This is a genomic window from Pseudomonas sp. MWU12-2319 (genome assembly GCF_023242525.1).
Taxonomy (GTDB): Bacteria; Pseudomonadota; Gammaproteobacteria; order Pseudomonadales; family Pseudomonadaceae; genus Aquipseudomonas; species Aquipseudomonas gingeri_D.
Map to the genome: position 1 here is coordinate 1 of NZ_JALJES010000013.1, position 115062 is coordinate 115062.

Genomic DNA, 115062 nt, shown 5'->3' on the forward strand with positions numbered 1-115062 from the left:
AGGCCAGGTGATCGCCCCGGCCAAGGACATCACCCAGATGCAGCACGTGATCTTCAACGCCTACACCAACGCCACGCTGACGGCACTGTTCCTGTTCGTGGTCTTCAGCATCCTGTTCTATGCCATCAAGGTCGGTGTCGCGGCCTGGGGCAGCAAGGAGCGTACGGATAAGGAGTCGCCCTTCCAGCCTATTCCGCAGGCTTGATCGAGGATTGCCGACGTAGATGGAAAAAGGCTCCGTATCGAAAGATACGGAGCCTTTTTCATTGATCCGCAGCCAGCACAATACCACCGGGCACATTGGCAAAGCCGCCCTCCCGCGTGGTGTTGACCACGCGCTCCAGCAGATAGCGCGCCGGGGGTTTGCCGACCGCCTTGCGGAACATGGTGACAAACCCGCTGGAACTTTCGTAGCCCAGGTCCAGGGCAACCGCCTGCACACTGTCACCCCGGGTCAGGCGTCGCAGTGACAGGATGATATGCAACTGCCGGCGCCAGCGACCGAAACTCACGCCGGTTTCCTGCAACAACAGCCGGCTCATGCTCCGCTCGCTCATGCCGATACGCGTAGCCCATTCGCTCATCGGCACCTTGGCCGAAGGCTCGTCCAGCAGCCGCTGCGCCAGTTGCCGTAGCCGCCGGTCTCGCGGCATGGGCAAGTGCAGGTCTTCCACCGGAGCCTCGCATAACTCGTCGAGCAACGTCGCGACCAGACGGGCATCGCGCCCCTGCTCGTCATACAGATGTGGCAGGCTCACCGCCCGCAGGATCAGTTCCCGCAATAGCGGCGAGACCGCAAGGGTGCAACAGAATCGAGGTAGATTGGCGACGGCCTCAGGCTCGATAAACAGGCAGTAGCACTCCGTTTCGCCAGAACTGCGAGCCACATGCAGCATGCTGCCCGGGATCCACACCGCACATTGCGGCGGCACGATCCAGACCCCGTCCTCGACCTCGCAATTGAGGATGCCGCGTACCGAATACAGCAGTTGTGCCTTGCGGTGCTGGTGCTTGGCATGCTCCCAATCTTCGGAGACCAGGGAAGCATTCAGGGCATAAACGGGACGGGGAATGTTATCGACATCCCGTGAGCCCGCCAGATCGTCGGATGAACGTTGCATCAAGGAAATTGAACCTCGGGTCTGAAGGAACATTTGGCCGTTTTGAAAAATAGTGTGACCATATTGTGCAATGACGTCCAGTCGAGGGCTGAGTATCGTGTGGGTGATCCTATTGAGTACCCAGGAGTACGGACATGCGGGTCGATGCCACACAGTTCCCGCGGGTCTGGATACACACGGGCCGATCCACCTTGACCTAGGTAACCCCCATGCACCTCGTTGCCATCAGCACCGTTGAAATCCACGCAAGAGACAGTTGTTCAACAGCCCTGCAGGCTCGACTGAACGCATTGGTTGAAACCTTGCAGAACCTCTCCGGTTGCACCTCGTACAGCCTGACGCGCTGCTCTTCGCGCCATGACGTCTGGATCATGACCGGCTACTGGAACGCGTCGGCGACCATGGAAGCGCATTTCAGCCTGCCTTGCCTGGCGGACCTGTTCGCCCTGACGCTGGAGCGACTCGCCGATACCCTCAAGTTCGGGACCTTTATGCTTGGCGCTCCCGACGCAGGGGAAAACAACGCCAGCAAGTCGGGGCAAGCTGCTTCAAAAACCCAAAACCGCTCAGTTTTCGTGGACTGAGCGGTCTTGGGGCTGCCTCACGACAACTCGTTCAGGACTCTACCTCCCGCTCACGGGCACAGCCCTTGTGCAATTCGGCCGCCAGCTTCTCTTCGTCCAGCGCCCCTTCCCACTTGGCGATAAACAGCGTCGCCACACCGTTGCCGATCACATTGATCAACGCCCCGCCCTCGGAAATAAACCGGTAGACCCCCAGTACCAGCACCAACCCCGCCGCCGGGATGACATCCAGGCTGCCAAGGGTCGCCGCCAGGGTGATAAACGCCCCGCCGGTGATACTGGCCGCCCCCTTGGAGGTCAGCAGCAGAATGAACAGCAAGGTCACCTGGTGCCAGAGGTCGAGGTGGATATCCAGCGCCTGGGCGATGAAAATCGCCAGCACCGTCATGTTGATACAGCTGCCATCGAGGTTGAAGCAGTAACCCGAAGGCACCACCAGGCCCACCACCGATTTCTCGCAGCCGAGGCGCTCCAGCTTGCCCATCAAACGCGGCAAGGCCGACTCCGAAGACGAGGTGCCCAGCACCAGGAACAGCTCGTCGCGAATGTACTTGAGGAACTGCCACAGGCTGAAGCCCGCCAATCGCGCCACCAGATTGAGCACCACCAGGACAAAAAACAGCGCCGTCACGTAGTAGCAGATCAGCAAGTTGCCATACGCCCCAAGGGAGCCCACGCCGTACTTGCCGACCGTAAAGGCCATGCCGCCGAAGGCCCCCAACGGCGAGACGTACATGACGATCCGGACCATGCGGAAAAACGCCTGGGCCACCATGTCGATCAGGTTCAGCAGCGGCTTGCCGGCGGCGCCGAGCATCTGCAAGGCAAAGGCAAACAGGATGGAAATGAACAGCACCTGGAGGATATCGCCCTCGGCGAAGGCGCCGAACACGGTACCGGGCACGATATGGGTGAGAAACCCCACCACGCTCTGTTCATGGGCCAGCTTGCTGTAGCCGTCGATGGCATGGGCATCCAGGCTCGCCGGGTTGATATGCATGCCGGCGCCGGGCTGCATCAGGTTGACCCCGATCAATCCCACCACCAGCGCCAGGGTGGTCAGCACCTCGAAGTACAGCAACGACTTGAAGCCGACCCGGCCGATGCGCTTGAGGCTCTGCATGCTGGCAATGCCGCTGACCACGGTGCAGAAGATAATCGGCGCAATCAGCATCTTGATCAGCTTGATGAAGGTGTCGCCCAGCGGCTTCATTTCTTCGCCGAGGCTGGGGTAGAAATGCCCGAAGACAATGCCCAGCACGATCGCCAGCAGCACCTGTACATACAGATGGCGAAACACCCCGCGCAGCCTTGAAGGGCGCGGTTTTCCTATTGTTATTGTTGTCATGGGTCGACCTTCTTGTTAGGGGGTGAAGCCGTTACGAGACGAGGTTGATCAGGTTCCCCGAGTAGTAGCCGTGCAGGTTGCCTAGGATGCCGTCGGCCAGGCGTTGCAGACTGCTCTGGCTGGCCCAGGCCACATGGGGCGTGACGATCAGGTTGGCATGGCGCTGGGTGAGCAAGAGGTGGTCAGCCGTTGGCGGCTCCTGGCCCAGCACATCGAGGGCCGCGCCGCCGAGGCGGCCGCTGTCCAAGGCGGCGAGCACCGCCGCCTCATCCACCAACGGCCCGCGGGCGGTATTGATCAGCACGGCGCCGGGTTTCATCCGCGCCAGTTCCGCGGCACCGATCAGATGGCGGGTGTGCTCGGTCAGCGGGCAGTGCAGCGAGATCACATCGCTTTGCGCCAGCACCGTTTCAAAGGCCTGGTAACCCTTGCGCACCGGGATCGCACCACGGTGTTCGGCATAGAGCAACTGCATGCCCAGGGCACTGGCCAGACGGGCCGTGGCCTGGCCGATGGCGCCTTTGCCGATGATACCCAGCACGCTGCCCTGCACATCGCGGATCGGCGCGCGATGGACGCAGAAGTGCCGCGAATCCGGCCAGTCGCGCACGGCGGCGGCCTGGTAGGCGAACAGCTGCCGGCGCAAGGCGAAGATCGAGGCGATCACCGACTCGGCGACGCTTTGCGCCGAGTAGGCCGGGACATTGCACACCGTTACGGCGAAATCACGGCAGGCCACCAGGTCGATGCAGTCGTAGCCGGTGGCGGCGACGCAGATAAATCTCAGGTTGGGCAGTTGCTCGAGTTCGGTCCGGCCGATGCGGACCTTGTTGGTGATTACGGCATCGGCATCGCGGACAGCCTCCACCACTTGCTCCGGAGTCGTGTCGGAGCGATCCTGCCAGGACGTGATCCAGGCCGGACGTGCCAGGCCCACGGGCAGACTGGCGCTGTCGAGAAACACCACCCTCATGATGCAGGCTCCGGTTGTACCGGCTCGGAAATCTCGATCAGGTTCAGGTCCGGATCACGCACGTACACCGAGCGGATCGGCCCCGTGGCCCCGGTCCGCAACACCGGGCCTTCGATAATCGGCCAGTCGACACGAGCCAGATGGGCAATCACCTGCTCCAGGGGGATCGAGGCGATAAAACACAGGTCCAGCGCCCCCGGCACCGGCAGGTGCGCCTTGGGCTCGAACTCGTGACCGCGCACGTGCAGGTTGATTTTCTGCTGGCCGAAGGCGAACGCCTTGCGCCCGCCAGCGAAGGTCTGCACCTGCATCCCCATGACCCGCACATAGAATTCCTCGGCGGCCACCGGGTCGATGGTGGTCAGCACCAGGTGGTCAAGATGGTCGATCATGGTTGCAACTCCTGGGTTCGGGTCGATGGCACCTGTTTTTCCAGGCTGGCGACATGGGCGGGTATCGGGTGCAGGTCCAGGCGCTTGCCGGCCTTGAGGATCTGGCTGGGAATCTCGTGGCCGACCAGCCCCGGCAACTGCGCGGCTGCGGCCAGCACGCGGTCCAGGTCGACCCCGGTGTCAAACCCCATCAACTGCAGCATGTGCAGCAGGTCTTCGGTGCAGACATTGCCGCTGGCCCCCGGCGCGTAGGGGCAACCGCCGAGGCCGCCAAGGGAGGCGTCGAAACGGTCGACACCGGCCTCGATGGCCGCCAGGGCATTGGCCAGGGCCATGCCACGGGTATTGTGGAAATGCAGGGTCAGCTGCAGCGCCGGAAAACGCTCGCGCACCGCACGAGACAGCGCCTCGACCTGGCTCGGGTAGGCCATGCCGGTGGTGTCGCACAAGGTCACCCCGCGGGCGCCTCGTTCGGCAAAGCGCTCGACCCAGTGCAACACTTCCCCCACCGGCACATCGCCCTGCATCGGGCAACCGAACACCGTCGACAACGACACATTGATCGCCACCGGTGCCTGGCCGATCACACTGAACACTTCGCTGAGCTGGGCAAACGACTGCTCGCGGCTCATGCGCAGGTTGGAACGGTTGTGGGGTTCGCTGACCGACATCACCAGATTGGCTTCATCGATAGTGCACGCCAGGGCCCGCTCGGCGCCGCGCACATTGGGCACCAGCACGGTGTACTCCACCGCCGGATTGCGGCGGATGCCATGCATCACCGCTTCGGCATCCCGCAGCGCGGTAATGGCCTTGGGCGAGGTGAACGAGGTGACCTCGATCTTGGCGAAGCCGCATTGGCTGAGGCTGTCGATCAGGGCGATCTTGTCGGCGGTGTCGATAAATCGCGCTTCGTTCTGGAAGCCGTCACGGGTGGCGACTTCCTGCAGGAAAAGACGTTGCATGGACATTCCTCGGGTTCAAATGATGCCGCGCTGGCGCCAGTCGGCCTGCTGCGCGGGCTCGATGCCAAGCTGGTCGAGAATCTCGCGGGTGTGCTGGCCGAGAGTGGGTGCCGGGCGCGCTACGCGGCCCGGTGTGCTGCCCAGCTTGGGCACGATGCCGGGCAAGGTCACTGGAGTGCCGTCGTCCAACTGGCTGTCGAGCAGCATGTCCCGCGCCCGGTAATGCGGGTCCTGGGCGATATCGGCGGCGTTGTAGATCTTGCCGGCCGGAATCCGTGCCTCGGTCAGGATCGACAGCACTTCGTCGAGGCCCAGCCGCGCGGTCCATTGGGAGATGGCGGCATCGATGCGCTCGACCTGCAACACGCGACCGTCGTTCTGCGCGAGGTCGGGATCACTCGCCAGATCACGGCGGCCAATCACTTCCATCAGGCGTTGATAGATGCTATCGCCATTGCCGGCGATCAGGGCAAAACCGCCGTCGCGACAACGATAGGCATTGGTCGGGGCGATTCCCGGCAAACTGCTGCCGGCGGGTTCACGCACGGTGTTGAACACCGAGTATTCGGGCAGCAGGCTTTCCATCATGTTGAACACTGATTCATACAGCGCCACGTCGATCTGCTGGCCTTCCCCGCCGTTCTGTTCACGGTGACGCAAGGCGAGCAGAATCCCGATCACCCCGTGCAGGGCCGACAGCGAGTCGCCGATAGAAACGCCGACCCTGACCGGCGTGCGCCCGGGCTCGCCGGAGAGATGCCGCAGGCCGCCCATGGCTTCGCCGATCACGCCGAAGCCGGGCCGGTCACGATAGGGTCCGGTCTGACCGTAACCGGAGACGCGCAACATGATGAGTCTGGGGTTCAATGCGTGCAGTGTGTCCCAGCCCAGCCCCCAATTTTCCAGGGTACCCGGACGGAAGTTCTCGATCAGCACATCGGCATCGGCCACCAGTTGGCGCACCACCTGCTGCGCCTCGGCCTGGCGCAAATCCAGGGTCAGCGAGCGTTTGTTGCGTGACTGCGCGGCCCACCAGACGGACGTCCCGTCGTGCAGCAAGCGCCACTTGCGCAGCGGGTCGCCGGTGACTGGCGGCTCGATCTTGATCACATCGGCGCCAAACTCACCGAGCATCTTCGCCGCAAAGGGCCCGGCGATAAGTTGGCCGAGCTCCACGACCTTCACACCTTGCAGAGGTAAATCCATGGCGTTTTCCGTTCTTGTCGAGTACTTGTGACAGGGATAATCGACACAAACCCGGCAGATGAAAATTTCATATTTCGCCACTATCCTTTCCAAACTGGAAAGCCTTGGACTCTTTTGATGATCAATCCCCTGCATTTCGACCTGTTGTCCTTGCGCCTGCTGATCTTCGCCGCCGAGGCCGGCAACCTGACCCGCGCCGCCGACAAGGCCAATATGACGGTCTCGGCGGCCAGCAAGCGCCTGGCCGAGCTGGAGCGCACGACCCAGTGTCCGTTGTTCGTGCGGTTGCCGAGGGGGCTTGAACTGACGGCGGCGGGACAAGGGATGGTCGAGCACGCCAGGACGATTCTTGAAGGGGTCAACCGCATGGCCTCTGATGCCAGTGATTACGCGGTGGGCGTGCGCGGGCATATACGGTTATTCGCCAACACCTCGGCGGTGGTCCAGTTCCTGCCGGGTGACCTGACGCTGTTCCTGCGCGCCAACCCCCACGTGCGCATCGGACTGGAAGAAGCCCTCAGCGAACCGATCATTCAAGCCGTGGAGAACGGACGCGCCGATATCGGTATTTTTGCCGACAACGTGCCGGCCGAGGGGCTCTACACACTGCCCTATCGCAACGATCGCCTGGTGCTGCTGGTGCCTGTCGGCCATGAGCTGGCCAATGCGGGCCGTGTGTCCTTCACGGACACGCTCGGCTTCGATTACGTCGCGCTCAATCAGGGCAGCTCGCTGCTGCGCCGGATCAACGATGCCGCCGTGAGCGCGGGCAAGGTCCTCAAGGTACGCATTCAGGTCAGCAGCTTCGACGGTATCTGCCGCATGATCGAAGCGGGTTTGGGGATCGGGATATTGCCGTTGCAGGCGGTACGGAGCGAACTGCTCGGCACTCGCCTGATAGCCGTCGACCTGAGCGATGACTGGGCCCGGCGCACCTTGTTTGTCGGGGTCAAGGACGCAGCGCAACTGGCCCCGGAGGCGGCCAAGTTGTTTGAATATCTGAGCAGCGCAGAAAGGTAAACCGCCGGTCGTGCTGGAGAAGTAAGCGCGCGCCCACAAAAATGCCACTCAACCGGGTGGCGTTTGTGCTGACGACCGGTGCCAGAACGCAGACGCTGGGCGCTCCCGCCAGAACGGCGGCATTCGCATTGGCCACGGACCTGCTTGCCGGTATTGAGGATTCAGAGAAGGGATAGATCGAATATCCCGGAGTGCCCCTCGGAAGGCAGGTGTCTTTTGTGGTCTATAGTTCCTACCGGATCAGTTGATAATCTCTTTCGCACGGACGCTACAAGGCCCCGTCCTCGAGCCATCACCCCGTCGGATGCCCGCTAGCCTAGAGTGTTGCTACAACGCAGGGAGCACTGCATGTCGATCCAACGGACAAACGGACTGAGATCGGCTCCCGATAGCGCAACGCCCGTCGCCCCACCTTCCGAGAACCGCGACAGCCTCTTTCGGCGCCTTCTGGAGCCGATCAAGGAAGCCTACATCCTGTTCCCGTTACTGGCCGCCTTGCTGGTGCTGGCCATCTGGTCGGCCACCCTCTACCTGATCAAGATCGAACAGACGCGGGCGCAACGCAACGCAGCCACCACCAGCCTGGAGATCAGCGCTACCTACGAAGCGCAGATGTTGCGCGCCGTTCGTGAAATTGACCAAACCCTCAAGCTGATCAAATACACCTATGAGACCGAGGGTGAGCGTAATCCCCTGCCCAAGCTCAAGGAGCGGGCCTTGTTGCCGCCGGCCCTGTTGTTTGACGTCAGTGTGGTCACCCCGGACGGTGAACCCGTGGCGAGTACTCGCGCCAACGAGGCGGGAAATATCACCGAACCGGACGAACAACAGACGCTGCGGCACAACGATACGCTGTTGATCAGTCGCCCCTGGAAAAATCCGCTGACGGGGGAATGGCGATTGCGCTTCAGCCGTCGGCTCAATGCAGCGAACGGCGCGTTCTCGGGTATTGCCCGGGTCGAAGTCGATGCGGCTTATTTCGTCAGCAGTTATGACGACTCGAAACTCGGCGAGCGGGGCGTACTCGGACTCCTGGGCACCGATGGCATCTTCCGGGTACGACGCAGCGGAGAGTCGGTGCTGGCCGGCGATGCCGTCGACTACGCGACACTGGCGCCCAATACCGAAGACACCCAGGCGCGGCTCTCGACCAATGCCTGGGATGGCGTGCAACGCTACACCAGTGTCCGCCAGCTGTATGACTTTCCCCTGGCGGTGATTGTCGGGTTATCCGCCGAAGAACGCCTGGCCGCCGTGACCCGGCAAGCGCAGACCTACCTGTGGCGAGCCGCCGCCGGCAGTCTGCTGCTGGTGCTTCTGGCCGGCCTGCTGAGCCGCATGAACTGGCAGCTGGCGCAAAGTCGCTTGCGCGCCGCCGAAGACAAGGTGGCCTATGCCGAGCGCGTCGAGTACCTCGCCTACCACGACGGTCTCACGGCGCTGCCCAATCGCAGCCTGTTCAGCAAACTGTTGAGCCAGAACATCAGTGAGGCGCGCCGTGATCATCGGCAACTGGCGGTGCTGTTCCTCGACCTCGACCGCTTCAAACACATCAACGATACGCTGGGCCACCATGCCGGCGACCAACTGCTGCAGGAAGTCGCGGGCCGCCTCACGGCCTGCCTGCGCGCCAGCGATACCGTCGCCCGCCTGGGTGGCGACGAATTCGTGGTCCTGCTGCCGGAGCTGTCCGAGGCCAAGTATGTGGCGGACACCGCGCAGAAAATCCTCTCGGCCATCGCCAAGCCTTTCAAGCTTCAAGGGCAAGAGTTCCGGGTAACCGCCAGCATCGGCATCAGCCTCTATGCGCAAGATGGCCTGGACGAGCAGACGCTGACCAAACATGCCGATATCGCCATGTATCAGGCCAAGCAACAGGGTAAAAACAACTTCCAGTTCTACTCCGAGAAACTCAACGCCGAGTCGCTGGAACGCTTGACCCTGGAACTCGGCTTGCGCCATGCATTGGAACGTAACGAGTTCCGGCTTCACTATCAGGCCAAACGCGATATCCGTAGCGGCCGGATTACCGGCATGGAAGCGCTGTTGCGCTGGGAACACCCGGACCTGGGGCTGATAGCCCCCATGCAATTTATCCCCGTCGCCGAGGAAACCGGTTTGATCGTGCCCATCGGCAAGTGGGTGCTGAGAACGGCCTGCCTGCAAAACATCGCCTGGCAACGGCAGGGGCTGCCGCATCTGGGGGTCGCCGTGAACCTGACGGCCCGGCAGTTTGTCGATGACAATCTACTCACCGACCTCGCCACGATACTGACAGAGACCGGCATGGAGCCCGGCCTGCTGGAGCTGGAGATCGCCGAGAGCCTGCTCATGCAGGATGTCAAAAGAGCGCTGCAGGTGTTGAACGGTCTGAAAAAACTGAAGATCCGAATCGCCATCGATGATTTCGGGATTGGCTACTCTTCGCTCTCGGCACTCAAGCAGTTTCCACTCGACTCGATCAAGATCGATCGCTCGTTTATCCGTGACGTCACCAGCGTGGCGGAAGACAAGGCCCTGACCGAGGCCATTATCGCAATGGGTCGAACCCTCAGCCTGACCGTGGTGGCCCAAGGCGTGGAAACCCGCGAACAGGCCGATTTCCTGCGGGACAACGCCTGCGACGAGTTCCAGGGTTTCTACTTCAACAAGCCGGTGCCCGCCGATCAGTTCGGGGTCTTGCTCCAGGTCCAGGCGGCCAACAAGGCGCCCGGCAGGTAAGCACTCATTGCGGGTCGGGAGGGAGGGCCCTGACGCTGGCATCCACGTCATGGGCCTCGATATAGCCGATGCTGTCGGGATTCCCGGCAATCCGTTTCTTCACTTCCGCGCCATTGGCTACCGCTTCCGGCGGCTGGCCCCTGCCGGTAAAAATGATTTTCGACCAGTGCGCCTTGAGCTGCGCGGCCGACTTGCCGGTGAAGCTGGTGTAGAACTCATCACGGGTTGCGGAGCCTTCCGTCTGGTCGATCGGAGTGACCGGCTTGCCGCTGGGGAAACGATTGGTCTTGCCCAGGAAGATGTCCGCCACCTGGTTGCGTGTCAACGCCTGCACCGGGCTGGCAGCGGCGACAACCACCACCACCTCGGCCATGGCAAGCGTGCTGCCCAGGCACAGGGCGAACCCTGCCAGCGTGCAACCGGCACGTTTGAGACACCGCAGGATCGGCGCCATCAGAAGACAAAATCGACAGCAAGGCTGAGCAGATTGAACGAGCCTCCCGGCTCATAGCCCGGCTGGAGATTGACCAACGGACCACTGGCGTTACTGTCTAAACGCGTGTGATCGTACTGCAGTTTGGCGTCCATATTCTTCGTGAAGTCCCAGCGCATGCCGACGGACAGGGTCTGCTGGCCGCTGCCCGATGCCAGTTGGGTGTTGAGTGCGCCGTTAAGGTCAGCCGCGACGCTCGCGAGGTCTGGCGATAAACCCGATGTCGTCAGACCCGCGCTGGACGTTTCGCTGACCGTCTTGGAGCGGGCGTAGGTGACATAGGGTGTGAAGGTGTCAATTCTATAGCCACTGCTGACATACCAGGCGTTTATCGTCCCTATTGCCGAATGGCTGTCGATATGCCCCCATTCGCCCATGACGAACCACTTGCCTGGATCATAGATGGCCCCCACGCCGATAAACTCAAAGGGCTTGCCCTTGACATCATAACGGTCGGCTATCGCATTGCCTTGCGCACCGAAGTCCCTGAAACCGTCGAACAGTGGATTGAACGACTCCACGGTCACGTGGGTTTTCTGGTAGGTGACGCGGGTGGTCAAGTCCCCATATTCAGTCAAATTGGAAATGCCCCACGCGTCCCTGCTCAAGGTCCTGCCGGTGTTGGCGGGCATCCGGAAATCGCCCTGGCCGACATTGCCCTGCACGGTATTGGTCAGGTCGCCGAAGTGCAGCCGGTAACTGAGGTCAAGGCCATCGGTGCTGGTGACCGGTATCAGGCTATAGACCTCTCCCGGCGGGCGTACCCATGGCAGGGTGTAACCCACTTTGCGGCTGTCGGAGAGCAGGAAAGCCGGCTGCACCGTGCGACCGGCGCGCAGGCTGAAATCGGGCGTGAACTGGTATTTGAAGTTCGCCCATTCGAGGGTGGGACGGTAGCTGTTGTCGTAATTCTGCTCCGAGATGACCTGCACCACGGCCGAGAGCTGCCGGGTAAAGTTGGCCGTTACCTGGGCACCGATCAGGCTGTCGACATCCGCATCCCAGCTACGGGTGTGACCGGCACCGTTGGGCTTGTAGATGCTGGAGGTGAAGTCGGCGTTTTTTTCGCTGGAGTGAACAATACCCGCAGTGCCGAAACTGCTCAGGGAAAACGTGGGCATCGTGGCGTCGTCGGCCTTCACGGTGGCGGTATATAACGTCATCACGGCCAAGGCCAGCGTATTGAGTGCGAGCCTCATGGGTTCAATGCAACCACAACAGGGGATGCGAATACATCCGGGCACGCTTTCGCTCGGGAACACGCTTGGCGATTGACTGATGAAGTGTCGAGGAGGACTGCGGCCATTCGTTCTATTCCTTGTAACGTTGGCTCAATAAAACCCAGCGATGCCACGAGCAAAATTGTAGACGACAAAACCCCATACGCCCGGGTTATGCAGCCGCTGCCGGGCTCGAAACCTGGCTGGGCAGTTCCAGGGTGAAGATTGCCCCTTGTCCCGGCCCGTCGCTGTGGACCTTCAATGCCCCGCCCATCTCCATGGCCGCCAGGATGCAGCTGTGCAATCCGAAACCATGGCCGTCTTTGCGCGTGGTGAATCCGTGGGCAAAAATCCGCGTCAGATTCTCCTCGGCAATCCCCTCGCCATTGTCGATCACCTTGATGACCAGGGTCTGCTCCGGCAGCATCTCGGTATGCAGGGTAATCAGCGGAGGTCGATCGGCTGGATTGTCCATCGCGCCGCCGGCATTTTTTATCAGATTGACCAGGATCATCAGCAAGCGGTGCTTGTCCAGTTGCAAACAGGGCGTTTCGGCAAACTCTTTCACCACGGTGACCTGGCGGGCAGCGAGGAAACTGGCATTCATGCGCAGCGCATCCTCGATCAACTGCGGTACCTGTACGGCCTCGGCAAGACTGGATGCCCCTGAATAAGACTGCTGGGCCGCGACGATTTCCTTGATGTGATCGATGCTCTGGGTCAATTGATCGAGCTCGTCGGTCATGCTCTTTTGTTCGAGCGCCAAAGCGTCCACCAACTGGTTCAGATAGCCCGGAAGCAGCTTGCCTTTCTCGTCCTGGGAGATGAAGTGACCCAGATCCTCGACATGCTCGTTCATCAACTGCACCGCTTTGCTCAGCCCCTGGGCTTTGCTGGTGCGCAACTTGCGGGTAACCACTTCGGCGGAGACATTCACGCTATTGAGCACATTGCCCACGTTGTGCAGGACATTGGTGGCGATTTCCGCCATGCCGGCCTGACGTGCAATGGCGACCAGCTGGGCCTGGGCTTCGGCCGTGCGCAAGCGGCTTTGCGCGAGCTGCCAGCTCATCCGGCTCAGCAGGCCGACCAGCAACACCAGCAGCAGGCTGCCGCCCGCGGCCCGCCACAAATAGGTATGCGCCTGACCGGTCACCGTGGCCAGTTGTTCTTCTTCAGACAGCCCGACGATCACTGCCAGGGGTAGGTCATAGAGCTGACGGGCGCTGGTGTAGCGGCGCACGCCGTCCCAGGTATTGGTCGCCAACAGCGCTTGGGTGTCATCGGTGTCCGGGACCAACGCCGCATAATCCACCGCATCGCCGGCCAGCACCGCATCGCCGCTTCGGCGTACCCGAAAAATGCCATCGGTACCCAACAAACCAAGGACGCCATGGTCGCCGAGTTTCGAGGCGTCATAGCTGCTGACGAAATAGGCCGCATCGACCTCGACCCGGGCGATGCCCGAAAACCCACCGTCCGGCGCATTCAGCCGGCGGCTGAAACGCAGCCGCCATTCTCCCGTCTGCGGTTTTTTCCAGGCATGACTGATCAACAGTGTGTCGTCGTGCTGCAGTGCCTGTTGCTCATCCCGGTCCGAAATGGCTTCCGTATCGTTGGCCCGCGTACTCGCCACCAGCCCGCCGTCCGGGTTGACCACACTGACGTCAAACAACAGGGGCGGCGGCAATAACGCCCGCTCCTTGAGCCTGGGCAGTGGATTACGCTGGCCTTCGGCCTCATAGGTGTATTTGACCAGCTTGAGGGTTTGATCGATTTCGTGGACGGCACGCAACATCTGGGCCTCGTAGGTGGCGCCGATCTCCAGGCTGGCCGTGGTTGCCCCGCGTTGCGCCCGTACCAGTTCACTGTTGATGAGGTACAGCGTTGCCGTCCAGATAACCAGCAAAAGGACAGCGGCCAGCAGCGGAAACAGGATGTAGGCTTCCTTGACCTGATCGAGCCCACGCTGGAAAAAACTGCGGGTGGTCCTGGCAATGGCGGCCGCAGACCTGGCAATAGTGGGAGCCGACCTCAGTCCGTCTGGTCGTTGGATCGACATGCTGTGCTCCCTGCGTTGTACCAACACTTCTAGGCTAGAGGGCATCCGCCGGGGTTATGGCCCAAGGAGCGGGCTGGAGCTCCTTGTAGCGTCCGTGCGAAAGAGATTATCAACTGATCCGATAAGGACTATAGATCACAAACCGGGTAAGCGAACCCGCCGATCAAGCGCAAAACTCATTACACCACCTCACTAATGATGTTCTTTGCCCCACCTTTATCCGCGTTCAACAACCTAATAAATTGCTCCCACTGCCTGCCATCATGCCGATGGGCAGGTCACTGGAGACTTGTCATGCCTTTTGTCAGCGTGCGCATAACCCGCGATGGCGTTACCTCGGAGCAGAAAGCCCAGGTGATTGCCGAAATCACTGAAACCCTGCAACGGGTGCTCAACAAGCGCCCGGACCTGACCCACATCGTGATCGAGGAAGTCGACACGGATAACTGGGGTTACGCCGGCATCAGCACCACCCAATACCGCCGCCAACTGGCGCAGAACCCGTCATGAACGCGCAGGTCAAGCTCGACTTCATCTCCGATGTGGTCTGCCCCTGGTGCGCCCTGGGCGTGACGGCCCTGGAACAGGCCATCGCCAACCTGGCCGATGAAGTCTCGGTCGAGTTGACCTTCAAACCCTTCGAACTGAACCCGGATATGCCGGCCGAAGGCGAGCACGCGGTGCGGCACATGATGCGCAAATACGGCCGCAGCGCCGAGGAAGTCGCCGCAGGCAAGCAGATGTTGATGACCCGGGGCAAGGCCATCGGTTTTCAGTTCGACCTGGAAAAACGCAGCCATTTCTACAACACCTTCGATGCCCACCGCCTGTTGCTCTGGGCCTTGCAGGAAGGTCGGCAGCTCGAACTGAAGCGAGCCTTGCTGCGCGCCTATTTCAGCGACGGGCAGAACCCGAGCGACCGGGAAACCCTGGTGCGTCTGGCAACCGAAGCGGGACTGCAGGCGGCGCCTGCCCGTGAAGTGCTGACCAGCGGCGCGTTCGCCGACGAAGTCCGTGAACTCGAGGCTTTCTACCGCGCACGCGGCATCAACTCGGTGCCGGCCATGATCCTCAACGGCCGTCATCTGGTGTCCGGCTCGCAGTCGGTCGAGTACTACGAACAGATGCTGCGGGAAATCGCCTCCGCCGCTGCTTGATTGATCACGCCCTACCCCCTTACTTTCCATCGAGGTTTTATCATGAGCCATGCAAAAAAAGTCGTTGTGATTACTGGCGCTTCCCAAGGGATCGGCGCGGCGCTGGTCAAGGCCTACCGTGATCTCGATTACCGGGTGGTTGCCACCGCCCGCTCGGTCAAGCCGTCCACAGACCCGGACATCCTCACCGTCGCCGGTGACATTGCCGACCCGGCCACCGCCGAGCGCGTCATCCGTGAAGGCGTCGCCCGTTTTGGTCGCATCGACAGCCTGATCAACAATGCCGGGATCTTTATCGCCAAGCCGTTCACCGCCTACACCCACGAAGACTATGCCAACGTGCTGGCGGTGAACCTGAATGGTTTCTTCTACATCAGCCAGCTGGCGATTACCGAAATGGAGAAACAAGGCAAGGGCCATATCGTCAATGTCACCACCAGCCTGGTGGATCACGCCATTGACGGGGTGCCGTCGGTACTGGCCTCGCTGACCAAGGGTGGGCTCAATTCGGCGACCAAGTCCCTGGCCATCGAGTACGCCAAGCGCGGGATCCGGGTCAATGCGGTCAGCCCCGGGATCATCAAGACCCCGATGCATGCCGAAGAAACCCATGAGGCACTGGGCCGCCTGCATCCGGTCGGGCGGATGGGGGAAACCAGCGATATCGTCCAGGCGATTGTCTACCTGGAGTCGGCCGGGTTTGTGACGGGTGAGATCCTGCATGTGGACGGTGGGCAGAGCGCCGGGCACTAAGCACCTGAGCTGAAGAAGAACGCCTCGACCTGTAGGATTCGGGGCGTTTTTATTGGAGGTCGACGGCCAGGCTCAATCCATGTTGGGTAAAGGACTCCGTTGGCCGGCGTTCTGAAAATCGGCAATCTGCTGCCACATCGCAAGCGGATTGGAATACATGGGAAAGTGGCCACACTGCGCGATGGGGGCCAGCCGCACGCCTTCAGCCTGGATATGCGAGAGATAGGACAACGAGGCGTTCTGTTCGCCATACATGAACATGCGCGGGCATTTCAGGCCGAGAAATTTGCCCATCAGGTCCGCGTTATCGGAAAGCTCAACCATTGACTGGAAGATCCCGCGCACCGCGCCGGCCCGCACCTTGTGTCGCAAGCTGGCCGAATAAAGCGCACTGGCATACGCCGGAGCCTGGCGGGTACGCTCGATAAACGCGGCAAAAAAAGCCTCGGGATCGTCCGCCGGATAATCGACGATCTGTCGGCTGAGAAAGCAGTCTTCCGGGGCAATATTGCCCTCGATATCGACGAAGCTGAGTATCCGCTGCGGGAACTGATGGGCCAGCATCAGCGCGGTGAGTCCGCCCATGGAGTGACCGACCAGATGGAAGCGCTCGATACCGAAATGCTCCAGCACCTGCAAGGCCGTCTGCAGCAGGAAAGGGATGGAGATCCTCGATAAATCACTGCACTGGCTCTCACCACAGCCCGGCGCGTCGTACGCGACAAAGGGATGACCGGAAAAGGCACCCTGCAGCACGATGTCAGCATAGTCTTCCTTGGTCGAGCCAAAACCATGCAGGAAGACAATGGGCACCAAGTCACCCTCACGATAAATGGCCGCCACGTTCAGTTGAACCCCTTCGACTGTAAGAGGGAGCTGCGTATGGGTGAATGTTTCCGGTGAGGGCACGGAGGTAACTCCTTGAACAAAAGGTTTTCGCACGGACACGAATTGCCGACGGTACGGGCGACAATCTCAAGGGAATCAGGTTTTCTGTAAATTCCTGATTCAGGAAGGTTTTCATACGCAAAACCTATCAGCCTTGAAAAACACCCCGCTCACACCTTGGCCTGGAACCGGGCGACCAGCGCTTCGACCAATGGATGGGGTCGGCTGGTATTCCAGGCCATCGCGGTGGTGACCACCTGCAACTTCTGGCTCAGCGGCCGGAACACCACATTGGCGGGAGCCAGCTTTTTCAGCGACGCCGGTACCAGCGCAATACCTTGGCCATAGCTGACAAAGGCGATCTGCGACGCGACCGAACGCACTTCATGCAAGACACGCGGGGAGAAACCACTGGCCCGACAGGTCGCAATCAGGTTATCGAAATACACCGGGCTGACCTTCCGAGAAAACATCACCAAGGCTTCGTTGGCCAGACTCGACAGACTGATACGCGAACGCGAGGCCAATGGGTGATCGACGGGCAATGCCACCACCAGACGATCTTCCGTCAATGGCAGTGACCGGATCGACGCCCCCAGATCACCGTCCAGCCGGGCAAACGCCAGATCGATATCCCCGGCCTCCAGCGCCGGGACGGCTTCAACGCTGTCGATTTCCCGCACCGACACCGTGAGGTGCGGGTATTCACGCTTCAGTTGTTCGATCAGCCCCGGCAACACGTCAAACATGGCCGTTGAAATCGCGCCGATGGTCAACAGGCCCGACTGCCCCGCCACCGCCTCTTCCACGGCCAGTTCCAGACGTTCCAGTTGCTCGGCGAACTTGCGTACCGCCGGCAGGATCGCGGCCCCGACCGGGGTCAGTTTCGCACCCCGTCGCGAACGCTCGAAGAGCGTGACCTTGAGCGCTTGTTCCAGGACCTGGATCTGCTCGCTCAACGGTGGCTGGGACATGCCCAGACGCTTGGCGGCGCGGCCGAAATTCTGTTCCTCGGCAACCGCCAGGAACAACCAGAGGTGACGAATCAGACGGAAATTGATCATGGTTTATCCATAGGTTCAGCGTATCCAACGCTTCTGTGATTAGTAATATACCTATCAAACCTCCTCGCCGACACTGGGCGCCTCCGTCACCACAGGGGCTCCCCCATGACCCACAAGAGTTTGCTGGAACGCTTGGCGGCGCTGGACACCAACACCGTGTCCGATGCGCTCGATTTCCTCGGCCTGCCCGGCGCCACGGTAGGGCTACGTCCGCTGTGGAAGTGCCCGAAAATCGTCGGCCGGGCCAGTACCGTACTGCTGGCCCCCAAGTCCGATAAAACACCCACCGTGCACCTGATCACTCCGGTGGTCGAACAGATCGACAGCGACGATCGTGTACTGGTGATTGCCGGCGGTCTCGAAGGCATTTCCTGCTGGGGCGATATCCTCGCCAATGCCGCGTCCGCCAAGCAGGTACGCGGCACGGTGATCGACGGTTTCAGTCGCGATATCGACGGCAGCGCAGCGATCGGCTACCCGGTCTACGGCCGTGGCGTCACGATGATCAGCGCGCGCAATCGTGTGGTGCAGGTCGATGCCGCCGTGACAATCAACGTGGCCGGCGTGGCCGTCAGCGAGGATGACTATGTGATCGCCGACAACTGCGGCACGGTGTTCGTCTCCACTGTCCACATCGATAAAGTGCTCGACCTTGGCGAACGTATTGCCCGTCGCCAGGACGGCATGGTCGAGGCCGTGCGCAGCGGCCGCTCGGTGGCCGAGGTGATGCATGACACCCAGTTCGAAGCCATCCATGTGGAGCACAGCCGATGAGCCCGGAAGACCGCCAACTGGTCGCCCTCTTCGAGGGACTCGACACCCCGGGCGTGTCCGATGCCATGGACAAGCTCGGCCTGCCCGGCCAATGCTTCGGGATCGCGCCCCTGGGCAATTACAGCCAGGTGATCGTCGGCCCGGCGTTCACCGTGCAGTACGTCACGGCCAGCGTGCCGCCCGGCACCGTGGGTGACTTTATCGAGGACGTGGCGCCCGGTGACATCGTGGTCATCGACAACGGCGGGCGCACCGACTGCACGGTCTGGGGCGACATCATGACCCAGTACGCCGGCGCACGACGGATTGCCGGCACCGTTATCGACGGTGTCTGCCGAGACGTGAACAAGGCGCTGGGCGATGGCTACCCGATCTTCAGCAAGGGCCGCTTCATGCGCACCGGCAAGGACCGCGTACAGGTTCAGTCAGTCAACCAACCGGTGTCCATCGGCAGCGCCCGGGTTTGCGCCCGCGACATCGTGGTCGCCGATGCCAACGGCGTGGTGATCGTGCCCCGTGCCCGTGCCGTCGAAGTAGCGGCCTATGCCCGCCAGATCGAAACGGTCGAAGCCGAGATTCGCGCCCTGATCAACCAAGGCAAAACCCTGAAAGAAGCCAGGGCCGCATTGGGTTATCACAACCTGCAGAGGAAAGTATGAGCATCGATATTCAACGCCTGAACCGGCGCCTGGCCAGCGCGCAACCGTCGGCGACCTACCGGATCATGGACCGGGTGGCGGAACGGCGGGCGCAAGGCGCAACGATCATTTCACTCTGCGCGGGCGAACCGGACTTCGATACGCCCGCGCATGTACGCGCAGCGGCCATTGATGCCATCGAACACGGCCACACCCGCTACACCCAGGTCGCCGGTGTCCGTTCGCTGCGTGAAGCGGTGGCCGCCAAGTTCCGGCGCGAGAACGGCCTGGACGTCACCTGGCAGGACACCCTGGTCTGCAACGGCGGCAAACAGGTGATCTACAACGCCCTGGCGGCCACGCTGAACGAGGGCGACCAGGTCATAGTACCCGCGCCCTACTGGGTCAGTTACCCGGAGATGGTCCAGCTGTGCGGTGGCGAAACCCGGATCGTCGTCTGTGATGCCGATACGGGTTTCAAGCTGACCGCCTCGGCACTGAATGACGCAATCACGCCGCAGACCCGCTGGCTGATCCTCAATTCGCCGTCCAACCCCACCGGCGCGGTGTACAGCCGGGAGGAGCTCCAGGCACTGGCCGAGGTATTGCTGGCCCATCCCCAGGTGCTGATCCTGGCCGATGATATCTATGAACACCTGATCTTCGACGATCAAACCTTCCATACCCTGGCCCAGGTGGAGCCACGGCTGGCAGCGCGAACCCTGACCATGAACGGCGTCTCCAAGGCCTATGCCATGACCGGCTGGCGCATCGGCTTTGCCACCGGGCCACGCTGGTTGCTGGATGCCATGGAAAAGCTGCAAGGGCAACAGACCTCGGGGGCGAGTTCGGTTTCACAACAAGCGGCACTCGCGGCACTGGAAGGCCCCAAGGACTTCATCCAGGAAAGCCGGGCGGTTTTCCAGCGTCGTCGCGACTTGATGGTGGCACTGCTGAATGACATACCAGGACTGGAATGCGTGAGTCCGGCGGGCGCGTTCTATGCTTTTGCCTCCTGTGCCGGCCTGATTGGCAGCACCTCTCCCGCAGGGCGAGTACTGCACAACGATGAAGATATCGCCCATGCGCTGCTGGATGAAGCGGATGTCGCCGTTGTGCAGGGCAGCGCGTTCGGGTTGGGGCCTTATATCCGTATCGCCTATGCCTTGGATGACGATTCGCTACGTCAGGCCTGCGATGCCATTCAACGGTTTTGTCGTTCATTGCGTTAAGCCGGAACAGGCAACTGCGGACATAATGCCCGTTCGGAGCGCGCCAACCCCGGCCTCCCTAGCCGGGTAGCACAACCGTCGTTACTTGCGAGCGGCTTTTTCCAGCATGCGGTTGGCCCGTTCGTTGGCCTCGTCGGCCGTGCGTTGCGCCTGGGCGGCGGCGGCCATTGCCTGCTCGGCCTTGGTGTAGGCCTCATCAGCTTTTAAGCGGGCCGACGCGGCATTGTTTTCCGCGGAGTCCAGGCGCGCATCCATTTCACGGGCATGTTGATGACTGCAACCCGCGGTTGCCGCCAGCATCACGCCCAGTACTGCAACAGACAGAAACTTGTTCATGGTATTGCCCTCGGTAAGTGCACTTGAGAAATCAGATGGTCCGGAAAGTATCGGGGCTGAAGAAAACCGAACTCTGATCTTTATCAACTAACGGCGCGAATGTCGGACACAACCCTTCGCCCAAAGGGCAACACCCGTGGACCGCAGATCCAGGCATTTTTGATATAACTCAATGATTTCCCAGCCCCAAAGCGTAGAACTCGGAAGTGGCCGGTCTGTTGCGCTGCGTCATGAACGACGAACCCGAATAGCCCGGCGTTGAAAATACCGCCCTCTCCCCTCTTTGCTCCCTGGGCCAAGGTCATGAAAAAGACTCATCAGTGGAACCTGTCGTATTTCTTCATCGCCTTGTTGGCGTTTGCCGCACTGCAGATGTTCCTCGGTCAACAACACCCCGTGGAAAGCCTGCCCTACAGCCAGTTCCTCCAACTGCTGGACGCTCACAAAGTCAGTGACTTGCAAGTGGAAAAGGATCAGATCAGCGGCAAGCTGCAAGAACCCATCAATGGCCATGATCGATTCAGCACGGTACGCGTCGACCCCGCCCTGGCGACCGAACTGGCACAGTCCAATGCCTCCTTCTCCGGGGTCACTGAAAACACCTTGCTCACCGGCTTGATCGGCTGGCTGCTGCCCTTTGTCATGATCATGGTGGTCTGGCACTTCCTGTTCCGCGGCATGGCCGAGAAGCAGGGCCTCGGCGGAATGATGAATGTCGGCAAGTCGCGGGCCAAGGTCTTTGTCCAGCGCGATACCGGCGTGACCTTTGCCGATGTCGCCGGTATCGACGAGGCCAAGGCCGAGCTGGTGGAAATCGTCTCCTTCCTCAAGGACAAGGAACAATACTCGCGCCTGGGCGCCCATATTCCCAAAGGCACGCTGCTGGTCGGTCCTCCGGGGACCGGCAAGACCCTGGCGGCCAAGGCCATTGCCGGTGAAGCCGGCGTACCGTTTTTTTCCATCTCGGGGTCCGAATTCGTCGAGATGTTCGTTGGCGTCGGCGCCGCCCGGGTCCGTGACCTGTTCGAGCAGGCACGGCAGGCCGCCCCCTGCATTATTTTCATCGACGAGCTGGATGCCTTGGGCAAGGCGCGCGGTGTGGGAACCCTGGGGGGCAACGATGAAAAAGAACAGACCCTCAATCAGCTACTGGCGGAACTGGATGGCTTTGACCCCCGCGAAGGGGTGGTCCTGCTGGCGGCGACCAACCGCCCGGAAATTCTTGATCCCGCCCTGCTGCGCGCCGGTCGCTTTGATCGGCAGATCCTGATCGACCGTCCCGACCGCAAGGGACGCCTGGCCATTCTCAAGGTCCACCTGCAGAAAATCACCCTGGACCCCGGCACCGATGCCGAGCGAATTGCCGATATCACCACTGGTTTTACCGGGGCCGACTTGGCCAACCTGATCAATGAAGCCGCAATCGTCGCCACCCGCCGGGCAGGCTCGAGCGTCAACCTGCAGGACTTCACCAACGCGGTAGAACGCATCGTCGTGGGCCTTGAACATAAAAGCAGCCTGCTGCATCCCGAAGAACGCCTGATCGTGGCCTATCACGAGATGGGACATGCCCTGGCTGCCGCGACCCTGCCCGGGATGGACCCGGTGCACAAAGTGTCCATTATCCCCCGCGCCGCCGGCTCATTGGGCTACACCTTGCAGCGACCGACCGAAGACCACTTCCTGATCAGTTGCCAGATGCTCAAGGATCGGATTGTGGTGCTGATGGCCGGACGCGCGGCCGAATACATCGTCTATGGCCAGATCTCCACTGGTGCGGCCGACGATCTGGCACGCGCCACCGATATCGCCCGGCAGTTGATCACCCGCTTCGGCATGAGCGCCGAGCTCGGCCAGTCGGTACTGGAACGGCGGTCTTCCACCTATCTGGGTGAACATCTGCCTGGCATGGGCGAAAAAGACTACTCGGAACAGACTGCCCGGGAGATCGACCTGGGTATTCGTGTCTTGCTCGATGAAGCCTATACACGTGCGCAGGCGCTGCTCAAGCAGCGGCGCGCCGATCTGGATAGCGGTGCCAACCTGTTGATGGAGAAGGAGACGCTCACGCCCGAGGAGTTCCCCGCCCTGATGCCGTCGGCCTGCGAAGCCCGTCATGTTATCGCCCTCACCGGCCCATTGGGTCAGGCCGTGGACGGGACCACGCCCCTCTTCGAGCGGCACCGCTGAACAACATGGGCAGCTGATCTGGGATCGCTGCAACATCACTGTTTCAGGAGAATCGTCATGCATGCCATGGTCCTGCACGCCCCCGGCCAGCCCCTGCAATCGGAGGAGCGGCAGATTCCGCATCCAGCGCAAGGGCAACTGCTGATCAAGGTGCTGGCCTGTGGCGTGTGCCGCACGGATCTGCATCTGCTGGACGGAGAACTGCCCCAGGCGGTGCTGCCCAGGGTGCCCGGGCATGAAATCGTCGGTGAAGTGATCGCTGTCGGCAGCGATGTCGCCTCCAGCTGGATCGGCCAGCGGGTCGGCGTGCCCTGGTTGGGCTGGACATGCGGGGAATGCGAATTCTGCCGCTCGGGCCGGGAAAATCTCTGCGAGCAAGCGCAATTCACCGGCTGTCACCTGGACGGCGGCTATGCGCAATACACAGTGGCCGATGCCCGATTCTGCTTTGCCCTGCCCGAAGGCATGAGCGCGACTGAAGCCGCGCCCCTGCTCTGCGCCGGCTTGATCGGCTTTCGCGCCTTGCGCATGGCCGGCACGGCGCAGCACCTGGGTCTCTACGGCTTCGGCGCGGCGGCCCATCTGGCGATCCAGGTGGCGCTGGGCCGGGGACAGCAAGTCTATGCCTTCACCCGGCCCGGAGACACCGAAGGCCAGGCTTACGCTCGTGCACTCGGCGCGACCTGGGCGGGCCCTTCGGACCAGCCGTCCCCCCACCTGCTGGATGCGAGCCTGATCTTTGCCCCGGTCGGTCCGTTGGTCCCACAGGCGCTGGCCTCCACGGTCCGCGGGGGCTGTGTGATCTGCGCCGGTATTCATATGAGCGATGTGCCAGGTTTTCCCTACCGGCTACTGTGGGGCGAACGCTGCATACGCTCGGTAGCCAATCTCACGCGCGACGACGGCACGGCATTTTTCGACGAAATCCGCCGCACACCGGTACATTGCGACGTCACGGTTTTTCCCCTGGCCGAGGCCAACCAGGCCTTGGCGCAACTCAGGGCGGGAGCGGTCAAGGGGGCAATCGTGCTGACCCCCTGGCCAGCAACCGAGCAGGATCACGATGCGCTCTAGCGAGTTGTCATTACCCTCTGAAAATATCGAAAGGCTCGATTCTCAGGACCTTGCGGATACCCACATAGCTGGAGACCCCGGCGATCAGGAGCACCATGACGAAGGCCAGCCCGAGGTTCCAGAACGTGATGATGGCCGCGTAGTTGGGCAGGTTGGAGCGCGCCACGGAGATCATCAGCGTGACCAGGCCGATACCCAGTCCATAACCGGTCATCGCCGTGAACGTGGCCATGAACAGGATCATGTAGATCAGTTCACGGCTCTTGGCGCCAATGGCCTTGAGGGCGGCAAACTTGTCCAGGTTTTCCAGGATAAAGGTGTAGAAGGTCTGGCCGGAAATCGACAGACCGACCAGAAAGCTGATGACTGTCATCATCAGGATATTGGTGCCTACCCCGGTCTGATAGATGTAGTAATTGGCGATGCGCTGGTTGAACTCGTCCTTGGTCAGGGCGATGTACCCCAACTTCGAGACCTGTTGCTTGATCTGGCTCACGGCCGCTTCATCGCGGGGATCCAGGAGGATATAGGAGATGGTGAACCGGGTGGTCGGCAGGTATTCGATGGCGCGCCGGTAGGTGGTGTAGAGCGTCGGCACCCCGGTCAGGCCGCTGGTGAGGACCTTGGCAATGCCGACAATGGTGCCGCGATGATCATTGAGCTCGAAGGCGGTGCCTATCCTTGGGTTCTCCAGCTTCGAAAACTCGGCATCGTGGACCATGATGAACGCGTTTTCGGCGTAGATATCCTCGATGGCCCCCTGCTCCAGTAACGGCCGGCCGAACAGGCTGGTGTCGTCCAGGCCGATCACACTGACCGACTGGTAAGTGCCGCTGGCCAGCCGGACCTGGGCGCCGCCGATGAAAATCGGCACGGCATAGCGGACCTGGTCCATGCTGCGCACTGCATCAAGCAGGTAATCCGGCAGCGGGATGACGCTGGTCGGGGTGTTCACGGCAGGGTCCAGGATCCACATCGCCGCACCGATATTGGTCACCGTCGAGTAGGCCCGGTTGAGGATCCCGGCAAACATCGCCGTCATCTGCATCATCAGGAATACCGAAAAGGTAATACCCACCAGCAACGCGGAAAACTTGGAGCGGTCATTGACCAGGAGTTTGAAACCTATGCGCAGAATGCCGAAGTGCTTCATGGGCCGGGCCTGCTGCCGGTGGCGTCGACTCGGTTCCACCAGCCCCCCCCAGGGCAACGAACAGGCCGACGGTGTCCTGATGACGTTGGGCAAGCGCCTGCAAATAGGCGATGTTGACCTGATGCAGTTGCACATCGGCAGCCAGCAGATCCAGATAGGTCACCAGGCCCGAGCGATAGTTGGCTTGCAACAACCGCAAGGCCTCTGCGGAGGCGGCCTGGGCTTCGGCTTGCTTTTGCAAGGCCTGGGCATCGAACTCCAGTGCCTTGAGGGTATCGGCGACCTGGGCGAAAGATTCCAGCACCACTTCCCGATAACTCGCCGCGGCCTGCTGATAGGCATCGATCGCGGCCTTGCGGCCAAACCACAGGCTGCCACCCTGGAACAGCGGGATATCGATCGACGGCCCGACACTCCAGAAACGCCCGGCACCGGCGAACAATGATCCGGGGCTTGATCCGGCAGTGCCATAGGTGCCAGTCAGGCTGAAGCTGGGAAACATCGCCGCCGTAGCCACGCCGATAGCGGCGCTGGCCTGGTGCAGCTGTGCTTCGGCGGAGAGGATGTCCGGGCGCTGGCGGACCAATACCGAAGGCAGGCTGACGGGGAGATCCTTGGGTAACGACAGCCCGCTCAACTGGATGTCCGGGAGTTTGACTTCGGACGGTACAACGCCTTCCAGGGTGGCCAGCAAATGCTCGGCCTGGCTGACTTTCTGCCGCAGGGCCGGCAACAGCGCCTCGTTGCTGGCGATCAGGCTTTGCAAGCTGAGGATCGCCGAATACGGCGTCGTACCGCTGCGTACCTGCACCTGGGTGGTTTGCAGCTGCTGCTTTTGCAGTTCGATCAGTTGTTCGGTGGCCTGGATCTGCGCGGCATAAGCTGCGCGAGCAATGGCGGCATTGACGACATTGGCGGTCAAGGTGAGGTAAGCCGCCTGGGTCAGCCAGGTCTGATGATCGACCTGGGCCTGCAGGCCTTCCACGGTTCGACGTTCGCCGCCGAAAATATCCAGGGTGTAGCTGATCGTGCCACTCAAGGTCACGACATTGAAGATCGAGCCCTTGGTACCCAGTCCTTGCTGGATGGGTGCGCTGCGCTCACGATCGGCACCCGCGTGAACGTCCAGGTGCGGGTAGAAAACCCCATAGCCGGCCATGAGCGTATCCTGGCTTTGCCGCAAGCTGGCCTCGGCTGCCCGCAGGGTCATGTTGTTGGCAATCGCCTGATGGACCACCGCATCCAGCGAAGCGGACTGGAACAGCCGCCACCAGTCAGGCGCGACCTCGGCCCCCGGCAAAAAGCGCTGCGCCTGCCCTTGGGCGGCCACGGTGGCGCTGATCGGATCGCGAATATAACCCTCCTGTGCCGGGGCCGCCGGACGTGAGAAATCCGGACCGAGGGTGCACGCGCTGGTCAGCGTCAACAAGCTGAGGACCAGCCAGCGGCCACAGGGCCGCATCGGGCGAAACACGCGCGACTGGTCCATTATTTCTGCCCTATGAAAACATCCACCAACTGCCCCGGGTACACCATCGGGAGGTCTTTTTTCTCAAAGCGGAAAATCACCGGCAAGACCCTCAGGTCGACTTTCTCCTGGCGCTGATCGGACAACTCGATTTTCGGCGAAACATAGGGCTGCACCCGCACGAACTCCAGCGGTACCTTGATCTCCGTGCCATGGATCTGCATCTGCGCGCGGATATGTTCAGGCGCCGGCAAGCGGGCAATCAGGATCTCGTCGATGTAACAGCGCACGGCCAGATGATCCTGCTCGGAACTCATGACCAGCAACGGCGTGAACCCCTCGGTGTAGGTGTTATAGGCGCCCTGGGACGACACATAGCTGCCGACGGTGCTGTTGATGGCCAACACCACCCCATTCGCGGGCGCCTTGATCGCATACTGCGCCAGCGTCGCCGCCGCGGCCTTCAACGCCGCCTGGGCCTGGGCCGCCGTGTCCCTGGCGGTATCGAGGGTATCCTTGCTGATCGACTTGGGGTCCATGCCGTAGGAGGCCAGACGCTTGTTGTACTGGTCCCGGGCAGTGCTCAGATTGGCCTGTGCCAACTCGAAATTGGCCCTGGGCACGGCATCGTCAAGGGTCACCAACGGCATCCCCAGGGTCACCTTCTGCCCCTCGTGCACCAACAGTTGCGTCACTGGCCCGGCCACCTGCGGGTAAATCACGATGTCGGAGCCGCCGGACTGTTCACTCTCGATAATGCCGTTGGCATAAATCGCGGTCTCATAGGGACTGCTCGCCGGGGCGAAGACCGGCGGCGGCGTCTGTGGAGTGCGCCCAAACAGATAGGCGGCCACCAGGCCCGCCAGGACACCGAGTACGGCCACACCGAACAGCAGGCGGTTTTTCATGAGGCGACCCGTTCCAGTTCGGTGATGCGCCCGTCTTCCATGTGAATGATGCGATCGGCGTACTCGTTGATCCGCGCATCGTGGGTGACGATCAGGATGCACCGCTGCTGGTTGAGGATATGGGTCTTGACGAAGGCGATGATCATTTTCCCGGTATCGCCATCGAGGGACGCGGTCGGCTCGTCGAAGATCAGAATCTGTGGTTCGCCGACAATCGCCCGGGCAATGGCCACCCGTTGTTGTTCGCCGCCGGACAGCTTGACCGGCAGAATATCCCCGCGATCCTTGAGGCCGACCACTTCCAGGCTGCGCCGAGCCCGGACAATGGCATCGTCCCAGTCGTGATGCTGGAGAATCAGCGGAATCGCCACATTCTCGGCGGCGGTCAAGCGCGCGAAGAGGTGATAGTCCTGAAACACGAAGCCAATGTTATTGAGGCGCAGCTCGGCCAATTGGTCAGTGCCTAGGCTCCAGATATCCTGGCCATTGATGGTCACCGTGCCGGCATCGGGGCGCAGGATGCCGGAGATCATGCTGAGAAACGTGGTCTTGCCACTCCCGGAAGGACCGACGATAAACACCATCTCGCCAAACCCGGCGACCAGTGATACCTGGTTGACCGCCTGCATGCGCGCATTGCCTTCGCCAAACCATTTGCTCAGGCCGTTTGAAACGATCGCCGGATGCGTTGTAGAAACGACTGGAGCGGTACTCATGATCTCTCCTGCCCGGCATGCCATGGTATGGAAATGGCTACGCGGTGTTTGCCAGCCTTGGGTACATCGGTTGTGACGGCGCGCTTTCCCGGGTCTCCGTTGGAAACTCCAGGGGGTGTGGCAAGTATCTGGCGCCCTTGCCAATGCCCCCTGATCTTTATCAACAAATGGCCATCTATCGGTCTACAAAAAGCACTGTTGATTTAGCTCAATAATTTTTCGTCGCCCCAGGGTAGAAAGCACTGATCGGTACCAGGCGCGAGGGTGGTAGGCGATCATTTTTCTTCCATTGCTGGAGGCCGACCATGCTGGCAGTCACCCTGATCAATACACTGGCCGTCATCGTCGTCGTGGTGATCCACTACGAGTGCCTGTTACGGCTGAACGACTGGCTGCCCCGACTCAAGCTCTCGAACCGTTTCAGGATTGTCATCGGGGTATTCGGCGCGCTGGTCGCCCACGCGGCGGAAGTCTGGTGCTTCGCCCTGGTCTATTACCTGATGGTCAGTTCCGGCAAATGGGGAAGCCTGGAGGGCAACTTCGATGGCTCGTTCATGGACTGCGTGTACTTTTCCTTCACCACCTACACCACGATCGGTTTCGGCGACATCTCCCCCGTCGGCCACCTCAAGTACCTGACCGGGCTGCAGGGCTTGACCGGCCTGGTGCTGATTTCCTGGACCGCCTCGTTTCTGTTTCTCGAAATGCAGAAATACTGGAAGAACAAATAGCCCTCGAGGCCGCCGTCAGGCTCCGGACTTGATTTTCATCAAGTCCGAAACCCGAAGTTCAAGCTCAATGACATGGCAGGTCGAGCATCAGGTTGTCGGTTGTCACCGGCTCTCCAGGCTGATGCCGCCATTGATCCATGACCTCTTCGCAGAGTCCTCGCACCATGACCGACACCCTTGAGTCCCCAGCCATTTCCACCAAGGCCTTGCGCAAATGCTTCGACCACTTCGTGGCGCTCGAAGGTTTGGACCTGCAAGTGCCCCATGGCTGTATCTTCGGCCTGCTGGGTCCCAATGGCGCCGGCAAGAGCACCGTTATCAAGATGCTGACCACCTTGCTCGACCCCACCTCCGGCTCGGCAACGGTGGCCGGTTTTGATATTGCCCGTCGACCGATCGAGGTCCGCCGCCATATCGGCTATGTGCCACAGATGCTTTCGGCTGACGGAGCATTGACCGCCATTGAAAACTTGAACCTGTCGGCCCGTTTGCAAGGCCTGCGCGGCGCCAAAAGGCAGGCGCGGGTGAAAGAGGCGCTGGCGTTCGCCGGGCTTGAAGAGACCGCATCGAAATTGGTCCGGACCTACTCCGGCGGCATGATTCGCCGCCTTGAAATCGCCCAGGCCACGCTGCACTACCCACAAGTCCTGTTCCTCGATGAACCGACCATCGGCCTCGACCCCATCGCCCGCCGGACCGTATGGGAACGCTTGCTGCAATTGCGCCAGAGCAAAGGCACCACCATCCTGATCACCACCCACGACATGGAGGAAGCCGACGTGCTTTGCGACGAGCTGGCGATTCTTCACCAGGGGCGCCTGGCCGTCGTCGGCAAACCCGCTGAACTCAAGGCGCAGGTGGGCAAGCAGGCCAGCCTGGACGATGTGTTCGTTTACTTCAGTGGCGTCAGTATTGAGCAGGGCGGCAACTATCGCGGTACTCGCGAGAGCCGCGATGTCGCTCAGAGGTTGGGATGATGAGCCTGTTCGATTACCTCAATGAGACATTCGCGGTCTGCAATGCCGAGGTGCGCAAGCTGATTCGCGACCCCACCGAGTTGCTGTCGCGAGCCGTCCAGCCGGTGCTGTGGCTGGCGATATTCGGGCAGGTTTTCAGCCAGGTACGCGGCATCCCCACGGGCAACCTGCGCTACCTGGATTACATGGCGCCGGGCATCCTGGCGCAAAGCATTCTGTTCAGCGCCATTTTCTACGGCATCGCCATTATCTGGGAGCGTGACCTGGGTATCGTCCACAAGCTTCTGGTGACCCCGGCGCATCGTAGCGCCCTGATCATGGGCAAGGCCTTTGCCGCCGGCCTGCGCGGGCTGGTACAGGCGATCGTGGTCTATCTGGTGGCCATCGCCTTGAAAGTCGAAATCCGCTGGGAGCTGCTGCCGATCCTCACCGTTGCCGCGGGGGTGTTCGTCGGCTCGTGTATTTTCTCGACCTTTTCCCTGGTGATTGCCTGCATCGTCAAGACCCGGGAGCGCTTCATGGGGATCGGCCAGGTCCTGACCATGCCGCTGTTCTTTGCCTCGAACGCCATTTACCCGCTGGAGCTGATGCCCGGTTGGCTGAAAGTTGTCGCGGTCTGCAACCCACTGACCTACCTGGTAGATGCCTTGCGCGGCGGCATGATTGTCGGCGGCAACAGTGTGTATGCCTTGAGTACGAGCTTTGCGGTAATGCTGTCGGTTTTCGCCCTGCTTTTACTGCTGGCGGCCAGGCTTTATCCCGGATTGGCGCGCTGAGAAAACATTCATCAAGGCACTCGGGGTCTTCTGACATAGATCAGATTCCCCCCCGTGCGCCACTCCTATGCTCGACCTGACAATCACGGTACCGGCAGGGGCTGAAGATGAAAAAGTCAGGTTTGATCGCTCAATGCTTGTTGGTGGCAGCCAGCGCTTTTCTGTTGCCCTCCACCCAGGTCATGGCGAATCCACAAATGCCAGCGTCAGGGGGGATGTTCAAACTCCATTCGGAGTTCGACTGGATCAAACATACCCAACTGACCCTTGACGATCTCAAAGGCAAACTGAATCTGAAAGCGGAGCAATTGCCGGCCTGGGAGACCTGGTCGTCAGGGGTCCTGGCCGATGCCAAGGAGCAACTGAAAAAGGACAACGGCGAAGGTGAAAAGGACGCCGCCGCCCCGAAGGCACTGGTTGACCAGACCACGCCGGAAAGAATGGCCAGGGGCATAGAGCGCCTGCGCGCCCAGACCCAGTGGATGCAGGCCCACCTGGTACGCCTGGATGCGGCGCAGGTGCGTACCCAGGCCTTCTACGACACCTTGGCCGCCGAACAGAAGACCATTTTCGATCTGTTCTGGACAGTGATGCACCACCGGGCCTCCGCCGCCGATGGTTGGCAGATGCCCATGCAATCGCTCACCCCGGCGCAGGAAGAAGACCGCGACGAAACCGTCGAACAATAAGCGCCACTGAACGTTCCATTATTGGACAGAGATCATGAATATCGATTCGGTAAAACGTTGCGTTCTCGTGGGCATGCTTGTGATCGCTACCAGTCTCGCGGTACCAGCCAGCGCCGCACCGCGCGGAGGCGGTTATCGAGGCGGCGCGGGTTGGTGGGGGCTGGCGCTTGGCCTGGGCCTGGGTTGGGAGGCGGGACGTCTCAGCGGCCCGTATTACGCTCCGGCTTATCCGGTCTACTACTACCCGGTCCCTGAGTACTACTACCCGGATATCCCGCCCTCGGTGGTGATCGCAGCACCGCCGGTGGTCACCGCGCCTGCGACGCCCTCTGCGGCAAACTGGTATTACTGTCCGTCAGCCAAGGGCTACTACCCCTATGTGCGCGAGTGTCCTGAAGGCTGGCGGATGGTGCCGGCGACACCCCCGCGCCCAAGTAGGAGCAACGGTCTGATCGCCCGGTTCAGCCAATCCAGCGGATCTGCGCCTCGTTGCGCTGGACCGGGGCCGGCACGGACTTGGGATGCCCCAGGATGATCGGCGCAACCGGCAACCATTCGGCGGGAAGACCCAGCAGGCCCTTCCCCTCCGGCGTATCGAGAAAAGTCTGGGCAAACCCGATCCAGCAGCTGCCGAGCCCCTCGGCATAGGCGGCGAGCATCAGGTTCTCGGCAGCCAATGCGCAATCTTCGACCATCCACTGGCCTTGGGTGCTCCCCGAAATCAGGATGAGCACCGGTGCCTGATAGAAGATCTGGAAATCCGCATCATTAAGCACCGAATGGAAGTGCTCGGACAGGGTTGCCGCGGGCATGGTCGCGAGCATGTGGGCCTTGGCCTCGCGAGAGATCCGATTCAGCAACGCCTGATCACGTATCACCGTGAACGTCCACGGTTGCTGGTTGACCGCACTGGGCGCCTGGATGGCGGCATTGATCAAGCGCTGAATAAGCGGTTCGTCAACGGCTTGCGTGGTGTATTCGCGTATCGAGCGACGGCCCGAGATCGCCTCATTGATATTCATGAATGTAGACCTCCGATAGTGTCCTTTCACACAGTCGCGCGGCAACGATGAGCTAACCTTGATATAGATCAAGTCAGCACTCCGGACAGTGCCATGTCACACGGCTTTGACTTTCATCATATGGACGCGGCCGGACTCGACACACACTGAATCCGCCTCGCATTCGCGAGACGGATGACGCGAGTGAGCGTGACTTGCGCAGGAGCGCTCAGATGTGCGGTAAATTCATGGTGTGTGTCGTGCTGGCGGGTCTCTGCGCACTGGCCTGGGGCACGGACGGCGTCACACCGCCCGCGGAACCCCGTGTCGCGATTCTGGTTTACCACCGTTTCTCGGAAACGGCGGACGACTCGATGACCGTGCGCATGAGCACCTTCGAAGCCCAGTTACAGGTTCTGCACGAGCGTGGCTACCAGATCGTGCCGCTGCGTGAGGTGGTCGACTGGCTGCGCGATCCCCATGCGACGCTGCCGCCGAAGCCGGTGGTGATCACAGTGGACGACGGGCATCGTTCGGTCTTCGAAAAACTGCTGCCCATCGTGTTGCGCGATCGCTTTGCGGTCACGCTGTTCATCTATCCATCGGCGATCTCGAACGCTTCCTATGCGCTGACCTGGGAGCAATTGCGGACCCTGAAGCAGAGCGGGCTGTTCGACATCCAGTCGCACACCTACTGGCATCCCAATTTCAAGGTCGAGCGCAAACAGCGTACGCCCGCCGACTTCGAACAGTTCGTCCGCACGCAACTGGACAATTCACGTCGCCGTCTCGAGGCTCAAACGGGCGCGTCTATCGACATGCTCGCCTGGCCTTACGGCATCTACGACGACGAATTGCTCGTACTGGCCGCCGAAGAGCACTACGTGGCCGCCTTCACCCTCGACGCCCGCAAGACCGACCGCCACGCACGGCTGCTGGCACTGCCGCGCTTCCTGATGATCGATGCCTATGGCGCCAAGGCGTTCGCCCGCCTGCTCGGCGAACCGGATACCCCGACGACACCCGCAACGGGGAACACACCATGACCCTCCGTTCCTCAAGGCGATACGCGATTGCGCTACTGCTCACCATTGCAACCCTGCTGACAGGCCAGGAAGCCCTGGCCGTGAGCGGCATCGTGCTCGACTCAAGCACGCAGGAGCCACTGGTCGGCGCAATCATCACCACCTCGGCCGGCGTCACCCGCACCGATGAGCACGGGCGCTTCGAGACCGCCCAGGCGGCCACGAGCGTCGGGGCTCGCGCGCCCGGGTATCTGCGTGCGCAAGCCCAGGTGTCCGACGAAACGCCCATCACCCTCCTATTGACCCCATTTCGTCCGAAAGCGGTCTATCTGTCGGTATTCGGCGTGACCAGCGCGAGCCTGCGCAACCAAGCCGTAAGCCTGTCCCAGAGCACGGTCATCAATGCCTTGGTCATCGACGTCAAGGGCGATCGCGGCCTGACGCCCTATCACAGCGCGGCCCGCGAGAAGAGTGGCGCCACCGCCCATCTGGCCGAGCGCTCACCGCAGGTACAGGACTTTCCGGCACTGCTGGCCAGGCTGCATGCGCAACACCTGTACCTGATCGCGCGCATCGTGGTGTTCAAGGACGACCCGCTCGCCAGCGCGCATCCGGAATGGAGCGTGCACACCACGCAAGGCGCGCCATGGCGCGATAACGAAAAGCTGCAATGGATGGACCCGTTTTCCCACGACGTCTGGCAGCACAATCTCGATATCGCCGATGAGGCAGCACAAATGGGCTTCGATGAGGTCCAGTTCGACTATGTGCGCTTTCCCGACAAGGGCGGATTACACTTTGCCCAGCCGAATACCCGGGGCAACCGGACAGCGGCGATCGTCGGTTTCCTGCAAGCCGCCCGCGCGCGACTGGCGCCCTACAACGTATTCGTCTCCGCCGACATCTTCGGCTATGTTTGCTGGAATCTCGACGACACCGCCATCGGCCAGCAACTCGAAACCCTCGGCGCACCGCTGGACTATATTTCGCCGATGCTCTATCCATCCGGTTTCACCTGGGGACTGCCGGGGCTGAGCAACCCGGTCAGCGATCCCGGCCAGATCGTCAGGCGCTCCCTGGCGGAGGCCGTGAAGCGCACCCACCTGCCAGGCGTGCGTTTTCGTCCGTGGCTCCAGGCCTTTCGCGATTATGCCTTCGATCATCGCGTATTTGACGCCGCCGCGATCAGTGCCCAGATAAAGGCCGCCGACGCCGCCGACAGCGATGGATGGATGTTATGGAACCCGCACAATCACTACGCCGCCGCCGATTTGCCGCAACGTTGATCGGGGCACTGAAAGTCTCGGTGCTCCTCGCCGGCCTGGCAACAATACAGATCGCCGGGGCCGCCGACCTCGATGCGGCCGCTCGCCTGCAAGCCGCACGGATCGTCGAGGGGCAGATCGCCGCCGGGCGTATCCCGGGGGCCGTCGTGCTGATCGGGGACGCCAGCCATGTGTTCTATCGCCAGGCCTTTGGACAGCGCGCCACACTACCGGCCCCTGAGCCGATGACACTGGACACCGAGTTCGATCTCGCCTCGCTGACCAAGGTCATCGCCACCACCACGGCGATCATGCAACTGGCCGAAGCCGGCCGCCTCGACCTGGATGCCCCCGTTGCACACTATTGGCCGGCCTTTGCAGCCCACGGCAAGGACAGGGTAACCGTGCGCAACCTGTTGGCGCACACCTCCGGGCTACGCGCGGGCCTGCCCGCACGCCCCGCTCAGCCGGGCCGCGAAGGCGTATTGAAGGCCATCGCCGCAGAGTCTCCGCGCAGCACGCCCGGTGAACGGGTCATCTACAGCGACCTGAATTTCGTGGTCCTCGGCGAACTGATCGAGCGGGTCAGCCACCGTTCGCTCGATGCCTATTGCCAGGCTTATATCTTTGCTCCACTCGGCATGCGCGACACGCTCTTTCTCCCGGACGTCCGGCGAGCGGCACGCAGTGCCCCGACAACCCCGGACAAGGCCGGCATGCGCCAGGGCCGCGTGCACGATCCGACCGCCCAATGGATGGGCGGTGTCTCCGGCAATGCCGGGCTGTTTTCCACCGCGGACGACCTCGCCCGCTTCGCGCAGATGCTACTGAACGACGGACGCGTGGGCAGCACGCCGATCCTGCGACCGCAGAGCATTAGCGCACTCGCCACGGCCGCCTCGCCCCTCGCGAGCCCGCCGTGGCGCGGACTCGGCTGGGAACTGGCCGCCCCCTTGGTGCCCAATCGTGATCGTCTACCGCCCATTGGCATGCTCGGCCACACCGGATATACCGGCACGGGCCTGTGGATCGATACCCAGACACACCAGTTCATCGTCATCCTGAGCAACCGCGTGCATCCGAATGATCGCGGTGACGCGCGCCCGCTGCGTGCCCAGTTGCTCGCGCTGCTGGCCAGCCGGGCGACACCGACCAGCACCGCGCAAATCGCTCGATTGCAGCCGTCGGCATGGCCGGCGTTGCAGGCCGCCACCCAGTTGCCCACCTCGATCGGCCCGGTGCAGACCGGTATCGACGTACTGGAGGCGCAGCAGTTTGCAGCACTCGCCGGCCTGCGCGTGGGCCTGATCACCAATCGCAGCGGCTTCGACGCCAACGGTCGGCGCACCGTCGACGTGCTCGCCCATGCGCCAGGCGTCAGGCTGACAGCACTGTTCTCGCCGGAGCACGGGCTGAACACCGATCTCGACGAGCGGGTCGGCGACACCCTCGACAGCGCCACGGGCCTCACCGTCCATAGCCTCTACGGTGCGACACAGCGCTTCCCGGCCGGCTCGCTCCAGGGGCTAGATGCGCTGGTCTTCGATATCCAGGATGCCGGCGTGCGTTTCTTCACCTACGAGACCACATTGGGCTACGCACTCGAAGCCGCGGCGGCACAAGGCATACCGCTGTTTGTCCTGGACCGCCCCGATCCGCTCGGCGGGCAGCGCTTCGGCGGGCCGCTGCTGGACAGCCGCCACACCTCATTCACCGGTTATTTCCCGCTTCCGCTGCTCCCCGGCATGACCGTCGGCGAACTGGCAAGTCTGTTCAACCACAACAAGCACATCGGCGCGGACCTGCGCGTCGTACCGATGCAAGGCTACCGCCGCTCCATGACCTTCGCCGACACAGGCCTGGGCTGGGTGCCGCTCTCACCGAACCTGCGCACGCTGCCGCAACTGGACCTGTACCCGGAAGTCGGCTTGCTCGAAGGTGCGAATTTGAGTGTCGGACGCGGCACAGCGCATCCGTTCGAATGGATAGGCGCCCCCTGGATCGACGCCGGCCGACTGGCAGACAGGCTGAATGCACTGGATACAGGCATGCATTTCGAAAAGATCGATTTCGTCCCCACCGAGTCGACCTGGCGCGGTCAACTCTGTCATGGCGTCAGCATCGTGCGCGACACCACCGCCACTCCGCGTCCCGTCGCCAGCCTCGGCTTGACGCTGCTCGCCACCCTGCACGCGCTCTACCCCGACACCTTCGATCTGGCGGCGACCAGGGCGTCGGTCGGTTCACAAGCGGTGTGGCAAGCGATCCACGACGGCGCGGCAGCGGACGCGGCGCAAGCGCTCGATGCCTCGTCCCTTGAGCGCTTCGCGCGACTGCGCCAGGAGAGTTTGCGCTATTGAGCGAGCCAGCCATCTGGGTAACGGCAGCGTCACCGCCATCCTATACAACGCTTAGCAGCCATCCGAGCAAGCCACAGCCGAGGACGACCAACCACGGCGGGACCTTCCAGAACATCAGGGCGACCAGGGCCAGCAGCGCCAGGCCGAAGTCCTGAGGCTTGAATATTGCGCTGCTCCAGACCGGATTGTACAAGGCCGCCAGGAGCAACCCGACCACCCCCGCGTTAACCCCGGCAAGCGCCGACCGGGTGCGCACGCTGTGCCGCAGGCGCTCCCAGAATGGCAACACACCGATCACCAGCAGGAACGAAGGCACGAAAATAGCGATGAGGCACAGCGTCGCGCCAGCCCAACCCGAAGGCTGGACGCTCATGGAGGCCCCGAGAAAAGCCGAAAAGGTCAGGAGCGGGCCCGGAACCGCCTGCGCCAGGCCATAGCCGGCGAGAAACGTATCATTGGCGACCCAACCATTGGGTACCGTGGCCGCCTGCAGCAACGGCAGCACCACGTGCCCGCCGCCAAAGACCAAGGAACCGGCACGGTAGAAGGCGTTCACCATGGCAAGCCAGGGTGAAGGCCAGACCTCGATCGCCAACGGCAAGCCAACCAAGAGGGCGAAGAACAGCACCAGCGAAATCAGCCCGGCTTTGCGACTGACCGAGATCGGCAAAGACTCCGCCGCCCGACCTTGAGCCGGTTTGAACAGCAGCAAACCGATGACAGCGCTGCAGACGATCACTCCGATCTGCCCCCAGGCATTGGGCCACAGCAAGGCGGCGCAGGCAGCGAAGGCGGCAATGGTCACCCGAGGCACATCGGTGCAAAGATTGCGCGCCATGCCCCAGACCGCTTGAGCCACCACGGCCACCGCGACGATCTTGAGGCCGTGCAGCAGGCCACTGGGCAATGCACTTCCCCAGATGGACATCCCCTGGGCGAACAGAACCAGGACGATAGCTGACGGCAAGGTGAACCCGGCCCACGCAGCGACAGCCCCCCGAAGCCCGGCACGTGAAAGCCCCACGCCAATGCCGACCTGGCTACTGGCGGGCCCCGGAAGAAACTGGCACAAGGCGACCAGATCGACATAACTCTGCTCGCTGAGCCATTGGCGTCGAACCACGAACGCCTCGCGAAAATAACCCAGATGCGCAATCGGACCGCCGAAAGAGGTCAGCCCCAGGCGCAAGAACACCAGGAACACCGACCATGCGGAGTCAGGCTTGCCGCCCATGGCATTAGGTTCTACTGACAATCTACAGACTCCCAAGCTGGCCACTGTGATTCAGCGGTTATCCGCTGGCTGGCCTCTCAAGTCTCGCAGCAGTACAGAAGAAATATCCAGTGCCATCGACCACCCGCCTGGCAATCAAAGGTTTCAGTCTATGTGTGTAGGCGAGCCTTACTGTTTGACCTCAAGCATGTCGAACCCCTTGGGGCGGTGCCACTGATCCGAAATCCATCGGGGCCTGACACCCGACACGGAGCCTATTGCCGGAGCCCCTTACAAGGACCTGTCACGCCGGGCATCGACCCGCTGCAGGGTCATGCTCGGCGTCTCATCGAACAGCTTGCGGTATTCGCAGGAAAACCGCCCCAGATGGCTGAACCCCCAGCCCATCGCGATCACCGAGATATTGTGGGCCGAGCGATCTTCAAGGATTTCCTGGCGGACACCCATCAGGCGGTATTTCTTCAGGTAAGCCATGGGCGACATTTCGAAGTACTTCCTGAAGTCTTCGAACAACTTGAAACGCGACACCCCGGCGGCGGCCTCGATATCGTCAAGGTTCAGCACATCACGGGCATGGGCATGAATGAAGTCCTTGGCGCGAACCAGGTAGTGCGGCAGCTTGATGCCCAGACGTTCGCGCAGCTCGGTGGAGTAGTTGTGCGGCTGGGACAGGATCAGGCCCTTGAGCAAGGCGCTCTCCAGGTCACGATTGAACAGCAGCTGGCCGTACAGCTCACTGCGCTCCATTTCCTCGATAAAGTGCCTGACCGTGCGCCACCACGAGGCAACGGACCCGGTCACCGCATCCATTTCGGGCTCGAAACACAGCGGGGTGTCCAAGGGATGCTGCAACATGTCTTCCAGGGTCTTGCGCATGGCACTGCGGGTGATGACCACCTGCAGCTTGCGGCAGTCGCCGGTGATGCTCAATTGCTGGCTCTGGTTAGGCGAAACAATGACGCCATGATCACGATCAGAGCGTAACAGCACCCCGCCCCTGCTCAGTTCCTGCTCACCGCTCAAGGGCAGGCTCAGGCTGTAGCTGTTGAAGCTGTCGACGTCGGTGACGCCGACCGTGACATCGGTGCCGTACTCGATGATGCCCAGGGTGGTCGACATCGATTTGAGCACGTTGCCACTGTGGTGGAACTGGATGCTGTCGGGTTTGCTCGCATAGAGCAAATGGGGGCCGCAGATAGCCGACATCCATGAGTGCGCCCCGGCCAGATCGAAGCGATCGGCATGAATGTCTCGAAAATGATGTTCGGGTTTGCTACTCATCGGCGTTACTCAACAAGGCTTTTATCGGTACGCGCTCTGACGGCACGTTCGCGGGTATAGAAGCAATCCCCGCGCCAAGTCATCGTTACATAATAGGCGGGCGTCGGGTGTCATCCCGTGAGCAGACGACCTTGTTTCCGGCATTTAGTGGGCGATTACCGGCCACAAAATTTCCGGACTGTCTTCGCCAACTATGCGGATAGACCGCAAGGCTGGCGGCCACTTTAAATGCAGGTACCGATTCGCCCGATGAAACAGGTACCGACTCATGCATTATTCGAAAAGCGTCGCCCAATGGCAGACCTTCATCCAGGGTTGCCTGGACTTCCGTCCGGTGGAAGGCATCTACCGTATCGCCCGGGAAATGTTCACCGAGCCTGAACTGTTCGATCTCGAGATGGAACTGATCTTCGAGAAGAACTGGATCTACGCCTGTCACGAAAGCGAGATCGCCCACAAACACGACTTCATGACGATGCGTGCCGGTCGCCAGCCGTTGATCATCACCCGCGACGGCGAAGGTCGCCTCAACGCCCTGATCAACGCCTGCCAGCATCGCGGCACGACCCTGACCCGCGTCGGCAAGGGCAACCAGTCGACCTTCACCTGCCCTTTCCACGCCTGGTGCTACAAGAGCGATGGCCGCCTGGTCAAGGTCAAGGCGCCGGGTGAGTACCCCGAGGGTTTCGACAAGGCCACCCGCGGCCTGAAAAAGGCCCGTATCGAAAGCTACAAGGGTTTTGTCTTCGTCAGTCTTGATGTCGACGGCAACGACAGCCTGCAAGACTACCTGGGCGACGCCAAGGTGTTCTTCGACATGATGGTGGCGCAATCGGCCACTGGCGAGCTGGAAGTGCTGCCCGGCAAGTCGTCCTACACCTATGACGGCAACTGGAAGCTGCAGAACGAAAACGGCCTGGACGGTTATCACGTCAGTACCGTGCACTACAACTACGTCGCCACGGTGCAGCATCGCCAACAGGTCAACGCCGAAAAAGGCACCGCTTCGGGCGACACCCTGGACTACAGCAAACTGGGCGCCGGCGATGCCGAGACCGACGACGGCTGGTTCTCCTTCAACAACGGCCACAGCCTGCTGTTCAGCGATATGCCCAACCCGACGGTGCGCCCTGGTTACGCCACGATCATGCCGCGCCTGATCGAAGAGTATGGCCAGGACAAGGCCGAGTGGATGATGCATCGCCTGCGCAACCTGAACGTCTACCCGAGCATGTTTTTCCTCGACCAGATCAGCTCGCAGTTGCGGATCATTCGTCCCCTGGCCTGGAACAAGACCGAGATCCACAGCTTCTGCCTGGGAGTCAAAGGCGAGTCGGATGCCGATCGCGAAAACCGTATTCGCCAGTTCGAAGACTTCTTCAATGTCTCCGGCCTCGGCACCCCCGACGACCTGGTGGAATTCCGTGAAGCCCAGCGCGGCTTCCAGGCTCGCCTGGAGCGCTGGAGTGACATCTCCCGCGGCCACGACAAATGGGTCACCGGGCCGACCCGCAACAGTGAAACCCTCGGCATCGAACCGGCCCTGACCGGAACCGAATTCACCCACGAAGGGCTCTACGTCAACCAGCACGGCAACTGGCAGCGCTTCCTGCTCGAAGGCCTGGCGCGCAAGGCCGCCGAAGAACAACCCCTGCAACTGCGCGAGGTGTAAGCATGAATTCGCAACTGCAATACCGTGTGGAGCAATTTCTTTACCGCAAGGCCGAACTCTGCGATGCCCAGGACTGGGACGCCTACCTCGACCTGTTCAGCGAGGACAGCGAATTCCACCTGCCGCAATGGGACTCGGAGCACGTCTACACCACCGATCCGAAGAAAGGCATGTCGCTGATCTACTACGCCAACCGCGGTGGCCTGGAAGATCGGGTATTCCGCCTGCGCACCGGCAAGGCCGCCTCGACCATCCCGATGCCGCGTACCTTGCACATGATCAACAATGTGCGCATTGCGGCGCTGGAAAACGATGAGCTGGAGGTCAGGGTCAACTGGCAGACGCTGTACTACCGCATGGCCACTTCCGAGCAGTTCTACGGCCGCGCCACCTATCGCCTGCGGCCCGACGGCGAGAGCTGGAAGATCACCCGCAAGCATGTGCTGCTGCTCAACGACACGATCAATTCAGTGCTCGATTTCTACCACCTGTAAGCCACGGAGTACGCGCCATGACCCACAAAGTGGCTTTCAATTTTGCCGATGGCAAGACCTCGTTTTTTGAGGTCAAGGCCAACGAATTGCTGCTCGATGCGGCCCTGCGCAACGGTGTGAACATTCCCCTGGATTGTCGCGAAGGTGTCTGTGGCACCTGCCAGGGGCGCTGCGAATCCGGCCAGTACACACAGGACTATGTCGACGACGAAGTGTTCAGCGAAACCGACCTGGCGCAAGGCAGGATGCTTTCGTGCCAGACCCGCGTGCAGTCCGCGGCGTCCTTTTACTTCGACTTCGATTCAAGCCTGTGCAATGCCGGCGCCACCCAGCGCATACAGGCCGTTATCGCCAAGGTCGAGCAGGTTTCCGGCAGCACCGCAATCCTGCACGTCGACGCCAGTTCCAGCGAGCGGCTGCTGGATTTCCTGCCCGGCCAATACGCGCGCCTGAAGGTGCCCGGCACCGATGCCTGGCGCTCCTACTCGTTCGCCAACCGGCCCAACCCGGGCAATCAGCTGCAATTCCTTATTCGGTTGCTACCGGATGGCGTGATGAGCAACTTTATCCGCGAACGTTGTGAACCTGGGCAAGCGCTGGAGTTCGAGGCCCCGCTGGGCAGTTTCTATCTGCGCGAGGTCAACAAGCCGCTGGTGATGGTGGCGGGCGGCACGGGCCTTTCGGCGTTTCTCGGCATGCTCGACGAGATTGCCGACAGGGGCGGATGCCAACACCCCATCAAGCTGTTCTATGGCGTCAATCAGCACACTGATTTGTGCGAACTGAATCGCCTGGCGGACTATCAAACCCGCATCGAAGGTTTCGAGTATCACCTGGTGGTCAGCCAGCCGGCGGCGGAATGGCCAGGCAAGACCGGACGAATTCCCGAACACTTTGATCGCCAGGCCATGAACGCCAATCCATTCGACATTTACTTGTGTGGTCCGCCGCCGATGATAGAGGCGGTCAAAACGTGGTTGACCGAACAGGATGTCGACGGCTTTCATCTCTATTACGAGAAGTTTATCGACAGCAACTCGGGGACCTGACCAGCGACCGCGCTGCCGAGCCCGACCTGTTCAAGGTAGGCCTCCAGCATCGCCACCTCCCCGGCCGCGATAATCGCCCCAATGTAGCCATCCGGCCGCACCAGCAGCCAATCGCCGACCGCCGGATGGTAGGCGTCGTGAAAGTGGCCTCCCGAGTCGAACACGTCACCGTGCGGACCGAAAACATGGATATGCAGGCCCGGGCGTGGTTGCACCGAACCACGCTCGACCTGATAGCCCAACAGCGTCCAATGCCCGCCTCGGAACAGTTCGAACAGTCGGCTCGATTGACCGGCGGCCCCCCGGACCGGGGCATCCGGGGCACGGTCGCCGACGACCACGCCGCTGGCAGATATGGCCTTTCCCAGCGCAAGCGAGGACTCGGGATAACCGATATCGAGCTGGTGCACTTCCCGGCCACGGCGCATCTGGCCTCGGGTCTGGGCATCGAGCAGCCTGGTTGCCAACCCGAGCATCGCGGCCGCCACCGGCCGACGTTCTTCCTCATAGGTATCGAGCAAGATATCGGGCGCCCCCTGCGCCACCGCCGCCAGCTTCCAACCCAGATTGTAGGCATCCTGCACGCTGGTATTGAGGCCCTGGCCACCGGTCGGCGGATGGATATGCGCGGCATCCCCGACGAGGAACACCCGATCGACGCGGTAGTGATCGGCCAGCCGAGCGTTCATGTTGTACGCCGATGCCCAGGACACGGACCGGATCTGGATATCGTCGCGTCCTGTACGCTCCGCCACCATGGCTGCCAGCCCTTGGACGCCAAGGTCGACATCGACGTCGAGCGGAATTGGCCCCTGTATCTGGAACATTTCGGTCCCGGCGAGCGGGCAAAGAAAAAGCTGCCGCTGCATGTCGCCATCGTTGAAACAGTGCCAGACATCCCGCGCAAGCCCCGTCAGCAGCACATCGGCGACGATGGCGCGAACGCCCAGGGTCTTGCCCGGGAAGCCGATGCCAAGGGCATTGCGCACAAAACTGCGACCGCCATCGGCACCCACCAGCCAGCGCGCGCGCAGACTCTGTTCGCCCTTCGGGCCTGAAAGCTGCGCCGTCACGCCGTCCGCGTCCTGCTCGAAAGCGACCAGCTCACAACCGAATTCAGGCTGCCGCCCCAGCTCAAGCAGACGCTCGCGCATAACGCCCTCGGTGAGGAATTGCGGCACCATCAGCGGCAGTTGATAAGGCTCGCCCGGCGTCGTGTCATTAGGTTCCATAAGATCGGAATCGCTGTAACCGCCATCGTCGCGGTAATGCCGTTGCAGCGGGTATACCCCGCCCGCCGCGACGAGCCGGTCCAGAATGCCAAGATCCTCGAAGACTTCCTGGGTCCTGGGTTGAATGCCCTTGCCACGGGAACCGCCGAACGGGCCATCCATCTTCTCGATCAGGCGAAAGGAAATCCCCCTTCGCGCCAGGTCAATCGCCAACGTCAGACCCGCCGCCCCCGCACCACAGATCAGTACATCGACTTCACACTGCGCTTTCATCTCGACCTCGATATGTGTAATTTGCACATATCAGTGTTAGCTCGGAGGAAAAATAGTGTCAACAAAAAATGTGCAAAATACACATATCAACACTCGGATTCGTGAGCTTCATGGGGCATTGGTCGAGATTGTGGGCGTTATGAACCGCCCGCAGCGTGACGAAGCGATGGTTCGAGAAGCCGGTATCTCCCTCGAAGGTGCGCTGTTCCCGCTGCTGGTCCTGGTTGAACGGCTAGGCCCTATCGGCGTTGTCGAATTGGCTGATCGCGTGGGACGCGACTACACCACGGTCAGCCGGCAAGTGGCGAAACTGGAAGGCCTCGCCCTGGTCGACCGCCAGGCGAACGCGAACGACCGCCGCGTCCGTGAAACGGTCATCACCGAGAAAGGCAAGGTGATGACCGATCGGATCGATGAAGCACGTGAAAGGCTTGGGCAGGCCATTTTCGCAACCTGGGACGACCAGGATGTGGATGACCTGGTACGCCTGATGCGCCGGTTTGCCGATGAGCTCAAGGGGGATGGTTCGGCTGACTCGTGAGCGTCGACTGATCGCGTCTGCCCTTGCAGATCATGACCTCGGAGAATGCTCGAAGCTGATTGGAACAAGATCCTTCTTGCAGGCTGATGAACCGCTTATTAGACAGCAGCCTGCCGCCCCTGTCTGTCCCTTGAAACCCCGACAACGACTGAAAAGCCGCCCCGGACAACCCTTGCGCAGAAGGCTTCGACAGCCATAAAGGCCAATGGCCATAGTGGTTTGCCAGCGTTTTCCTCCACCTGAAAAGCCTACAGTTTGCGTCCCTATTTCCCAGTACAGACGTAGGATAAAACCTTGAGATTGAATGTCGGATATCATCGACTGATAACGGCGCCCCCAGCATGGAGCTACTTTTCGAACAATCACTATCAGGGAAGATAACAGCATGAAGCTGACGCACGACCTCACCCACGGCCACGATCCGTACCTTTACCTGCGCCTGGGCGAACTGGTTTCCAGCGCCGCCGAGGACGCCTTTGCCGAGCATATGCTGGCGTTCGTCAACAGCCTGGTGCCGATTCACGGACTGGACCTCAGCGAATGGACCCTGGATGCGGACCGAACCCGTATCGGCCCGAGCAAATGCCTCGGCAGCGCCGGCCAGCCCCACGACCTTTGCGCGCCGGACACGCTGCCCCATCCGCTGCTGCAAAGCGTCATGGAGATGGAGGCGCCATTGCTGATCCAGCTCAAGACACCGCCGAGCCCGCAACACCCACGGCGCAGCACTCACCAGTGCCATCTGGTGTCGGGCAGTGGCGATCTGCGCTGGGTCATCTGCGTCCATCGCCTGGCGAGTTTGCGGGCGTTCTCCGTGGCTGAGTTGACGCTGCTCAAGAGCCTCTCCGATACGTTGCTACCGCTGGTGGCGCACCGTGCACAGCTGCTGGCCCAACCCGGAACACGATGGACCGGCACCACGCAGGCCGACTCGGAGCTGGAGTCCCTGCATCAGGCCTTCAGCGGAAGGCTGGCGCAGGATGCGGTCAACCTTTCCGCGCGCGAGCAAGAGGTTTGCCTGGGCCTGCTGACCGGTATCACCGTATCGGAAATGGCCCAGCGCCTGAACGTCAAGAACAGCTCGGTGGAAACCTACCTCAAGCGCGCCACCACCAAGCTGGGGGTCAGTGGCCGGCATGGTTTGACGCGCTGGATGGCGTTTGTGCCCAGCCGGGCGAAGCATGTATCCGCGGTTGCAGAAGATATGCCTGCCGTACCGGAGGCCAAGGCCGGGACACGAAAGGATCACTATGGGTGAGCCTGGCATCCCTGCTCATCGCTCACATCAATCTCGAATGTCTGCCTCATGGCGTCGACGATAAAGTCGATAACCGCGCGAATCATCGGCGAATTACGCAGATCGGCGTGCACGACCAGCCATATGTCGCGATGGAAAGCCTCACCCTCGAACGGCAATCGTTGCAGGCCAGGCTCCTCCTCGCCCATGAAGAGCGGCAGGCCAGCCACACCGATCCCCGTGAGCGCCGCCACTTTCTGCGTACTGAGGTCGCTGACTTCACAGACGATCGGTCGATGAGCAGCGACCGTCAGCATCCATTTCTGATGGGGCATATCCGCATACTGTGGGTCATAGATAATGAAGCCCCAATCATCCGGTTGCCGTGCATGCGGGTAGTCACAGCTGGCGTACAGCCCGAAGGGCATCCGGCCCAATCTTCGCGTGACATTGCGCGGCTCGCTCGGGCGGAACAGCCGTACCGCAATGTCCGCCTCGCGCCGTCCCAGCGAGACGCTCTGTACCTGGCTGGCAATCGACAACTGGATGCCCGGGTACTGCTGACGAAATACCCCCAAGTGTCGGGCGAAGAAATTGCTGGCGAGCACAGGGGGAACACTCAGGGTCACCCTCCCCGTCATCGACGGCTGTTCGGCGCGCGTTACGCGCTCCACGGCGAAGGCACTCGCCTCCATCTGCGTGGCCAACTCGAACACCTGCCGGCCCAGGGCTGTGAGCCGGCAGGCGCGCGGCAGGCGGTCGACCAGACGCACTTGCAACTCGGTTTCCAACGCGCCCAGACGTCGACCAACCGTGGCGTGGTCGACTTTCAGTTGCCGTGCCGCTGCGGAAAGGCTCCCGGTCTGGGCCACGGCGATGAAATAACGCAGGTTTTCCCAGTCAAACATCGGTGCATTTTCTCCGGTTAACTGTGCAGGTTTATGGAGTATTCGAACAGAAGGACCGTCCGTACGCTAGAGGCTTTCCATGTGAAGGAACCTCCCATGCCCAGCCCGATCCGCTCGCGCCCCGGTTTAACCCAGGTGGCCACCTGCCTCGGATTTGTCGTCGTGCTGATCGATGTCAGCGTCGTCAATGTCGCGCTCGATGCGCTGCGCCTGGCGTTCGGCGCCAACGTCCTGGACCTGCAATGGGTGGTCAACGCCTACGGCCTGGTATTCGCCTCTTCACTGCTGCTGGCCGGGGCGCTGGGGGATCGCTTTGGCGCCAAGCGCGTGTTTATGGCGGGATTCGCCTTGTTCAGCCTTGCCTCTGTCGGTTGCGGCCTGTCGACTTCCCTGGCCGCCCTGATCGGTTGGCGAGTGGTGCAGGGATTGGGTGCCGCGCTGCTGGTGCCCACTTCGCTGTCATTGCTGCGCCAGGTTTTCGAGGACCCGGTTGCCCGCAGCCGGGCCATCGGCTGGTGGGGCGCCGGTGGTGGTATCGCCTTGGCCGCGGGACCGGTGCTCGGCGGCGTGCTGATAGAGAGCTGGGGATGGCGCAGCATTTTCCTGATCAACCTGCCCATCGGTCTGATCGGTCTCTGGCTGACCGCGCGTCATGCTCCCGCCTCTGTAGCGCAGCACGGACGCAGCCTTGATCTACCCGGACAAGTGACCGGTGTACTTGCGCTGGGAACGCTGACCCTGGCCCTGACCGAAGCCACCGAACTGGGTTGGTCCAGTCCGACTGTCCTGAGCGTGATGGGGTTGTGCATCGCCTTCAGCGGCGCCTTTCTCTGGCAGGAGGCGCGCAACCCCGATGCGATGCTGCCGCTGGAGTTGTTCCGGGATCGGACAGTCAGTAGCACGACCGCCATCGGCTTGATCATCAACCTGGTGTTCTACGGAATGGTCTTTACCTTCAGCCTGCTCTTCCAGTCGATCTGGCAATTGACTCCGCAACGCACCGGCCTGGCCTTCCTGCCGATGATGGCGGTGCTGATGTTGATGAATATCCTCGCAGGGCGACTCGCCGAGCGCCTGAGCGAGCGGGTCCTGGTGATGGCGGGACTGACGGTTTCTGCCTGCGGTTACGCCCTGATGCTGCCCGCACTGGCGGCGCAGTCCTACACGCTTCTGGTCGTGCCGATGCTCCTTGCCGGCAGTGGCATCGCCCTGGTGATTCCAACAATCACCCAGGCGGTACTGACGGCAGTTCCTGCAAACCGTGCGGGCGTCGCCTCCGGCCTGCTGAATGCGGCGCGACAAGTCGGGGGCGTGATGGGCGTAGCGCTCTTTGGCGGCCTGGTCCGGCACTCGCAGCCGGCGCTGTTTATGCTCGGTATGGAGCAGGCACTGATGGCCTGCGTGGCGCTACTGGCGGTGAGCATTGTTACGGGGTTCCTTGGCTTGAAAAAGAACCCCGCTCAACGCCTTGCCGGTAGTCGTGCCGGCGCCTGAAGACGTGAACTTCAGCCCTGGGCCTTCGCGGCCGCCAGGTAGGGTGCCAAACGCCGCCCCATTTCCTCACCGAGTGCCTGCAGCGCGCTCATGGGGCGGACCATGACTTCGAACTCGACGATCTTGCCGGTCTCGTCGAAACGAATCATGTCGATGCCCTTGAGCTGTCGCCCCGCCACCTCGGCGCTGAATTCCAACACCACGCTGAGGCCGTCAGCCGTAGCCAGCTCACGATGATAGGTGAAGTTTTCAAAGACCTTGATGACCGTACCGAGGATGGTCGAGACCACCAGTACTCCAGGGTATGGGGTATGCGCCATGGGAGAACGGAACACCACCTCCGCCGCCAACAGTTCGGGCAAGGCGGCCAGGTCGCCGTGGGCGACCATGTCATGCCAGTGTTGCAGCGACGCGGCGGCTTGCGGGTGAAGCTTGAGTTCGGACATCTTGCGTTCCTCGGTATCGTTATTGTTCTGGAGTGCATTCAACGTTCAGCGGACCACCGCGAGCCCTGAAGGTATCGAGGATTTGCGGAGGGACTTCGACCTTCATTGAACTGTGCGGTGCAGCCTTATACCCTAGCCGATTAGAGCTTATGTCAAGGATAGTCATGCGCGTTATTGTAATCGGCGGTTTGGGCAACTTCGGAGCGCGTATCTGCCAACGCCTCGCACAGGAGCCCGGTTTGACCGTGATCGCGGCCAGTCGCAGCACTGGCGGGAGCGTCCATGGATTCAGCTCCGGACAGACCGTAGCCACCCTCTCCCTTGATATCCACTCCAGCGACTTCGAAGCCCGCCTCGCCGAAGCGGCGCCGGGGTTGATCATCCACTGTGCCGGGCCATTTCAGGGCCAGGACTATGGCGTCGCGAAGGCGGCGTGTGCTGTCGGCGCACACTACCTCGACCTCGCGGACGGTCGGGACTTTGTCGAGCACTTCTCAGCCAATGTAGACGCGCAGGCAAAAGCCGCGGGTGTACTTGCCATTTCGGGAGCCAGCAGCGTGCCCGGGTTGTCGTCCGCAGTGGTCGATCACCTGGCCAAGTCCTTTACCCGCGTGGACAGCATCAGGACCGTTATCGCCCCCGGTCAACAGGCCGCACGCGGCATCGCCACCATCAAGGCGGTGTTTGGTTATGCCGGGTTGGCCTTTGCACGCTGGAATGGCGGCACATGGCGCAAACAATACGGTTGGCAGGATATCCGGCGCTTCAGTTTCGTGGGCTTGGGCCCACGCCTGGGAGCGGCGTGCGATGTGCCGGACCTGGCCCTGTTTCCTGCTCGATACCCGGGTGTGCGCGATGTCGAGTTCCATGCGGCGCTGGAACTGGGGATTCAGCATATCTGCCTCTGGTCGGCAGCCGCCTTGCGCCGGCTTGGCGTGCCATTGCCGATCGATCGATGGGCGGCTCGGCTGGACGCACTGTCCGCGCGGGTGCTTGATCCACTGGGCAGCGATAAGGGGGCCATGAAGGTTCAAGTGCGTGGGGTGCTTGAGGGTGGCAAACAAGGTTGTTTGACTTGGCAGTTAACCGCACCGGGCGGGAACGGGCCGGAGATTCCCTGCATGGCGGCGGTGCTGCTCGCCCGCAAGTTGGCGAAGAACGAACTTCGCCTGACGGGAGCGCTCCCGTGCATGGGGTTACTGGAGTTGGAGGAGTTCGAGGTTGAATTCCAACGCTGGAAATTCACGTCTGCCGTTGTCGAGGAAGCGCAATGAAGCAACGTCGAATCAGCCTGATCATGCCCTCCTCGGCCGCCGATGCTTTTGAAGCTTTTCACAACCATAGTGTGCGTCGGCAGTGGGATACGTTGCTGTCCCATGCGGCGGTCGAGGGTGGGGGCAATCACCCTTACATCGGTGCGATCACGATCAACCAAGGGCGTGGCTGGAAACGTCTGTTTGCGTTGCGTACGCGGTTCGTTAACTACCTGCCTGCTCAAGTGGCGGCAGCGGTAATTGTGGAACCGGCGGGATGCTTTGAGTGGTGGGCCGCTTCAATGCGCCATCGTGATATTGACGATGCAACCTCGGAGCTGATTTATACGTTTAGCGTCCGGCTGCGACCACGGTGGTTGGGGTGGATGCTGGATCCGCTGGTCAACCGGGTGTTCGAATGGGAAACCCGGCAACGGTTTGCGGCGATGGCGGCGTACCTGCGGGGTGTTACCAAGGAGCGTGGGGGGTGAAAACGACGGCGGTCGGATGCATGAAGGCTCACTTTCAACCCTTTACCCTGTCCTCTTGGGGGTCGCTTTTGTCTAAAGCATAGGCACTAAGCCGTGTATTTAAAGCCCGCACGAGCTGTGGTCCTCCGACGCCGCCCTGGTGAAGGGGGATATCCCAATTTTGCATATGTTTCTTATAGATAACGAGTCCGCATCGCCCCCAGTCAAATTTGCCGATTTGATCCCAAGAAACTGTCCAGCCCGAATAAAGGAACCCTCCACGACCGGATATTCCTTCGGCGTTAACTACAAGGATGGGGCCTGCATAAATAGGTGACCACTTCGCGTTGTGCAAAATAGAAAACAACGTCGCAACGGCCAAGAATGCCGACACCCATGGCCAGTGAAAAAATATGATCCAATTACTTGGGTAAAAGATAAAATAAATCGGCACTAACAGTATAACGATACTGAGCACAAGGCCTCGGTCTTGAAGGTAAAACTCAACGTCTTCATGAGGGTCGGCTACGCGATCTAGAAATTTCATTGGCTGCTGCCTGAGCAAAATTGGGGTATTCGCACTGAAATTGGCTGCCCGTTCATGGCCGACAACTGCCTGAGTGTACGCATTTGGCATCCATCCCGCCTCCCATGGGCCACCAACGGCCACCGTCATATTCTGCAGGCTCATTGTTTCCACCTGTAAGGATTGAACCATGGCCCCGGTCGCCGACATTTGAAATACGCGGCGTTGCTCGATAGAGTCGCGCCCCGATCCGGCCAAAGGTGCCGGATGCTTGTGGTGAAAAGGGGTTGCCGTTGAACGAACAGACATTGTCCATGCGCCTGGAGCGCGTGGCGGCGCAGGTGCCCGCAGGTGCGCGCCTGGCCGATATCGGCTCGGATCACGGCTACCTGCCGGTGGCGTTGATGCGCCGTGGCGTTATCGCGGCGGCGGTGGCCGGCGAAGTGGCCTTGACGCCGTTCCACGCGGCCGAACGCACCGTGCGCGAGAACGACCTGGAGCAGCGGATCAGCGTGCGCCTGGCCAATGGCCTGACGGCAATCGAGCCGGGAGACGGAATCACGGCGATCAGCATCTGCGGCATGGGCGGCGAAACCATCCGCGATATTCTCGAGAGCGGCAAGGCACAACTGAGCGGCCAGGAACGCCTGATCCTGCAGCCCAACGGCGGCGAGCAGCCACTGCGCCAATGGCTGATGGAGAATGACTACGGCATCCTCTGCGAGGAACTGCTGCGGGAAAACCGCTTCGACTACGAAATCATCGTCGCCGAGCGCGTCGGGCCGGTGATGTATAGCGCTGAGGAGCTGTACTTCGGCCCGTTGCAGATGCAGGCACGCAGCCCGGTGTTCCTGGCCAAGTGGCAGCGTGTGTTGCGCGAGAAGCAGAAGACTTTGACCAATTTCGACCGGGCGCGGCAGGCAGTGCCTGAGGAGAAGGTGCAGGACCTCGCCCAGCAGGCCCGGTGGATCACCGAGCTGCTGGCTTGAGAGACTTTAGCTCGCGCTATGACTGATGTGTCCTGAAGCTCAAAGGGAGAATGTCAGCTCTTTATTGAAGTAACTCACTGACACAATGTGACCGGCACCTTTAGCGTCAAAGGGTTCACACATGGCGCCAGTAGACACCAAGTCACCTGCACGCAACGTCACGCCCCGTTCGGCCGCATGCTGGTAGAGGGCAGCCAGTGAGCTCAGACCAGCCTGGCGCCGCCGTCGATATTCAAGGTGGCGCCGTTCATAAACCCGTTGCTCATCAGGAAAACAACGGCAGCGCCCGCCTCTGTTGCGGTGCCCAGACGATGCAACGGCAGCGACTGTTCCAGCGCTGCCACGAACGCATCACGCCCATCGCCCAGTGCTTTGCTGAAAATGGGGGTATTGATCGGACCGGGTGACAGCGTGTTGACCCGGATCGGCGCCAATTCCAGGGCGAGACCCCGAGCCAGTGCTTCCATCGCAGCTGACGCAGCCGCCAACACAGCGCTGCCATGGGCATTGGGTCGCTCCGACAACATCCCGGAAATAAAGGTGATGGAACCGTCTTTCGCCAGGCGTTCGCCCAGGGCTCGAATGGCATGCACCGACGCCCACATACGTTCCTCAAATGCCTGGCGCAGATGGTCAATCTCGGCATCCAGCACCTTGCCCACCACATACGTGCCGGCAAGGAGCACCAAGTGATCTACTTTCGGGATATCCGCCAGGGCAGCGTAGAGGGCTTGGCTATCGGTGACATCGGCTGCGCGCCAGGCATCCAGGCCGTTGTCGCGGGCGGCCTGCTCGGCACGGCTGGCATCGGAACCGATAACGATCACCTGGGCACCGTCGGCCTTGGCTTGAATGGCCGTGGCCAAACCGATGCCGGACGTCCCCCCGAAAATCACCACGGTACGGCCATGCAGATTGGCGGGCAAAGCTTGATTGAGAGCCGGTGTAGTCGTCATGGTCCATCTCCTTGAACGCCCGGATGGCGTTGATGGGAGAAAGGCTAAAGCCTTGGGTCGAGATTGATAATTAGGGCAAAAGTCGCTTTACTCATGCCATGAAGGAACAAATAGGGTTGGACCGCCTTACCGGTCTCATTGCCTTTGCCCGCGCCGCTTCCCTGGGCAGCTATACCGCCGCGGCCCGCGACTTGTCTGTCTCGCCGTCAGCCATCAGCAAAAGCGTGCAACGCCTTGAACAGCACTTCGCACTAAAGCTGTTCAGCCGGACCACCCGCTCGCTCACCCTGACCCCGGAAGGACGGGATTTGTACGAACGGGCATTGCGTATTTTGCGCGAGGTGGAAGAGATCGATCAGGCCGCCGTTGCTTCTCGGGCCGAGCCTTCCGGCATATTGAAGGTCACCGCGCCGCCGCCGATCGGCCTGAACATCCTGGCGCCTGCCATTCCCAGATTTCGCGAGCGTTACCCAAAGCTCGCTATCGACCTGCGCCTGGGCGACCCGTATGCGGACATCATCGAGCAAGGCATCGACGTCGCGGTACGCGTGGGCAACCTGGCGGACTCGCGGCTGATCTCGAAAGCCTTGGGGCCGCATCGGATAGCCGCTTTCGCTTCACCGGCCTACCTGGCCAGGCGTGGCACTCCGCTGGAACTGAGCGACCTGGCGCACCACGACTGCGTGAACTTTCGTTATCAAAGCTCCGGCCAGGCATTGCGCTGGCCGTTCAATGTGGATGGGAAAGTGATCGAGTGGATGCCGGACTCGGCCATCGTCATCGATGCGAGCGATGCCGTTGCGGCAGTGGTTGCAGCGGGTGGCGGAATCGGTATGTCACCAACTTATGTCGCGGCGCCCTACGTGGCTCGTGGGGAATTAACGCCGCTCTTTCCTGAGTTTACGGTGGACCGGGCTTCCATCACGGCGTTGTGGCCGGAAAGTCGACGAGGCAGCCCCAACGTCAAAGCGTTTGTGGGGCTGCTCGAGGAGCTTTTCTCGACCCCCACGGTCTGGGACGAGATCGTTCGAAACGCTTAGATGTCTGCTTCTGACCGATATGTGCTGCATGGTCCTCTACCTGACCCCAGGCATCAGGAAGACGTCTTGGTCAGTGCATGCATTGTCATTCGCCTGGTTCTCGGTTGAGCTCGTGCTTCGTATCATAAGCCTGACGGCAGCCCTCTATGCTGGGCCAATTCTCCCTGATCCATGAAGTAAAACCCTCAAGAGCAGGAAGCATGCTCGCCCCCATCTCCGTCAACTCATACTCGACGCGTGGAGGCACTTCTGGAAAGTAATGCCGCACCAAAAGCCCATCGCGCTCAAGGTTACGGACGGTTAGCGTCAGTGGCTGCCCGATAAGCTCAGGCACGACGTACGCCGATGAACAAATCCAATTCCGTAGGTGGTGCTTCATTAACGACCGCAGCAATTTCTCTCACTTGCTCGGATGTCAGTAACCATTCACCGTCAGGACTTTTATCAAACCCATCCCAGCCAAGAACGCCCATTATTGCCTGCTCAAAATCAGGTTGAACCGTCAGGGAGTACTTCAACGAGTCATCCTCGTTATCGCCTGCCAAAAAACCGCTAATCCACAAATGCATCACCGATAACTCAAAAGGCATCACAGGTCAGCTGAAAAACATAGCGTTGGTCGTAAAATTTTCTACCCGCCAATGCTTCAATGGCGTCCAGCTGTGAGGTACTAAGATCGTAGCCTTCATCTCCACGCTGAGGAGCGGACCATGCCATGACCGCTGATAATTGCTCCTCGCAGTCATCAGGAAGCTCAATTTCAAAGACTATCAACTCGGTTTCTTTATCGAATGCTTCAATTACGTATCTCAGTTCATCAACCAGTCTATCACTGCCTATCCCTGCTTCAGTGTGGGTTGTGCGTGGCACTTAATCTATCTCTCCAGCCACTACACCGATGAACAGATCAAGGTCGTCGGGCAACGATTCTTTGACAACAAAAGCAATCTGTTGGACTTGGTGGCTGGTTAGCGGCAAATCCCCATCACATTCATCCGCGAGGTTTTTCCAACCCAGCACTTCCATGACTGCCTGTTCAAACTCGGGGCACACATCCAACTCATATTTCAGCGAGCTGTCTACAGAGTTGTCCACCAAAAAGCCAGTGATGCACAGGTACATAAATTCTCCTACTTCTCTACTTTCCGGCTAGGTGATCACCGTATCTGCGACCACCCTACCGCTGGCCAGTATCGGCCGGCTCCATCAGGTCTGCCTGCCCCCCAGTCAAGCTCTAACCGTCACTCCTCAAGCCCAATGAACATCTTTAAGTGAGTTGGAAGCGATTGCCCAATGAGTTCGGATATTTGCTCCAGTTGTTCCCCAGACAGTAGCCATTCACCCTCCGCCATTACATTCAGGTTTTCATAACCGAGTAGCCGCATGACTTTCTCGTTAAATCTGATATCCAGATCAAGTTCGAACTTGAGCGAATCATCATCGGCGTTATCGGGCAAAAAGCCACTAATACACAGATACATAAATATTCCTACTTCTCGACTCTTCAACCAGGATTGGCTGGTTTTGTTTGCTCACCTGTCTCTGGGCTGTACCCCACCAAGATAATTACTCTGTCTGCCATACACTTCGACCGCCCCGTTTTAAAAAATCAGCTCCCCTAAGCCAGTACACCAATGAACATCTTTAAATCAGCTGGCAGTGACTGCCCGATAAGCTCAGCTATTTTCTCTAGCTGTTCCTTATCCAGCAACCATTCTGCTGCAGACATTTCATTTAGGTTTTTATGGCCGAGAAGCTGCACGACTTGTTCGTTAAAACAGCTGCCCAAATCAAGCTCAAATTTGAGCGAATCATCATAGGTGCTTTCAGGTAAAAACCCACTGACACATAGGTACATGACGACCTTTCTCCTACTTCGGTGTAGAGAGCCTAATCTCTCACCACTCCAATAAACAGGTCCAAATCGCTGGGTAGCGGCTCTTTGATAACAGAAGCAATCTGTAAAATCTGATGGTTGGTAAGCGGTAGCTCCCCATCACTTTCCTCCGCTAAGCTTTTCCAGCCCAACACATCCATGACTGCCTGTTCAAACTCAGGGGCGACATCGAGATCATATTTTAACGAATCATCTTCATGATCTTCCGATAAGAAACCAGTTATGTATAGATGCATAAAATCTCCTACTTCTCTATTTTCCGACCAGGCTTGGCCGGTTTCGTTTGTTCACCTGTCTCTGGGTTGTATTCCCCAAGATGATTACCCTGCCTGTCATACATTTCGACCGCCCCGTGCTGGCTATCCCACTCGTAAATACGTCCCTTACGATCTTTCCAGCGAGTACGCTTTTTGCCTCCCCCCTGAACGCCACTTTTTACTCTGACCCTCGTAGCATCAGGGAAAGCCAGCAACCCCTTAGGCGCTTGATGATAAGAATGATCCCCCCCAAACGGCTTCGAATACACCACATAAATCGACTTCAACCCGGAATCGAGCGGGAACGTGATGATCCGGTCGCCAAGGGTAACGTCGTCGGCGACGGGATAACCGTCGATCTGTGAATCCACCCCTTCCTCAATGGGATGCACAAGGATGCTGCCCATCGGCGCATCCGTGTGTTCCGGGAAAGTCAGTTCGGGGGTGAGCAGCGGGCCACCGTTGGGCGTCCAGAGCAGGGTGATGCCGTCGCCCAGATGGGCTTCCAGCGTGCGGCCGTCGGCCCGCCATTGGGCTTTGACAATACGGACGCTATCGTCCCCGGAAGCCCCGGTGTGAATACCGTAGAGCTGCAACGCCCCCTCAGCGTCATGACGAAACTGGAAACGCACACGGGAAGCCGCAGCCGCCATCTGCCGCAGTTCGTCGTCGCTGTACAGGGTCCCGTCCCCCATGCGAGCGGGGAGCATGCCGGCGATAAAGACCGTGGCACCACCACCGGCCACCATGGCGCTACGCAACATCCACCGGAAACCCTGTTGGACGATGCCGCCTCCGGCGATTCGACCCAGCGCCGCGTCGGCTCCCAGCGTCGCGCCAAGCACGGCGGCTCCAGCGGGAATCGCCTTGGTTTTCGACACCATGACCTTGCCGAAATGGGAGGCCGGTTCCGTAGCCGTGCCCGCCTCCGTACAGCACCAGTTTGCGGGGTCACAGGACTTGGCAAAGATCGCGCCTTGTGACGGTTTCGGCTGCGGCCATGGATCCTTCTTAAGGGGGATCTCCGGAGGCGCCGGGGCGGGGTCTTTCTGTTCGACACCACCGAAGCAGCCCCAGCTTTCGGTCCGCCAGTCAGGCTCCTTGCACCAGGAGCATGGCTGGCCGGGCCGACAGAAGAGACAATCTTTTTTGTCGCGTCCGAAAAAATCGTTGCTCCATTTCAAACCCATGTTCCTTCGTACTGGTTCGGAGTACGAAGGAACATGGAGGAAGTTTTTACGGCGATAAAGCCCCTGAAGAGTATTTACAAAATTCCCTTCAGTACTTACAGATTGGTCCTACTTCAGGCCGCCGGTCGACGCTCGCTTGCCCGCGAAGCTTTTAGCGTCCTTACCCAGCAGGCCCTGTGGATCACCGTGCCTGGCTGAGCACGGTCCAGGTTTCGTACGAAATGAATGAGCGGAGCACATCTATCTGGCAGGACGGTCAGAGGGTGCTCGCGACCTGTCACGGAGGTCAGTTATTTCAGCCTCTCGCAAGAGAACTCTCTTTCCATTGAGTGAAGTTTCCTAGAAAATCCCAGCCGCTTGTTTGCGCCTGATCTGGCGGCTAGTCTTGATTCCGTCACTGCCAATTCAGTGACCGGGTTTAGTCGCCCGCTGGTTTGATCAGGCGCGCAGCGCCACCTTCTACGAGGCGCTTTTTTTCAGCCTCCGTTTTATGGTGGTCGTGCGCAGGGCACTTCGGTGCGCCGGGTTTCCTGATCACCGGTCGACTAACCTGCGTACGGCTGCCACCCCCTCGTTTAGTCGCGAATGTGGCGGCTCCCTCAACAGATCGGGAGTAACCACTCTATGTTCAAGATCACCCCAAATCCACCTGCAACACCCAACGTGGAAACCATCGACCCTCGTATCGCCGACCGGGCTTTGTCTCACTACAACCTCGGTCCGGATGCAGGCTCGAAAGCCGCCCCAAAAACTGTGCTGCATGGTCATCTACCTGACCCCAGGAATCAGGAAGACGCTCTGGTCAACGTCTACTCGATTCTGCAATCCGCTGCGGCCACAGCCTATGAACACGCCGACAACCAAACCGGTTCTAACCGCAAGGTAGCGATGGGTGTGGTGCATCTGATTGAGCTGGCACAGCTGAGGATGGACTCGGTGTTGGATGGGCAGACAGTCGGCGTCAGCGGCTGATAGCGTTCTGCGGGTAAACGGGAAGCCTGGCTTCCCGTTTTGTTGTCACGATTCAGATCTTCGGTTGCTCGCCAGGTTCTCAGTTGCCAACCGCAGACCATTGAGCCACTGATTTCATCCCAATGACTGCAATCGGCCAGAAGCGGTCATTGAGTTCCTGCAAATTTTTGGGGTAACTCAGTGCTTTATCGCCTCATATACGTAAGAACCAACAACAGAGCCTATCGCACCTAGTACTATGGCCGTGAGCCCGGAGATTGCGAGCGACCATACAGGGTGCTGCTTTATAAAGTCTGTCATTTTATAGAAAAGATCTTTTTGTATTCCATATATCTCGGACTGACATTTTTCGATAGTTTCGCTTGATACTTTTTCTTGGCGAGTCCGCTCTACACAACTTGAGCAGAGGATTGGCTTGTGGCATGAATGTATGATGTCTGTTTTTATACCATTCATGTCAAAAATACACCCGCGCGTCTCGTCGTGCGTGAAGCTAGTGTGCTCTGTATTTGTGGGTATGCGGTTTTCGCTTCTTTTGTATAGCAACGAATATGCGTAAAAAAGACGATAAATAATATTTTCTAGTGGAATATTTGAGGATCTAAGTATGTCTTTGATTTCGTGAAACGAGAATACCACCCTGTTGGATGTAAGGCGTCGCGTGTACCAGTTCCCCTCAATTGGCACGTTAACTATGGATACTAAAAAATCGCCATTAAAATTTGTAGGCAAGACGTTTTCTAGGGGTGCGTCCGTGAACTCCCACCCAAGGCCGTCAGATTGACAGTTTAGGGAGTAGTTCTCAATTTCGTCAACAACTTCAAATATAGAAGACTTCCACTCTTTCAGTTTTTTCTTTTGGAATTCCGCCGGCATATGCCCAATTGTTGCTACGGTTATTTTAATTTTTGACATTACCGCTCCTTAGTGATGTGTGGCTATAAATAAACATCAAATCATGCATGGCTGCCCGAACGGGGTTTTGAATAAAATTCTTGTTTCTCACTCCATCCCCTCCTAGGTAGATGGCTTCCAGTGTTCTGATGAACGTATAGCAGAGGTATACGCCAAGTGGACAGCTTCGATTACTCGTTCAGGTAAGTGAGCAGACGTCGTCATAAATACGCGATGATATGGTTAAACGCATTGCGAAACCAGCGCGTTCGTCACCATAAGCATTGCAGATGCTTCCTGGCTGGTTGCTGTCACTCATCACTGGCAGCTATGGGTCGAGAGCCGTCTGTCGCGACCGGCGACACTCGAGCCGTATCATCCCTTCGGGCTGGTGGAGCAGCAATGGCGGTTTCCGGGATGCCTCAGACATCCGTCTTCGCACAGGCTACTGCCGCACTTTGGCCATTACCGCCCTGACGCGGGATCTTGTTCATCTGAGCTGATGCTGCGACCAGCGTTACGCTCACTGCTTAATAGCGAACTTTTTGATGGTAGAAGTGATCTCAAAACTGGGCAGTGGGCGCTTTCGAGCAATGGTAAGTTGCGGGAGCGCTGCTATATACCACGCCATCATCGTAATAACGATAGTCACCGTTTAGCCGGCTCAAAGTGTGATGCTCTAACGTTGGCTTGCCAGTCACCGGATTTTGAACGCCAGAAGTCCATTTAACCTCGTCCTCGGTGACGGCTGCGGCCAGTCCATTCGCGGCCTTCGAAGCAATATCCAGATGGATCGTTGTTGTAAAGCGCTGTCCGTAAATCTCTGCCTCGCAAAGCAAGTTAAGTGGCCCGGAAGCGGGTGCGACGGCCGCAGAGACAGAAGGGGCGGGAGTGTTTGGTGTTGGCTCTTGCGAAGAAACCACCAAACCAGCTGCCTTTACAACGGAGATCGCTTTTTCCAGAGGGATGGGCTTTTCAGCACCCAGGATGCAACTTTGAATATCGTCAAATTTGCGGTCGCATCCGCTTAGGGTCAGCAAAATGCAGGTTCCTCCGAGAATACTTATTGTTCTCATATGATCTCCATGAAAAATTAAGGCCGCTGACCCCAGAGTTCCCGCCTTTTAACATGGGGTCCGGTGCAATTGCACCGACGTTATTTGGACCCGCTTTCAAACGGTCTCTAACCGGTGCAAAGTCGACGATTGAGCGACCATCCGAGCAAGCGGACGAACGGCTGGCGATGGCGAAAGCAGCCTATCAAGAGAATTCATATTGGCAATCGTCTGGCTTGCTAGTGGCCAGCTTGATTTTAGGCTTCTCAATGACTGCTATCGACCCATTGCAGCCGGTCAGGCTCGGTAGAAACCGGCCAATAGCAGACCCTCGGGAAAATGGCTGACTCCTCGCCACCAGGAGTGGCAACCACCCCTATTTCCTCATTGAATAGTGGTGATTCCGAAGACCTGAGGGTCGGCACAAAAAATATGAGAATGGGCTTGATACGCGGCAAGCACGTTAAATCTCTCAAGTAGCCTCATATCATTATGATGATGCTGTGCCGAGAATTTCATATTGAATGACCCTACTTGCCCCCTCATCCGCGATGGGACCTCTACAAGGGTCTGCTTTGACAAGTTCACGACATTGAATGAAGCAAACGCACTCCGGCTCAAATTAAAAAGAAACATATTGTGATTGGGATCCTCAGTTCCTTGAAGATAGCCTGTGTCAGGTATAGCGACTCGGCAGCCCGCAACGTCGTCAAAAGTTGCCACTATTACATGGCCCATTTGACCCTTTGACTCAACAATCTTCTCGACGGAAGTTTCCAAAATACTTTTTGTGCCGCCAGGCGGGATCATTAACGCCAGAAAAAGAATCTCCAGCCACTGGAAGTACTGATCACTTGTCACCCCAAACTCTGCGCAAACAGCAGCCAGGTGAGGCTTGACTCCCGTGCGAATGTCACAGAAGTCGGCCAGAAAAATAGGGTCAGTTGGATACAATCCCGCCACCCCCTTATACATATCAATTGTTCGCGCAATAGAATATGGGTTTCTTATCCACCCCATGAACTTTGCTTTGAACACTTTTTCAGCGGCGCCCTTCAAGACATCGCCTCCAGAATTGGCCTTTGACTCGGAAATGAGAAGGTCAGCGGCTGGAGCAAGATCAGCTTCAAATTTATGAAAGAAATTCTCTAGATTTTTCCTTAGAGATGAGTTCTTTACATCAAAACTAAAAAGATCATCAAAAGAGAGATTCTTCTTAATCTTGACGCCCTCAGCATTGGTCAGGCGAACAACGCTATTTTCTCGATCTGTAATTTCAAATTTGTAGATTCGCTGCTTATCCTTTGGTCTGCTCTCGTCTATGCAATTACTTCGTTGCTCGGACTGAGAGATAAAATGTTGATTCCTTGTTGAATTTTCCATAACTTCTCCTTATGCCGACGATCTACCGGACGCGCAACCAATATCCCTTAATCCACTATAACGCCAATTTTGATCGAAAAAAGCTAAAAAAGGGGACGCATTTATTTGTAGATCGAACGTCCGCTTTTGGCCGATAACAGCCTTTCCATACGCATCTATAACCCATCAAAAACAAGGGGTTGTAAACACCAAATCCACCCAGCCTCCTTCAGCACACCCCACCAAAGAAACAAAATGTGACAAATCGATTCCGACTAGCCAACAAGACACCCCTACAAAATTATCGGATACTTCGCACGCTTTCCTGGTCCATGACCGACTGAGCAATGCTCCCCCCTTCGTTAGGCTTGCTGGGTCACAGGCATACCTGTGACCGGGTGTCAGAACCTGTAAACCTCACGAAGGCGCGGTAGCGCCGTAGCGATGGAGTCGACGTTTTTTTGCGTTTGGCTGTTTCGCTCATATGGTGGACCGCGCGGGGCAGGCTTCGGCCTGGCCGGCGTTCCTTCGTGAGCCGGATTCTGACCCCCGTGCGGTCCGCCACCCCAACCGCGTCAGATCGGCGGGTGTCGGTTCCTTAACCTCACGAAGGAGATAAGGAGAATGGCCTATCCCCCTTTCACGCCCGGGCACCGCCTGTCACATCGGGTGTTAAGACGATCCCATCACGGAGCCCCTCTCCATGATTGATCGCACACTGCTCTCACGCCTACCCACACCCACGTTGATCAAACTCGCCTCCCTGAGCCCCACCGAAGCGGTCGATCATTTACGCCACGCCGCCCGGCTTTGTCTGGACGGTGCCCGAACCCTGGCCTTTCAGGATGACCAGCAGCAGAAGCTGGCCGACAAACTGATCAAGGACGCCATCGTCCTCTATGACATGGCGATCCTGCGACAACGTGATCCCCCCTCTCCCGCTTCAACCACCACCATCAGCCTCAACGCCTGCGCCAATGCCTCATCGCAAAGCCCCACCCCTTGGGACGAGCAATTCGCCCAGGAAATAGCCAGTGGCGGACGCTGCGCGGGGCTCTGGCTGGACCGACGCGCCACCCAACCCTTGTGGTGGCAACTGACCCAGGCTCGCCGGGGCTATCCGGAAGGTGATCGACGCGATGCCTTCGAAGCCGGGTTTCTCCGGCATCTACAGCAACGCCTAATTACGGCGCAATACCGGACCTCACGCAGCCCACCGCCACGCTGATCCTGGAGACGGCAACGTTCGCGTTGCCAGCCTCTTTTTCAAGGCCCGCAACTCACCACCCCTGCCCCTCAAACCGATATTTCTGCGAGGTCGACATACTGCCCCCGCTGACGCGATTGATAAGCTTCATCTCATCCGCCATATCGGCCACGAAATAGGCCCTCTTCGCCCAAGGATCACAGATGACGGCGTCGTCGTTCCAAGTCGTGGGGTCTTGCAGATTGGTCTGCACGCCCCGGCCGCAGACGACGAAGACGTGATCAGGCCCCGCGTAACCGGCCTCCACAATCCCCGTAATCGCGCCTCTGATCTCCGGGCCCTGATAGCCCTCCGCTCCCACGGGGTTCCGGAGGGACATCAGCTCAAGCGGCGCGATTCCGGTACTGGCGAGCATATCGAACGCGAGGCACGCCTGTTCCTCGCAATTTCCCGCTCGTGATGCCCGCGCCGCCGCGGCAACCGCCTTCACATAGGCCTTTCCTTCGAACCCGAAGATACCGTCATCCAGATACGACTGGTTAAGCACCGCGTGTCGTTGCTCAAGCACGGCATTGCCATGGGTCAAGGCGTCTCCAGGGCGATTGCTCGCCGCGATGCCCAACGCCTTTATGCCTTGCACCACCACGCGAGCCGCCTGTAGAAATACATACATGTAAATCGCCTCCCTTGACCGACCGCAGGCTTTCCCTTTCGTAGGGAGCCGTCGCTTGACAGAAAACCAACCTACTAGTAGGTTTACCCCATCCAACAGCCAGCAGGCTGACTCAACCCCCTCTCACGGGGCCGAGTATATCCAGCGTTGCGCGGTAATTTTATGGAATTGTCTATGAACACAGAACTGTCCCCGAAAGCGACCGAAATCGCCGAGTATGCCCAGTCATTGCTGACTGTCGGGGGCTACAACAGCTTCAGTTATGCGGATATTGCCGAGCGGGTGCGTATCACCAAGGCCACCATCCATCACCACTTCCCCAGCAAGGCCGAGTTGGTTCGCGTGGTGGTCGCGCGGTATCGCGAGCAAGCACGGGAAGGCCTGGCGGCGCTCGGTCGGCAGGTTGCCGATCCATTGGCACAGCTCAATGCCTATGTCGGTTATTGGTCCACCTGTATCCGTAGTGGCAGCTCTCCGTTCTGTATCTGCGCGATGCTGGCCGTCGAACTGCCGACGATTCCTGACGAAGTGGCGGCCGAAGTTCGCGGGCATTTCCAGGACCTGACTGACTGGCTCACATCGGTCCTCGAAAAGGGCGCAGCCACGGGGCAGTTTCACTTGCAAGACAGTTCGACGATCGAGGCAAAGGCGTTCATGGCCAGCGTGCATGGAGCCATGCTGGCCGCGCGTGGGTTCGGCGATCCCGAGACCTTCCAGGCGCTGGTTCAATTGTCCATCAGCCGGCTGACTTCCACCCGCTGATCCGTACCGAGAAGACTGGTGAAGACCGGTCTTTTATTTTGCCTTTGCACCCAACCAACTAGTAGAGAGATACATGCCATGACTCATCCCATATCGACTTTAGGCGCCATCCATACCGTTATCAGCCTGATCCCCGTGATTGCAGGCGCCTACAGCTTTATCCGCTATTACAAGATCGACCCGAAGACCCGCGCCGGCAGTCTCTACCTCATCAGTTTGACGCTCACGGTCGCCACGTCCTTCGGGGTCTCCAGTACCGGTGGTTTAAATGCCGGGCATGCCTTTGGCATCATTGTGCTGCTTGCCGCCTACGCCGGTGCGTGGGCGCCAGCAGTGAGTTTCCTGGGGCGAGCGCGCCCGTATTTGAGCGCATTCGGGCTGTCGTTCAGTTTCCTGCTGTCATTCGTGCCCGCCACCAATGAAACCCTGACCCGCCTCCCCGTCTCGCATCCGATTGCCGATCATCCGATGGCGCCCGTGGTGCTGAGCACGCTGCTGGTATGGCTAGGCTTTTTCATCGTGGGGTTTGCCGCGCAATGCCGGCAGATTTATTCGCGGAACAAGGTCTCGGTACGGACATAAAGCGGGATCATCAGGCGGTTACGCGGCTCAAGCACGGTATTGCTTCGGCATCAGCGCCAACAGCAATCCCAACGAGCCGCATACCAGCAAGGTCAGGCCCAACGCCTGGGACCACGCCGCCAGCAGCATCCCCACACCAATCAGCAAGTAATACAACAAACCGAACAGCGCACCGGCGGTGCCCAATCGATCACCGTAGTTCGAGAGTGCCGAACCCAGGACATTGGGAATCGCCATGCCGAACGCCAGCACCACCAGTTGCATCGCCAACACAAACAGCACGCTGTCCTGCAGCAGCCACACACCCACACCACCCGATAATCCCGACAGCGCCGCCACACGGATTAACCGGGCACTGGTAAAACCACGGCGCAACAAGCGTTTGTTGAACCAGGCACCAAGACCCGATCCCAAGGCCAGAACCACGCCGCTGTAACCGAACAGTTGCCCACTCAAACCGAGCTTTTCAAACATGAACGGTGCGAGGCTGTAGTAGCTGAACAGGGCAATGTTGAACACCGCCACCAACAGCGCCGAACGCCAGAGGTCCAGGTCCCGCAGCATGCGCCACAGCGTTTCGAACAGCCCGACACTGGCCAGATGCAGCGGCCGGGTTTCCGGCAGCGCTCGCCAGGACCACAGCGCCAACCCCAGGGACAGCAGCAACAGACAGCCCAGCACGCCTCGATAACCGAAGGCCTGCACCAGACTCGCCCCGCCGAACAGTCCAAGTGCCGGACTGGCGGCCAACGCTATGCCCACCAGCGAAAACACCTGCGCCAGCTCCAAACCGCTGAAGCGGTCGCGCAGCAGGGTCTGCGTGACCACCGAACCCACTGCCGCGCCAAATGCTGCCAGCACCTGGGCGACCAACAAGGCCTCAAAGGTACGCGCAGCCAGCGCCAGTATCGACGCCATGGCGTACAACAACAGCCCAGACAGCATGGCCGGCCGCCGTCCGATCCGGTCACACAGCCGCCCCCACACCACCACGCCGAAAGCGAAGGACAGGAAGTACACCGACAGGGTTTGCGCCGCCTGTTGCGGCCCCACGGCAAAGGCCCGACTGATATCCGCCAGCGCCGGGCTGTAAAGGGTTTGCGCGATTTGCGGGAACATCAACAGGGCAATCGCCAGCCCCAACCACTTTGTAGACTTCATCGCAACTTCACTCGCCAGAAAAACAGGCGGCCAGTTTGAAGCGTGCCAGGTGTCGTATTATCAAAACTCAGACAACTAATCATTGAAATCGGACAATCGATGGCCTGGCTCGACACCCATGACGCTTTCAACCCCGACCGATACCCCGCGCCGGTCATTGGTATCGCGTCCACTCTGGGGGACCACGACTCTGGCCTCCATCAACATCAACGCGGTCAGTTGCTGTTTACCCATCAGGGCTGCACGCGCATCACACTGGCGCGGCATCTGTGCCTGCTGCCGCCCTCCCGTGCTGCCTGGATACCCGCGGGCGTGAATCATCGCGCGGTGATGCAGCAGACCGTGGACTATCGATCGATTTATCTGTCTGCCGAGTTGTGCGCCGAACTGCCACAACAGGTTTGCGTGATCGAAGTCACGCCGCTGCTGCGGGCAGTCCTGGAACCCATCGCCATTACCGATTTCGACACCGATTGGCGACAAGGCAAATTCGTTCATTTGCTGGGGCTGTGCCTCAGCGAAATTCGTGACGCAGTGCGCCAGCCCATGCTGTTACCCCTGCCCCAGGACAGACGTTTGAAGCCGCTGCTGGCCATGCCCGAACAACTGCCGCCGAGCGTCCAGGCGCTCGAGCAGCAAATCGGCGCCAGCAGCCGGACCATCGGCCGCATCTTCCAACGCGAGACTGGCATGAGCTATCAGCAATGGCGGCAGCAGTGGCGGTTGATGCGGGCCATTGAGCTGCTATCCACCGGCCGCAACCTCAGCTACAGCGCCTTCGAATTGGGCTTTTCCAGTGACAGCGCGTTTATTGCGTTTTTCAGGGACCAGACCGGCACAACCCCAGGTGCCTGGCAAAAATGATCGATTCACGCAAAAACACAAAAACACTCACCTACAAAAAACCACTTTAGTGATTTTTTCAGTCATTAGTCCTTGCCATTTACGATCACTTCAATCACTCTCGTCCCAATTACAACAAAACGAGAGACCCTCTTCATGAAATTCCACGGCATCGTTCCCGCTTTAGTCACCCCGTTTACCGCAGACCAGCGTTTGGACGAAAAAGCCCTGCGCGGCCTGGTCGAAAGCCTGATCGAAGCCGGTGTCCACGGCCTGTTCGTGCTGGGCACCAACGGTGAATTTTTTGCCCTGTCCGATGAAGAAAAACTCGAAATCGTCCGCATCACCCTCGACGCTTCGGCCGGCCGCCTGCCCGTTATGGTCGGTACCGGGGCGTTCAGCACCCGCGAAGTGATTGAAATGAACAAACGCGTCGAAGGCATGGGCGCCGATGCGTTGTCCGTTATCACCCCGTACTTCAATGCCGTCAGCCAGGCGGAACTGATCAAGCATTACGAAGCCATCGGTGACGCCACCTCGTTGCCGGTGATGATGTACAACATTCCGGCCAAGACCGGCATGTCCATCGGCATCGGTGCCGTGGCCACCTTGTCCCAACACCCACAGATCAAAGGCATCAAGGACAGCGCCGGCAACTTCGACAACCTGGTGCAGATGATCAAATACCGCAGCGACGACTTCGCGGTATTCGCCGGCACCGACTCCCTGATCTACTGGAACCTGCTCGCCGGCGGCGACGGTGCCGTGGCTGCCACCGCCAACGCCGTGCCTCATGTGGTCATGTCCATCTGGAACCAGTTCCAGGCCGGCAACCATGACACCGCCAAGGCCGCCCAGGAACTATTGCGTCCGCTGCGCGATGCCTTCGCCCTGGGCACCATGCCCTCGGTGCTGAAAAAAGCCACCGACCTGTTGAACGTGCCGGTCGGCCCCTGCCGTTCCCCGGTCGCGCCCCTCGATGCGGCGACCACGCAAAAACTCGAAGAGATCCTGGCTGTTTACCGCCAAAACGCCTGAGGGGGCCGACATGTCCGCGACCTATCACTTCCAGACCGTCAAGAACATCATCCACGGCCCCGGCAGCCTGGAGCAGTTGGGCGACAAGCTGTATCTACTGGATACCCCGCTCAAGCAGGTGGTACTGGTCACCCAGCAGGCCATGCACCGGCTCGGTGTCACCGCGAAAATCAAAGAACAGTTCGCCAGACGCGGCATCGCCGTGCAGACGATTGATAACGTCGAAATCGAACCGACCCTGGAAAACATCGAGCGGGTCTTTCACGAGCAGGTCGCGCCCTTTGCACCGGACGCGTTGATCGCCGTGGGCGGCGGCAGCGTGCTCGATGCGGCCAAGCTGTTCGCCGTGATGCTGACCAACGATACCCCGCTCAAGGAGCTGCTCGGGATCGACAAGGTGGGCAACCCCGGCAAGCCGATGGTGCTGATTCCAACCACCTCGGGTACCGGCTCCGAAGTCACGCCCAACGCCATCGTCACCCTGCCCGACGAAGAATTGAAGATCGGTGTCGTCAGCCGGCACCTGCTGCCCAACCTGGTGATCCTCGACCCCTTGCTGACCCTGAGCCTGCCCAAGGCGATCACGGCCGCTACCGGCATGGATGCGTTTACTCATTCGCTGGAATCGTTTATTTCCACCAAGGCCAACCCCATCAGCGACACCTTTGCCCTGGAATCCATGCGCCTGATCGCCGGCAGCATCGTCGAGGCCTATCAACAGCCCGACTCGGTGCGGGCCCGTGGCGATATGCTGCTGGGTTCGATGTACGGCGGCCTGGCACTGACGGGCGCCGGCACCGCCGCCGTGCATGCCCTGGCCTATCCGCTGGGGGGCAAGTTCCATGTTACCCATGGCGTTGCCAACGCGATGCTGCTGCCCCATGTCATGGCCTTCAACCTGGACAGCTGCGCCGCCCGCCTCAAGCGCGCCGCCTGTGTCTGTGGCGTAGCCCTGGAAAGCGACAGCGACGAAGCGGCCGCCGGCAAACTGATCGAACAGATCAGCGAGTGGACGGCGACCCTGAATATCCCGCAGAACCTGCGCGAATTCGGCGTGGCCGAAGAGCATCTGGCGGACATGGCAGTGGCCGCGTCGAAGGTGACGCGCTTGATGGCCAACAACCCCAAGACCCTCAGCCTCGACGATATCCAGCAGCTTTATCGGTGCCTGCTGCCATGAGCACCACGCGCCTGCTGATCATTGCCGATGACCTTTCCGGGGCGGCTGACTGCGCCGCCGATTTTGCCGGGCGCATGGTCACCCAGGTGATTCTCAGCCACGTCGGGCTGGAGCTCGGCACGGCGCTGGGCGCGGAGGTGATCGCCCTCGATCTCGACTCCCGGCGCCTCAGTGCGCAAGCCGCCGCCGTGGCCCATCGCGATGTGTTGGCGATGGATCAGGTAGCCGAGTTGCCGCTATACAAAAAGATCGACTCCACCCTGCGCGGTAATGTGGCGAGCGAAGTGGCCGCGTTGCAGGCCCTTCGCGGCATGGCCCTGGTGGCGCCGGCCTTTCCGCTGATGGGCCGGACCACCGTGGGCGGCGTTCAGCACCTCGACGGCGTTCCCGTCGATCAGACCGATGTCTGGCGCAATGAGCGCCTCGCGGGCACGGCCAATCTGCTGGAGCAGTTGAGGACGCAAGGTCTGCGCTGTGCGACGCTGTCTCTCGATACCGTACGCGACACGGAGCGATTGCAGGCCGATCTGCTCAGGCATTTGGTCGCCGGGGTACAGGCACTGGTGTGTGATGCACAAACCGAGACGGATCTTGCGAATATCGCCCAGGCATCGGCGGCTCTGTATAAGCGACTGTTCTGGGTCGGCTCCGCCGGGCTGGCCCGACACCTGCCGCAGGCGTTGGGATTTCCGCCGGTATCAGCTCAGTTGAATGCGCCGATCAACGGGCCGGTGCTGACCGTGGTCGGCAGTATGTCCCGACACTCCCAGGTGCAAGCCAACTACCTGGCCGAACACAGCGATCAACTGCACTTGCGCCTTGCCCCCGCCACCTTGTGCGCGGGACCGGCGATGGCCGAATGGCAGTCCATCGCCGCCACAATCGAGACGGCCCAGCAACAGGGTCGGCATGTGCTGGTCAGCCTGCAACAGGAGCAGCGCGATCCCGGCCAGGCCGCGCAGTTGAGTACGGCCCTGGCCCAATTGCTCCAGCCTGCCCTGCTGCGCTCGGGCGCGCTGATCGCCACCGGGGGAGAAACCGCCCGCGCCATGCTCGGGGCCGCCGGCATCCAACGCCTGGACCTCCAGGGTGACCTGGCCCCCGGTGTGGTCTTCTCCCGCGCCCGCTGGCGTGGCCGTGAACTGGCCGTCGTGACCAAAGCCGGTGGCTTCGGCCAGCCGAGCAGCCTTTTCGATGCCTGGCGGCAACTGACCGCCACGCCGCAACTTTAACGAAGGAAGACCACTATGTCTGAGCGTCCCGTTATCGGCATCACCATGGGCGATGCCACCGGCGTCGGTCCGGAAATCATCATGAAGTGCCTGGCCCACGCCGCACTGTACGAAACCTGCCGGCCCCTGGTGATCGGCGATGCCGCTCGACTGGCCGATGCCAACCGCATTGTCGGTGGCAGCCTGAAAGTGAATAGCATTGAACGCCCGGCTCAGGCACGCTTTCAACACGGTATCGTCGACTGCATCGACCTGGGGCTGATCCCCGCCGACCTGCCCTACGGCAAGCTCTCGGCTGTCGCCGGTGATGCCGCTTTTCGCTACATCGAGCGCACGGTGCAACTGACCGAAGCCGGTGAGCTGGACGCCATTTGCACCGCGCCGCTGAACAAGGAAGCCTTGCATGCGGGCGGCCATATTTTCCCGGGCCACACCGAGCTGCTGGCGCACCTGACCGGCATCGAAGAGGTCTCGATGATGCTGATGACGCCGACCCTGCGGGTGATTCATGTCACCACCCATATGGGCATTATCGATGCCATCGCCAAGATCGAGCCCGGCCTGGTGAAACGCACCATTGAGCGCGCCCGCGAAACCCTCGTACGCGCCGGTATCGAAGACCCGCTGATCGCGGTCTGTGGCATCAACCCCCATGCCGGGGAGAACGGTCTGTTCGGTTACGGCGAGGAAGCCACCAAGATCCAGCCCGCCATCGACGAGCTGCATGCCCGCGGCTGGCGTGTGGAAGGACCGCTGCCGGCGGACACCCTGTTTTTCCGCGCCGGGCGCGGTGACTTCGATGCGGTGGTCGCGATGTATCACGACCAGGGCCATGGCCCGGTAAAAGTCATGGGCCTCGAAGCCGGGGTGAATGTCACGGTCGGCCTGCCGGTGATCCGCACCTCCGTCGACCATGGCACCGCCTTCGACATTGCCGGCAAGGGGATCGCCGACGAACGCAGCCTGACCGAGGCGATGCGCCAGGCCGTGGAGCTGGCCGCCCACAAGCGCAGCAGCACGGCGGCCTGATTACCCGCGAACGCCCGAGTCAGCAAAACCTATAAAAACAATATGAGGACATCACCATGAAAATCGTCTGCACCTCGCCGTCTTTTGCCAAGTATTCGACAGCCCCCCTGACCCTGCTGGGCGAGCAGGCCATCGAATGCGTCAACCTGCCGGCCGACATCGGCGAAGACGAGTTCATTGCCCAGGCCAAGGGCGCACAAGCGGCCATCGTCGCCTTCAACAGCATCAACGCCCGCGTGCTCGATGCACTGCCCGAGCTGCGTATCGTCTGCAAGCACGGTGTCGGCGTGGACAACATCGACCTGCCCGCCGCCCGTGAACGCAAGGTGTGGGTCTGCAACGTCCCGGACTCCAACAAGCATGCGGTGGCCGATTACACCTTTGCCCTGCTGCTGGCCTCGGCCCGCAAGATCGCCCTGGCCGATCAACAGACCAAGGCCGGCGAATGGCCGCGCTTGTTCGGCGCCGATGTCCACGGCAAGACCCTGGGCATCATCGGGCTGGGCAATATCGGCAAGGAGGTCGCGCGGCGCGCGGCAGGCTTCTCGATGCAGGTGATCGCCCATGATCCCTACCCGGACCAGGCCTTTGCCGAGGCCAAGGGTATTCGTCTGGTGGCGTTGGATGCGCTGTTGGCCGAGGCCGATTACGTCACGTTGCATATCGGTCTGAACGACGCGACCCACCATCTTATCGGTGCCGAGCGCCTGGCCTTGATGAAGCCGCACGCCCATCTGATCAATGCCGCACGGGGCGGCATTATCGATGAGAACGCCTTGTTTGCCGCGCTGCAAAACGGCCGCCTCGGTGGTGCCGCGCTGGACGTTTTCGAGGAGGAACCGGTCACCCGCCACCCGCTCTATGCCCTGCCGAACGTGATCGCCTCACCGCATATCGCCGGCTACACGCCGGGGGCACTGGACATTCTGAGCCTGACTTGCGTGCGCAACATTGTCGCGGTGCTGAAGGCCAATGCACGCCCCGAACACGTGGTGAACGGCCTCTAGCTCGTCCGCGCCCCCGACTTCAAGCCACTCAATGGGTAGGCCCACCGGCCTGTCGTGGGCGCGATCACGCTGTTGCCAAACACCCCGAACACCGAACCCGGAGTTGGAACCATGCATAACAATAATAAGGCTTCCTCGGTACGTTGGCTGATCGCCGGATTGATGTGGACCGCCATTGCGGTCAATTACATCGACCGTGTCGTACTTTCCGCCGCCGCCCCGATCATCAGCAAAGAGTTCGCCCTGAATACCGCGGAAATGGGCCTGATCATGTCGGCGTTTTTCTGGTCCTACGCCCTGCTGCAACTGCCGGCCGGCTGGCTGGCCGACCGCTTCGGCCAGAAAATCACCCTCGGCGGCGCGGTGCTCTGGTGGTCGGTGGCCACCGCCATGACCGGCCTGGCAAACGGCTTCAATTCCTTGTTCGCGCTGCGGGTCGGCCTGGGCGTGGGTGAAGCGGCGGCCTATCCGAGCAACGCCGGGATCGCCTCGCGCTGGTTTCCGGACAAGGAGCGCGCCACCGTCGCGGGCATCTTCGACAGCGGCTCGAAATTCGGCGGCGCGATCGCCATGCCCTTGATCGTCTGGCTGATCGCCCTGGTGGGCTGGAAGATGACGTTCGTCCTGAGCGGCTCCATCGGCATCGTCTGGGCACTGGTCTGGTTTGCTTTTTACAAAAACGATCCCGAACAGCACAGCGGGGTCAACGCGGCCGAACTGAAGTACATCCGCGAAGGCCAGCGCCGCCAGGAAGGCACCGGCGACAAGCCGACCCTGCGCTGGTACGACCTGCTGCGCTACCGCAACGTCTGGGCCATGTGCCTGGGGTTTTTCTTCATCAACTACAACTCGTACTTCTTTATCACCTGGCTGCCCACCTATCTGGTGAAAGAGCGCGGCATGGACCTGATTTCCATGGGCTTCGTCGCGGCGCTGCCGTTGCTGATCGCCATGCTGGTGGAAATCTTTGCCGGCTGGCTGTCCGACCGTATCTACCGCCAGGGGCGCTGGTCCTTGACGCGGATTCGCAAGACCTTCCTGGTGGTCGGCCTGTTGATGGCTTCCTGCATCGGTTTCGCCGCCTTCGCCGAGTCGTCGTGGCTGGCTATCGTCCTGCTGTGTATTGCCAAGTCCGGCACCACGGTCGCGGCCACTCAGGTCTGGGCCCTGCCCGGCGATGTGGCGCCACGGGGCATGACCTCGATGCTGGCCGGCCTGCAGAATACCGTGTCGAATATGGGCGGCGTGGTCGGTCCGATCATCACCGGGTTTATTGTCGCCGCCACAGGCTCATTCATTCCCGCCCTGCTGTTTTCCGCCGGATTGATTGTCGTCGCCATTCTCAATTATCTGTTTCTGCTGGGCGACGTCGAGCCGATCCAGGAACAGCCGCCAACCCCGAGCCCGCAACCCGTCTGAACCCTTGACCGGTAAAACGCTCGGAGACCCAGGGCGTTTTACCCGCTGACTTTCCCGGGTGACCTTTTACGGCCTCGTTGAAAAACCGTATAAAGGCACTCGGGCCAGATCTCCAGGACATCCATGAAAGTTGCCACACGCCGCCAAGCCATTCTCAATCTCGTGCTGTCAGGCACTGCGAACGTAGAGGAGTTGTGCCTGCATTTCGGCGTCTCCGAAGCCACGATGCGCCGGGACCTCACCGCCTTGGCGGAAGAAGGCCTGATCTTGCGCACCTATGGCGGGGCTGCCCATGTCGGCCTGCGTGAGCCGGAAACCTCCGTCGAGGAGCGGCGCTATCAACACAGCCAGGAAAAACTCGCCATTGCTCGTGCAGCGCTGGCCCATGTGCGGGACAACGACACGCTATTGCTCGACGGCGGCACCACGACCTGCGCCTTGGCGGAGCTATTGGTGGAACGGCGTGGTTTGCATGTGATCACCAACAATATCCTCGCACTGCCGGCCCTGGCCCGACTCCCGGAGGCCAAGATCACCCTGCTCGGTGGCGAGCTGCGGGCCTCCAGCATGTCGACCTTCGGAGCCGCCGCGCAGGCAACCCTGGAGCACTTGAGTGCCGACAAGATCTTTCTCAGCGCCGATGGTGTCGTGGCCGAATTGGGGCTCTGCGAAGCCAGTGCCGATCAGGCTTACCTCAAGGCCAATATGATCGGGCGCGCGGCCCAGGCCTTCGTGCTGGCCGACGCGACAAAGCTGGGACGCGCCCTCCAGCAACATTGGTCGCCCCTCAAAGGGCCGTGGACGCTGATTACCGATTCGCTGGCGGATGAATCGCTGCTGGCGCCGTTCCGGGCCAATAAACTGATCAGCATTGAAATCGCCAACGGCTGACGGGTCCTATAACAAGGCCAAGGCATCCGCTCCAGCAGCAATGCGAAGCGGCGCCGCCGGGTCATTGGCAGCACGCCACACCGCTTCGGCCACATCGCGCGCCAAGGTGATCTCCGACGACTGAGCCCATTGTGCAAAGACGTTCTGCGCCAGATCGGCATACGCCTCGGGGATGAGTATTCGTGCCTGCGCGTTTTCACCGAAGCGTGTGTCAGGCGCCCGTCCCGGGAGTACCAGGCTCACGCGGATATTGAATGGCTGCAGCTCCAGGGCCAGCGACTCGGTGAACGCATTGATCGCCGCCTTGCTCGCGGTGTACACGGAAAGCAGCGTAAGGGGCTTCAAGGTCACGCTCGACGTGACGTTCACCACCGTGCCCGCCTTGCGCTGCCTGAACTGGGGCAGCAGCGCCTGGGTCAGTGCGATGGTGCCAAAGGTGTTGGTCTCGAAAATATCGCGAACGGCGTCCATCGGCGTACCTTCAAGGGCGCCGAGCATGCCAATTCCGGCGTTGTTGACCAGCACATCGATGGGGCCCGCGGCCTCTACCACCCGCTGGATGCTCCGCGGGTCGGTCACGTCGAGCGCCAGCACACGCAGATGCTCGGAGCTTGGCAACAACTCCTCGCGCGGCGTGCGCATGGTGGCGATGACTTTCCAACCGTGGTCGAGAAAGTATCGGGCGGTTTCAAGGCCGAAACCGGATGAGCAGCCTGTTATCAGAACGGTTTTCATCAATGACTTCCTGCAGGTGATAGACGGTACGGAAACGATACGGCCGCGTATCCGGACTTGCTACACTCCAAAGTCCATATCTCATTCGCAGGAGTCCTGCCGTGATTGATCCGTTATCGGAAGTCGTCAGCCTGCTCCAGCCGTGCGCGCCGTTCTCGAAGCTCGTCAGCGGCGCGGGTCATTGGCGTGTCCGCCGATCGGAAGCCGGGCAGCCGTTCTACTGTGTGATCCTCGAAGGGGCGTGCCGCCTCGCGGTTGAAGGACGCGAGCCGATCGAGCTCCAGGCCGGCGACTTTGTCCTGATTCCTTCCTCGCCGGGGTTTGCGATGTCGAGTCTTGAGCCGCCGCCCGAAGACGTTCAGACAGCGCCCGTCGCACAGCTCCAGGGCGGGTTCCGCTTGGGTGTGCAAGACGGGCCGCACGAAGTGCTGGTGCTGGTGGGCCACTGCGTCTTCGGCTCGCCGGACGCGGCTTTGCTGGTGTCGCTGCTCCCGCGGTTGATCCATGTTCGCGGCGAAAAAAGACTCACCACCCTGGTTCAACTGGTGAGCGAAGAGTCCCGCGAGCGGCGGCCGGCGCGGGAAGTGATCCTGGAGCGCCTGCTGGAGGTGCTGCTGATCGAGGCCCTCCGCTCCACGGCGGGGCCCACCACCTCACCCGGCCTCTTACACGGGCTTGCCGACGAACGCCTCGCCGTGGCGATCAGACGAATGCACGAAAGCCCGACCCAAGCCTGGACGATTGCGCAGTTGGCGAAAGAGGCCGCCCTCTCCCGCTCGGCCTTCTTCGAGCGCTTCAACCGCGCATTGGGGACAGCGCCGATGGCCTATCTGCTGACTTGGCGCATGGCCCTGGCCAAGAATCTGCTACGCCGCAAGGAAGCTGGCCTGGCGGAGATTGCACAACGCGTGGGCTATAGCTCGGCGAGCGCGTTCAGCGTCGCCTTTACCCGCCATGTCGGGCTGCCGCCCACGCGTTATGCGCAGAACGAGGCGGATCCACTTATGGCCGGCTGAGGTTGTCCGTGATCGCGGTCATCACCATGCTGCCTTCGTCCACGCAGCGCTCGGTGTCACGCGCCATGACCCATTGTGCAAACGCCTCACTCGGCAGCGGGACCGAGAACAAATAGCCTTGCCCTACCTCATAGCCCTGCGCCACGAGGATATCGCGCTGGGCGATCTGTTCAATGCCTTCAGCCACCACGTGCAAGCCAAGCCCCTTGCCGATACCAATGACAGACTCACTCAGGGCGCGGCAGGAAGCATCGCGCTCCAGGTCGTCGACGAAACTCTTGTCCAGTTTCAACTCGCTGATCGGCAGGCGCCGCAAATACCCCAGGCTGGAGTAGCCGGTGCCAAAGTCATCGATGGCCAGGCGCACGCCCAAGGCGTGCAAATCGCGGAGGGTTTGCTCGGTGCCTGCGCTATTGGAGAGCAAGACGCCCTCGGTCAACTCCACACACAGGTCGCTCGGCTGCAAGTCGCAATATTGCAATTGCCGGTCGATCAACTCGGCCAGATTGCGATTGTGGAAGTTGATCGGCGACAGGTTGATCGACAAGGAAGGGATCCCCAACCCTTGCCGACGCCACTGCGCCAATTGCTCGCACGCTTGCTCCAGCACCCATTGACTCAGCGCATTGATCAGCCCGCACTCCTCGGCCAGAGGAATGAACCGGTCGGGGCCGATAGGGCCCAGCGTCGGATGCACCCAACGCGCCAGCGCTTCGGCCCCCACCAGACGTCCGCTGCGCAGATCCACCTGCGGCTGATAAGCCAGATACAGCTCATCGCCGGCCAGGGCCCTGCGCAAGTCCGTCTCCAGCATCAAGCGCTCCTGGGCGGTCTTGTTCATCTCCTCGAGAAAAAAGCTGAAGCTGCCGCGTTCGACGCGCTTGGCCTGGTACATGGCGATATCGGCGCAATGCAGCAGGCTTTCCATATCCTGCCCGTCCCTGGGGAACAGGCTGATGCCGATACTGGCCGACAACACCACGCAAGTCCCGGCAACGGTGGCCGGGACGCTGAGGGTCAGCAGCAGCCGCTCAAGAAAGAATGTGACCTGGGTGGCGCCCATCCGTGGCAGCACCAGCACGAACTCGTCCCCGGACAAACGCCCGACAATGTCCGACTCCCGCAGCACACTGCGCAGCCGTTGCGCCATGACTTGCAGCAGCTCGTCCCCCGAGGCGTGCCCCAGGGCATCGTTGATCTGCTTGAAACGGTCCAGGTCGACAAACAATACCGCCAGTTCGGTCTGCTCTTCAGCCGCTTCAAGCAGGGTCCGCTCGGCCTGGGCCAGGAGGAAATTGCGATTGGGCAAGCCGGTCAGGGCATCATAAAAGGCCAATCGCAGAATGGACTGCCGGGCCTCTTCCCGCTCCAGGGCCAGCAGGCACAGGTGGATACCTGCCGTTACCAGATGGGTATGAAGAGGATCCGGTCCGCGGGACTCCCGGAAGTAGAGCGCAAAGGTCGCCGCGACCCGTCCCGCGGCGTTGCGGATCGGAACCGACCAGCACGCCTGGAAAGCCAACTGTTGAGCCAGGGCCCTGTAGTCGGCCCAGAGCGGGTCGTGGTGAATGTCCGTCACCAGAACCGGCTCGCCCCGGTAGGCCGCCGTGCCACAGGAGCCACTGGCCGGACCGGCTGACAGGCCCTCGATCGCCCTGGAGTAATCCGGCGGCAAGCCCGGGCTGGCCAAGGGGTGGAGGATTCCGTTCTTGTCCACACTGAGGATCGAAACAGCGACCTCGGGGGCAATGTGTTCAATCTCCTCGCACAGCAGGGTCAGCACGCTCTCCAGCGACGCCTCTTTCAACAGCGCGCCGATGATCTTGTCCTGCAACACCTCATGCAGCTTTGTCCGGGTAATGTCGGTCAACACGATCACGATGTTTTCGACCTTGCCCCGGGCATCGAACACCGGCGTCGAGGAAACATGCAGCCACAACCGTTGGCCATTGTGCTTGCCGATCAGCGCGCTGGTTTCATTGGATTGACCGCCGAGGAGTTTTTCCAGCACCTGCTGTGCATTCGCCTTGGCTTGGGTACCCGGGGTAAAGAATATCAGCAGTGACTGACCGATCACCTCTTCACGGGAATAGCCCAACAAGCGAACGAACCCGTCATTGACATAAATGAGGTCTCCATTCGCATCGGCGATACAGGTGGCCGAACGGGTGGCATTGACGGATATCGAGAGCAAGCGGTGCTCGATGTCCTTCAAGCGCGCCTGGGTGATGTCCTTGAGAAAGGCGGCGTAGAGAATGCGGCCCTGCAAGGTGATTTTCGAGATGGACAACGAGCCCCAGCGCTCTTCGCCATCCTTGCGCACAATACGCAGATCCCGGCTGCTGCCGACTATCTTGTTGACCCCGGTCTCGCGGTTGGCGCTGATAAAACCGTCATGCTGGGCATAGACAGCCTGAGGCACCAAAGTATTGACGTTTTGGCCCAGTACTTCGCTGCGCGGACACCCCCAGAGCTGCTCGGCCGCCCCATTGAAGAACACCACGCAGTTGTGATCATCAATGACCACCACGGCATCAATTGCCTGCTCCAGTGTCTGCACGAAAAAGGGCTCCGCTTCTTCGCCACTGATCAACCCGACGCTAGAGTCCATTTCTCTTACCACTGTATACCTGTAATCACCGCCCTACGCCCTTGGGAGCACGTAAGGCACCGGAAGCGCGACGCTGTCTTTACAACCGAGTGTACGACTCTCTCACCCAAAGCACCTCGTGTCAGGCACTGCGATGAAAACAAGCTGGACGGATATAATCCGTTCCTGGGGTGTCAGTTTAACGGTTTCGTGTATTTCCGCTGTAAAACACCCGAGTTTTTTAAACAACGTCGTATATTCCGGCCTCGCCGGATCGCCCCAATCGAGTGCAAGCCGCCCCAACCCGGAGCATCTCTCAAGGATGGGCGGTGCAAAGCAACCGAACTCAGCCCCGGAAAATCCGCTGTATCTCGCCGCTTTCCCCCCTTGAGCCTGGCGTTGGAGAAAAGACCATGATCTGGCACGCCTCTCGCAAGGAACAGGGCGTGCAGGAGTAGCGCGAGCTAGACGCACCACAATTTGCAAATAGTTGGCTAGGGTTCCGGCTTGCTGAAAAGCGAGTGACTGGTCCGAGAGCCAACGACCTCCAGTTGAGGTTACACGGCGGGATAAAAGCCCGGGAGACAGACCACCTATTCATACAGGTGTCGCGCTGCTCCCTGTCCGCCCATCCTCAACTGGAGTCTTACCATGCGAAAACCCCTTCTATCCGCCCTCCTCGCCGCCGGTATTGCCCTGCTGGTCAGCCTGCCCTCCAACGCCGCGGCCAAGACTGATTTCAACGTCTGCTGGACGATCTATGCGGGTTGGATGCCTTGGGAGTATGCGCAAGCCCAAGGCATCGTCGACAAGTGGGGCAAAAAATACGGCATCCACATCAAGGTCACCCAGCTCAACGATTACGTGGAGTCGATCAACCAGTACACCGCCGGCCAGTTCGATGGCTGCACCATGACCAACATGGACGCCCTGACCATCCCCGCCGCCGGTGGCGTGGACAGCACCGCGCTGCTGGTCAGCGACTTCTCCAACGGCAACGACGGCATCGTCATCAAGGGCAGCGGCAAGACCGTCGCCGACCTCAAGGGCATGAACGTCAACCTGGTCGAACTTTCGGTCTCCCATTACCTGCTGGCGCGCGCACTGGACAGCGTCGATCTGCAGGAAAAGGACCTGAAAGTCGTCAACACGTCCGACGCGGATATTTCCGCCGCCTTCAACACCGACGCCGTCCAGGCCGTCACGACCTGGAATCCCATGCTCGCCGACATCAAGGCCAAGCCGGGGGTCACCGAGGTGTTCGACTCCAGCAAGATCCCTGGCGAGATCATCGACATGATGGTGGTCAATACCCAGACGCTCAAAGACAACCCCGCGCTGGGTAAAGCCCTGACCGGCGCCTGGTTCGAAGTCGTGGCCTTGATGGGCAGCCAATCCGCCGCCGGCGAAGCGGCCCTGGAACATATGGCCAAGGCCTCCGGCACCGACCTGGCCGGTTTCAAGGCGCAATTGGCGACGACCCAGCTGTTCCATACACCGCAGCAGATGCTGGACTTCGTCAACAGCCCCGAACTGCCGAAAACCATGGACAAGGTCTCTGGCTTCTCCTTTGAGCACGGCCTGCTTGGCCAGGCGGCCAAGGACAGCAGCGCGGTCGGCATGCGCTTCGCCCATGAGGTCACTCGCGGCGACAAGGGCAATCTCAAGCTGCGCTTTGACCCCGGCTACGTGCAGATGGCGGTCGACGGCAAGCTGTAAGCAGAGGACACGTCCATGCACCTGATCAATCGTCACCCTGATCGGCCCACACGCTTGTTGCTGGTGATCCTGCCCTTCGCCCTGTTGTTGTGTGCCTATTTTTTGGGCTCCGCGCAGCGGTTGGCAGACAACCCCAACGACAAGCTGCTGCCCAGCGCCGTGCAGATGACCGATGCGGTGAAACGCATGGCCTTCAGCGAGGACAAGCGCAGCGGTGGTTATGTGCTCTGGCAGGACACCGCGTCCAGCCTGCGACGCCTGGCCATCGGCCTGGGCGTCAGCGCCGTGGCGGGCCTGTGCCTGGGCATCGCCGCGGGCACGCTGCCGCTGTTCGGCGCGCCGCTGTCGCCGTTGCTGGTGGTGCTGTCCATGGTGCCGCCGCTGGCGATCCTGCCGATCCTGTTTATCGTCTTCGGCCTGGGTGAACTGTCCAAGGTGATGCTGATCGTCATCGGCATCACGCCGATACTGGCCCGCGACCTGGAACAACGGGCCCGGGAAATCCCCGTCGAGTTGCTGATCAAGGCCCAGACCCTGGGAGCCTCGACCTGGACCCTGATCCTGCGCGTGGTCCTGCCGCAACTGCTGCCACGGCTGCTGATTTCCCTGCGGCTGGTGCTGGGATCAGCGTGGTTGTTCCTGATCGCGGCCGAGGCCATCGCTTCCGAAGATGGCCTGGGCTATCGGATCTTCCTGGTGCGCCGCTACCTGGCCATGGACGTTATTTTGCCCTATGTGGTGTGGATCACCCTGCTGGCCTGGCTGATGGACTGGGGCTTGAAGCAGCTCACCCGGCGTGCCTTTCCCTGGTACGAAGGAGCCCGCTCATGAGCTTTATCCAAGTCAACAATGTGTGGCAGCAGTATGGCGACCATGTGGTGCTGGAGGGCCTGAACCTGAGCATCGCCGAAGGCGAGTTCTGCACCCTGGTCGGCACGTCCGGCTGCGGAAAATCAACCTTCCTGCGGCTGTTGCTGGGCCAGGAAAGAGCGAGCCGTGGCGAAATCCTGCTCGACGGCCAACCGTTGGCCGCGGAGCCGGACCCGAGCCGTGGCGTGGTGTTCCAGCGCTATTCGGTGTTCCCCCACTTGAGCGCGCTGGACAACGTCGCCCTGGGCCTGGAACTGCCCCGGGCGCCGCTGCTGGGCCGGCTGTTCGGCCAACGCAAACGCGCCGCCCGCGAACAGGCGGCGGCGCTGCTGCACAAGGTCGGTCTCGGTCATGCCCTGGACAAATACCCGGCGCAGCTCTCGGGCGGCATGCAGCAACGCCTGGCCATCGCCCAGGCCTTGATCATGAAGCCACGGGTGCTGCTGCTTGACGAACCCTTCGGCGCCCTCGACCCCGGTATCCGCAAGGACATGCACGCCCTGTTGCTGGACCTGTGGCGCGAAACCCGGCTGACCGTATTCATGGTCACCCACGACCTCAGCGAAGGCTTCAGCCTGGGCACCCGACTGATGGTTTTCGACAAGGTGCGCGTCGATCCCCATGCGCCCTATGCCTATGGGGCCCGCATTACTTACGACCTGCCGCTCAACAGCAAGCGCAGCGAGGCCCAGGCGGCCCTCGCGACCTCGCTGGCGAGCGCTCTTCAACCGATCCTGGGACTGACCCCATGAATGACACTGCTGTTTTTGCCGACGAACGCCTGCCCGGCGGCGGCCACCTTTCCTTCGTGCTCAAGCGCGGGCAGCTACTGCGCCTGACCGACCTTCAAGGCGGCGCCAACGTCAGCCTGATGCTGTTCAACGCGCATGAGAAAACCGAGCGTTTGAACCTGCCTGACAGTCTCAAGTGCCAACACACCGCCAAGCTGACAGCCGGCCATTGCCTGTACTCGGACATGGGCCGGGTGCTGGCGGCCATCACCCGTGACACCTGCGGTTGGAGCGACAGCCTCGGCGGTGTGCTCTGCGCCGACGAAGTCGAACAGAAGTACGGCCGCGGCCGCTATCAGGAGCTGCGCAACGGGTTCTACCGCAACGGCGCAGACAACCTGCTGGTGGAGATGGGCAAGTGGGGACTGGGGCTCTGCGACCTGTCCATGACCCTCAATCTGTTCAGTCGCGTCGACGTCGACGCTCACGGTGCCTTGCACTTTGTCGAAGCGCATTCCAAAGCGGGCGACTGCATTGAGCTCTACGCGCCGATGGACACCCTGTTCATCATCACCGCGCTGCAACACCCCATGGACCCCGCCCCTGAATACGCACCCAAACCGGTGCAACTGACCTTTATGAGCGCCGACGCCAGCGTCGCCGAACTCTGCCGGACTTCGCGCCCCGAAAACCTGCGCGGCTTCATCAACACCGACCGCCTGTTCGCTTGAGGACGACCCCATGACCACCCACCTGCATCCCGAATCAGCCGTCTACCGGGCCACCGTCCCGGCGGGTGAGCCCTGGCTCACCGAAGTGAAGGCCGGCCAGACCCTGCGCATCCTCGACCTCGAAGGCAACCAGGCTGTTGACACGCTGTTCTACAGCGCGGCCAACCCGCGCGAACGTTACGACGTCCAACGCACCCTGCGGCGCCAGAACAACGTCTACCTGAGCACCGGCAGCGTGCTCTACTCCAATCTTGGCCGCCCCTTGCTGACCATCGTCGAAGACAACTGCGGTCGCCACGACACCCTCGGCGGTGCCTGCGCCCAGGAAAGCAACACCGTGCGTTATGCCCTGGACAAACGCCACATGCACAGCTGCCGCGACAACTACCTGCGTGCCTGCACCCACGATGGTCGGCTGGGCAAACGGGATATCAGCCCGAACATCAACTTCTTCATGAACGTGCCTGTAACGCCCGAAGGCGCCCTGACCTTCGAGGACGGCATCTCCGCCCCCGGAAAGTACGTGCAGTTGCGGGCCGAGATGGACGTGATCGTGTTGATTTCCAACTGCCCGCAACTGAACAACCCGTGCAATGGCTATAACCCCACCCCCGCGGAGCTGCTGATATGGGACTGAAACCCTGGCTCAAGCCCCTGCGGCTATGGCTGTTCACGATTTGCCAGAGTCGCTCGGGCCAGACGCTGCCTCGCAAGCGGCCTTGATCGCTGTCTGGGGACGACCCCGAGACCCTTTCGAAAAACTGTGGGACGACCCGCACCCCAGCCGAGGCGGACCAGCGCCGCCTCCAGGGAATCCGTCATGTTTGACACACTGTTGATTGCCAACCGCGGTGCCATCGCCTGCCGTCTCCTGCGCACCTTGCGCGAACTCGACGTCAAGGGCGTGGCGGTGTATTCCGAAGCGGATATCACCAGCCGCCACATCCTTGAAGCCGACCAGGCCCTGAGCCTCGGTGAAGGGGCCGCGGCCGACACCTACCTGGTGGTGGACAAGATCCTGGCCGCGGCCAAGGCCAGCGGCGCCCAGGCCATTCATCCCGGTTATGGCTTTCTTTCCGAAAACGCCGCCTTTGCCGAGGCCTGCGAAGCCGCCGGGATCGCCTTCGTCGGCCCGACGCCAGAACAACTGCGGCTGTTCGGCCTCAAGCACACCGCCCGCGCCCTCGCCCGCCAGCAGGGCGTACCGTTGCTGGAAGGCAGCGACCTGCTCGACGGCCTCGACGACGCCCTGCGGGCCGCGACGCAGGTGGGCTACCCGATCATGCTCAAGAGTACCGCCGGCGGAGGTGGCATCGGCATGCGCGTGTGCCGCGACGCCAAGGAGCTGCAGGAAGCCTTTGAGACCGTCAAGCGCCTGGGCCAGAACAACTTCAGCAACGCCGGGGTGTTTATCGAGAAATACATCCAGCGCGCCCGCCACCTGGAGGTCCAGGTATTCGGTGACGGTGCCGGCGAGGTATTGGCCCTGGGCGTACGCGATTGCTCGGTGCAGCGACGCAACCAGAAGGTCCTTGAAGAAACCCCCGCACCGAACCTGCCCGACGGCATGGCCGAAGCCCTTTGCAACGCCGCCGTGCAATTGGCCAAGGCGGTCAACTACCGCAGCGCCGGCACCGTCGAGTTTGTCTTCGACAGCGACGATCAACGCTTTTACTTCCTGGAGGTGAACACCCGCCTGCAGGTCGAGCACGGGGTGACCGAACAGGTCTGGGGCGTCGACCTCGTGCGCTGGATGGTGCAGCTGGCCGCGGGAGACTTGCCGCCCCTCGGCGAATTGGGCGCCCGCCTGCAACCTCGCGGCCACGCGGTGCAAGCCCGTCTGTATGCCGAAGATCCGGGCAAGGACTTCCAGCCAAGCCCGGGCCTGCTGACGGCGGTGAAATTCCCACCGGCCGATGGCCAGGCATTGCGTATCGATACCTGGGTCGAGGCCGGTTGTGAGATCGCGCCCTACTTCGACCCGATGATCGCCAAAGTCATCACCTGGGCCGAGGACCGCGAGCAGGCGCGCCTGCACCTGCACCGGGCGCTGGGCGAAAGCCAGCTTTACGGCGTCGAGACCAACCGCGACTACCTTCGCCAGATCCTGCTCGATGTGCCGTTCGCCAGCGGCCAGCCCTGGACCCGTTGCCTGGAAGCGCTGGTCTATCACGCCCACACCTTCGAAGTACTCAGTGGCGGCACCCAGACCAGCGTGCAGGATTATCCCGGGCGCCAGGGCTATTGGGCCGTGGGCGTTCCGCCTTCGGGGCCCATGGACAGCCGCTCGCTGCGCCTGGGTAACCTGCTGCTGGGCAACCCCGAGGGTTGCGCCGGTCTGGAGATCACCATGAGCGGGCCGAGCCTGCGCTTCAATACTGACGCCGTGCTGGCGGTAACCGGCGCGGTGTTGCCGGTATCGCTCGATGGCGCAGCAGTGGCAATCAATACCGCGCTGCGGGTCAAGGCAGGTTCGGTATTGAGCCTGGGCAGCATCACCGAAGCCGGCGCACGCAGTTATCTATGCCTGCGCGGTGGCGTGCAGGTGCCGGATTACCTGGGCAGCAAAAGCACCTTCACCCTCGGCCAGTTCGGTGGCCATGGTGGACGGGCGCTGCGCGCCGGCGATGTGCTGCACCTGGCCCCGCTGACCGACGCAACGGCCGGCGCGGTGCTTGCCGGGCAGGAGCCGCTGGCGGCGCTGCGCTCCATCCGCGTGATCTATGGCCCCCATGGCGCACCGGAATACTTTACCGAAGACTACATCCACACTTTCCTGAACACCGACTGGGAAGTGCATTTCAACTCCAGCCGTACCGGTGTGCGCCTGATAGGGCCGAAACCCGAGTGGGTTCGAGCCGACGGTGGCGAGGCCGGGCTTCATCCGTCCAATATCCACGACAACCCCTATGCCATCGGCGCGGTGGATTTCACCGGTGATATGCCGGTGATTCTCGGCCCCGACGGCCCCAGCCTGGGTGGCTTCGTATGCCCGGTGACCGTCATCGAGGCCGACCTCTGGCAATTGGGGCAGCTCAAGGCGGGGGACAAGGTCCGATTCGTGCCGACCGACCTCGCCCAAGCACGCCAACTCGCCACGGCGGCGCTGACCGCCGAGCCCCCCAGGGACACCGCCGTGATCGGGCTGCAATCACCCATTGTGCTGGACCTGGGCCAGGACGATACCCGCCTGGTGGCGCGCCTGGCCGGTGATACCCACCTGCTGCTGGAGATCGGCGCCGCCGAGCTTGACCTGGTGTTGCGCTTCCGGGGCCACGCCTTGATGCAGGCGCTCGAAGCCAAGGCGTTGCCGGGGGTCATTGACCTCACGCCCGGTATTCGCTCGTTGCAGGTCCACTACCAACCCGAACAACTCCCCCTGGCCCACTTGCTGGAGATCGTGGCTGGCGAATGGGACGCGGTCTGTGCTGCCCGCGATTTGCAGGTCCCCTCTCGCATCGTGCATTTACCGCTGTCGTGGGATGACCCGGCTTGCCAGCTGGCCATTGAAAAATACATGACCACCGTGCGCAAGGATGCGCCGTGGTGCCCCAGTAACCTGGAGTTCATTCGCCGCATCAATGACCTGCCCGACCTGGATGAAGTACAGCGCACGGTGTTCGAGGCCAGCTATCTGGTCATGGGCCTGGGCGATGTCTACCTCGGGGCACCGGTAGCGACGCCGCTGGATCCCCGGCATCGCCTGGTGACCACCAAGTACAACCCGGCGCGGACCTGGACCGCCGAGAACTCGGTGGGTATCGGCGGGGCCTACCTGTGCGTTTATGGCATGGAAGGCCCCGGCGGCTACCAGTTCGTCGGGCGTACGCTGCAGATGTGGAACCGTTACCGCGAAGTGGCGGCTTTCTCCGGCAAACCCTGGCTGTTGCGCTTCTTCGATCAGATTCGGTTCTACCCGGTCAGCGCGCAGGAGTTGCTGCACATCCGTCGCGATTTCCCCCTCGGTCGCTTCGACTTGAACATCGAGCACAGCCAATTGCGCCTGGCCGACTACCAGGACTTCCTGGCCAGTGAGTCGAGCAGCATCCAAGCGTTCCGAGACCGGCAACAGAGCGCTTTTTCCGCTGAAAGACGGCGCTGGATCGACAGCGGCCAAGCGCACTTCGAAAGCAGCGAAGCGCTTGTCGAGGCCCCCGAAGAGGCGCCCTTGCCGGCTCATCAAACCAGCGTGGAAAGCCCCATTGCGGGCAACCTCTGGCAGGTTCAGGTCGCTATCGGCGAGCGGGTCGCCGCAGGCGCGGCGTTGGTTGTGCTGGAGTCGATGAAGATGGAAATTCCGGTGCTTGCGCCCTGTGCCGGCATTGTTCGAGAAGTGCGCGTGCAACCCGGCTCGGCGGTGCGCGCCGGGCAACGGGTGGTCGTGATTGAGCCCGTCCCCCCTACAGGAGAAAAGCCATGAAAACCGATCTGCAACTGGACGTGCTGCGGGCACGCTACGCCAGCGGCGAATGCTCGCCACGTCGCCTGATCCTCGCCCTACGTGAACAGGCCGAGGCGTTGAATCCCGATTTCAATCTGTTCATCCATCTGCTCAGTGCCCAGGAGCTGGAGCCTTACCTGGTCTCCCTTGAATCCAGCACGATGGAAAGCCTGCCGTTGTACGGCGTGCCCTTTGCCATCAAGGACAACATCGATCTGGCGGGTATCCCCACCACGGCGGCGTGCCCGGCGTTCGCCTATACCCCGCAGCGTTCGGCGACCGTCGTCCAGCAGTTGATCGACCTGGGGGCGGTGCCGCTGGGTAAAACCAACCTCGACCAGTTTGCCACCGGCCTCAACGGCACCCGCTCACCCTATGGCCCCTGCCGTAACAGCGTGCTCGCTGAATACCCGTCGGGGGGCTCCAGCGCGGGCTCGCCCTTGACGGTGGCACTGGGTTTGACCAGCTTTGCCCTGGGCACCGATACCGCGGGCTCGGGCCGGGTACCGGCGGCGCTCAACAACCTGGTGGGGCTCAAGGCGACCAGGGGACTGCTGTCCACGGCCGGGGTGGTGCCGGCCTGTCGCGCCCTCGACTGTGTGACGACCTTCACCGCCAGTGCCGCCGAGGCGAGCCGCTTGTTGGCGCTGATCGCGCGGCAGGATCCTGAAGATGAATACAGCCGCGCCAATCCCGCCTGGAACGATGGCACGGCGTTCGGCAGCGTGCGGCCGTTTCGATTTGGCGTGCCACGGGCCCGGGACCTGGAGTTTTTCGGCTGTACTGAAGGACCGGGGCTGTTTGCCGCCGCGATCGAGCGCTTGCAGGCATTGGGCGGCGAAGCGGTCAGTCTCGACCTGTCGCCGTTTCTTGAGGCCGCACGGCTACTCTATGAAGGTCCATGGGTGGCCGAGCGCTATAGCGTCGTCGGCGAGCTGGCGCAGGCTCAGCCAGATGCGCTACTGCCCGTGATCCATGCGGTGCTGGCCAAAGCCCCCCAGGTGAGCGGCGTGCAAACCTTCCGCGCGCAGTATCGCCTGCAGGCACTCAAGGCGCAGTGCGACCGCCTGATGGCCGGGCTGGATTGTGTCCTGACGCCCACCATCGGTCGCCCGGTGACCTTGGCCGAGCTTGCCGAAGAGCCGGTCCTGCGCAACGCCGAGCTGGGTTACTACACCAACTTCATGAACCTGCTGGACTATGCCGCCGTGGCCGTGCCGAGCGGCTTCATGGCCAACGGCTTGCCCTGGGGGGTGACCTTGTTGGGTCGGGCCTTCACCGATCAATACCTGCTGAGCCTCGCCCATGCGTATCAGGGCGGCAAAAAACCTGCCCATGAGGCTCGCCATGATCAGGCCCGCCTGGTGGTCTGTGGCGCGCACCTTGACGGCCTGGCGCTTAACGGGCAACTCAAGCAACGCGGCGCGCGCCTGCTCGAAACGACCCGGAGTTCACCGGATTACCGGCTGTACGCACTGGCCGGCGGCCCGCTGAAGCGTCCGGGGATGGTCCGGGTCGCTGAAGGTGGCGTGGCCATCGCCGTGGAAGTCTGGCAATTGCCCAGCAGCGAGTTGGGCTCGTTCCTGACGGGGATCCCGGCCCCGCTGGGGTTGGGTAAGGTGCAGTTGGACGATGGTCGTTGGGAGACCGGGTTCATTTGCGACGCCTATGGCCTGGAGGGCGCCACGGATATCAGCGCTTGGGGCGGCTGGCGCGCCTGGTTGTCCGCGCAGTCCTGAGTCCATCGCCTGAACAAGCGCCCCGGCATCAGACGACACTGATCCTGGGGCGCCCAACCCCGGCGAACGTCAACGCGGTGGAATTAAGCACCCGAGTACCTCCTCATCCGCCACCTGCTTGCTCTAACATAGCGCCTCCCGTCTCCCTCAAGACCCACCCAACGACCAGGAACCGCAATGTCCACCCTCAGCTTTCGCAATGCCGCGCCGTCAGACGCTGCGCGCTGCTATCAAATCGAGTCCTGCGCCTACGAAGGCGATGAAGCCGCGACCCTGGAGAAGATTGCAACGCGCATCGCCCAGTACCCGCAGGGTTTTCTGATTCTGGAGGATGGCGGCGAGGTCATCGGTTTCATCAACAGTGGCTGCGCCCACGAGGTGGTGATGTCCGATGAAGCCTTCAAGGAACTGGTGGGGCATTCGGCCGAGGCGCCGAACGTCGTGATCATGTCCGTGGTGCTGGATCCCGCGCAGCAGGGTAAAGGCCACTCCACACGGATGATGGACGAGTTCGTCCGGCGCATGAAGGCACTGGACAAGAAAACCATCCACCTGATGTGCAAGGAGCAGCACGTGGCGCTGTATCAGCGCATGGGCTATCGCTACGTGCAGCCCTCGCCTTCCGACCACGGTGGCATGGCCTGGCACGAGATGGTCATGGACCTCTAACGCCTGCTCGCCACGGCCTGAAGTCGCCCTCCCCGACCGCCCGAGGCCAGTTCACCCAACTCCGGCAAGTCAATAATCAGCGGCAAGCGCTCATGGCGGCCGACACCAACCAGGCCGCGTTAAAAACCAGGCGGCGGCGGCAAAAGGCGGCGAGTCAGAGGAGACCCGCCGCCGAATGACTCAGCAATTGCCAATACTGACGACAGTTGCTTGCGCCGTGTGGCGGCGAACCTTGAACCAGGCGGCATACAGCGCCGGAACGAAGAAGATGGTCAGCAGCGTCGCCACGGTAAGGCCTCCCATGATCGCAATTGCCATCGGCCCCCAGAACACGCTGCGCGTCAGCGGAATCATCGCCAGCACCGTCGCCAGCGCCGTCAGGAGCACCGGACGGGTCCGGTGGATGGCCGCGTCCAGTACCGCATTCCAGGGGTCGCGACCTTCTTCGATCTCGATCCGCACCTGATCAATGAGGATCACCGAGTTGCGCATGATCATGCCGCCGAGGGCGATGATGCCCAGGATCGCGACGAACCCCAGCGGCGCGTTGAACAGCAACAACGCCGGCACTACACCGATCAGGCCCAGTGGCGCGGTCAAGACCACCATCAACATGCGCGAGAAGTCCTGCAACTGAAGCATCAGCAACAGCAGGATGGTGACCAGCATCAGTGGCGCCACCGCCAGCAGTGCCTGGTTGGCCTTGTCGCTTTCCTCCACCGCACCGCCCACATCAATGCGGTAGCCCGAGGGCAGCCTGGCCTGAATATCCTTCAGTAGCGGCTGGATCTCCTGCGTCACCGATACGCCCTGCTCGCCATCCTTCACATCGGCGCGCACGGTGATCGCCATGTCACGATTACGCCGCCACAGCACCGGTTCCTCAAGTTCGTAGCGCACCTGCGCGACTTCCGACAACGGCACCACGGTGCCCTTGCGGGTGTAGAGGTTGATGTCCTTCAACGTGTCGAGGCTCAGGCGTTCTCCAGGCACGGCGCGGGCGACGATGTCGATCAGGTCCTCGTGCTCGCGCAACTGCGACAGGGTCGCGCCATTCATCACGGTCTGGGTGGCCAGCGATACGTCAGCCGGCGTGAGTCCCAGCGCGCGGGCCTTGTCCTGGTCCAACTGCACCTTCAGCGAACGCACCGGGTCGTTCCAGTCGAGCTGGACGTCACGGACCTTCGAATTCGAGGTCACGACGTGCTCCACTTCACGGGCAATCTTGCGCACGACCTGGGTATCAGGCCCGACAATGCGGAACTGCAGCGGGAAGCCCACCGGCGGCCCGAGTTCCAGCCGCGTGACACGGACCCAGACCTGCGGGAACTGTTGATCGGCCGAGGCCATCAAGCGCTTGCGAACCCGTTCCCGCGCCTTCAGGTCCTGGGTCATCACGACGAACTGGGCAAAGCCCGGATTGGGCAACTCCGGATTGAGCGCCAGATAGAAGCGCGGCGCCCCGGCACCGGTGTAGGCGGTATAGAACCGGACATCCTCGTCCTTGCCGAGCAGGGTTTCCATCTGCTTGACCTGCTCGGCCGTCGCCGCGAAAGAAGCCCCCTCTTTCAGGCGCAGGTCGATGACCAGTTCGGGACGCGAACTGCTGGGGAAGAACTGCTGCGGCACCAGCTTCAAGCCGCCCAAGGCGAGCAGCAGAGCACCCAGCGTCACGCCGATGACCACCCAGCGACGCTGGATGGCCCAGTCGATCATGCCGCGCAGCTTGCGGAAGAACCGGGTGTCGTACGGATCGCCGGCATGCTGGTGCTTGCCGAAATCCTTGGGCAGCATCTTGACCGCCAGGTAAGGCGTGAAGATCCCCGAACTGATCCACGAAAACAACACCGCCGCGCCGACAATCCAGAAAATGCCACCGGCATACTCGCCCGTGGTCGATTTCGAAAGACCGATCGGCATGAACCCGGCAACGGTGATCAGCGCACCGGTCAGGCGTGGCATGGCGGTGGACTGATAGGAGAACGAGGCGGCCTTCACACGGTCCCAACCGGCCTCCATCTTCACCAGCATCATCTCGATGGCGATGATCGCATCATCGACCAACAGGCCCAGGGCGATAATCAGCGAGCCGAGCGAGATACGCTCCAGGTTCCAGCCCATCGCCAGCATCAACATCGCGACACCGCCCAGTACCAGCGGCACCGTGGCCGCCACCACAAGACCGGTACGCCAGCCCAGGCTGACAAAGCTGACAATGATCACGATGACCAGCGCCTCGATAAGCGAGCGCGCGAAATCCCAGACGGCCTCTTTCACGGTGGTGGGCTGGTCGGCCACGCGCTCCAGTTCCACGCCATGGGGCAGCTCGGACTGCAGCTGGGCGACCGCGACTTCCATCGCCTTGCCGAGCTCGACGATATTACCGTCCTCGGTCATCGAGATGCCGAGCATCAGCACCGGCTGGCCGTTGTGACGCACGGTGTAGGTCGGTGGGTCTTCATAACCACGCTTGATGGTCGTGAAGTCGCCCAGCTTGATCATCCGGCCACCGGCCGCGACAGGCACATTGCGAATGTCATTTTCGTTGGCAAACTGGCCACTCACGCGCACGACGACACGGTCCCCTTGCGTGTCAACCTGCCCTGCCGCTTGCAAGGCATTTTGCGCGCGCAAGCTCTCGGCGATCATCAGCGGCGTGATGCCCAGCGCAGCGAGGCGTTCGTGCGAGAACTCCACATAGACACGCTTGGCCTGCTCGCCGATCAGGTCGACCTTCTTGACCATCGGCACCTTCAGCAGACTGCGCTTGATGTCCTCGGCGGCATTCGACAGGTCGGCGTGGTCGATACCGTCGCCCTTGACGGCGTACATCAGGCCATACACGTCGCCATATTCGTCGTTGACCACCGGACCGGTCACGCCGTCGGGCAGCTCCAGGCGCAGGTCATTGAGTTTCTTGCGGGCCTGATACCAGGCCTCGCGCTGGTCGGCCTTCGAGGTACCCCCGCGCACGGTCAGCGTCATGCCGCCGTAACCCTGCCGGGCAAAGGTGACCACCTTTTCGAAGTGGTCGATCTGCTCGAACTTCTTCTCCATGCGATTCAGGACCTCATCCTGTATCTGCTGGGCGGTCGCGCCTGGCCAGGCGACGCCGGCGGTCATCGACGGCACCGAGAAGTTCGGGTCTTCGAGCTGGCCAAGCCGGGTGAAACTGAACAGGCCGGCCACCGCGACAATGAGGATCAGGAAGAGGACGATGGCACGGTGACGCAGCGCCCAATCGGTAAGGTTGAAATGGCTCATCGCGTCACCACTGCCTTCGTTTCAGGGGAAACCGCACCTGGCAGCGCTACTTTCAGGCCAGGCGCCATCTTCTGGACACCGGCGGTCACGATCAGCGCCCCGGCCGGTGGGCCGGAGACCAGCACCTCGTCATTTCGATAGCCCGACACCCCCACAGGTACCAGCTCGACGCTGCCGACCGGGTCCTTGCCCGTCGGCGTGACCACCCACAGCGCCGGCTGCCCGCCGCTTTGTGTCAGTGCGGTGGCCGGCACCGCCGCCACCGGGCGCCCGGTCATCTGGCGTTCGACCTCCAGGGTGGCGGTCGCCCCCAGGGGCAATGGTTGCGTGTCCAGGAGCTTCATGCGCGCGCGATAGGTCCTTGTCTGCGGCGCGGCTTGCGGCGACAGTTCGCGCAAGGCCACCGCGAAGGTCTGGCCCGGAGCGCTGGCCAGTGAGGCCTTGAAGCCCGACTGCTTGAAGGCAGCCAGGTGATCCTCCGGCACATCGACGACGATTTCGGGCAAGCCAGGGTCGGCGATCGAGATCACCGCGGCCCCCGGCGTCACGACCTGCCCGACCTCGAAATGCACGGCCGTGACCACGCCGCTCCACGAGGCCCGCAGCACGGAGTAATTGAGCCGGTTGCGCGCCAGTTCGAGCTTGCGGGCCTCGGCCTCGGCGTTCGCCCGGGAGGTCTCGGCGCTGGTACGCGCACGCTCATCATCGGCCACGCAGACCGAGCCATCGGCCTTCAGCGCTCCCAGGCGCTGGTGGTCCGAGTCGGCCTGACGGGCCTGTGCCACCGCAGCGGCCCACGACTGCCGCGCCGCTTCCACGGCCAGCCGGTAGTCGCTGTCGTCCAGCGTGGCGAGCACATCACCCTCGTGCACGAACTGGCCGACCTCGACCTTGCGTTGGACGACCTTGCCGTCCACGCGGAAAGCCTGGTCCACTTCATGGCGCGACTGCACGGTGCCGACATAGCGGTTGGCTTCGCGGGCGTTGTCATAGCGCAGTTCGACGGTACGTACGGGCCGCGGCACCTGTACCGGCGGTTGGTCCGGACTGCAGGCGCAGAGTAACGCGGCGACGGCCATGGCACCGACGGCGGTAATAGAGTTATTCAAGACAGTTCCTCGTTGTAAGCGACGGGATTCAGGAAAGTGGACGCACGGCGCCGGCAGTGGCGGTGCCGGCGGGAGGCACGGACTCGAAAACCTGCCAGCCGCCGCCCAGCGCCTTGTAGAGCTGTACGCTGTCGAGCAGCAGACGAGTGTTGCTGTCGTTGGCGTTCAGACGCATCGTCAGGCGCACACGGTGCGCATCCAGCAGCGGCAACAGGTCGATCTGCCCCCGGTCGTAGAGCGATTGAGCCCGGCCCAGCGCGGAATCCGCAGCCACCACAGCCGATTGCAACGACGCCGAACGACGACGCTCCTGGGAAAGGCCGACCAGCGAGTTCTCCACGTCTTCGAGCGCACGGGCGATGCCGTCCTCGGTACGCAGCAGCGCTTCACGCTGGCCGCTCTCGGCAACCTCATTGATGGCCCGCGTGCGCCCGGCGTTGAAGAGCGGCATCGTCAGCAGGCCCGCCACATTGGTATAGCGGGCAGCGCCCAGCCCCACACCATTGAGTTCCAGGCCCTGGCTGCCGTAGGAGGCACCGAGGAACAGACGCGGAAACCATTCGGCGGCGGCCTGCTGACGGCGAGCGTTGGCCGCATCCAGTTGCGCCATCAGTTCCAGCACGTCGGGCCGGCGCTCCAGCAACGTGGCCGGCTGGCCGGGCTGCGGCTGAGGCACCACTACATCGCCGCGCGAGGGTACGATGGCGGCGGCATTGAAGGCCTGGTCACCGATCAGTACCGCAAGGCGATGGCGTGCCACCGCCGCCAGGGTTTCCAGTGGCGGAATCTGCCCACGCGCGGAGGCCGCGTCAGCCTCGGCACGCTCCACGTCGAAGACGGTTGCCAGGCCCACGCGCTGGCGTGCGGTGACCAGACGCAAGGTCTCGTCCTGCATCGCCGACATGGCCCGCAGGGTGTCGACCTGACGCTGCGCACCGACCAGTGTGAAGTAATTGCTGGCAACATCGCTCATCACCAGCAGGCGCACACCGCGTACGCTGTGTTCCGCGGCCAGCGCCTGGGCCTGGGCCGCGCTCGCGCCAGCCCGCAAACGGCCGCTCAGGTCCAGCTCCCACGAAACGTCCAGCCCCACGCTTGCGGTTTTGGTATCGGGATAGCCCGCCTTCGTGGCCGTGTCGTACCCGCTACTGCGGTCGGTACCGGAGGCGGACCCACTGATGCTCGGAAACAACCAGGAGCGGCTGATGGTCTCGCCGGCGCGTGCGGCGCACAGGCGCTCGGAGGCGATCTTGATATCGCGGTTATCGCGCATCGCGCGGCGTACCAGATCGCTCAGCACCGGATCCTTGAAAGCCTCCCACCATGCGACTTCGGGCTCCATCCCCGAGGCCGCGGTCGCGGCGAACTTGCCCGGCAGGTCCACCGCAGGCTTGACGATGGGCGTGGAACAGCCCGCCAGGGCCAGCGCGATAGACATGGCAAGCGTCACCGCAGCGGCAAGGCCGCCCAGGCAATCGGCAGATGGGCGGGACGTCTGCCCGCCAGGGTGGATCAACGAAAGAAGGAGGTGAAGTCGCGACATCGGATTGGACTCGTAGGAATTCGAGGTGACGCCAGCATAGGGTCGGCCGCACGCCAAGTTGTCAGCCAAGCGTCGTGATTCGGTCGCCCTATGGAGCGTTCTATCGGGTAGGTGGGGTCATTCGCCGGCGGCATCCGCGGCACGCTCACCGGCTATCGATGCAAGGTCGTCGGCAATCGACGCCGACAGCTCTTCGACGGATGAGAACTCGCACTGACGGCCGGTCACCAGATTTTCCAGGCGCCCGGCAAGGCCCCCCGGCGCGGCGTCGCTACGCAGCTTCAGCACATACGTGCGGCGGTTTGGATACTTGGATTCAGGATTCAGGACCATTGCAGACCACGGGATCGGAGACGTTCGGCAACAGCCTAAAGCCATGCCCCGATCAAGTTGTCAGCAAAGGGTCGGCATCCGGTCGCCATGGGCACTGATGGTCGCGACCAGGCCGAAGTCCGACAGCGCAATCACCGGCCGACTGGCCCGTTCGAAGTGCATCGCCAGGTCTGAGGCGGCGACCGGAACGCCGAACGACCGCTCACGCTCAAGGGCGTCGCCGATCTGACGATGCAGGTGAATACGCAGCGAAAGCGGCGTGCGCTCGTACAGCACCTGACGCAGGAGCGCGTGACGGAACGAGTAGGCCTGCGCGGACACCTCTGCCCCATCGACCGTCCGTGACCGTGTCAGCCACACCTGCCCGCGAACCAGCTCCTCGCAGGCGTAAGCCAGCGAAGCGAGGTCACGCTCAAGGACCAGCGAAAGCGTTTCCACCCGGAAAGCCCCCGAACATATCGCCGCCGCCGAGAGCAGATCACGCTCTTCCCGACCGAGCCTGGCGATCACATGATCGATGATAGATGCCAGATTCTCGGGAACCGTGAGGTTCGCCAGCCGGGCCTCGACGGTGGCGTCATCGTCCGCACGGTCCATCACTTCATTGAGCAACGACGAGACGAACAGTGGCACGCCGTCGGTGTGATCGTGCAGCGCCCGCACGAACCCTTCATCGTGCGCCAGTGAGACCGAACGCGTAGCGACATAATCGGCGATCTCGGTCTCCGAAAACGGATCGAGCACCACTTCTTCGCATAAGCGCTGTAAACGAAGTTCGTGTCGCAACGAACTGAGCGGATGATCGAGCGCCACCACCTCGGCGACGCGAAAACTCGCCACCCACATCAACCGCATGCGCCCCCGTCGCCGGGCGACGTAGTCGATCAGTTGGAGGGTGGCCCTGTCGCCCCAATGCAGGTCTTCGGTGACCAGCAACAAGGGGCGTTGCTCCGTGTAACGCTCCAGCAACTCGCCCATTTCCCGCAGCATGCGCTCCGGGCCGACACCGGCAAGCTCGTGCCGCAACGCCTCACGCTCCTGGGCGCTACTCAGCCACGGCAGTTGAAACAGCCAGGTGGGCGCCACGCTCCGCAAGAGTGCCGGCAGCGCCGGGTCGACGCGGCACAAACCGGCAATCGCTTCCAGCACCGGCAGGTACGGCTCGCCAGTACCGAGGGGCTCCACACAATGGCCGCGCGCGCAGGTGGCGCCGTCGAGACCCGCCATGAAATGCTCGATCAGCAGGGTCTTGCCGATTCCCGGCGCGCCGGCGAGCCAGAACATCGAGCGCTGGCCGCCTTGCGCCTGCACCCAGGCCCGTTGCAAGCGCGAAAGCGAAGCGCCACGGCCGATAAACAGCGGCGCTTGCGTGACGGCTTGCGGTGTTATCGCCAGGCTGGTCGGCGTCAAAGGCGTCAGGGACGGCGTGGCAATAAAGCGATAGCCACGCCGGGACACGGTCTCGATAAAACGTGGTGCTCGGGGAGAGTCGCCCAGTGTCGTGCGCAGATCGCTGATGGCGGTTTTCAGCACCGACTCGCTGACGAAGCGGTGTCCCCAGACCGCGTCAAGCAACGCATCCTTGCTCAGAAGCGACCCCGGCTCGCGCGCCAGCGCGCACAACAGGTTGAACGGCGTCGGCGCCAGCGCCACCGCCTCTCCATTGCACGACAGGCGAGCATTGGCCTCATCGAGTTCAAAATCGACAAAGCGGATCCGCAGTGGATTCGGATGACACAGCGCACGCACCACAGGCGACTCCTACAGGCTCAGATGAAGACAGTTATGCGTTCCATGCTGGCAAAAAGAGCGACCTCGATATAATGACACAATAATCAATATTGAAACAAACCTCATTTTTGCATAACCTCATGCTGCCTGACGATGAAACCCTGGGTTTCACTGCCAAAAAAAACAACCACAACAAGGGCTCGGTATGAATAACAAGAAAGCCGGCACGCTGCCGCCAAGCGCAGTCGATGTATTGATCGTGGGCAACGGCCCGGTAGGCGCGACACTCGCGGCACTGCTGGGACGCTACGGCGTAAGGACACTGATCCTGGACAAGGCCCATGAGATCCTGCTGATGCCTCGCGCCATCGCCCTGGACAACGAGGCGCTACGCATCCTGCAACTCGCCGGGTTGGCCCAGGACGCTTTCGAGAAGATCGTGATCCCCGAAGTGCGGATGCGCTCCACGACCCTCGGGGATTTCAGTCGCGCCAATACCACCGGGAGCATTGATGGCCATCCCAAACTGGTGACGTTCTATCAGCCCGACCTCGAGCGGGCGATGCGAGAACAGGTCTCACGGTTCGAGTCGGTGGTCAGCCTGGGTGGCTTCGAGCTCGAACACCTGACCGATGCACCAGGCTGCGTCATTGCGTCCGTCCGGGACCAGGAGGGCCAAGTCCACTCTGTTCGCGCCCAGTACGTGGTAGGCGCCGATGGCGCGAGCTCCAGGGTCAGAACCCTGATCGGCCAGGATTTCGAAGGGCAGACCTATGCCGAGGACTGGCTGATTGTCGATGCCGGCAATCGGCACCAGTCAGCGATCGATCACATCGAGTTCCTTTGCGATCCAAGGCGGCCCACGCCACACATGCCGGCGCCCGGCGGAAGGGAGCGTTGGGAGTTCATGCTGCAACCGGGTGAAACCCGCGAAGAAATGGAAAATCCGCAAAACATCGCTCGACTGATCGCCCCCTGGATCGATCCGCAAAAGCTGCAGATCGAGCGCACGGCGGTGTATCGGTTCCACGCGCGCTGCTGCAACCGCTTCAGCCAGGGGCGCGTTTTTCTTGCAGGAGATGCCGCTCATATCACGCCGCCCTTCGTCGGACAGGGCCTGGTCGCCGGCCTTCGCGATACCGCCAATCTGGCCTGGAAACTCGCCTGGGTCCTGCGCGGACAAGCCTCGCCCTCGATATTGGACTCCTATGACGAGGAGCGCCGCCCCCATGCCAAGGCAATGATCGACATGGCCAAGCTCATGGGACGCCTGATCATGCCCAGAAGCAAGCTGGGAGCCTTCTTCACCCATGGCCTGATGCGCCTGCTCGCCTTGATGCCTACCACCCGCAAGTACTTCGAAGAGCTGGACATCAAACCGAAAAACATCTTCAGGAAAGGCCTGTTCGCCCCTCATCGCCGTGGTGACAAGCTGGTTCGCGGAGGGCTCTTTCCCCAGGCCTGGGTTCGCAACGCCCAACAGCAGATCCACCTGAGTGACGATGCGCTTGGAGACCACCTGACCCTGATCGGATTCGGCATCGACCCGCTGTCGCTGCTCTGCGCCGAGCAGGTCGGGGCCTGGAAACGAACCGGCGGCAACTTCTTGCATATCGGGCCGTGCGGTCAACGTCCGCTGGGTGATTGCGCCTTTATCGAGGATCTGAACCATGACATCCTGCCGCTGGCGGCCAAGGGCACGCTGGTGGTGGTACGCCCCGACCGCCTCGTCATGCACCATGCCGACGGCGCGCAGGCGGGCCATCTGGTTCAAGCCTGCATTGATCTGATAACGGGCGACGACTGCATTGTTGAACGGGTTTCCATTACCATCAGCGAGCCCCCTCGACTACGAGCCTGAGTATGCCCTCCTCCTCCCCAGCACCCGCAGCGCCCCAGCCTCTCACGCGAGGCCACAAGAAACGTGAGCGCACCCGTCGCGGCCTGGTCGACGCAGCGCGACGCCTGGTCGCACGCAAGGAGGTGGGGGAGATCGCCCTGCTCGAGATCGCCGCGGAAGCGGAGGTCTCCAATGGCACCATCTACAACTACTTCCGCACTCGCGACGAAGTGCTCGAAGCCGTGGGCATCGCCATGGCCACCGAGTTCTCCGATGCCATTTCCGTCTTGAGCAGCGGATTGCACAGCGGTGCCGAGCGCCTTTGCGTCGGCGTGCGCATGTTCATCAACCGAGCCGGCGATGACCACCCGTGGGCCAGCGCGCTGCTGCGCATCATCCACTTCGGCGAGGCGACGCGCTCGCGACTGGCCGCCCATGTACTTGACGACCTGCGCCAAGGTCGCCGTGAGGGTGCTTTTGCATTCGAAGACGAAGGCATCGCCCTGGACCTGGTGTTGTCATGCACCACCGGGGCCATGCGCGCTGTTGTCGAGGGTCGTACAGTGGCGGAACACGATGTGCGGGTCGCCGAAATGGTCCTCAAGGCGCTGGGCGTCACGCCAGCCAAAGCCAGGAAAATCGCCAGCTTGCCACTGCCTGTTGTGAACATGGACACCCAGCCAGAAAACTGAACACAAATGTTCAAAATACACAAAGCCTGTCGATGAAAAAACGCCTCCAATACCGCAAAAACCCTCGGATAACGGACAGAACCCAATAAAGATCACCCTCCAGCTCAAAAAAACAATTGACCAATATTGAACACAGGTGTTCAATTGATTGTAAGACGACCCTGGAGATAAAGCGTGGAATCCCTGAATCCGGTACAGCGACGCATCCATCAAGCCGCCCTTCGCCTTTTTGCCGAGCGCGGCGCCATTGACGTGAGTATCAGCGATCTTGCAACTGAGGCCGGTGTTGCTCGCGGGACGATCTATAGCAACGTGAAAAGCATGGAGCAGCTGTTCGAAGCGGTTGCGGCCCATCTCAGCGCTGAAATGCACGAACGGGTCAATAAGAGTTTCGAGACCCTCGCCCAGCCTGCCCACCGTCTGGCCAATGGCATCCGCTTCTTTATCCGACGTACCCATGAGGAGCCCCAGTGGGGCACTTTCATTCATCGATTCGCGATGAGTAACGCCGCGCTGCGCGAGATGTTCGCCAGTCAGGCCACGAAGGACCTGTTGGAGGGGCACGCCAGTGGCTGCTACAGCTTCCGACAAGACCAACTGCTCTCGGTCATTACGCTGATCTCCAGCACTGCACTGGGTGCGATGTTCCTGGTGCTGGAAGGTCATAGAACCTGGCGCGATGCGGGTTCCGACGCGGCGGAATTCGTACTCCGGGCACTCGGCGTGCCGGCACAGGAGGCTGCGAGACTGGCGAGCGAGGAACTGCCCACACTCCCGGCGCTCGACTAACCCCTTCACCACCGCTGTGGTTTTCGCCCCTGTTGTTTATGGGGCTCGGCGCTGCTTTGCCCGAAAAAAGTTCGGAGAACAATAATGAACGATAGCGCAGCACCTCGACTGAGCACGTTGCAACCCGCCCGGCATCCCGCCCCGAGCGTCAAAGCTCAACGCCTCACCCATCTTATCTTCGAACGACCGGACCTTGATGAAGCGGCGCACTTTCTGAGCGACTTCGGTCTGAGCGTCAGTCACCGGGACACGGATACGCTCTATCTCCGGGCTGCCGACCCCAGCCCCTACTGCTACCGTATTCATCGAGCGGCCCAAGCACGCTTTCTGGGCTACGGGCTGGAAGTCGGCCGTCTCGGCGATCTGGATCACCTGACCCAGCTCCAGGGTGCTTCAGCTATCGAGCGGATCGAACATCCGGGGGGCGGAAAACAGGTCCGGCTGCTCGACCCCTCCGGCTTCATCGTGGAAGCCATCTGCGGCCAGTCCTCAAGTGTTCCGCTGCCGCACAGGGCCGCTCTTTCGCTCAATCTGGCGGATAAGCAGCCACGCATCAACAGAGCTCAACGCCCACCAATAACGCCCCCGGAAATATTGCGCCTGGGTCACGTCGTCATCGAAGTCGCCGATTATCAAGCCACCTGCGCCTGGTATACACAGCATTTCGGGCTGATCCCCAGCGATATACAGGTTCTCCCGGATGGCTCCCCCATCGTCACCTTCATGCGCCTGGATCGCGGTGAGATTCCAACAGATCACCATACCCTCGCCATTGCCCAGGGATTCACGGCGACCTACAGCCACAGCGCCTATGAAGTGGTCGATGCCGATGCACTGGGCATGGGACAGCGGGTCCTGCGGGAGCGAGGCTGGAAGCATTCGTGGGGGATCGGCCGGCACATTCTGGGGAGCCAGATCTTCGATTACTGGCAGGACCCATGGGCAGACAAACACGAGCACTACTGTGACGGCGACCTCTTCACTGCCACACAGCCCACCGGCATTCATCCGGTCAGCCGCGAGGCCATGGCGCAATGGGGGCAACGCATGCCCAAGAGCTTTACCCAGCCCAAGCTGACACTGGGCAATCTGCGAATGCTGATTCGCAATCTGCGACGCAGCCCGGACTTGACGCTACGCAAGCTTATGGCGCTGGCCCGCCTGTTCGGATAAGTCCGCCTGTTCAGTACCACCCGACAAGTGCGCTGCGTGTGGCGCCGACGCCCTGGTGCAGGCCGCTCGCACGCCGACAACATGCCCTGCATGGGCCCAATACAACAACTAAGCCTGGCAAAAGTCGGGCAAACAATGCTTCTGGAGTGCCTTCAATGTCCGTTGTCCATATTGTCCGCTTCGAATACCAAAACACCGTCCAATGGGGCGTCATACGCCAGAACCTTATTACACCGGTTCCCGGAGTCTTTGCCACGACCGGCGAGTTCATCCGCCAGAACACCATCGACGATTTGCTTCAACTGAAAGGCATCGAACTGGCCAAGAGCGACGTCAAGTTGCTGTCCCCGGTGACCCGTAATCAGCAGTTCCTTTGCCAGGGTGCCAACTACCGTCAGCACATGATCGAATCGGGCATGAACCCCGACGCAAAGCACTTCAACATGATGTTCACCAAGGCGACCAGTTGCCTGGTGGCGGCCGACAGCAACCTGATCAAGCCGCGCAATGTCCGGTTCCTGGACTACGAAATCGAGCTGGGCCTGGTGATGAAACGCGAGATCACCGGCCCTGTCTCTGTCACTGACGACAATCTGCATGAATTCATCGCCGGCGTCGTTATTGTCAACGACTACTCGGCTCGTGACATCCAGATTCCACAGATGCAGTTCTACAAAGGCAAGAGTTTCCGTACCTTTGGCCCGGTCGGCCCCCACCTCTGCCTGCTGGGGGCCGAGGACATGCATTATCTGAAGGCCCTGCAATTGCGCCTGACGGTCAACGGCCAGATGCGTCAAAACGACAGCACCGCCAACCTGGTCTACGGTCCCGCGCAAACCCTGACCGAGCTTTCGTCCGTACAAGATCTTGCCCCGGGAGACCTGATTGCCACCGGCACGCCGGCCGGCTGCGCCTTGAGCATCCCCTCCCCCGGCAAGCAGCGCATCGCCGCCCTGCTACCCGAAGCCAGCAAGTGGAAACTGTTCCTCAAGGCCCAGGAGAAACGCTCCCAGTATCTCAAGCCAGGCGACAAGGTCGAGGCGCATATTCGTAGCGCCGACGGCTTGATCGATCTGGGCATACAACGCAATCAGGTAGTAGGAGAAGTCTGATGAGCGTGCAGAGCCTGGTAGACATCAAGCACCTGGAACAAACCCCGCTTTCAGAGCGCAATCTGGCCGCCAGCACCTATGAGGCCTTGCGCCGTGCCGCCGTCTGCAATCCTCAAGCGCCGGCGTTGAGCTTCTTCCCTGACGCCACTCACTTCACGCGTACCTTCGAATGGAATTATTCCCAACTCTTCGCGCAAATAACCCGCGCGGCGAATGCCTTCCACGACCTGGGCATCGTGCCGGGAGAAGTACTCGCCTTCGTCCTGCCCAATCTACCGGAGACCCATTTCACTATCTGGGGCGCCGAGGCAGCGGGCATCGTCATGGCAATCAACCCATTGCAGGAAGCGAAGCAGATTGCCAGCTTGCTGAACTCGGCCAAAGCCTCGGTGGTGGTGACACTGGCACCCACCCCAGATAACAATCTGTGGGCCAAGTTGGCTGATCAATTGAACGATCTGCCCGGAATCAGGCATATCATCTGGGTCAGCCTGGAACCCTATGTCAGCGAGCCTGAGCGCGACATGCTCAGAAGCTTGGCGCAGAGGGAGCGGGCCTTTCACGGTAATACCGTGATCCACGATCTGCGCGAGCTGATGGAAGCCCAGCCAGAAACTCACCTCAAGAGCGGCAGACACATCCGCCCTGAAGAGCGTTCTTCTTACTTCTGTACCGGCGGCACCACCGGGCTGCCCAAGATTGCCGCCCGCACCCATGGCTCGGAAGTATTCAACGCCTGGGCCATGGCCGCGCACTTACAACCTCGCCGGAGTGGCCAGGTGATCTTTTGCGGCCTGCCACTTTTCCATGTCAATGGACAACTGGTCACGGGACTGATGCCCTGGAGCCAGGGTGACCATGTCATCCTGGGCACGGCCCAAGGCTACCGAGACCCTGGCGTTATCCCAAACTTCTGGGAAATGGTCGAGCACTTCGGCATCAACTTCTTTTCCGGCGTGCCCACCGTCTACGCGGCCCTGCTAAGAAACAATCCACGTGCCTATGATCTGTCCAGCCTTCGTTATGCCTTGTGTGGCGCCGCCCCCATGCCGGTGGATTTGTTGCGCGAGTTCGAAGAGCAGACCGGGGTACATATCCTTGAAGGCTATGGGCTCACGGAGGGCGCCTGCGTTTCTTCCGTCAATCCGCCCCATGGCGAGCGACGCACCGGCTCCATCGGGATACGCCTTGCTTACCAGGACATGCGCGCGGTGCTATTGAATGAGGCCGGGGAATACCTGCGCGATGCCAATGTCGACGAAACCGGGCTGATCACGATCAGCGGTCCCAATCTGTTCGACGGTTATCTGGAAGAGGGTCACAACCAGGGACTGTGGATCGATATCGACGGCCGACGCTGGCTCAATACCGGCGATCTGGGTCGCCAGGATGCACAGGGTTATTTCTGGCTGACCGGACGCAAAAAGGAATTGATCATTCGTGGCGGACACAATATCGACCCCAAGCAAATCGAGGAAGTGTTGCAGGCCCACCCTGCTGTTGCCTTGGTGGCCGCGATCGGCAGCCCTGATGCCTATTCAGGGGAAGTACCTGTCGCCTATGTCCAATTGAAGCCCGGCCAATTCTGCGGCGCCGAAGAGCTGCTGGCGTTCGCCAATCTCAGCATCAGCGAACGCGCAGCCATCCCCAAACGCATTGAAATACTCGAGGCGTTACCCCTGACTGCGGTCGGCAAGATATTCAAACCGGCCCTGCAGCAACGGGAAATCGCCAGCACGGTACAACTGGAGATTGAACACCTTGGACTCTCTGGCATTGCGGTCGACGTCGTACAAGAAAGTAACCGAGGACTTTTAGTTCGTATTCAATCCGGAGTTCACCAGAAAATCCTTGCCCCTCTGCTGGGGTGTTACAACTTTCAAGTTGACTGGGTTGACTGATAACGAGTGTATCTCAGCAACCCTGAATGGGAGTGACTTATCATTCGAAGGTCAACCTCAAAGGACAAGCCGAGGTTTCCGACGCCCCTGCCGTTCTACCCCTGAATGGAAAATATAACATCACGATCGCTCTTGATACGCCTGAGCCACTGGACACTTTGATCTATTGACTCAATGAATCGCTACATGGGCGCCCTGCTGATACTCCCGTGGCGTACAGCCGAACTCGCGACGGAACACCGTGTGCAGGTATTGCGCCGATTTGAAGCCGCAATTCTGCGCGATATCGGCAATCGCCGAATCCGTGTGTTCCAGTCCATTGGCCGCCGCCGCCAGTTTGAAGCGCAGGATCTCGTCGTGCACGCTGCAGCCGCGCACCGTACGAAAGTGCGACTCCAGCGATGAGCGCGACACGCCCACGTACGCGGCCACCTGCGCGGTCTTGATACCCTGGCAGGCGTATTGGCGGATAAAGAGCAGCGCCTGCATGACGTAGGGATCGCCCAACGGTTGATGCAGACTCGAGGCCTGCACATTGATCGCATCCGGGGGGATCAGTATCTGCGTGCCCGTGGACGGCATGCCGTGCAGCATCTGATGGAGCAGGTGCGCGGCGGTCCGGCCCATGGTCTCGGTGCCTTGGACCACTGAACTCAGCGGCACCCTGGTCAGGCTGCGGGTCAGCGGGTCGTTATCAATGCCGATCAAGGCCACCTGCTCCGGCACGGCGATCCCGGCGGTCAGGCAGGCTTGCAGCAACTGCCGGGCACGGGCGTCACTGACGGCGATGATGCCGATGGGTTTGGGCAGGCTTTGCAACCAGGCGATCTGCTGTTCGACGGCGCTGTCCCAGAGCGGCGCGCTGGTGCCCATGCCGCGATAGACCTCGACAGGCAAACCATCACGCTTGAGCAGCCGGCGAAAGGCTTTTTCCCGTTCCTGCGCCCAGCGATTGGCTTGCGCTTCAGGCAGGCTGAAGCAGGCAAAGCGGGTCAACCCGGCCTCGATCAGGTGCTCGTAGGCCAGTTTCATCAGTGCGTCATTGTCGGTGGCGACATAGGGAATGCCCTTCGGATAGGCGCGCGCATCCTGATAGGACCCGCCCACCGCCACCACTGGCAACTTGATTCCGGCCAGCGCCTCGCCGATCAGCGGGTCGTCGAAGTCGGCAATGATCCCATCGCCCTGCCAGCGCTCGATCCCTTTCAACCGACAGAGAAAATCCTCCTCAAGGAACAGGTCCCAGGATGCACGGGTGCTGCTCAGGTAGTTGCCGATGCCACTGATAATGCCGCGATCGTAGATCTTGCTGCCGTTGAACAACAGCGCAATACGGTGGACGGGCGGGACGGTTTTCATTGTTTTGATCCTGGACCGGTCAACACAGACTAGGCGCGCAAACGACGAATCTCAATACTCAAAATCGCACTGCGCCTTGATGATTTTCATAATTTGCAGCCACCGGGCCGTTGCTAGTATCGGGGTACAGCCAAGAACAACAAGGACATTCCAATGCCGTTCTTCCCCGTTGTCGACAAGATTCGCTACGAAGGCCCCAGCAGCGACTCACCCTTAGCCTTCCGCCACTACGACGCCAACAAGCTGGTCCTCGGCAAACCCATGCGCGAACACCTGCGCATGGCGGCCTGCTACTGGCACACCTTCGTCTGGCCGGGGGCGGACATGTTCGGTGCCGGCGCCTTCAAGCGTCCGTGGCAGCATGCCGGGGATCCGATGGAGCTGGCCATCGGCAAGGCCGAAGCAGCCTTCGAGTTCTTCTCCAAACTGGGCATCGACTACTACAGCTTCCACGACACCGATGTCGCCCCGGAAGGCAACTCGCTGAAGGAGTACCGCAATCACTTCGCGCAGATGATCGATCACCTGGAGCGCCATCAGGAACAAACCGGGATCAAGCTGCTGTGGGGCACCGCCAACTGCTTCAGCAACCCGCGCTTTGCCGCGGGCGCGGCCAGCAACCCCGACCCGGAAGTGTTCGCCTGCGCCGCCGCCCAGGTCTTCAGCGCCATGAACGCCACCCAAAGGCTCAAAGGGGCCAACTACGTACTGTGGGGCGGTCGCGAGGGTTACGAAACCCTGCTCAATACCGACCTGAAACGCGAACGTGAACAATTGGGTCGCTTTATGCGCATGGTGGTCGAGCACAAGCACAAGATCGGCTTCAAAGGCGACCTGCTGATCGAACCCAAGCCCCAGGAGCCGACCAAGCACCAATACGATTACGACAGCGCCACGGTCTTCGGCTTCCTGCACCAGTACGGGCTGGAAAACGAGATCAAGGTCAATATCGAGGCCAACCACGCGACCCTGGCCGGGCACAGCTTCCATCACGAGATCGCCACGGCCGTCTCATTGGGGATCTTCGGCAGCATCGACGCCAACCGCGGCGATCCGCAGAACGGCTGGGACACCGACCAGTTCCCCAACAGCGTCGAGGAGATGACCCTGGCCACCTATGAAATCCTCAAGGCCGGCGGGTTCACTAATGGCGGGTTCAACTTCGACTCCAAGGTCCGTCGCCAGAGCGTGGACGAGGTCGATCTGTTCCACGGCCACGTCGCGGCAATGGACATCCTCGCCCTGGCCCTGGAGCGCGCGGCGGCCATGGTGCAGAACGACCGACTCCAGCAATTCAAGGATCAACGCTACGCCGGCTGGCAGCAGCCACTCGGCCAGGCGGTGCTGGCGGGTGAGTTCAGCCTCGAATCACTGGCCGAACATGCCTTCAGCCACGAGCTGAATCCGCAGGCCGTCAGCGGTCGGCAGGAGATGCTCGAAGGTGTAGTGAATCGTTTCATCTACCCCTGAAGGCGGGCGAACCCCGGCGTCGCGGTGACATTCTCACGACAAATCCATGCTCGCGGCGCCCTGCGACGCTCTACAGTTCCACCGGCGGCTTATTCATCGCCAGGCAGTGTCTTTCCAACAACAATAAAAGGACGCACCATCATGAACGCACTAAAACACACTCTGCTCGCCAGCGCTCTGGCCCTGCTCTCGCTACCGGTCATGGCCGATGCCGCCCACCCGAAGATCGGTTTCTCCATCGATGACCTGCGTCTGGAACGCTGGTCGCGAGACCGTGATTACTTCGTCGCGGCGGCGGAAAAAATGGACGCCAAGGTCTTCGTGCAGTCGGCCGATGCCAACGAGCAGAAGCAGATTTCGCAGATTGAAAACCTCATTTCCCGTGGTGTCGATGTGATCGTCATCGTGCCGTTCAACGCCACCGTGCTGACCAATGCCGTCGCCGAAGCCAAGAAGGCCGGGATCAAGGTGGTGTCCTATGACCGACTGATCCTCAACGCCGATATAGACGCCTATATCTCCTTCGATAACGAAAAGGTCGGCGAGATGCAGGCCAGCGGCGTGCTGAAAGCGGCGCCCAAGGGCAACTACTTTCTGCTCGGTGGCGCGCCCACGGACAACAACGCCAAGGTCCTGCGCGAAGGCCAGATGAAAGTGCTGCAACCGGCCATCGACAAGGGAGATATCAAGATTGTCGGCCAACAGTGGGTGAAGGAATGGAACCCCACCGAAGCCCTGAGCATTGTTGAAAATGCCCTGACCCGGAACAACAACAAGATCGATGGCATCGTCGCCTCCAACGACGCCACCGCCGGGGGGGCCATCCAGGCACTGGCCGCACAGCAGATGGCCGGGAAAGTGCCGATCTCGGGTCAGGACGCAGACCTGGCAGCGGTGAAACGGGTGATCGATGGCACCCAGACCATGACCGTCTACAAGCCGCTGAAACTGATCGCCTCGCAAGCGGCCAAGCTCTCGGTGCAACTGGCGCGTAACGAGAAACCCAGCTACAGCTCGCAATCCGACAACGGCAGCAAGAAGGTCGACACCATCCTGCTCACTCCGATCCCCTTGACCAAAGACAATATCGACCTGCTGGAAAAAGACGGGTTTTATACCAAGGCGCAGATTGCCGGACAGTGACCCACCGAGCTGTACCCTGTGAGTACCTCGCCATGTCCGACTACCTGCTGCAAATGAATGGCATCGTCAAATCCTTTGGCGGTGTCAAAGCCCTGAATGGCATCGATATCAAGGTCAAGCCGGGGGAATGCGTGGGTCTGTGCGGCGAGAACGGCGCCGGCAAATCCACGCTGATGAAAGTCCTGTCGGCGGTCTACCCCCATGGCACCTGGGAAGGCGAAATTCTCTGGGACGGGCAGCCGCTCAAGGCGCAGTCCATCAGCGACACCGAAGCCGCCGGAATCGTCATCATTCACCAGGAGCTGACCCTGGTCCCCGACCTGTCGGTGGCCGAAAACATCTTTATGGGGCACGAGCTGACGCTGCCCGGCGGGCGCATGAACTACCCGGCGATGATCCACCGTGCCGAAGCCCTGATGCGTGAGCTCAAGGTGCCGGACATGAACGTCTCGCTACCGGTTTCACAGTATGGCGGTGGCTACCAGCAACTGGTGGAAATCGCCAAGGCGCTGAACAAGCAGGCGCGCCTGCTGATCCTCGACGAGCCTTCATCGGCCCTGACCCGCTCGGAAATCGAGGTGCTGCTGGATATCATTCGCGACCTCAAGGCCAAGGGCGTTGCCTGCGTCTATATCTCCCACAAACTGGATGAGGTGGCCGCCGTGTGCGACACCATTTCGGTGATCCGCGATGGCAAGCACATCGCTACGACCGCCATGGCGGACCTGGACATCCCGACGATCATCACCCAGATGGTCGGACGGGAAATGAGCACGCTCTACCCCACCGAACCCCATGCTATCGGCGAGGTAATTTTCGAGGCGCGCCACATCACCTGCTACGACGTCGACAACCCCAGGCGCAAACGGGTCGACGATATTTCGTTTGTCCTCAAGCGCGGGGAAATCCTCGGCATCGCCGGCCTGGTCGGTGCCGGTCGCACGGAACTGGTGTCGGCACTGTTCGGCGCTTACCCCGGCCGCCATGAAGGTGAAGTCTGGCTGGACGGCCGGCCGATCGACACCCGCACGCCGCTCAAATCCATCCGCGCCGGCCTGTGCATGGTCCCTGAAGACCGCAAGCGCCAGGGCATCATTCCGGACCTGGGGGTCGGCCAGAACATCACCCTGGCCGTGCTGGGCAACTACTCGAGAATGACCCGTATCGACGCCGAAGCCGAACTGGGCAGCATCAACAAGGAAATCTCGCGCCTGCACCTCAAGACCGCAAGCCCGTTCCTGCCGATCACCAGCCTCTCCGGCGGCAATCAGCAGAAAGCCGTGCTGGCGAAGATGCTCCTGACCAACCCCCGCGTGCTGATTCTCGATGAACCCACCCGCGGGGTGGATGTCGGCGCCAAGTATGAGATCTACAAGCTGATGGGCGCGCTGGCGGCCGAAGGCGTGTCGATCATCATGGTGTCCTCGGAGCTGGCCGAAGTGCTGGGCGTTTCCGATCGCGTCCTGGTGATCGGCGAAGGCCAGCTGCGCGGCGACTTCATCAACCACGAACTCACCCAGGAACAGTTGCTCACCGCCGCCCTCAGCTCTCCCGATGACCATAACAATAATGATCGGAAAACCGCGTAGATGAATCAGCTCAAACAACTCTTCACCCGCTACAAAATGCTCGCGCTGGTGATCGCCGTGGCGATTATCTGGCTATTTTTCAGTTGGCAGACCGACGGCGGATTTCTGACCCCGCGCAACCTCTCCAACCTGCTGCGGCAGATGTCCATCACCGGGATTCTCGCCTGCGGCATGGTGCTGGTGATCATCAGCGGCGAGATCGACTTGTCGGTGGGCTCATTGCTTGGCCTGCTGGGTGGCCTGGCGGCGATTCTCGACGTGATCTATCACGTACCGCTGTTGGCGAACCTGGGCATTGTCGCCCTGTGCGGATGGATGATTGGCCTGGCAAACGGCTTTATGACCGCCTACCTGCGCATCCCGTCATTCATTGTGGGCCTGGGCGGCATGCTGGCGTTTCGCGGCATTCTGCTGGGGATTACCGGCGGCACCACCATCGCCCCGGTATCACCGTCGCTGGTCTATGTCGGCCAGGGTTATTTGCCACACACGGTCGGGACAGGCCTGGGCATACTGCTGCTCGCCCTGACACTTTTCCTGACCTGGAAACAGCGCCGCAATCGGGCCCTCCATGGCCTGGTGGCACACTCGCTGGTGCGTGACGTCTTGCGCGTGGTGTTGATCGGCGCGGTGCTGGCGGGGTTCGTCCATACCCTGAACAGCTACGACGGGATCCCGGTGCCGGTGCTGCTTCTGCTGATGCTGCTGGGGGTGTTCAGCTACATCACCAGCCAGACCGTGTTCGGACGACGCATCTATTCGGTGGGCAGCAATATGGAAGCCACGCGCCTGTCCGGCATCAACGTGCAGGCCGTCAAGCTGTGGATCTTCGGCATCATGGGCCTGATGTGCGCCCTCGCCGGCGTGGTCAATACCGCGCGCCTGGCCGCGGGCTCACCCTCGGCCGGGACCATGGGCGAACTCGACGCCATTGCCGCCTGCTTCATCGGCGGCACCTCCATGCGCGGTGGCTCGGGCACCGTTTACGGCGCCCTCCTCGGCGCGCTGGTCATCACCAGCCTGGACAACGGCATGTCCATGCTCGATGTCGACAGCTACTGGCAGATGATTGTCAAAGGCAGCATCCTGGTGCTGGCCGTATGGGTGGATGTGAGCACCCGGAACGGGCGACGCTGATCAGGCAGCGCACTCAACGACTCGAGGAGCACGGCAGAGCGATAAGCAGTAATTGCGGCCAGAGGCGCGCCCAATCGCTTTCATGACCCATGCCCGGCACAATCTGGCTATAGGCGCAGACACCGGCAGTGGCGCTGACAAAACGCCGCGCAATCACCGGCGGCACGACACTGTCATCGCCTCCGCTGAAGTGAAGCTGAGGGATGGACGCCACCTGGCGTGCAACGTCGATGGCATTGAGCGACTCCGGCATCGCCGACACCTGATGCAGGCGATTGACTTCGGCGTGATCGAGGTTACCGGCCACGGTGCGCAACGAGGCGATATCACTACGCCTGGCAGCAATCAATACCGCCAGGGCGGCACCTCCCGAATAACCGACCAGATGGATGCGCTGGCCTGGCACCTGGAGAGCAAAGTGGCTCACGGCCTGGTTCATCGCCACCACCACGTCCTCGGCAAAGCGCTTTTGCGTCCAGTAGGCTTTATCACAGCGCGGGCTGATCGCCAGCGGCGTGAACTGACAGGGGCGTGCCAGGTACACAACATTGGGCCCCGGATCCGCCGCCGCCAACGCCAGGCCCTCGGCCTGATGCGGCGTTGGATTTTCCGACGGCGTGGTACGTGAGCGCCAGGCCAGGCCATCGCCCTCGATGTAGAGGTTCAGCGGCAGGTCAGGACGGGTTATCCGGTAAAAACTGGTCAGCACAAAGCTGTCGGTATCGACCTGTTCTCGCTGCAGGTGCGCACTGTGCGCCAGGGTTTCGGCATGCCGGTTCGGATCGGCACAGCCGGCGAGTATTCCCAGCAACGCACACAGAAAAGTGAACAGCCCCCAGTTCAAGCCTTTCATGCCTCGGCAAGGCCCAGCGCCGCCAACAGCGACCCAAGCTGTTCGGCATGGGCATGCCAGCGGCCTTTCGAAGTCTTGTAGAGGGGCTGGCGCACCTGATTGACGCTGGCGGTACGCACCACGCGCCGGGTCTTGTGAAAGTCCAGGCAGGCCTCGTCCCACGGCAGGTCAATAAAGCTGATCAAGCGCTTGGCCTGTCCTTCAAGGTCGTCCAGTACCGACTCGTAGTCCACTTCAATAAAGGATTCGGCGGGCAGCAGCTGGCGCCAGTGACTCATCAAGGCTTCATAATCGCGATAGAACTGCCCCAATTCGGTCTGGTCGTAGCTGAACGGCTGATCACCGCTGAATTGCTTGCTGTAACAGGACAGGCAGGTATCCACCGGATCGCGGCGGCAGTGAATGATACGGGCACCAGGCAGGATCAGCGGAATCAGGCCGGCATAGACAAAATTGCCCGGCATCTTGTCCACCAGGCGATCCCGTGCGTCGACCAGGGGTTTGATTCGCTCCAGGTAGTCATGACCGATCCTGGCCAGATCCGGCGCCGAGCCGTTGGCCAGGTTTTGCGGAAATCTTCCCTGGTTTTCCACCGCCAGACGCAGCGACGACAATTCCCCCGCGCCCTGCACCCGCGGATGGGAGGCCAGGATCTGCTCGATCAGGGTAGTGCCGGAGCGTGGCATGCCGATGATAAAGACCGGCAGCGACGATGCCGCTCCCTGCCCTTGCCGCGCGGATTGAAATTCATCGGTGAACAACCCGGCAATGCTCTGCATCCATTGCCGCGTGGTCTGGGAATCATAGGCAAAGGTGGAGCGCTTGAGTCGGTTTCCGCTATCCAGGTGATGGAAGGCTTGCGCGGAATCGCCCGTGTCGAGATACGCCTTGCCCAAGGCAAAGTGAGCCAACAGTTTGTCGGCCAGCAGCAGACCGCCCTCGCGCACCAACCCGGCCTCCATGGCCGCGATATCGGTATCACCGGGTTTAAAGGTCTTGCTGTCCGAACGCCCCGTCAGTGCGCGGATCGACCCCGGAAACGCGCTCAGCGCCTGTTCGAAGGCCACGGCGGCCTCTTCCTTGCGGCCACTTTCCAGGAGCAGCGTGCCCCGTGCGATCATCGCCTCTTCGGTCACCGAGCCAGGCAACGCCACCGCCTGATTGAAATGCTCCAGGGCCTGATCGTGCAGGCCGCTGGCCTGAAGCACATTGCCCATGGCGTTGTGCACACTGGCGTCATTGGGTGCCAATGCCAACGCTTGCCGCGCGCAGTGCAGGGCCTCGTCGAAGAGTCCGCCCTTTTTCAAGAGCATGGCCCGTGCCGTGAAGCCACCGACATGGCCGGGGGCAACCCGGTACAGTGCATCCAACCAACGCAACGCTTCGCCATGGTTCAAGCGTTGAGTTTCGGCTTCGGCGATATTCAGGTACGCATCGACCAGCCGCGGGCTGAGTTCGACAGCTCGTCGTCCGGCCGCCACCGCCTCATCGAAATGCCCTTGTGAACTCAGTAAAAAACACAGGTTGCTGTAGGCCTCGGCGTAATTCGGGTCGAGGTTCAACGCCTGCTTGTAATGCCAACCGGCGTGGTCTTGTCGATCCAGGCGGCGATAGGTATTGGCCAGGTTGTTATGGGCTTGTGCCACTTGCGGCCGCAGCGCCACGACGCGCTGCAGACACTCGAGGCTGTCGTCCAGTTTGCCGCTTTCCTGCAGGATGATCCCCAGGTTGCTCCAGGCATCCACCAGCGCGGGGTC

General features: G+C 61.0%; 106 protein-coding genes, 1 pseudogene and 1 riboswitch (1 of these 108 only partly in view). Of the genes and pseudogenes, 60 read left to right on the top strand and 47 right to left on the bottom strand.

The features are described from left to right. A pseudogene (locus M5C01_RS20670) lies at window positions 1–205 on the top strand (carbon starvation protein A); the annotation flags it as partial. Between the two features lie 58 nt (window positions 206–263). On the opposite strand, the gene M5C01_RS20675 reads toward M5C01_RS20670, so the two are convergent. After that, window positions 264–1121, bottom strand: a complete 858-nt coding sequence (locus M5C01_RS20675; protein WP_152740883.1) for a helix-turn-helix transcriptional regulator — start codon at window positions 1119–1121, stop codon at window positions 264–266. A gap of 209 nt (window positions 1122–1330) precedes the next feature. Here M5C01_RS20675 and M5C01_RS20680 point away from each other — a divergent pair, with 209 nt between their 5' ends. Further along, a complete protein-coding gene (locus tag M5C01_RS20680; RefSeq protein WP_152740882.1) occupies window positions 1331–1705 on the top strand; it encodes an antibiotic biosynthesis monooxygenase in 375 nt (124 codons plus the stop codon). A gap of 31 nt (window positions 1706–1736) precedes the next feature. On the opposite strand, the gene M5C01_RS20685 is transcribed toward M5C01_RS20680, so the two are convergent. The 5 genes from M5C01_RS20685 to M5C01_RS20705 are packed head-to-tail and all read right to left on the bottom strand — an operon-like array spanning window position 1737 to window position 6589. Next, a complete protein-coding gene (locus tag M5C01_RS20685; protein ID WP_152740881.1) occupies window positions 1737–3053 on the bottom strand; it encodes a dicarboxylate/amino acid:cation symporter in 1317 nt (438 codons plus the stop codon). A gap of 31 nt (window positions 3054–3084) precedes the next feature. After that, window positions 3085–4026, bottom strand: a complete 942-nt coding sequence (locus M5C01_RS20690; protein WP_152740880.1) for a D-2-hydroxyacid dehydrogenase — start codon at window positions 4024–4026, stop codon at window positions 3085–3087. After that, window positions 4023–4418: a VOC family protein gene (locus tag M5C01_RS20695; protein ID WP_152740879.1), complete on the bottom strand. Its 396-nt coding sequence runs from the start codon at window positions 4416–4418 to the stop codon at window positions 4023–4025. The genes M5C01_RS20690 and M5C01_RS20695 overlap by 4 nt, the downstream gene beginning before the upstream one ends. Beyond that, window positions 4415–5383, bottom strand: coding sequence for a hydroxymethylglutaryl-CoA lyase (locus M5C01_RS20700; protein ID WP_152740878.1), 969 nt, complete (start codon window positions 5381–5383; stop codon window positions 4415–4417). The genes M5C01_RS20695 and M5C01_RS20700 overlap by 4 nt, the downstream gene beginning before the upstream one ends. Before the next feature lie 15 nt (window positions 5384–5398). Beyond that, on the bottom strand, window positions 5399–6589 hold the full coding sequence (locus M5C01_RS20705; RefSeq protein ID WP_152740877.1) for a CoA transferase: 1191 nt from the start codon (window positions 6587–6589) through the stop codon (window positions 5399–5401). Window positions 6590–6706: 117 nt separating this feature from the next. Between M5C01_RS20705 and M5C01_RS20710 the strand changes: the two genes are divergently transcribed. Both M5C01_RS20710 and M5C01_RS20715 read left to right on the top strand, forming a co-directional pair. After that, the gene (locus M5C01_RS20710; RefSeq protein WP_152740876.1) at window positions 6707–7609 is read left to right on the top strand and encodes a LysR family transcriptional regulator; all 903 of its coding nucleotides are present in this window, start codon (window positions 6707–6709) and stop codon (window positions 7607–7609) included. 348 nt (window positions 7610–7957) lie between these two features. After that, window positions 7958–10330, top strand: a complete 2373-nt coding sequence (locus M5C01_RS20715) for an EAL domain-containing protein (protein ID WP_152740875.1) — start codon at window positions 7958–7960, stop codon at window positions 10328–10330. A 4-nt stretch (window positions 10331–10334) separates the two neighbouring features. On the opposite strand, the gene M5C01_RS20720 is transcribed toward M5C01_RS20715, so the two are convergent. The 3 genes from M5C01_RS20720 to M5C01_RS20730 form a co-directional block, all read right to left on the bottom strand. Then, complete coding sequence (locus tag M5C01_RS20720; protein WP_152740874.1) at window positions 10335–10784, bottom strand: substrate-binding domain-containing protein; 450 nt, start codon at window positions 10782–10784, stop codon at window positions 10335–10337. Then, the gene (locus M5C01_RS20725) at window positions 10784–12022 is read right to left on the bottom strand and encodes a porin (protein WP_152740873.1); all 1239 of its coding nucleotides are present in this window, start codon (window positions 12020–12022) and stop codon (window positions 10784–10786) included. The genes M5C01_RS20720 and M5C01_RS20725 overlap by 1 nt, the downstream gene beginning before the upstream one ends. 193 nt (window positions 12023–12215) lie before the next feature. Then, window positions 12216–14105 (bottom strand): ATP-binding protein, encoded by a 1890-nt coding sequence (locus M5C01_RS20730; protein WP_152740872.1) that lies wholly within the window; start codon window positions 14103–14105, stop codon window positions 12216–12218. A 294-nt stretch (window positions 14106–14399) separates the two neighbouring features. On the opposite strand from M5C01_RS20730, the gene M5C01_RS20735 reads away from it, so the two are divergent. The 3 genes from M5C01_RS20735 to M5C01_RS20745 are packed head-to-tail and all read left to right on the top strand — an operon-like array spanning window position 14400 to window position 16015. After that, a complete protein-coding gene (locus tag M5C01_RS20735) occupies window positions 14400–14615 on the top strand; it encodes a 4-oxalocrotonate tautomerase family protein (RefSeq protein ID WP_152740871.1) in 216 nt (71 codons plus the stop codon). Then, on the top strand, window positions 14612–15262 hold the full coding sequence (locus M5C01_RS20740) for a DsbA family oxidoreductase (protein WP_152740870.1): 651 nt from the start codon (window positions 14612–14614) through the stop codon (window positions 15260–15262). Before M5C01_RS20735 ends, M5C01_RS20740 begins: the two co-directional genes overlap by 4 nt. 42 nt (window positions 15263–15304) lie before the next feature. Then, window positions 15305–16015, top strand: coding sequence for an SDR family oxidoreductase (locus M5C01_RS20745; protein ID WP_152740869.1), 711 nt, complete (start codon window positions 15305–15307; stop codon window positions 16013–16015). Between the two features lie 72 nt (window positions 16016–16087). On the opposite strand, the gene M5C01_RS20750 is transcribed toward M5C01_RS20745, so the two are convergent. Together M5C01_RS20750 and M5C01_RS20755 are read right to left on the bottom strand one after the other, a co-directional pair. Next, window positions 16088–16924, bottom strand: a complete 837-nt coding sequence (locus M5C01_RS20750) for an alpha/beta hydrolase (RefSeq protein WP_178129942.1) — start codon at window positions 16922–16924, stop codon at window positions 16088–16090. Between the two features lie 149 nt (window positions 16925–17073). Continuing rightward, window positions 17074–17967 carry a LysR family transcriptional regulator gene (locus M5C01_RS20755; protein WP_152740868.1) on the bottom strand — a complete coding sequence of 298 codons (894 nt, stop codon included), beginning with the start codon at window positions 17965–17967 and terminating at the stop codon, window positions 17074–17076. A 105-nt stretch (window positions 17968–18072) separates the two neighbouring features. On the opposite strand from M5C01_RS20755, the gene M5C01_RS20760 reads away from it, so the two are divergent. From M5C01_RS20760 to M5C01_RS20770, 3 genes are read left to right on the top strand one after another with little or no spacing between them, the layout of a single operon-like run. Next, window positions 18073–18741, top strand: coding sequence for an RraA family protein (locus tag M5C01_RS20760; RefSeq protein ID WP_152740867.1), 669 nt, complete (start codon window positions 18073–18075; stop codon window positions 18739–18741). Continuing rightward, window positions 18738–19400, top strand: a complete 663-nt coding sequence (locus M5C01_RS20765; protein WP_152740866.1) for an RraA family protein — start codon at window positions 18738–18740, stop codon at window positions 19398–19400. The genes M5C01_RS20760 and M5C01_RS20765 overlap by 4 nt, the downstream gene beginning before the upstream one ends. Further along, on the top strand, window positions 19397–20611 hold the full coding sequence (locus M5C01_RS20770) for a pyridoxal phosphate-dependent aminotransferase (protein WP_152740865.1): 1215 nt from the start codon (window positions 19397–19399) through the stop codon (window positions 20609–20611). The genes M5C01_RS20765 and M5C01_RS20770 overlap by 4 nt, the downstream gene beginning before the upstream one ends. A gap of 81 nt (window positions 20612–20692) precedes the next feature. Here M5C01_RS20770 and M5C01_RS20775 read toward each other — a convergent pair whose 3' ends face one another. Beyond that, on the bottom strand, window positions 20693–20947 hold the full coding sequence (locus M5C01_RS20775; RefSeq protein WP_152740864.1) for an Lpp/OprI family alanine-zipper lipoprotein: 255 nt from the start codon (window positions 20945–20947) through the stop codon (window positions 20693–20695). A gap of 303 nt (window positions 20948–21250) precedes the next feature. Between M5C01_RS20775 and ftsH the strand changes: the two genes are divergently transcribed. Both ftsH and M5C01_RS20785 read left to right on the top strand, forming a co-directional pair. After that, complete coding sequence (gene ftsH, locus M5C01_RS20780) at window positions 21251–23137, top strand: ATP-dependent zinc metalloprotease FtsH (RefSeq protein ID WP_152740863.1); 1887 nt, start codon at window positions 21251–21253, stop codon at window positions 23135–23137. Between the two features lie 57 nt (window positions 23138–23194). Then, complete coding sequence (locus tag M5C01_RS20785; RefSeq protein ID WP_152740862.1) at window positions 23195–24211, top strand: zinc-dependent alcohol dehydrogenase family protein; 1017 nt, start codon at window positions 23195–23197, stop codon at window positions 24209–24211. Window positions 24212–24221: 10 nt separating this feature from the next. Here the strand turns inward: M5C01_RS20785 and M5C01_RS20790 are convergent, their stop codons facing one another. From M5C01_RS20790 to M5C01_RS20805, 4 genes are read right to left on the bottom strand one after another with little or no spacing between them, the layout of a single operon-like run. Then, window positions 24222–25364, bottom strand: a complete 1143-nt coding sequence (locus M5C01_RS20790; RefSeq protein ID WP_152740861.1) for an ABC transporter permease — start codon at window positions 25362–25364, stop codon at window positions 24222–24224. Continuing rightward, a complete protein-coding gene (locus tag M5C01_RS20795) occupies window positions 25315–26853 on the bottom strand; it encodes an efflux transporter outer membrane subunit (RefSeq protein ID WP_152740860.1) in 1539 nt (512 codons plus the stop codon). The genes M5C01_RS20790 and M5C01_RS20795 overlap by 50 nt, the downstream gene beginning before the upstream one ends. After that, complete coding sequence (locus M5C01_RS20800; RefSeq protein ID WP_152740859.1) at window positions 26853–27740, bottom strand: efflux RND transporter periplasmic adaptor subunit; 888 nt, start codon at window positions 27738–27740, stop codon at window positions 26853–26855. Before M5C01_RS20800 ends, M5C01_RS20795 begins: the two co-directional genes overlap by 1 nt. Next, a complete protein-coding gene (locus M5C01_RS20805) occupies window positions 27737–28456 on the bottom strand; it encodes an ABC transporter ATP-binding protein (protein WP_103494346.1) in 720 nt (239 codons plus the stop codon). The genes M5C01_RS20800 and M5C01_RS20805 overlap by 4 nt, the downstream gene beginning before the upstream one ends. A gap of 305 nt (window positions 28457–28761) precedes the next feature. On the opposite strand from M5C01_RS20805, the gene M5C01_RS20810 reads away from it, so the two are divergent. From M5C01_RS20810 to M5C01_RS20825, 4 genes are all read left to right on the top strand, one after another. Then, window positions 28762–29187, top strand: coding sequence for a potassium channel family protein (locus M5C01_RS20810; protein ID WP_103494345.1), 426 nt, complete (start codon window positions 28762–28764; stop codon window positions 29185–29187). Window positions 29188–29351: 164 nt separating this feature from the next. Next, a complete protein-coding gene (locus M5C01_RS20815; RefSeq protein ID WP_152740858.1) occupies window positions 29352–30164 on the top strand; it encodes an ATP-binding cassette domain-containing protein in 813 nt (270 codons plus the stop codon). Next, on the top strand, window positions 30164–30940 hold the full coding sequence (locus tag M5C01_RS20820) for an ABC transporter permease (protein WP_248764382.1): 777 nt from the start codon (window positions 30164–30166) through the stop codon (window positions 30938–30940). Before M5C01_RS20815 ends, M5C01_RS20820 begins: the two co-directional genes overlap by 1 nt. A 107-nt stretch (window positions 30941–31047) precedes the next feature. Further along, on the top strand, window positions 31048–31629 hold the full coding sequence (locus M5C01_RS20825) for a Spy/CpxP family protein refolding chaperone (protein ID WP_103494344.1): 582 nt from the start codon (window positions 31048–31050) through the stop codon (window positions 31627–31629). Between the two features lie 461 nt (window positions 31630–32090). On the opposite strand, the gene M5C01_RS20830 is transcribed toward M5C01_RS20825, so the two are convergent. Continuing rightward, on the bottom strand, window positions 32091–32651 hold the full coding sequence (locus M5C01_RS20830; RefSeq protein ID WP_152740857.1) for a nitroreductase family protein: 561 nt from the start codon (window positions 32649–32651) through the stop codon (window positions 32091–32093). 212 nt (window positions 32652–32863) lie between these two features. Here M5C01_RS20830 and M5C01_RS20835 point away from each other — a divergent pair, with 212 nt between their 5' ends. From M5C01_RS20835 to M5C01_RS20845, 3 genes are read left to right on the top strand one after another with little or no spacing between them, the layout of a single operon-like run. Next, complete coding sequence (locus M5C01_RS20835) at window positions 32864–33676, top strand: polysaccharide deacetylase family protein (RefSeq protein ID WP_152740856.1); 813 nt, start codon at window positions 32864–32866, stop codon at window positions 33674–33676. Continuing rightward, window positions 33673–34941, top strand: coding sequence for a putative glycoside hydrolase (locus tag M5C01_RS20840; protein WP_152740855.1), 1269 nt, complete (start codon window positions 33673–33675; stop codon window positions 34939–34941). The genes M5C01_RS20835 and M5C01_RS20840 overlap by 4 nt, the downstream gene beginning before the upstream one ends. Further along, entirely contained in the window at window positions 34893–37280 is a 2388-nt protein-coding gene (locus M5C01_RS20845) for a serine hydrolase (RefSeq protein ID WP_152740854.1), read from the top strand. Before M5C01_RS20840 ends, M5C01_RS20845 begins: the two co-directional genes overlap by 49 nt. Window positions 37281–37320: 40 nt before the next feature. Here the strand turns inward: M5C01_RS20845 and chrA are convergent, their stop codons facing one another. Next, window positions 37321–38514, bottom strand: a complete 1194-nt coding sequence (gene chrA, locus M5C01_RS20850; protein WP_152740899.1) for a chromate efflux transporter — start codon at window positions 38512–38514, stop codon at window positions 37321–37323. 270 nt (window positions 38515–38784) lie between these two features. Then, window positions 38785–39795 (bottom strand): AraC family transcriptional regulator, encoded by a 1011-nt coding sequence (locus tag M5C01_RS20855; protein ID WP_152740853.1) that lies wholly within the window; start codon window positions 39793–39795, stop codon window positions 38785–38787. Window positions 39796–40063: 268 nt separating this feature from the next. Between M5C01_RS20855 and antA the strand changes: the two genes are divergently transcribed. The 3 genes from antA to antC are packed head-to-tail and all read left to right on the top strand — an operon-like array spanning window position 40064 to window position 43010. Beyond that, window positions 40064–41467: an anthranilate 1,2-dioxygenase large subunit gene (gene antA, locus M5C01_RS20860; RefSeq protein ID WP_152740852.1), complete on the top strand. Its 1404-nt coding sequence runs from the start codon at window positions 40064–40066 to the stop codon at window positions 41465–41467. Window positions 41468–41469: 2 nt separating this feature from the next. Beyond that, entirely contained in the window at window positions 41470–41961 is a 492-nt protein-coding gene (antB, locus tag M5C01_RS20865; protein WP_152740851.1) for an anthranilate 1,2-dioxygenase small subunit, read from the top strand. 17 nt (window positions 41962–41978) lie between these two features. After that, window positions 41979–43010, top strand: a complete 1032-nt coding sequence (gene antC, locus M5C01_RS20870) for an anthranilate 1,2-dioxygenase electron transfer component AntC (protein ID WP_152740850.1) — start codon at window positions 41979–41981, stop codon at window positions 43008–43010. Here the strand turns inward: antC and M5C01_RS20875 are convergent. Further along, window positions 42974–44515, bottom strand: coding sequence for an FAD-dependent oxidoreductase (locus M5C01_RS20875; RefSeq protein ID WP_152740898.1), 1542 nt, complete (start codon window positions 44513–44515; stop codon window positions 42974–42976). The genes antC and M5C01_RS20875 overlap by 37 nt on opposite strands. 139 nt (window positions 44516–44654) lie before the next feature. On the opposite strand from M5C01_RS20875, the gene M5C01_RS20880 reads away from it, so the two are divergent. Together M5C01_RS20880 and M5C01_RS20885 are read left to right on the top strand one after the other, a co-directional pair. Beyond that, window positions 44655–45056 (top strand): MarR family transcriptional regulator, encoded by a 402-nt coding sequence (locus tag M5C01_RS20880; protein WP_218586104.1) that lies wholly within the window; start codon window positions 44655–44657, stop codon window positions 45054–45056. Between the two features lie 385 nt (window positions 45057–45441). Continuing rightward, window positions 45442–46314 carry a helix-turn-helix transcriptional regulator gene (locus M5C01_RS20885; protein WP_103494325.1) on the top strand — a complete coding sequence of 291 codons (873 nt, stop codon included), beginning with the start codon at window positions 45442–45444 and terminating at the stop codon, window positions 46312–46314. On the opposite strand, the gene M5C01_RS20890 is transcribed toward M5C01_RS20885, so the two are convergent. Next, the gene (locus M5C01_RS20890) at window positions 46305–47201 is read right to left on the bottom strand and encodes a LysR family transcriptional regulator (RefSeq protein ID WP_152740849.1); all 897 of its coding nucleotides are present in this window, start codon (window positions 47199–47201) and stop codon (window positions 46305–46307) included. The two genes, M5C01_RS20885 and M5C01_RS20890, sit on opposite strands and share 10 nt — an antisense overlap. A 96-nt stretch (window positions 47202–47297) precedes the next feature. On the opposite strand from M5C01_RS20890, the gene M5C01_RS20895 reads away from it, so the two are divergent. Beyond that, on the top strand, window positions 47298–48695 hold the full coding sequence (locus tag M5C01_RS20895; protein ID WP_152740848.1) for an MFS transporter: 1398 nt from the start codon (window positions 47298–47300) through the stop codon (window positions 48693–48695). Between the two features lie 11 nt (window positions 48696–48706). On the opposite strand, the gene M5C01_RS20900 is transcribed toward M5C01_RS20895, so the two are convergent. After that, window positions 48707–49141 (bottom strand): nuclear transport factor 2 family protein, encoded by a 435-nt coding sequence (locus M5C01_RS20900; RefSeq protein WP_152740847.1) that lies wholly within the window; start codon window positions 49139–49141, stop codon window positions 48707–48709. Between the two features lie 164 nt (window positions 49142–49305). On the opposite strand from M5C01_RS20900, the gene M5C01_RS20905 reads away from it, so the two are divergent. Continuing rightward, window positions 49306–50415 (top strand): saccharopine dehydrogenase NADP-binding domain-containing protein, encoded by a 1110-nt coding sequence (locus M5C01_RS20905; protein WP_152740846.1) that lies wholly within the window; start codon window positions 49306–49308, stop codon window positions 50413–50415. Next, window positions 50412–50885, top strand: a complete 474-nt coding sequence (locus tag M5C01_RS20910; RefSeq protein ID WP_152740845.1) for a hypothetical protein — start codon at window positions 50412–50414, stop codon at window positions 50883–50885. The genes M5C01_RS20905 and M5C01_RS20910 overlap by 4 nt, the downstream gene beginning before the upstream one ends. 34 nt (window positions 50886–50919) lie before the next feature. Here the strand turns inward: M5C01_RS20910 and M5C01_RS20915 are convergent, their stop codons facing one another. Beyond that, window positions 50920–51699: a hypothetical protein gene (locus tag M5C01_RS20915; protein ID WP_152740844.1), complete on the bottom strand. Its 780-nt coding sequence runs from the start codon at window positions 51697–51699 to the stop codon at window positions 50920–50922. On the opposite strand from M5C01_RS20915, the gene M5C01_RS20920 reads away from it, so the two are divergent. Next, window positions 51684–52379, top strand: a complete 696-nt coding sequence (locus tag M5C01_RS20920) for a tRNA (adenine(22)-N(1))-methyltransferase TrmK (protein ID WP_283094124.1) — start codon at window positions 51684–51686, stop codon at window positions 52377–52379. The genes M5C01_RS20915 and M5C01_RS20920 overlap by 16 nt on opposite strands. Before the next feature lie 203 nt (window positions 52380–52582). Here M5C01_RS20920 and M5C01_RS20925 read toward each other — a convergent pair whose 3' ends face one another. Next, entirely contained in the window at window positions 52583–53335 is a 753-nt protein-coding gene (locus M5C01_RS20925) for an SDR family oxidoreductase (protein ID WP_152740843.1), read from the bottom strand. A gap of 98 nt (window positions 53336–53433) precedes the next feature. On the opposite strand from M5C01_RS20925, the gene M5C01_RS20930 reads away from it, so the two are divergent. Beyond that, a complete protein-coding gene (locus M5C01_RS20930) occupies window positions 53434–54375 on the top strand; it encodes a LysR family transcriptional regulator (RefSeq protein ID WP_152740842.1) in 942 nt (313 codons plus the stop codon). An 85-nt stretch (window positions 54376–54460) separates the two neighbouring features. On the opposite strand, the gene M5C01_RS20935 is transcribed toward M5C01_RS20930, so the two are convergent. The 8 genes from M5C01_RS20935 to M5C01_RS20970 form a co-directional block, all read right to left on the bottom strand. Continuing rightward, complete coding sequence (locus M5C01_RS20935) at window positions 54461–54754, bottom strand: helix-turn-helix domain-containing protein (RefSeq protein WP_152740841.1); 294 nt, start codon at window positions 54752–54754, stop codon at window positions 54461–54463. Next, window positions 54702–54965, bottom strand: coding sequence for a pyocin S6 family toxin immunity protein (locus M5C01_RS20940; RefSeq protein ID WP_349292406.1), 264 nt, complete (start codon window positions 54963–54965; stop codon window positions 54702–54704). The genes M5C01_RS20935 and M5C01_RS20940 overlap by 53 nt, the downstream gene beginning before the upstream one ends. Continuing rightward, window positions 54955–55245 carry a hypothetical protein gene (locus tag M5C01_RS20945; RefSeq protein ID WP_248764384.1) on the bottom strand — a complete coding sequence of 97 codons (291 nt, stop codon included), beginning with the start codon at window positions 55243–55245 and terminating at the stop codon, window positions 54955–54957. Before M5C01_RS20945 ends, M5C01_RS20940 begins: the two co-directional genes overlap by 11 nt. Beyond that, window positions 55246–55497 carry a pyocin S6 family toxin immunity protein gene (locus M5C01_RS20950; RefSeq protein ID WP_152740840.1) on the bottom strand — a complete coding sequence of 84 codons (252 nt, stop codon included), beginning with the start codon at window positions 55495–55497 and terminating at the stop codon, window positions 55246–55248. 119 nt (window positions 55498–55616) lie between these two features. Further along, on the bottom strand, window positions 55617–55856 hold the full coding sequence (locus tag M5C01_RS20955; protein WP_152740839.1) for a pyocin S6 family toxin immunity protein: 240 nt from the start codon (window positions 55854–55856) through the stop codon (window positions 55617–55619). A 137-nt stretch (window positions 55857–55993) separates the two neighbouring features. After that, window positions 55994–56233: a pyocin S6 family toxin immunity protein gene (locus tag M5C01_RS20960; RefSeq protein WP_152740838.1), complete on the bottom strand. Its 240-nt coding sequence runs from the start codon at window positions 56231–56233 to the stop codon at window positions 55994–55996. A 32-nt stretch (window positions 56234–56265) separates the two neighbouring features. Next, window positions 56266–56508: a pyocin S6 family toxin immunity protein gene (locus M5C01_RS20965; RefSeq protein WP_152740837.1), complete on the bottom strand. Its 243-nt coding sequence runs from the start codon at window positions 56506–56508 to the stop codon at window positions 56266–56268. 8 nt (window positions 56509–56516) lie between these two features. Further along, window positions 56517–57713, bottom strand: a complete 1197-nt coding sequence (locus tag M5C01_RS20970; protein ID WP_248764385.1) for a colicin E3/pyocin S6 family cytotoxin — start codon at window positions 57711–57713, stop codon at window positions 56517–56519. A 630-nt stretch (window positions 57714–58343) separates the two neighbouring features. On the opposite strand from M5C01_RS20970, the gene M5C01_RS20975 reads away from it, so the two are divergent. Further along, a complete protein-coding gene (locus M5C01_RS20975) occupies window positions 58344–58691 on the top strand; it encodes a hypothetical protein (RefSeq protein ID WP_152740835.1) in 348 nt (115 codons plus the stop codon). A 177-nt stretch (window positions 58692–58868) separates the two neighbouring features. Here M5C01_RS20975 and M5C01_RS20980 read toward each other — a convergent pair whose 3' ends face one another. From M5C01_RS20980 to M5C01_RS20990, 3 genes are all read right to left on the bottom strand, one after another. Continuing rightward, the gene (locus tag M5C01_RS20980; RefSeq protein WP_152740834.1) at window positions 58869–59606 is read right to left on the bottom strand and encodes a hypothetical protein; all 738 of its coding nucleotides are present in this window, start codon (window positions 59604–59606) and stop codon (window positions 58869–58871) included. Window positions 59607–60148: 542 nt separating this feature from the next. Continuing rightward, window positions 60149–60661 carry a hypothetical protein gene (locus M5C01_RS20985; RefSeq protein WP_152740833.1) on the bottom strand — a complete coding sequence of 171 codons (513 nt, stop codon included), beginning with the start codon at window positions 60659–60661 and terminating at the stop codon, window positions 60149–60151. Between the two features lie 363 nt (window positions 60662–61024). Beyond that, entirely contained in the window at window positions 61025–62023 is a 999-nt protein-coding gene (locus M5C01_RS20990) for a hypothetical protein (protein ID WP_248764386.1), read from the bottom strand. A gap of 682 nt (window positions 62024–62705) precedes the next feature. Between M5C01_RS20990 and M5C01_RS20995 the strand changes: the two genes are divergently transcribed. Then, complete coding sequence (locus M5C01_RS20995; RefSeq protein ID WP_152740832.1) at window positions 62706–63230, top strand: LasR-specific antiactivator QslA; 525 nt, start codon at window positions 62706–62708, stop codon at window positions 63228–63230. Between the two features lie 52 nt (window positions 63231–63282). Here the strand turns inward: M5C01_RS20995 and M5C01_RS21000 are convergent, their stop codons facing one another. After that, window positions 63283–63882 carry a hypothetical protein gene (locus M5C01_RS21000; protein WP_152740831.1) on the bottom strand — a complete coding sequence of 200 codons (600 nt, stop codon included), beginning with the start codon at window positions 63880–63882 and terminating at the stop codon, window positions 63283–63285. 174 nt (window positions 63883–64056) lie between these two features. On the opposite strand from M5C01_RS21000, the gene M5C01_RS21005 reads away from it, so the two are divergent. Then, complete coding sequence (locus M5C01_RS21005) at window positions 64057–64644, top strand: TetR/AcrR family transcriptional regulator (protein WP_152740830.1); 588 nt, start codon at window positions 64057–64059, stop codon at window positions 64642–64644. 78 nt (window positions 64645–64722) lie between these two features. After that, complete coding sequence (locus M5C01_RS21010) at window positions 64723–65226, top strand: hypothetical protein (protein WP_152740829.1); 504 nt, start codon at window positions 64723–64725, stop codon at window positions 65224–65226. A gap of 27 nt (window positions 65227–65253) precedes the next feature. On the opposite strand, the gene M5C01_RS21015 is transcribed toward M5C01_RS21010, so the two are convergent. Beyond that, the gene (locus M5C01_RS21015; protein WP_152740828.1) at window positions 65254–66387 is read right to left on the bottom strand and encodes a multidrug effflux MFS transporter; all 1134 of its coding nucleotides are present in this window, start codon (window positions 66385–66387) and stop codon (window positions 65254–65256) included. A 99-nt stretch (window positions 66388–66486) separates the two neighbouring features. On the opposite strand from M5C01_RS21015, the gene M5C01_RS21020 reads away from it, so the two are divergent. The 8 genes from M5C01_RS21020 to M5C01_RS21055 all read left to right on the top strand — a co-directional run bounded on the left by M5C01_RS21020 (window position 66487) and on the right by M5C01_RS21055 (window position 75026). Further along, on the top strand, window positions 66487–67251 hold the full coding sequence (locus M5C01_RS21020) for a helix-turn-helix transcriptional regulator (protein ID WP_152740827.1): 765 nt from the start codon (window positions 66487–66489) through the stop codon (window positions 67249–67251). 135 nt (window positions 67252–67386) lie between these two features. Then, the gene (gene dapA / locus M5C01_RS21025; protein ID WP_152740826.1) at window positions 67387–68268 is read left to right on the top strand and encodes a 4-hydroxy-tetrahydrodipicolinate synthase; all 882 of its coding nucleotides are present in this window, start codon (window positions 67387–67389) and stop codon (window positions 68266–68268) included. Window positions 68269–68278: 10 nt separating this feature from the next. Further along, window positions 68279–69448 (top strand): iron-containing alcohol dehydrogenase, encoded by a 1170-nt coding sequence (locus M5C01_RS21030; RefSeq protein WP_152740825.1) that lies wholly within the window; start codon window positions 68279–68281, stop codon window positions 69446–69448. Further along, the gene (locus tag M5C01_RS21035; RefSeq protein WP_218586103.1) at window positions 69445–70680 is read left to right on the top strand and encodes a four-carbon acid sugar kinase family protein; all 1236 of its coding nucleotides are present in this window, start codon (window positions 69445–69447) and stop codon (window positions 70678–70680) included. The genes M5C01_RS21030 and M5C01_RS21035 overlap by 4 nt, the downstream gene beginning before the upstream one ends. 15 nt (window positions 70681–70695) lie before the next feature. Continuing rightward, window positions 70696–71709, top strand: coding sequence for a 4-hydroxythreonine-4-phosphate dehydrogenase PdxA (gene pdxA, locus M5C01_RS21040; RefSeq protein ID WP_218586102.1), 1014 nt, complete (start codon window positions 70696–70698; stop codon window positions 71707–71709). A gap of 56 nt (window positions 71710–71765) precedes the next feature. Beyond that, a complete protein-coding gene (locus tag M5C01_RS21045) occupies window positions 71766–72716 on the top strand; it encodes a phosphoglycerate dehydrogenase (RefSeq protein WP_152740824.1) in 951 nt (316 codons plus the stop codon). A gap of 111 nt (window positions 72717–72827) precedes the next feature. Further along, window positions 72828–74135, top strand: coding sequence for an MFS transporter (locus tag M5C01_RS21050; RefSeq protein WP_152740823.1), 1308 nt, complete (start codon window positions 72828–72830; stop codon window positions 74133–74135). 123 nt (window positions 74136–74258) lie between these two features. Beyond that, on the top strand, window positions 74259–75026 hold the full coding sequence (locus M5C01_RS21055) for a DeoR/GlpR family DNA-binding transcription regulator (RefSeq protein WP_152740822.1): 768 nt from the start codon (window positions 74259–74261) through the stop codon (window positions 75024–75026). 6 nt (window positions 75027–75032) lie between these two features. Here M5C01_RS21055 and M5C01_RS21060 read toward each other — a convergent pair whose 3' ends face one another. Continuing rightward, the gene (locus M5C01_RS21060; protein ID WP_152740821.1) at window positions 75033–75761 is read right to left on the bottom strand and encodes an SDR family oxidoreductase; all 729 of its coding nucleotides are present in this window, start codon (window positions 75759–75761) and stop codon (window positions 75033–75035) included. Window positions 75762–75862: 101 nt separating this feature from the next. On the opposite strand from M5C01_RS21060, the gene M5C01_RS32985 reads away from it, so the two are divergent. Next, complete coding sequence (locus M5C01_RS32985) at window positions 75863–76777, top strand: AraC family transcriptional regulator (protein ID WP_178129937.1); 915 nt, start codon at window positions 75863–75865, stop codon at window positions 76775–76777. On the opposite strand, the gene M5C01_RS21070 is transcribed toward M5C01_RS32985, so the two are convergent. Beyond that, on the bottom strand, window positions 76764–79388 hold the full coding sequence (locus tag M5C01_RS21070) for an EAL domain-containing protein (protein WP_152740820.1): 2625 nt from the start codon (window positions 79386–79388) through the stop codon (window positions 76764–76766). The two genes, M5C01_RS32985 and M5C01_RS21070, sit on opposite strands and share 14 nt — an antisense overlap. 462 nt (window positions 79389–79850) lie before the next feature. After that, window positions 79851–79953, top strand: a riboswitch (guanidine-I (ykkC/yxkD leader). Between the two features lie 65 nt (window positions 79954–80018). On the opposite strand from M5C01_RS21070, the gene M5C01_RS21075 reads away from it, so the two are divergent. The 8 genes from M5C01_RS21075 to M5C01_RS21110 all read left to right on the top strand — a co-directional run bounded on the left by M5C01_RS21075 (window position 80019) and on the right by M5C01_RS21110 (window position 90267). Beyond that, the gene (locus M5C01_RS21075; protein ID WP_152740819.1) at window positions 80019–81086 is read left to right on the top strand and encodes a putative urea ABC transporter substrate-binding protein; all 1068 of its coding nucleotides are present in this window, start codon (window positions 80019–80021) and stop codon (window positions 81084–81086) included. Between the two features lie 15 nt (window positions 81087–81101). Next, window positions 81102–81917, top strand: coding sequence for an ABC transporter permease (locus M5C01_RS21080; protein ID WP_152740818.1), 816 nt, complete (start codon window positions 81102–81104; stop codon window positions 81915–81917). Further along, entirely contained in the window at window positions 81914–82708 is a 795-nt protein-coding gene (locus M5C01_RS21085; RefSeq protein WP_152740817.1) for an ABC transporter ATP-binding protein, read from the top strand. The genes M5C01_RS21080 and M5C01_RS21085 overlap by 4 nt, the downstream gene beginning before the upstream one ends. Next, window positions 82705–83418: an urea amidolyase associated protein UAAP1 gene (locus tag M5C01_RS21090; RefSeq protein ID WP_152740816.1), complete on the top strand. Its 714-nt coding sequence runs from the start codon at window positions 82705–82707 to the stop codon at window positions 83416–83418. Before M5C01_RS21085 ends, M5C01_RS21090 begins: the two co-directional genes overlap by 4 nt. 10 nt (window positions 83419–83428) lie before the next feature. Continuing rightward, on the top strand, window positions 83429–84055 hold the full coding sequence (locus M5C01_RS21095; protein ID WP_103495612.1) for an urea amidolyase associated protein UAAP2: 627 nt from the start codon (window positions 83429–83431) through the stop codon (window positions 84053–84055). Window positions 84056–84238: 183 nt separating this feature from the next. Then, window positions 84239–87838 carry an urea carboxylase gene (gene uca / locus M5C01_RS21100; RefSeq protein ID WP_152740815.1) on the top strand — a complete coding sequence of 1200 codons (3600 nt, stop codon included), beginning with the start codon at window positions 84239–84241 and terminating at the stop codon, window positions 87836–87838. Further along, entirely contained in the window at window positions 87835–89598 is a 1764-nt protein-coding gene (atzF, locus tag M5C01_RS21105) for an allophanate hydrolase (RefSeq protein WP_152740814.1), read from the top strand. Before uca ends, atzF begins: the two co-directional genes overlap by 4 nt. Window positions 89599–89775: 177 nt before the next feature. Further along, complete coding sequence (locus M5C01_RS21110; RefSeq protein WP_152740813.1) at window positions 89776–90267, top strand: GNAT family N-acetyltransferase; 492 nt, start codon at window positions 89776–89778, stop codon at window positions 90265–90267. Window positions 90268–90447: 180 nt separating this feature from the next. Here the strand turns inward: M5C01_RS21110 and M5C01_RS21115 are convergent, their stop codons facing one another. The 5 genes from M5C01_RS21115 to M5C01_RS21135 form a co-directional block, all read right to left on the bottom strand. Then, window positions 90448–93531 carry an efflux RND transporter permease subunit gene (locus tag M5C01_RS21115; RefSeq protein WP_152740812.1) on the bottom strand — a complete coding sequence of 1028 codons (3084 nt, stop codon included), beginning with the start codon at window positions 93529–93531 and terminating at the stop codon, window positions 90448–90450. Then, window positions 93528–94640, bottom strand: a complete 1113-nt coding sequence (locus tag M5C01_RS21120) for an efflux RND transporter periplasmic adaptor subunit (protein ID WP_152740811.1) — start codon at window positions 94638–94640, stop codon at window positions 93528–93530. Before M5C01_RS21120 ends, M5C01_RS21115 begins: the two co-directional genes overlap by 4 nt. A gap of 28 nt (window positions 94641–94668) precedes the next feature. After that, window positions 94669–96078, bottom strand: coding sequence for a TolC family protein (locus M5C01_RS21125; protein WP_248764387.1), 1410 nt, complete (start codon window positions 96076–96078; stop codon window positions 94669–94671). Window positions 96079–96300: 222 nt separating this feature from the next. Continuing rightward, window positions 96301–96516 (bottom strand): hypothetical protein, encoded by a 216-nt coding sequence (locus M5C01_RS21130; RefSeq protein WP_152740809.1) that lies wholly within the window; start codon window positions 96514–96516, stop codon window positions 96301–96303. A gap of 60 nt (window positions 96517–96576) precedes the next feature. Next, a complete protein-coding gene (locus M5C01_RS21135) occupies window positions 96577–98268 on the bottom strand; it encodes an AAA family ATPase (RefSeq protein WP_178129936.1) in 1692 nt (563 codons plus the stop codon). A gap of 184 nt (window positions 98269–98452) precedes the next feature. On the opposite strand from M5C01_RS21135, the gene M5C01_RS21140 reads away from it, so the two are divergent. The 6 genes from M5C01_RS21140 (at window position 98453) to M5C01_RS21165 (ending at window position 105754) form a co-directional block, all read left to right on the top strand. Next, complete coding sequence (locus M5C01_RS21140; RefSeq protein ID WP_152740808.1) at window positions 98453–100108, top strand: bifunctional 3-(3-hydroxy-phenyl)propionate/3-hydroxycinnamic acid hydroxylase; 1656 nt, start codon at window positions 98453–98455, stop codon at window positions 100106–100108. Window positions 100109–100110: 2 nt separating this feature from the next. Continuing rightward, complete coding sequence (locus M5C01_RS21145; RefSeq protein ID WP_152740807.1) at window positions 100111–100779, top strand: TetR/AcrR family transcriptional regulator; 669 nt, start codon at window positions 100111–100113, stop codon at window positions 100777–100779. Window positions 100780–100953: 174 nt separating this feature from the next. Then, a complete protein-coding gene (locus tag M5C01_RS21150) occupies window positions 100954–101568 on the top strand; it encodes a TetR/AcrR family transcriptional regulator (RefSeq protein WP_103495598.1) in 615 nt (204 codons plus the stop codon). Between the two features lie 84 nt (window positions 101569–101652). Further along, window positions 101653–102741: a VOC family protein gene (locus M5C01_RS21155; protein WP_152740806.1), complete on the top strand. Its 1089-nt coding sequence runs from the start codon at window positions 101653–101655 to the stop codon at window positions 102739–102741. A gap of 155 nt (window positions 102742–102896) precedes the next feature. Beyond that, window positions 102897–103853 (top strand): fumarylacetoacetate hydrolase family protein, encoded by a 957-nt coding sequence (locus M5C01_RS21160; protein WP_152740805.1) that lies wholly within the window; start codon window positions 102897–102899, stop codon window positions 103851–103853. Then, window positions 103853–105754: an acyl-CoA synthetase gene (locus M5C01_RS21165; RefSeq protein WP_152740804.1), complete on the top strand. Its 1902-nt coding sequence runs from the start codon at window positions 103853–103855 to the stop codon at window positions 105752–105754. Before M5C01_RS21160 ends, M5C01_RS21165 begins: the two co-directional genes overlap by 1 nt. 171 nt (window positions 105755–105925) lie before the next feature. On the opposite strand, the gene M5C01_RS21170 is transcribed toward M5C01_RS21165, so the two are convergent. Then, a complete protein-coding gene (locus M5C01_RS21170) occupies window positions 105926–107113 on the bottom strand; it encodes a XylR family transcriptional regulator (protein WP_152740803.1) in 1188 nt (395 codons plus the stop codon). Between the two features lie 153 nt (window positions 107114–107266). Between M5C01_RS21170 and xylA the strand changes: the two genes are divergently transcribed. From xylA to M5C01_RS21190, 4 genes are all read left to right on the top strand, one after another. Then, a complete protein-coding gene (gene xylA / locus M5C01_RS21175; protein ID WP_152740802.1) occupies window positions 107267–108583 on the top strand; it encodes a xylose isomerase in 1317 nt (438 codons plus the stop codon). Between the two features lie 141 nt (window positions 108584–108724). Then, a complete protein-coding gene (xylF, locus tag M5C01_RS21180) occupies window positions 108725–109726 on the top strand; it encodes a D-xylose ABC transporter substrate-binding protein (protein WP_152740801.1) in 1002 nt (333 codons plus the stop codon). A gap of 32 nt (window positions 109727–109758) precedes the next feature. Beyond that, the gene (gene xylG, locus M5C01_RS21185) at window positions 109759–111315 is read left to right on the top strand and encodes a D-xylose ABC transporter ATP-binding protein (RefSeq protein ID WP_152740800.1); all 1557 of its coding nucleotides are present in this window, start codon (window positions 109759–109761) and stop codon (window positions 111313–111315) included. Next, window positions 111316–112452 carry a sugar ABC transporter permease gene (locus M5C01_RS21190; protein ID WP_103495589.1) on the top strand — a complete coding sequence of 379 codons (1137 nt, stop codon included), beginning with the start codon at window positions 111316–111318 and terminating at the stop codon, window positions 112450–112452. Window positions 112453–112465: 13 nt separating this feature from the next. On the opposite strand, the gene M5C01_RS21195 is transcribed toward M5C01_RS21190, so the two are convergent. Both M5C01_RS21195 and M5C01_RS21200 read right to left on the bottom strand, forming a co-directional pair. After that, on the bottom strand, window positions 112466–113305 hold the full coding sequence (locus tag M5C01_RS21195) for an alpha/beta hydrolase (protein ID WP_152740799.1): 840 nt from the start codon (window positions 113303–113305) through the stop codon (window positions 112466–112468). Next, window positions 113302–115062, bottom strand: partial view of a tetratricopeptide repeat-containing sulfotransferase family protein gene (locus M5C01_RS21200; RefSeq protein WP_152740798.1) — the 3' portion only. Its footprint extends 336 nt past the window's final position; 1761 of the gene's 2097 nt are visible here — the last part of the coding sequence; its start codon lies off the right edge, out of view; it ends in the stop codon at window positions 113302–113304. The genes M5C01_RS21195 and M5C01_RS21200 overlap by 4 nt, the downstream gene beginning before the upstream one ends.

Coding starts and splice junctions, on each gene's coding strand:
- M5C01_RS20940 (WP_349292406.1), bottom strand. CDS start 54,965: ATGCCTTTTGAGTTATCGGTGATGCATTTGTGGATTAGCGGTTTTTTG.
- M5C01_RS21015 (WP_152740828.1), bottom strand. CDS start 66,387: ATGAAGTCTACAAAGTGGTTGGGGCTGGCGATTGCCCTGTTGATGTTC.
- M5C01_RS20830 (WP_152740857.1), bottom strand. CDS start 32,651: ATGAATATCAATGAGGCGATCTCGGGCCGTCGCTCGATACGCGAATAC.
- M5C01_RS21145 (WP_152740807.1), top strand. CDS start 100,111: ATGCCCTCCTCCTCCCCAGCACCCGCAGCGCCCCAGCCTCTCACGCGA.
- M5C01_RS21055 (WP_152740822.1), top strand. CDS start 74,259: ATGAAAGTTGCCACACGCCGCCAAGCCATTCTCAATCTCGTGCTGTCA.
- M5C01_RS20895 (WP_152740848.1), top strand. CDS start 47,298: ATGCCCAGCCCGATCCGCTCGCGCCCCGGTTTAACCCAGGTGGCCACC.
- M5C01_RS20760 (WP_152740867.1), top strand. CDS start 18,073: ATGACCCACAAGAGTTTGCTGGAACGCTTGGCGGCGCTGGACACCAAC.
- M5C01_RS20855 (WP_152740853.1), bottom strand. CDS start 39,795: ATGAGTAGCAAACCCGAACATCATTTTCGAGACATTCATGCCGATCGC.
- M5C01_RS21160 (WP_152740805.1), top strand. CDS start 102,897: ATGTCCGTTGTCCATATTGTCCGCTTCGAATACCAAAACACCGTCCAA.
- M5C01_RS21130 (WP_152740809.1), bottom strand. CDS start 96,516: ATGGTCCTGAATCCTGAATCCAAGTATCCAAACCGCCGCACGTATGTG.
- M5C01_RS21045 (WP_152740824.1), top strand. CDS start 71,766: ATGAAAATCGTCTGCACCTCGCCGTCTTTTGCCAAGTATTCGACAGCC.
- uca (WP_152740815.1), top strand. CDS start 84,239: ATGTTTGACACACTGTTGATTGCCAACCGCGGTGCCATCGCCTGCCGT.
- M5C01_RS20785 (WP_152740862.1), top strand. CDS start 23,195: ATGCATGCCATGGTCCTGCACGCCCCCGGCCAGCCCCTGCAATCGGAG.
- M5C01_RS20730 (WP_152740872.1), bottom strand. CDS start 14,105: ATGTCGATCCAACGACCAGACGGACTGAGGTCGGCTCCCACTATTGCC.
- M5C01_RS20880 (WP_218586104.1), top strand. CDS start 44,655: ATGAACCGCCCGCAGCGTGACGAAGCGATGGTTCGAGAAGCCGGTATC.
- M5C01_RS21030 (WP_152740825.1), top strand. CDS start 68,279: ATGTCCGCGACCTATCACTTCCAGACCGTCAAGAACATCATCCACGGC.
- M5C01_RS20875 (WP_152740898.1), bottom strand. CDS start 44,515: ATGAAAGCGCAGTGTGAAGTCGATGTACTGATCTGTGGTGCGGGGGCG.
- M5C01_RS20960 (WP_152740838.1), bottom strand. CDS start 56,233: ATGTACCTATGTGTCAGTGGGTTTTTACCTGAAAGCACCTATGATGAT.
- xylG (WP_152740800.1), top strand. CDS start 109,759: ATGTCCGACTACCTGCTGCAAATGAATGGCATCGTCAAATCCTTTGGC.
- M5C01_RS20805 (WP_103494346.1), bottom strand. CDS start 28,456: ATGAGTACCGCTCCAGTCGTTTCTACAACGCATCCGGCGATCGTTTCA.
- M5C01_RS20815 (WP_152740858.1), top strand. CDS start 29,352: ATGACCGACACCCTTGAGTCCCCAGCCATTTCCACCAAGGCCTTGCGC.
- antB (WP_152740851.1), top strand. CDS start 41,470: ATGAATTCGCAACTGCAATACCGTGTGGAGCAATTTCTTTACCGCAAG.
- M5C01_RS20790 (WP_152740861.1), bottom strand. CDS start 25,364: ATGAAGCACTTCGGCATTCTGCGCATAGGTTTCAAACTCCTGGTCAAT.
- dapA (WP_152740826.1), top strand. CDS start 67,387: ATGAAATTCCACGGCATCGTTCCCGCTTTAGTCACCCCGTTTACCGCA.
- M5C01_RS20710 (WP_152740876.1), top strand. CDS start 6,707: ATGATCAATCCCCTGCATTTCGACCTGTTGTCCTTGCGCCTGCTGATC.
- M5C01_RS21110 (WP_152740813.1), top strand. CDS start 89,776: ATGTCCACCCTCAGCTTTCGCAATGCCGCGCCGTCAGACGCTGCGCGC.
- M5C01_RS20990 (WP_248764386.1), bottom strand. CDS start 62,023: ATGGAAAATTCAACAAGGAATCAACATTTTATCTCTCAGTCCGAGCAA.
- antC (WP_152740850.1), top strand. CDS start 41,979: ATGACCCACAAAGTGGCTTTCAATTTTGCCGATGGCAAGACCTCGTTT.
- M5C01_RS21050 (WP_152740823.1), top strand. CDS start 72,828: ATGCATAACAATAATAAGGCTTCCTCGGTACGTTGGCTGATCGCCGGA.
- M5C01_RS20925 (WP_152740843.1), bottom strand. CDS start 53,335: ATGACGACTACACCGGCTCTCAATCAAGCTTTGCCCGCCAATCTGCAT.
- M5C01_RS20775 (WP_152740864.1), bottom strand. CDS start 20,947: ATGAACAAGTTTCTGTCTGTTGCAGTACTGGGCGTGATGCTGGCGGCA.
- M5C01_RS21070 (WP_152740820.1), bottom strand. CDS start 79,388: ATGGACTCTAGCGTCGGGTTGATCAGTGGCGAAGAAGCGGAGCCCTTT.
- M5C01_RS20980 (WP_152740834.1), bottom strand. CDS start 59,606: ATGTCAAAAATTAAAATAACCGTAGCAACAATTGGGCATATGCCGGCG.
- M5C01_RS21140 (WP_152740808.1), top strand. CDS start 98,453: ATGAATAACAAGAAAGCCGGCACGCTGCCGCCAAGCGCAGTCGATGTA.
- M5C01_RS20825 (WP_103494344.1), top strand. CDS start 31,048: ATGAAAAAGTCAGGTTTGATCGCTCAATGCTTGTTGGTGGCAGCCAGC.
- M5C01_RS20680 (WP_152740882.1), top strand. CDS start 1,331: ATGCACCTCGTTGCCATCAGCACCGTTGAAATCCACGCAAGAGACAGT.
- M5C01_RS20930 (WP_152740842.1), top strand. CDS start 53,434: ATGAAGGAACAAATAGGGTTGGACCGCCTTACCGGTCTCATTGCCTTT.
- M5C01_RS21005 (WP_152740830.1), top strand. CDS start 64,057: ATGAACACAGAACTGTCCCCGAAAGCGACCGAAATCGCCGAGTATGCC.
- M5C01_RS21010 (WP_152740829.1), top strand. CDS start 64,723: ATGACTCATCCCATATCGACTTTAGGCGCCATCCATACCGTTATCAGC.
- ftsH (WP_152740863.1), top strand. CDS start 21,251: ATGAAAAAGACTCATCAGTGGAACCTGTCGTATTTCTTCATCGCCTTG.
- M5C01_RS20890 (WP_152740849.1), bottom strand. CDS start 47,201: ATGTTTGACTGGGAAAACCTGCGTTATTTCATCGCCGTGGCCCAGACC.
- M5C01_RS20885 (WP_103494325.1), top strand. CDS start 45,442: ATGAAGCTGACGCACGACCTCACCCACGGCCACGATCCGTACCTTTAC.
- M5C01_RS20735 (WP_152740871.1), top strand. CDS start 14,400: ATGCCTTTTGTCAGCGTGCGCATAACCCGCGATGGCGTTACCTCGGAG.
- M5C01_RS21000 (WP_152740831.1), bottom strand. CDS start 63,882: ATGTATGTATTTCTACAGGCGGCTCGCGTGGTGGTGCAAGGCATAAAG.
- M5C01_RS21035 (WP_218586103.1), top strand. CDS start 69,445: ATGAGCACCACGCGCCTGCTGATCATTGCCGATGACCTTTCCGGGGCG.
- M5C01_RS20965 (WP_152740837.1), bottom strand. CDS start 56,508: ATGCATCTATACATAACTGGTTTCTTATCGGAAGATCATGAAGATGAT.
- M5C01_RS20745 (WP_152740869.1), top strand. CDS start 15,305: ATGAGCCATGCAAAAAAAGTCGTTGTGATTACTGGCGCTTCCCAAGGG.
- M5C01_RS21085 (WP_152740817.1), top strand. CDS start 81,914: ATGAGCTTTATCCAAGTCAACAATGTGTGGCAGCAGTATGGCGACCAT.
- M5C01_RS20995 (WP_152740832.1), top strand. CDS start 62,706: ATGATTGATCGCACACTGCTCTCACGCCTACCCACACCCACGTTGATC.
- M5C01_RS20910 (WP_152740845.1), top strand. CDS start 50,412: ATGAAGCAACGTCGAATCAGCCTGATCATGCCCTCCTCGGCCGCCGAT.
- M5C01_RS21115 (WP_152740812.1), bottom strand. CDS start 93,531: ATGAGCCATTTCAACCTTACCGATTGGGCGCTGCGTCACCGTGCCATC.
- M5C01_RS20740 (WP_152740870.1), top strand. CDS start 14,612: ATGAACGCGCAGGTCAAGCTCGACTTCATCTCCGATGTGGTCTGCCCC.
- M5C01_RS20715 (WP_152740875.1), top strand. CDS start 7,958: ATGTCGATCCAACGGACAAACGGACTGAGATCGGCTCCCGATAGCGCA.
- M5C01_RS20835 (WP_152740856.1), top strand. CDS start 32,864: ATGTGCGGTAAATTCATGGTGTGTGTCGTGCTGGCGGGTCTCTGCGCA.
- M5C01_RS20950 (WP_152740840.1), bottom strand. CDS start 55,497: ATGTACCTGTGCATCACTGGCTTTTTGGTGGACAACTCTGTAGACAGC.
- M5C01_RS20915 (WP_152740844.1), bottom strand. CDS start 51,699: ATGTCTGTTCGTTCAACGGCAACCCCTTTTCACCACAAGCATCCGGCA.
- M5C01_RS21190 (WP_103495589.1), top strand. CDS start 111,316: ATGAATCAGCTCAAACAACTCTTCACCCGCTACAAAATGCTCGCGCTG.
- M5C01_RS20685 (WP_152740881.1), bottom strand. CDS start 3,053: ATGACAACAATAACAATAGGAAAACCGCGCCCTTCAAGGCTGCGCGGG.
- M5C01_RS20935 (WP_152740841.1), bottom strand. CDS start 54,754: ATGAAGCACCACCTACGGAATTGGATTTGTTCATCGGCGTACGTCGTG.
- M5C01_RS20765 (WP_152740866.1), top strand. CDS start 18,738: ATGAGCCCGGAAGACCGCCAACTGGTCGCCCTCTTCGAGGGACTCGAC.
- M5C01_RS20700 (WP_152740878.1), bottom strand. CDS start 5,383: ATGCAACGTCTTTTCCTGCAGGAAGTCGCCACCCGTGACGGCTTCCAG.
- M5C01_RS21020 (WP_152740827.1), top strand. CDS start 66,487: ATGGCCTGGCTCGACACCCATGACGCTTTCAACCCCGACCGATACCCC.
- M5C01_RS20845 (WP_152740854.1), top strand. CDS start 34,893: ATGGAACCCGCACAATCACTACGCCGCCGCCGATTTGCCGCAACGTTG.
- antA (WP_152740852.1), top strand. CDS start 40,064: ATGCATTATTCGAAAAGCGTCGCCCAATGGCAGACCTTCATCCAGGGT.
- M5C01_RS21060 (WP_152740821.1), bottom strand. CDS start 75,761: ATGAAAACCGTTCTGATAACAGGCTGCTCATCCGGTTTCGGCCTTGAA.
- M5C01_RS20905 (WP_152740846.1), top strand. CDS start 49,306: ATGCGCGTTATTGTAATCGGCGGTTTGGGCAACTTCGGAGCGCGTATC.
- pdxA (WP_218586102.1), top strand. CDS start 70,696: ATGTCTGAGCGTCCCGTTATCGGCATCACCATGGGCGATGCCACCGGC.
- M5C01_RS20690 (WP_152740880.1), bottom strand. CDS start 4,026: ATGAGGGTGGTGTTTCTCGACAGCGCCAGTCTGCCCGTGGGCCTGGCA.
- M5C01_RS20720 (WP_152740874.1), bottom strand. CDS start 10,784: ATGGCGCCGATCCTGCGGTGTCTCAAACGTGCCGGTTGCACGCTGGCA.
- M5C01_RS20810 (WP_103494345.1), top strand. CDS start 28,762: ATGCTGGCAGTCACCCTGATCAATACACTGGCCGTCATCGTCGTCGTG.
- xylF (WP_152740801.1), top strand. CDS start 108,725: ATGAACGCACTAAAACACACTCTGCTCGCCAGCGCTCTGGCCCTGCTC.
- M5C01_RS21125 (WP_248764387.1), bottom strand. CDS start 96,078: ATGTCTATCGCGCTGGCCCTGGCGGGCTGTTCCACGCCCATCGTCAAG.
- M5C01_RS20955 (WP_152740839.1), bottom strand. CDS start 55,856: ATGTATCTGTGTATTAGTGGCTTTTTGCCCGATAACGCCGATGATGAT.
- M5C01_RS20675 (WP_152740883.1), bottom strand. CDS start 1,121: ATGCAACGTTCATCCGACGATCTGGCGGGCTCACGGGATGTCGATAAC.
- M5C01_RS21075 (WP_152740819.1), top strand. CDS start 80,019: ATGCGAAAACCCCTTCTATCCGCCCTCCTCGCCGCCGGTATTGCCCTG.
- M5C01_RS21155 (WP_152740806.1), top strand. CDS start 101,653: ATGAACGATAGCGCAGCACCTCGACTGAGCACGTTGCAACCCGCCCGG.
- M5C01_RS21080 (WP_152740818.1), top strand. CDS start 81,102: ATGCACCTGATCAATCGTCACCCTGATCGGCCCACACGCTTGTTGCTG.
- M5C01_RS20755 (WP_152740868.1), bottom strand. CDS start 17,967: ATGATCAATTTCCGTCTGATTCGTCACCTCTGGTTGTTCCTGGCGGTT.
- M5C01_RS20985 (WP_152740833.1), bottom strand. CDS start 60,661: ATGAGAACAATAAGTATTCTCGGAGGAACCTGCATTTTGCTGACCCTA.
- xylA (WP_152740802.1), top strand. CDS start 107,267: ATGCCGTTCTTCCCCGTTGTCGACAAGATTCGCTACGAAGGCCCCAGC.
- M5C01_RS20800 (WP_152740859.1), bottom strand. CDS start 27,740: ATGAAAAACCGCCTGCTGTTCGGTGTGGCCGTACTCGGTGTCCTGGCG.
- chrA (WP_152740899.1), bottom strand. CDS start 38,514: ATGGGCGGCAAGCCTGACTCCGCATGGTCGGTGTTCCTGGTGTTCTTG.
- M5C01_RS20725 (WP_152740873.1), bottom strand. CDS start 12,022: ATGAGGCTCGCACTCAATACGCTGGCCTTGGCCGTGATGACGTTATAT.
- M5C01_RS21095 (WP_103495612.1), top strand. CDS start 83,429: ATGACCACCCACCTGCATCCCGAATCAGCCGTCTACCGGGCCACCGTC.
- M5C01_RS20795 (WP_152740860.1), bottom strand. CDS start 26,853: ATGGACCAGTCGCGCGTGTTTCGCCCGATGCGGCCCTGTGGCCGCTGG.
- M5C01_RS21170 (WP_152740803.1), bottom strand. CDS start 107,113: ATGAAAACCGTCCCGCCCGTCCACCGTATTGCGCTGTTGTTCAACGGC.
- M5C01_RS20820 (WP_248764382.1), top strand. CDS start 30,164: ATGAGCCTGTTCGATTACCTCAATGAGACATTCGCGGTCTGCAATGCC.
- M5C01_RS20900 (WP_152740847.1), bottom strand. CDS start 49,141: ATGTCCGAACTCAAGCTTCACCCGCAAGCCGCCGCGTCGCTGCAACAC.
- atzF (WP_152740814.1), top strand. CDS start 87,835: ATGAAAACCGATCTGCAACTGGACGTGCTGCGGGCACGCTACGCCAGC.
- M5C01_RS20695 (WP_152740879.1), bottom strand. CDS start 4,418: ATGATCGACCATCTTGACCACCTGGTGCTGACCACCATCGACCCGGTG.
- M5C01_RS20705 (WP_152740877.1), bottom strand. CDS start 6,589: ATGGATTTACCTCTGCAAGGTGTGAAGGTCGTGGAGCTCGGCCAACTT.
- M5C01_RS21195 (WP_152740799.1), bottom strand. CDS start 113,305: ATGAAAGGCTTGAACTGGGGGCTGTTCACTTTTCTGTGTGCGTTGCTG.
- M5C01_RS20840 (WP_152740855.1), top strand. CDS start 33,673: ATGACCCTCCGTTCCTCAAGGCGATACGCGATTGCGCTACTGCTCACC.
- M5C01_RS21090 (WP_152740816.1), top strand. CDS start 82,705: ATGAATGACACTGCTGTTTTTGCCGACGAACGCCTGCCCGGCGGCGGC.
- M5C01_RS20975 (WP_152740835.1), top strand. CDS start 58,344: ATGTTCAAGATCACCCCAAATCCACCTGCAACACCCAACGTGGAAACC.
- M5C01_RS20770 (WP_152740865.1), top strand. CDS start 19,397: ATGAGCATCGATATTCAACGCCTGAACCGGCGCCTGGCCAGCGCGCAA.
- M5C01_RS21165 (WP_152740804.1), top strand. CDS start 103,853: ATGAGCGTGCAGAGCCTGGTAGACATCAAGCACCTGGAACAAACCCCG.